Origin of the sequence: [Mycobacterium] manitobense (genome assembly GCF_025821665.1) — a bacterium.
GTDB classification, from domain to species: domain Bacteria; phylum Actinomycetota; class Actinomycetes; order Mycobacteriales; family Mycobacteriaceae; genus Mycobacterium; species Mycobacterium arseniciresistens.
Map to the genome: position 1 here is coordinate 114,515 of NZ_JACKSJ010000117.1, position 92,624 is coordinate 207,138.

At 69.0% G+C, this 92,624-nt stretch carries 81 protein-coding genes, 1 tRNA gene and 3 rRNA genes (1 of these 85 cut by a window edge); 41 read left to right on the top strand and 44 right to left on the bottom strand.

The features are described from left to right. Together H7I41_RS14870 and H7I41_RS14875 are read left to right on the top strand one after the other, a co-directional pair. Positions 1 to 256, top strand: partial view of a DNA-3-methyladenine glycosylase 2 family protein gene (locus H7I41_RS14870; protein WP_264013363.1) — the end only. The gene continues 1,235 nt to the left of window position 1, outside the view; only the last 256 of its 1,491 coding nucleotides appear in the window; the start codon falls outside the window, past its left edge; it ends in the stop codon at positions 254 to 256. Beyond that, positions 253 to 747 (top strand): methylated-DNA--[protein]-cysteine S-methyltransferase, encoded by a 495-nt coding sequence (locus tag H7I41_RS14875; protein ID WP_264013364.1) that lies wholly within the window; start codon positions 253 to 255, stop codon positions 745 to 747. Before H7I41_RS14870 ends, H7I41_RS14875 begins: the two co-directional genes overlap by 4 nt. Positions 748 to 948: 201 nt before the next feature. On the opposite strand, the gene rrf is transcribed toward H7I41_RS14875, so the two are convergent. The 5 genes from rrf to H7I41_RS14900 form a co-directional block, all read right to left on the bottom strand. Continuing rightward, a 5S ribosomal RNA gene (gene rrf, locus H7I41_RS14880) occupies positions 949 to 1,061 on the bottom strand. Between the two features lie 91 nt (positions 1,062 to 1,152). Continuing rightward, positions 1,153 to 4,278 (bottom strand): 23S ribosomal RNA (locus H7I41_RS14885). A 500-nt stretch (positions 4,279 to 4,778) separates the two neighbouring features. Beyond that, positions 4,779 to 6,298 (bottom strand): 16S ribosomal RNA (locus H7I41_RS14890). Together the 16S, 23S and 5S rRNA genes form the textbook arrangement of a ribosomal RNA operon. Positions 6,299 to 6,814: 516 nt before the next feature. Continuing rightward, positions 6,815 to 8,092, bottom strand: a complete 1,278-nt coding sequence (tyrS, locus tag H7I41_RS14895) for a tyrosine--tRNA ligase (RefSeq protein WP_264013365.1) — start codon at positions 8,090 to 8,092, stop codon at positions 6,815 to 6,817. 19 nt (positions 8,093 to 8,111) lie between these two features. Next, positions 8,112 to 8,738: a DNA-3-methyladenine glycosylase gene (locus H7I41_RS14900; RefSeq protein ID WP_264013366.1), complete on the bottom strand. Its 627-nt coding sequence runs from the start codon at positions 8,736 to 8,738 to the stop codon at positions 8,112 to 8,114. A 58-nt stretch (positions 8,739 to 8,796) separates the two neighbouring features. On the opposite strand from H7I41_RS14900, the gene H7I41_RS14905 reads away from it, so the two are divergent. Genes H7I41_RS14905 through H7I41_RS14915 form a run of 3 tightly spaced genes read left to right on the top strand, consistent with a single transcriptional unit; the run spans position 8,797 to position 10,945 of the window. Continuing rightward, positions 8,797 to 9,567, top strand: coding sequence for an ABC transporter ATP-binding protein (locus H7I41_RS14905; protein WP_264013367.1), 771 nt, complete (start codon positions 8,797 to 8,799; stop codon positions 9,565 to 9,567). Continuing rightward, complete coding sequence (locus H7I41_RS14910; RefSeq protein WP_264013368.1) at positions 9,495 to 10,319, top strand: ABC transporter permease; 825 nt, start codon at positions 9,495 to 9,497, stop codon at positions 10,317 to 10,319. The genes H7I41_RS14905 and H7I41_RS14910 overlap by 73 nt, the downstream gene beginning before the upstream one ends. After that, positions 10,316 to 10,945, top strand: a complete 630-nt coding sequence (locus H7I41_RS14915; protein ID WP_264013369.1) for a TetR/AcrR family transcriptional regulator — start codon at positions 10,316 to 10,318, stop codon at positions 10,943 to 10,945. Before H7I41_RS14910 ends, H7I41_RS14915 begins: the two co-directional genes overlap by 4 nt. On the opposite strand, the gene H7I41_RS14920 is transcribed toward H7I41_RS14915, so the two are convergent. From H7I41_RS14920 to H7I41_RS14930, 3 genes are all read right to left on the bottom strand, one after another. Next, complete coding sequence (locus tag H7I41_RS14920) at positions 10,936 to 11,142, bottom strand: Trm112 family protein (RefSeq protein WP_264013443.1); 207 nt, start codon at positions 11,140 to 11,142, stop codon at positions 10,936 to 10,938. The two genes, H7I41_RS14915 and H7I41_RS14920, sit on opposite strands and share 10 nt — an antisense overlap. Positions 11,143 to 11,150: 8 nt before the next feature. Next, positions 11,151 to 11,702: a hypothetical protein gene (locus H7I41_RS14925; protein ID WP_264013370.1), complete on the bottom strand. Its 552-nt coding sequence runs from the start codon at positions 11,700 to 11,702 to the stop codon at positions 11,151 to 11,153. A 91-nt stretch (positions 11,703 to 11,793) separates the two neighbouring features. Then, positions 11,794 to 14,814 (bottom strand): acyl-CoA synthetase, encoded by a 3,021-nt coding sequence (locus tag H7I41_RS14930; RefSeq protein WP_264013371.1) that lies wholly within the window; start codon positions 14,812 to 14,814, stop codon positions 11,794 to 11,796. Positions 14,815 to 14,915: 101 nt separating this feature from the next. On the opposite strand from H7I41_RS14930, the gene H7I41_RS14935 reads away from it, so the two are divergent. Then, the gene (locus tag H7I41_RS14935) at positions 14,916 to 16,664 is read left to right on the top strand and encodes an ABC-F family ATP-binding cassette domain-containing protein (RefSeq protein WP_264013372.1); all 1,749 of its coding nucleotides are present in this window, start codon (positions 14,916 to 14,918) and stop codon (positions 16,662 to 16,664) included. Positions 16,665 to 16,690: 26 nt separating this feature from the next. Continuing rightward, positions 16,691 to 17,140 carry a TIGR03618 family F420-dependent PPOX class oxidoreductase gene (locus tag H7I41_RS14940; RefSeq protein ID WP_264013373.1) on the top strand — a complete coding sequence of 150 codons (450 nt, stop codon included), beginning with the start codon at positions 16,691 to 16,693 and terminating at the stop codon, positions 17,138 to 17,140. A 3-nt stretch (positions 17,141 to 17,143) separates the two neighbouring features. Here H7I41_RS14940 and argH read toward each other — a convergent pair whose 3' ends face one another. The 10 genes from argH to H7I41_RS14990 all read right to left on the bottom strand — a co-directional run bounded on the left by argH (position 17,144) and on the right by H7I41_RS14990 (position 28,042). Beyond that, complete coding sequence (gene argH / locus H7I41_RS14945; RefSeq protein WP_264013374.1) at positions 17,144 to 18,574, bottom strand: argininosuccinate lyase; 1,431 nt, start codon at positions 18,572 to 18,574, stop codon at positions 17,144 to 17,146. After that, on the bottom strand, positions 18,571 to 19,773 hold the full coding sequence (locus tag H7I41_RS14950; RefSeq protein WP_264013375.1) for an argininosuccinate synthase: 1,203 nt from the start codon (positions 19,771 to 19,773) through the stop codon (positions 18,571 to 18,573). The genes argH and H7I41_RS14950 overlap by 4 nt, the downstream gene beginning before the upstream one ends. A gap of 15 nt (positions 19,774 to 19,788) precedes the next feature. Beyond that, positions 19,789 to 20,268: an arginine repressor gene (locus H7I41_RS14955; RefSeq protein ID WP_264013376.1), complete on the bottom strand. Its 480-nt coding sequence runs from the start codon at positions 20,266 to 20,268 to the stop codon at positions 19,789 to 19,791. 7 nt (positions 20,269 to 20,275) lie between these two features. Then, complete coding sequence (gene argF / locus H7I41_RS14960) at positions 20,276 to 21,202, bottom strand: ornithine carbamoyltransferase (protein ID WP_264013377.1); 927 nt, start codon at positions 21,200 to 21,202, stop codon at positions 20,276 to 20,278. Continuing rightward, positions 21,199 to 22,422 (bottom strand): acetylornithine transaminase, encoded by a 1,224-nt coding sequence (locus H7I41_RS14965; protein ID WP_264013378.1) that lies wholly within the window; start codon positions 22,420 to 22,422, stop codon positions 21,199 to 21,201. The genes argF and H7I41_RS14965 overlap by 4 nt, the downstream gene beginning before the upstream one ends. Next, positions 22,419 to 23,321 carry an acetylglutamate kinase gene (gene argB / locus H7I41_RS14970; protein ID WP_264013379.1) on the bottom strand — a complete coding sequence of 301 codons (903 nt, stop codon included), beginning with the start codon at positions 23,319 to 23,321 and terminating at the stop codon, positions 22,419 to 22,421. The genes H7I41_RS14965 and argB overlap by 4 nt, the downstream gene beginning before the upstream one ends. Beyond that, a complete protein-coding gene (gene argJ, locus H7I41_RS14975; protein ID WP_264013380.1) occupies positions 23,318 to 24,550 on the bottom strand; it encodes a bifunctional glutamate N-acetyltransferase/amino-acid acetyltransferase ArgJ in 1,233 nt (410 codons plus the stop codon). Before argJ ends, argB begins: the two co-directional genes overlap by 4 nt. Continuing rightward, a complete protein-coding gene (gene argC, locus H7I41_RS14980) occupies positions 24,547 to 25,581 on the bottom strand; it encodes an N-acetyl-gamma-glutamyl-phosphate reductase (protein WP_264013381.1) in 1,035 nt (344 codons plus the stop codon). The genes argJ and argC overlap by 4 nt, the downstream gene beginning before the upstream one ends. Before the next feature lie 51 nt (positions 25,582 to 25,632). Continuing rightward, entirely contained in the window at positions 25,633 to 27,021 is a 1,389-nt protein-coding gene (locus tag H7I41_RS14985) for a flavin monoamine oxidase family protein (RefSeq protein ID WP_264013382.1), read from the bottom strand. Between the two features lie 187 nt (positions 27,022 to 27,208). Then, positions 27,209 to 28,042: an IclR family transcriptional regulator gene (locus tag H7I41_RS14990; protein WP_264013383.1), complete on the bottom strand. Its 834-nt coding sequence runs from the start codon at positions 28,040 to 28,042 to the stop codon at positions 27,209 to 27,211. Between the two features lie 154 nt (positions 28,043 to 28,196). On the opposite strand from H7I41_RS14990, the gene H7I41_RS14995 reads away from it, so the two are divergent. The 12 genes from H7I41_RS14995 to H7I41_RS15050 are packed head-to-tail and all read left to right on the top strand — an operon-like array spanning position 28,197 to position 39,306. Beyond that, entirely contained in the window at positions 28,197 to 29,420 is a 1,224-nt protein-coding gene (locus tag H7I41_RS14995; protein WP_264013384.1) for a CaiB/BaiF CoA transferase family protein, read from the top strand. Beyond that, positions 29,417 to 30,211, top strand: a complete 795-nt coding sequence (locus H7I41_RS15000; protein WP_264013385.1) for an enoyl-CoA hydratase-related protein — start codon at positions 29,417 to 29,419, stop codon at positions 30,209 to 30,211. Before H7I41_RS14995 ends, H7I41_RS15000 begins: the two co-directional genes overlap by 4 nt. Continuing rightward, positions 30,208 to 30,660 carry a PaaI family thioesterase gene (locus H7I41_RS15005; RefSeq protein ID WP_264013386.1) on the top strand — a complete coding sequence of 151 codons (453 nt, stop codon included), beginning with the start codon at positions 30,208 to 30,210 and terminating at the stop codon, positions 30,658 to 30,660. Before H7I41_RS15000 ends, H7I41_RS15005 begins: the two co-directional genes overlap by 4 nt. Before the next feature lie 40 nt (positions 30,661 to 30,700). After that, positions 30,701 to 31,681 (top strand): Bug family tripartite tricarboxylate transporter substrate binding protein, encoded by a 981-nt coding sequence (locus H7I41_RS15010; protein WP_264013387.1) that lies wholly within the window; start codon positions 30,701 to 30,703, stop codon positions 31,679 to 31,681. Then, entirely contained in the window at positions 31,678 to 32,238 is a 561-nt protein-coding gene (locus H7I41_RS15015; protein WP_264013388.1) for a tripartite tricarboxylate transporter TctB family protein, read from the top strand. Before H7I41_RS15010 ends, H7I41_RS15015 begins: the two co-directional genes overlap by 4 nt. A gap of 13 nt (positions 32,239 to 32,251) precedes the next feature. Then, the gene (locus H7I41_RS15020) at positions 32,252 to 33,850 is read left to right on the top strand and encodes a tripartite tricarboxylate transporter permease (protein ID WP_264013390.1); all 1,599 of its coding nucleotides are present in this window, start codon (positions 32,252 to 32,254) and stop codon (positions 33,848 to 33,850) included. Continuing rightward, on the top strand, positions 33,850 to 34,350 hold the full coding sequence (locus tag H7I41_RS15025) for an AbrB family transcriptional regulator (RefSeq protein WP_264013391.1): 501 nt from the start codon (positions 33,850 to 33,852) through the stop codon (positions 34,348 to 34,350). Before H7I41_RS15020 ends, H7I41_RS15025 begins: the two co-directional genes overlap by 1 nt. Next, positions 34,347 to 35,525, top strand: a complete 1,179-nt coding sequence (locus H7I41_RS15030) for a CaiB/BaiF CoA transferase family protein (protein WP_264013392.1) — start codon at positions 34,347 to 34,349, stop codon at positions 35,523 to 35,525. Before H7I41_RS15025 ends, H7I41_RS15030 begins: the two co-directional genes overlap by 4 nt. After that, a complete protein-coding gene (gene lhgD, locus H7I41_RS15035; protein ID WP_264013444.1) occupies positions 35,522 to 36,730 on the top strand; it encodes an L-2-hydroxyglutarate dehydrogenase in 1,209 nt (402 codons plus the stop codon). The genes H7I41_RS15030 and lhgD overlap by 4 nt, the downstream gene beginning before the upstream one ends. Beyond that, on the top strand, positions 36,727 to 37,626 hold the full coding sequence (locus H7I41_RS15040) for a dihydrodipicolinate synthase family protein (protein WP_264013393.1): 900 nt from the start codon (positions 36,727 to 36,729) through the stop codon (positions 37,624 to 37,626). The genes lhgD and H7I41_RS15040 overlap by 4 nt, the downstream gene beginning before the upstream one ends. A gap of 11 nt (positions 37,627 to 37,637) precedes the next feature. Further along, positions 37,638 to 38,426, top strand: coding sequence for an SDR family oxidoreductase (locus H7I41_RS15045; protein ID WP_264013394.1), 789 nt, complete (start codon positions 37,638 to 37,640; stop codon positions 38,424 to 38,426). 34 nt (positions 38,427 to 38,460) lie between these two features. Then, the gene (locus H7I41_RS15050) at positions 38,461 to 39,306 is read left to right on the top strand and encodes a fumarylacetoacetate hydrolase family protein (RefSeq protein ID WP_264013395.1); all 846 of its coding nucleotides are present in this window, start codon (positions 38,461 to 38,463) and stop codon (positions 39,304 to 39,306) included. Positions 39,307 to 39,386: 80 nt separating this feature from the next. Here H7I41_RS15050 and pheT read toward each other — a convergent pair whose 3' ends face one another. The 3 genes from pheT to H7I41_RS15065 all read right to left on the bottom strand — a co-directional run bounded on the left by pheT (position 39,387) and on the right by H7I41_RS15065 (position 43,907). After that, positions 39,387 to 41,885 carry a phenylalanine--tRNA ligase subunit beta gene (gene pheT, locus H7I41_RS15055; RefSeq protein ID WP_264013396.1) on the bottom strand — a complete coding sequence of 833 codons (2,499 nt, stop codon included), beginning with the start codon at positions 41,883 to 41,885 and terminating at the stop codon, positions 39,387 to 39,389. Next, entirely contained in the window at positions 41,885 to 42,919 is a 1,035-nt protein-coding gene (pheS, locus tag H7I41_RS15060; RefSeq protein WP_264013445.1) for a phenylalanine--tRNA ligase subunit alpha, read from the bottom strand. Before pheS ends, pheT begins: the two co-directional genes overlap by 1 nt. A gap of 91 nt (positions 42,920 to 43,010) precedes the next feature. Next, positions 43,011 to 43,907, bottom strand: coding sequence for an adenylate/guanylate cyclase domain-containing protein (locus H7I41_RS15065; RefSeq protein WP_372503745.1), 897 nt, complete (start codon positions 43,905 to 43,907; stop codon positions 43,011 to 43,013). A gap of 268 nt (positions 43,908 to 44,175) precedes the next feature. Here H7I41_RS15065 and H7I41_RS15070 point away from each other — a divergent pair, with 268 nt between their 5' ends. The 3 genes from H7I41_RS15070 to H7I41_RS15080 all read left to right on the top strand — a co-directional run bounded on the left by H7I41_RS15070 (position 44,176) and on the right by H7I41_RS15080 (position 47,364). Further along, the gene (locus tag H7I41_RS15070; protein ID WP_264013397.1) at positions 44,176 to 45,240 is read left to right on the top strand and encodes an oxygenase MpaB family protein; all 1,065 of its coding nucleotides are present in this window, start codon (positions 44,176 to 44,178) and stop codon (positions 45,238 to 45,240) included. Positions 45,241 to 45,263: 23 nt separating this feature from the next. Continuing rightward, positions 45,264 to 46,514, top strand: coding sequence for an acyl-CoA dehydrogenase family protein (locus H7I41_RS15075; protein ID WP_264013398.1), 1,251 nt, complete (start codon positions 45,264 to 45,266; stop codon positions 46,512 to 46,514). 70 nt (positions 46,515 to 46,584) lie between these two features. Further along, complete coding sequence (locus H7I41_RS15080; RefSeq protein ID WP_264013399.1) at positions 46,585 to 47,364, top strand: SDR family NAD(P)-dependent oxidoreductase; 780 nt, start codon at positions 46,585 to 46,587, stop codon at positions 47,362 to 47,364. Here H7I41_RS15080 and H7I41_RS15085 read toward each other — a convergent pair. The 4 genes from H7I41_RS15085 to infC all read right to left on the bottom strand — a co-directional run bounded on the left by H7I41_RS15085 (position 47,361) and on the right by infC (position 49,473). Next, positions 47,361 to 48,122 (bottom strand): TrmH family RNA methyltransferase, encoded by a 762-nt coding sequence (locus H7I41_RS15085; protein ID WP_264013447.1) that lies wholly within the window; start codon positions 48,120 to 48,122, stop codon positions 47,361 to 47,363. The two genes, H7I41_RS15080 and H7I41_RS15085, sit on opposite strands and share 4 nt — an antisense overlap. Before the next feature lie 60 nt (positions 48,123 to 48,182). Next, positions 48,183 to 48,575, bottom strand: coding sequence for a 50S ribosomal protein L20 (gene rplT / locus H7I41_RS15090; RefSeq protein WP_264013400.1), 393 nt, complete (start codon positions 48,573 to 48,575; stop codon positions 48,183 to 48,185). A gap of 63 nt (positions 48,576 to 48,638) precedes the next feature. Beyond that, the gene (gene rpmI / locus H7I41_RS15095) at positions 48,639 to 48,833 is read right to left on the bottom strand and encodes a 50S ribosomal protein L35 (protein ID WP_264013401.1); all 195 of its coding nucleotides are present in this window, start codon (positions 48,831 to 48,833) and stop codon (positions 48,639 to 48,641) included. A 25-nt stretch (positions 48,834 to 48,858) separates the two neighbouring features. Further along, on the bottom strand, positions 48,859 to 49,473 hold the full coding sequence (gene infC / locus H7I41_RS15100; RefSeq protein ID WP_302915447.1) for a translation initiation factor IF-3: 615 nt from the start codon (positions 49,471 to 49,473) through the stop codon (positions 48,859 to 48,861). A 220-nt stretch (positions 49,474 to 49,693) separates the two neighbouring features. Between infC and H7I41_RS15105 the strand changes: the two genes are divergently transcribed. The 4 genes from H7I41_RS15105 (at position 49,694) to H7I41_RS15120 (ending at position 56,335) form a co-directional block, all read left to right on the top strand. After that, positions 49,694 to 50,056, top strand: coding sequence for a DUF1844 domain-containing protein (locus tag H7I41_RS15105; protein ID WP_264013402.1), 363 nt, complete (start codon positions 49,694 to 49,696; stop codon positions 50,054 to 50,056). Positions 50,057 to 50,101: 45 nt separating this feature from the next. Then, positions 50,102 to 53,413: a bifunctional lysylphosphatidylglycerol synthetase/lysine--tRNA ligase LysX gene (gene lysX, locus H7I41_RS15110; RefSeq protein WP_264013403.1), complete on the top strand. Its 3,312-nt coding sequence runs from the start codon at positions 50,102 to 50,104 to the stop codon at positions 53,411 to 53,413. An 81-nt stretch (positions 53,414 to 53,494) separates the two neighbouring features. Then, positions 53,495 to 54,931, top strand: coding sequence for an FAD/NAD(P)-binding protein (locus tag H7I41_RS15115; RefSeq protein WP_264013404.1), 1,437 nt, complete (start codon positions 53,495 to 53,497; stop codon positions 54,929 to 54,931). Between the two features lie 48 nt (positions 54,932 to 54,979). After that, entirely contained in the window at positions 54,980 to 56,335 is a 1,356-nt protein-coding gene (locus H7I41_RS15120; RefSeq protein ID WP_264013405.1) for an alpha/beta hydrolase, read from the top strand. A gap of 1 nt (position 56,336) precedes the next feature. Here H7I41_RS15120 and H7I41_RS15125 read toward each other — a convergent pair whose 3' ends face one another. Together H7I41_RS15125 and H7I41_RS15130 are read right to left on the bottom strand one after the other, a co-directional pair. Further along, positions 56,337 to 57,470 (bottom strand): hypothetical protein, encoded by a 1,134-nt coding sequence (locus H7I41_RS15125; RefSeq protein WP_264013406.1) that lies wholly within the window; start codon positions 57,468 to 57,470, stop codon positions 56,337 to 56,339. After that, the gene (locus H7I41_RS15130) at positions 57,467 to 58,786 is read right to left on the bottom strand and encodes a hypothetical protein (RefSeq protein ID WP_264013407.1); all 1,320 of its coding nucleotides are present in this window, start codon (positions 58,784 to 58,786) and stop codon (positions 57,467 to 57,469) included. Before H7I41_RS15130 ends, H7I41_RS15125 begins: the two co-directional genes overlap by 4 nt. Before the next feature lie 84 nt (positions 58,787 to 58,870). Between H7I41_RS15130 and H7I41_RS15135 the strand changes: the two genes are divergently transcribed. Continuing rightward, positions 58,871 to 59,338, top strand: coding sequence for a hypothetical protein (locus H7I41_RS15135; protein WP_264013408.1), 468 nt, complete (start codon positions 58,871 to 58,873; stop codon positions 59,336 to 59,338). A gap of 3 nt (positions 59,339 to 59,341) precedes the next feature. Here H7I41_RS15135 and H7I41_RS15140 read toward each other — a convergent pair whose 3' ends face one another. The 3 genes from H7I41_RS15140 to H7I41_RS15150 all read right to left on the bottom strand — a co-directional run bounded on the left by H7I41_RS15140 (position 59,342) and on the right by H7I41_RS15150 (position 62,939). After that, positions 59,342 to 60,667: a CHAT domain-containing protein gene (locus H7I41_RS15140; protein WP_264013409.1), complete on the bottom strand. Its 1,326-nt coding sequence runs from the start codon at positions 60,665 to 60,667 to the stop codon at positions 59,342 to 59,344. Then, the gene (locus H7I41_RS15145; protein WP_264013410.1) at positions 60,658 to 62,397 is read right to left on the bottom strand and encodes a hypothetical protein; all 1,740 of its coding nucleotides are present in this window, start codon (positions 62,395 to 62,397) and stop codon (positions 60,658 to 60,660) included. The genes H7I41_RS15140 and H7I41_RS15145 overlap by 10 nt, the downstream gene beginning before the upstream one ends. Positions 62,398 to 62,471: 74 nt before the next feature. After that, positions 62,472 to 62,939, bottom strand: coding sequence for a lipoprotein LpqH (locus H7I41_RS15150; protein ID WP_264013411.1), 468 nt, complete (start codon positions 62,937 to 62,939; stop codon positions 62,472 to 62,474). Between the two features lie 122 nt (positions 62,940 to 63,061). On the opposite strand from H7I41_RS15150, the gene H7I41_RS15155 reads away from it, so the two are divergent. From H7I41_RS15155 to H7I41_RS15165, 3 genes are read left to right on the top strand one after another with little or no spacing between them, the layout of a single operon-like run. Beyond that, positions 63,062 to 63,343, top strand: coding sequence for a hypothetical protein (locus H7I41_RS15155; protein WP_264013412.1), 282 nt, complete (start codon positions 63,062 to 63,064; stop codon positions 63,341 to 63,343). A gap of 3 nt (positions 63,344 to 63,346) precedes the next feature. Beyond that, positions 63,347 to 64,567 carry a winged helix DNA-binding domain-containing protein gene (locus tag H7I41_RS15160; protein ID WP_264013413.1) on the top strand — a complete coding sequence of 407 codons (1,221 nt, stop codon included), beginning with the start codon at positions 63,347 to 63,349 and terminating at the stop codon, positions 64,565 to 64,567. A 40-nt stretch (positions 64,568 to 64,607) separates the two neighbouring features. Beyond that, positions 64,608 to 66,068: a flavin-containing monooxygenase gene (locus H7I41_RS15165; RefSeq protein ID WP_264013449.1), complete on the top strand. Its 1,461-nt coding sequence runs from the start codon at positions 64,608 to 64,610 to the stop codon at positions 66,066 to 66,068. 6 nt (positions 66,069 to 66,074) lie between these two features. Here H7I41_RS15165 and uvrA read toward each other — a convergent pair whose 3' ends face one another. Continuing rightward, positions 66,075 to 68,969, bottom strand: coding sequence for an excinuclease ABC subunit UvrA (gene uvrA, locus H7I41_RS15170; RefSeq protein ID WP_264013414.1), 2,895 nt, complete (start codon positions 68,967 to 68,969; stop codon positions 66,075 to 66,077). Positions 68,970 to 69,089: 120 nt separating this feature from the next. On the opposite strand from uvrA, the gene H7I41_RS15175 reads away from it, so the two are divergent. Next, positions 69,090 to 69,767: an MBL fold metallo-hydrolase gene (locus tag H7I41_RS15175; RefSeq protein ID WP_264013415.1), complete on the top strand. Its 678-nt coding sequence runs from the start codon at positions 69,090 to 69,092 to the stop codon at positions 69,765 to 69,767. Further along, positions 69,757 to 70,257 (top strand): DUF427 domain-containing protein, encoded by a 501-nt coding sequence (locus tag H7I41_RS15180; protein ID WP_264013416.1) that lies wholly within the window; start codon positions 69,757 to 69,759, stop codon positions 70,255 to 70,257. Before H7I41_RS15175 ends, H7I41_RS15180 begins: the two co-directional genes overlap by 11 nt. 5 nt (positions 70,258 to 70,262) lie before the next feature. On the opposite strand, the gene H7I41_RS15185 is transcribed toward H7I41_RS15180, so the two are convergent. The 5 genes from H7I41_RS15185 to H7I41_RS15205 form a co-directional block, all read right to left on the bottom strand. Then, complete coding sequence (locus H7I41_RS15185; protein WP_264013417.1) at positions 70,263 to 71,570, bottom strand: cytochrome P450; 1,308 nt, start codon at positions 71,568 to 71,570, stop codon at positions 70,263 to 70,265. A 45-nt stretch (positions 71,571 to 71,615) separates the two neighbouring features. Beyond that, complete coding sequence (locus H7I41_RS15190) at positions 71,616 to 72,062, bottom strand: universal stress protein (protein ID WP_264013418.1); 447 nt, start codon at positions 72,060 to 72,062, stop codon at positions 71,616 to 71,618. A 248-nt stretch (positions 72,063 to 72,310) separates the two neighbouring features. Beyond that, positions 72,311 to 73,945: a UbiD family decarboxylase gene (locus H7I41_RS15195; protein ID WP_264013419.1), complete on the bottom strand. Its 1,635-nt coding sequence runs from the start codon at positions 73,943 to 73,945 to the stop codon at positions 72,311 to 72,313. 10 nt (positions 73,946 to 73,955) lie between these two features. Continuing rightward, positions 73,956 to 74,378, bottom strand: a complete 423-nt coding sequence (locus H7I41_RS15200; RefSeq protein WP_264013420.1) for an SRPBCC family protein — start codon at positions 74,376 to 74,378, stop codon at positions 73,956 to 73,958. A gap of 28 nt (positions 74,379 to 74,406) precedes the next feature. Further along, positions 74,407 to 75,843 (bottom strand): UbiD family decarboxylase, encoded by a 1,437-nt coding sequence (locus H7I41_RS15205; RefSeq protein WP_264013421.1) that lies wholly within the window; start codon positions 75,841 to 75,843, stop codon positions 74,407 to 74,409. A 204-nt stretch (positions 75,844 to 76,047) separates the two neighbouring features. Between H7I41_RS15205 and H7I41_RS15210 the strand changes: the two genes are divergently transcribed. Both H7I41_RS15210 and H7I41_RS15215 read left to right on the top strand, forming a co-directional pair. Then, positions 76,048 to 77,586: a glycosyltransferase family 39 protein gene (locus H7I41_RS15210; RefSeq protein ID WP_264013422.1), complete on the top strand. Its 1,539-nt coding sequence runs from the start codon at positions 76,048 to 76,050 to the stop codon at positions 77,584 to 77,586. A 38-nt stretch (positions 77,587 to 77,624) separates the two neighbouring features. After that, positions 77,625 to 78,293 (top strand): UdgX family uracil-DNA binding protein, encoded by a 669-nt coding sequence (locus tag H7I41_RS15215; protein ID WP_264013423.1) that lies wholly within the window; start codon positions 77,625 to 77,627, stop codon positions 78,291 to 78,293. Here H7I41_RS15215 and H7I41_RS15220 read toward each other — a convergent pair. After that, the gene (locus H7I41_RS15220; protein ID WP_264013424.1) at positions 78,275 to 79,117 is read right to left on the bottom strand and encodes an acyl-CoA thioesterase; all 843 of its coding nucleotides are present in this window, start codon (positions 79,115 to 79,117) and stop codon (positions 78,275 to 78,277) included. The two genes, H7I41_RS15215 and H7I41_RS15220, sit on opposite strands and share 19 nt — an antisense overlap. 101 nt (positions 79,118 to 79,218) lie before the next feature. Between H7I41_RS15220 and H7I41_RS15225 the strand changes: the two genes are divergently transcribed. The 3 genes from H7I41_RS15225 to H7I41_RS15235 all read left to right on the top strand — a co-directional run bounded on the left by H7I41_RS15225 (position 79,219) and on the right by H7I41_RS15235 (position 82,282). Then, a complete protein-coding gene (locus tag H7I41_RS15225; RefSeq protein ID WP_264013425.1) occupies positions 79,219 to 80,574 on the top strand; it encodes a sensor histidine kinase in 1,356 nt (451 codons plus the stop codon). 86 nt (positions 80,575 to 80,660) lie between these two features. Next, positions 80,661 to 81,875, top strand: a complete 1,215-nt coding sequence (locus H7I41_RS15230; RefSeq protein ID WP_264013426.1) for a cytochrome P450 — start codon at positions 80,661 to 80,663, stop codon at positions 81,873 to 81,875. Next, on the top strand, positions 81,872 to 82,282 hold the full coding sequence (locus H7I41_RS15235; protein WP_264013427.1) for a hypothetical protein: 411 nt from the start codon (positions 81,872 to 81,874) through the stop codon (positions 82,280 to 82,282). The genes H7I41_RS15230 and H7I41_RS15235 overlap by 4 nt, the downstream gene beginning before the upstream one ends. A gap of 22 nt (positions 82,283 to 82,304) precedes the next feature. Here H7I41_RS15235 and H7I41_RS15240 read toward each other — a convergent pair. After that, positions 82,305 to 82,375 (bottom strand) — tRNA-Cys (locus H7I41_RS15240). A 113-nt stretch (positions 82,376 to 82,488) separates the two neighbouring features. Here H7I41_RS15240 and H7I41_RS15245 point away from each other — a divergent pair. Continuing rightward, positions 82,489 to 83,226: an MgtC/SapB family protein gene (locus tag H7I41_RS15245; protein ID WP_264013428.1), complete on the top strand. Its 738-nt coding sequence runs from the start codon at positions 82,489 to 82,491 to the stop codon at positions 83,224 to 83,226. Here the strand turns inward: H7I41_RS15245 and H7I41_RS15250 are convergent. Beyond that, the gene (locus tag H7I41_RS15250) at positions 83,223 to 84,611 is read right to left on the bottom strand and encodes an MFS transporter (RefSeq protein ID WP_372503746.1); all 1,389 of its coding nucleotides are present in this window, start codon (positions 84,609 to 84,611) and stop codon (positions 83,223 to 83,225) included. The genes H7I41_RS15245 and H7I41_RS15250 overlap by 4 nt on opposite strands. A 51-nt stretch (positions 84,612 to 84,662) precedes the next feature. Next, positions 84,663 to 86,822 (bottom strand): excinuclease ABC subunit UvrB, encoded by a 2,160-nt coding sequence (gene uvrB / locus H7I41_RS15255; protein ID WP_264013429.1) that lies wholly within the window; start codon positions 86,820 to 86,822, stop codon positions 84,663 to 84,665. Between the two features lie 71 nt (positions 86,823 to 86,893). On the opposite strand from uvrB, the gene H7I41_RS15260 reads away from it, so the two are divergent. The 3 genes from H7I41_RS15260 (at position 86,894) to H7I41_RS15270 (ending at position 89,288) form a co-directional block, all read left to right on the top strand. Beyond that, positions 86,894 to 87,397: a ribonuclease FAU-1 family protein gene (locus H7I41_RS15260; RefSeq protein WP_264013451.1), complete on the top strand. Its 504-nt coding sequence runs from the start codon at positions 86,894 to 86,896 to the stop codon at positions 87,395 to 87,397. Positions 87,398 to 87,409: 12 nt separating this feature from the next. Beyond that, positions 87,410 to 87,946, top strand: coding sequence for a hypothetical protein (locus H7I41_RS15265; RefSeq protein ID WP_264013430.1), 537 nt, complete (start codon positions 87,410 to 87,412; stop codon positions 87,944 to 87,946). A 67-nt stretch (positions 87,947 to 88,013) separates the two neighbouring features. Next, positions 88,014 to 89,288, top strand: coding sequence for a DUF222 domain-containing protein (locus tag H7I41_RS15270; protein WP_264013431.1), 1,275 nt, complete (start codon positions 88,014 to 88,016; stop codon positions 89,286 to 89,288). Between the two features lie 12 nt (positions 89,289 to 89,300). On the opposite strand, the gene H7I41_RS15275 is transcribed toward H7I41_RS15270, so the two are convergent. The 4 genes from H7I41_RS15275 to H7I41_RS15290 form a co-directional block, all read right to left on the bottom strand. Beyond that, positions 89,301 to 90,065, bottom strand: coding sequence for an ABC transporter permease (locus H7I41_RS15275; protein ID WP_264013432.1), 765 nt, complete (start codon positions 90,063 to 90,065; stop codon positions 89,301 to 89,303). Beyond that, complete coding sequence (locus tag H7I41_RS15280; RefSeq protein WP_264013433.1) at positions 90,062 to 90,856, bottom strand: ABC transporter permease; 795 nt, start codon at positions 90,854 to 90,856, stop codon at positions 90,062 to 90,064. Before H7I41_RS15280 ends, H7I41_RS15275 begins: the two co-directional genes overlap by 4 nt. Positions 90,857 to 90,864: 8 nt before the next feature. Further along, the gene (locus H7I41_RS15285; RefSeq protein ID WP_372503748.1) at positions 90,865 to 91,785 is read right to left on the bottom strand and encodes an efflux ABC transporter ATPase subunit, DrrA-related; all 921 of its coding nucleotides are present in this window, start codon (positions 91,783 to 91,785) and stop codon (positions 90,865 to 90,867) included. A gap of 71 nt (positions 91,786 to 91,856) precedes the next feature. Then, a partial coding sequence (locus H7I41_RS15290; protein ID WP_264013435.1) for a WS/DGAT domain-containing protein occupies positions 91,857 to 92,624 on the bottom strand: 768 nt, incomplete at its 5' end.

Consider the following 92,624-nt stretch of genomic DNA (forward strand, 5'->3'; position numbering starts at 1 on the left):
GCTCGCCCTCCCGGGGATCGGGCCGTGGACCGCCGAGGTGATCGCGATGCGCGGCCTCGGCGATCCCGACGCCTTCCCCGCCAGCGACCTCGGCGTCCGTCTGGCGGCCGAGAAGCTGGGTCTGCCCGGCGATCCGAAGCCCCTGATTGAATACAGCAGCCGCTGGCGGCCGTGGCGGGCATACGCCACCCAGCACCTGTGGACGTCACTAGACCACGCCGTGAACCAGTGGCCCCCGAAGGAGAAGGCATCATGACCGTGCGGTTCCGCACCGTGGACAGCCCCGTCGGCCTGCTGACCCTGGCCGGCGTCGACGGACGACTCCGGCATCTGCGGATGGTCGACCAGACCTATGAACCCGACAGAAACGGCTGGGAACCCGACGACGAAGCCTTTCCCGATGCGGTCGGCCAGCTCGAGGCGTACTTCGCCGGGGATCGCATCGACTTCGACCTCGATCTCGATCTAGTCGGGACCGCGTTTCAGCGGCGTGTGTGGGAGTCGCTGTTGACCATTCCGTACGGGGAAACCAGGACGTACGGCGAGATCGCGCGAGAGATCGGTTCTCCGGGCGCATTCCGGGCGGTCGGCCTGGCCAATGGACACAATCCGGTCGGCATCGTCGTGCCCTGTCACCGTGTGATCGGCTCGAATGGCAGCCTCACCGGATACGGCGGCGGACTCGCCAAGAAAAGGGCATTGCTCGACTTGGAAAAGCGTCGCGCCGTGCCGGCATTGTTCGAATAACTCGGCCATAACTGCGCAACTGCAGAACAGCTGATTCGGTATCCAGAAATACAAATGCCCCGGCCCTCCGATCGAAATCGGAGGGCCGGGGACTTAATGTGTGTTCGGCGGTGTCCTACTTTTCCACCCGGAGGGGTAGTATCATCGGCGCTGGTAGGCTTAGCTTCCGGGTTCGGGATGGGTCCGGGCGACTTAATGTGTGTTCGGCGGTGTCCTACTTTTCCACCCGGAGGGGTAGTATCATCGGCGCTGGTAGGCTTAGCTTCCGGGTTCGGGATGGGTCCGGGCGTTTCCCTACCGCTATTACCGCCGTAACTTTATTCACTTTATGGTGAAGTGTGTTTTGGTGGTGGGGTGCAGTCTTTGTTGTTTGACTGTGNNTTTGTGGTTGCGAGGTTTTGTTGTTGTTGTAAGTTTTCGGCCGGTTAGTGCCAGTTCCCTACGCGCATTGCTGCGTTTCCAGGTCTGGCCTATCGATCCCGTGGTCTGCGGGGGGCCTTATCCCACTTAAATGGGTGAGAAGCCTGGTCTTGGAGGGGGTTTCCCGCTTAGATGCTTTCAGCGGTTATCCTGTCCGAACGTGGCTATCCAGCGGTGCCCCTGGTGGGACAACTGGTATACCAGAGGTTCGTCCGTCCCGGTCCTCTCGTACTAGGGACAGGTTTCCTCAAGCTTCTGACGCGCGCGGCGGATAGAGACCGAACTGTCTCACGACGTTCTAAACCCAGCTCGCGTGCCGCTTTAATGGGCGAACAGCCCAACCCTTGGGACCTGCTCCAGCCCCAGGATGCGACGAGCCGACATCGAGGTGCCAAACCATCCCGTCGATATGGACTCTTGGGGAAGATCAGCCTGTTATCCCCGGGGTACCTTTTATCCGTTGAGCGACACCCCTTCCACTCGGGGGTGCCGGATCACTAGTCCCGACTTTCGTCCCTGCTCGACATGTACGTCTCGCAGTCAAGCTCCCTTGTGCACTTACACTCAACACCTGATTGCCGTCCAGGTTGAGGGAACCTTTGGGCGCCTCCGTTACATTTTAGGAGGCAACCGCCCCAGTTAAACTACCCACCAGGCACTGTCCCTGAACCGGATATACGGTCCGAGGTTAGAAGCCCAATACGATCAGAGTGGTATTTCAACAACGACTCCACAACCACTGGCGTGGCCGCTTCACAGTCTCCCACCTATCCTACACAAACCGTATCGAACTCCAATACCAAGTTGTAGTGAAGGTCCCGGGGTCTTTTCGTCCTGCCGCGCGTAACGAGCATCTTTACTCGTAATGCAATTTCGCCGAGTCTATGGTTGAGACAGTTGAGAAGTCGTTACGCCATTCGTGCAGGTCGGAACTTACCCGACAAGGAATTTCGCTACCTTAGGATGGTTATAGTTACCACCGCCGTTTACTGGGGCTTAAATTCTCAGCTTCACCCCGAAGGGTTAACCGGTCCTCTTAACCTTCCAGCACCGGGCAGGCGTCAGTCCGTATACATCGTCTTGCGACTTCGCACGGACCTGTGTTTTTAGTAAACAGTCGCTTCTCACTGGTTTGTGCCACCCCCTCCCGCTGCCGGCCGCAAAGGGCCATGACGATGTGGGGGTCCCCCTTCTCCCGAAGTTACGGGGGCATTTTGCCGAGTTCCTTAACCATAGTTCACTCGTACGCCTTGGTATTCTCTACCTGACCACCTGTGTCGGTTTGGGGTACGGGCCGTGTGTGCGCTCGCTAGAGGCTTTTCTTGGCAGCATAGGATCACCGAATTCACCTCATCCGGCTATGCATCACCTCTCGGACTCATGACACCCGGATTTGCCTAGATGTCGTCCTACCGGTTTGCCCCAGTATTACCACTGACTGGTACGGCTACCTTCCTGCGTCACCCCATCGCTTGACTACTACCAACGAAGGTCCCGCGCAGCGCATGCAATCCTCACACCCGAAGGTGATCGGTAACGCATGGTTTGGGCGGTTAGTACCGCTGATTCATCAGGGACGCTCACACACGGGTACGGGAATATCAACCCGTTGTCCATCGACTACGCCTGTCGGCCTCGCCTTAGGTCCCGACTCACCCTGGGCGGACTGGCCTGGCCCAGGAACCCTTGGTCTTTCGGCGGGCAAGGTTCTCACTTGCCTTATCGCTACTCATGCCTGCATTCTCACTCCCACACCCTCCACAGCTGGATCACTCCGCTGCTTCACCGGATGCAGGACGCTCCCCTACCCAACCAACTAATGTTGATTGCCGCGGCTTCGGCGGTGTGCTTGAGCCCCGCTACATTATCGGCGCACAATCACTTGACCAGTGAGCTATTACGCACTCTTTCAAGGGTGGCTGCTTCTAAGCCAACCTCCTGGTTGTCTTCGCGACTGCACATCCTTTTCCACTTAGCACACGCTTAGGGGCCTTAGCCGGCGATCTGGGCTGTTTCCCTCTCGACGCACGGAGCTTATCCCCCGCCGTCTCACTGCCACACTTTCACTTGTCGGCATTCGGAGTTTGGCTGACGTCAGTAACCTAGTAGGGCCCATCGGCCATCCAGTAGCTCTACCTCCAACAAGAAACATGTGACGCTGCACCTAAATGCATTTCGGGGAGAACCAGCTATCACGGAGTTTGATTGGCCTTTCACCCCTACCCACAGCTCATCCCCTCAGTCTTCAACCTAAGTGGGTTCGGGCCTCCACGCGGTCTTACCCGCGCTTCACCCTGGCCATGGGTAGATCACTCCGCTTCGGGTCCAGAACACACCACTACACCACACACTCTTGTGTGGATACGCCCTATTCAGACTCGCTTTCGCTGCGGCTACCCCACCCGGGTTAACCTCGCGACATGTCCCTGACTCGCAGGCTCATTCTTCAAAAGGCACGCCATCACCCCACGACAAGTCGAGGGCTCTGACGGATTGTAAGCGCACGGTTTCAGGTACTCTTTCACTCCCCTCCCGGGGTACTTTTCACCATTCCCTCACGGTACTAATCCGCTATCGGTCACTGAGAAGTATTCAGGCTTACCGGGTGGTCCCGGCAGATTCACAGCAGATTCCACGGGCCCGCTGCTACTCGGGGACAGCTCCACAACAGAGTTCGCGTTTTCGCCTACGGGGCTCTCACCCTCTACGACAGGTCATCCCAAAACCACTTCGACTAACACGAACCTTTATCACTGTTGCCCCTCTCGGCGGAAAGGAGAAGAAACGCCCCACAACCCCGCACACACAACCCCCGCCGGGTATCACATGCATACGGTTTAGCCATCCTCCGCTTTCGCTCGCCACTACTCACGGAATCACAATTGTTTTCTCTTCCTACGGGTACTGAGATGTTTCACTTCCCCGCGTTCCCCCCCGACACCTATGTATTCAGTGCCGGGTGACACGACATCACTCGTGCCGGGTTTCCCCATTCGGACATCCTCGGATCAACGCTCGGTTGACAGCTCCCCGAGGCATATCGCAGCCTCCCACGTCCTTCATCGGCTCCCAGTGCCAAGGCATCCACCATGCGCTCTTAAACACTTACAACACAAAACCAAAAAAATGAGTCATCACCCACACACACCCCCACCCCCAAAAGAGCAGACATGCATGCGAGTATCAGAAAAATTTGCATTACATAAAGACACACCACAACCCCAAAAGGGATCATCATGCGTCTTTGATGCTCGCAACCACTATCCACAAATCAAACACCACACCCCACCACCAAAGCAGGGCAACAACAGAAACCCCTCAACCCCTCGGCCCCCACCAACCCACCCCACAATCAGGATGAACCAGGAGAAACCTCGAGATCTCAGAGCCGGCACCCACCCCCAACGAGGTGAGCCCGCAGGCCTGTTGTCTCAAAGCCCAATAGTGTGTCTGATGATTTCCTCGCCGTCCGGCATTCACTCGGACGAACATGTTCGTTGATATGCACCAGAACTTGCGCCCACTACAGGGCAAGCCCATCCAACGAATCGCCCAGGTCACCGAACCCCCACACGATGTGGGCGGGCCATAGGTCTCGTGGTGCTCCTTAGAAAGGAGGTGATCCAGCCGCACCTTCCGGTACGGCTACCTTGTTACGACTTCGTCCCAATCGCCGATCCCACCTTCGACGGCTCCCTCCCACAAGGGGTTAGGCCACCGGCTTCGGGTGTTACCGACTTTCATGACGTGACGGGCGGTGTGTACAAGGCCCGGGAACGTATTCACCGCAGCGTTGCTGATCTGCGATTACTAGCGACTCCGACTTCACGGGGTCGAGTTGCAGACCCCGATCCGAACTGAGACCGGCTTTAAAGGATTCGCTAAGCCTCACGGCATCGCAGCCCTTTGTACCGGCCATTGTAGCATGTGTGAAGCCCTGGACATAAGGGGCATGATGACTTGACGTCATCCCCACCTTCCTCCGAGTTGACCCCGGCAGTCTCTCACGAGTCCCCACCATTACGTGCTGGCAACATGAGACAAGGGTTGCGCTCGTTGCGGGACTTAACCCAACATCTCACGACACGAGCTGACGACAGCCATGCACCACCTGCACACAGGCCACAAGGGAACCGACATCTCTGCCGACGTCCTGTGCATGTCAAACCCAGGTAAGGTTCTTCGCGTTGCATCGAATTAATCCACATGCTCCGCCGCTTGTGCGGGCCCCCGTCAATTCCTTTGAGTTTTAGCCTTGCGGCCGTACTCCCCAGGCGGGGTACTTAATGCGTTAGCTACGGCACGGATCCCAAGGAAGGAAACCCACACCTAGTACCCACCGTTTACGGCGTGGACTACCAGGGTATCTAATCCTGTTCGCTCCCCACGCTTTCGCTCCTCAGCGTCAGTTACTGCCCAGAGACCCGCCTTCGCCACCGGTGTTCCTCCTGATATCTGCGCATTCCACCGCTACACCAGGAATTCCAGTCTCCCCTGCAGTACTCCAGTCTGCCCGTATCGCCCGCACGCCGAGGGTTAAGCCCCCGGTTTTCACGAACAACGCGACAAACCACCTACGAGCTCTTTACGCCCAGTAATTCCGGACAACGCTCGCACCCTACGTATTACCGCGGCTGCTGGCACGTAGTTGGCCGGTGCTTCTTCTGCACATACCGTCACTTGCGCTTCGTCTGTGCTGAAAGAGGTTTACAACCCGAAGGCCGTCATCCCCCACGCGGCGTCGCTGCATCAGGCTTGCGCCCATTGTGCAATATTCCCCACTGCTGCCTCCCGTAGGAGTCTGGGCCGTATCTCAGTCCCAGTGTGGCCGGACACCCTCTCAGGCCGGCTACCCGTCGTCGCCTTGGTAGGCCATCACCCCACCAACAAGCTGATAGGCCGCGGGCCCATCCCACACCGCAAAAGCTTTCCCCCAAGAGTCATGCAACCCAAGAGGTGTATTCGGTATTAGACCCAGTTTCCCAGGCTTATCCCAAAGTGCAGGGCAGATCACCCACGTGTTACTCACCCGTTCGCCACTCGAGTACCCCGAAGGGCCTTTCCGTTCGACTTGCATGTGTTAAGCACGCCGCCAGCGTTCGTCCTGAGCCAGGATCAAACTCTCCAAACAAAAACAACCCAACCCCAAGGCCAGGTGAATNCGAATCAGAAAAATCCGATCACAAAAACAAGACACCAAAAACTGGCATCCAAAAACAGGGCTGCACCCCCAAACGGGAAAATGCGGACACAACCCCAAAAAACAACAAACAAAAACCACCAAACACACTATTGAGTTCTCAAACAACACACCCGCCAGGGCTGCACCCCCAAACGGGAAAATGCGGACACAACCCCAAAAAACAACAAACAAAAACCACCAAACACACTATTGAGTTCTCAAACAACACACCCGCCCGAGCCGCGCAGCGAACCCGCGGCGAAAAGCCGCGTACTCGTAGTGCGGACGGTCAGGAACCCACCGAAATGGGTTTCCCTCTGGGAGTCTGCCGCGCTCCCCGGTCCGGAGACCGTGTCGCGGCGACCTGAGATAAGTTACGTGAGTGGAAACACGGAGTCAAATCCCCAGGTAGCGGCCGGTTTCGAGGTGCGCCGGCTCGCGGCACAGTCGTACGACCGTGCCAGTTCATCCAACGCGCTGCACCCCGGCAATATTCCGCTTACCTCGCCGCAGTACCAACCAACGGCCGTGCAGGTAATCGGTGGGGGAAGGCGCCCACTCGTCACTGTCGATCCGCACGTTGTTGACGTAGACGCCGCCCTCACCCACGGTGCGGCGCGCCGCTCCCTTGCTCGGCGACAGGCCGGCGGCCACCAGGAGGTCGGTGATCGTGTCCGGGCCGCCCGGGGCGAGTTCGGCCACCGAGGCCTCCCGGAGGGCGGCCCCCAGCGTCGGCTCGTCGAGGTCGCCGAGTTCGGCGCGGCCGAACAGCGCGCGGCTGGCCAGTTCGACCGCTTCGGTGGCCGCCCGGCCATGGACCAGTGTCGTCAACTCGCTGGCCAGCTGTTTCTGCGCGCTGCGTTCGTGCGGACGTTCCTCGGTCGCGGCGGCCAATTCGGCGATCTCCTCGGGCGACAGGAACGTGAACCACCGCAGGTAGCGCACCACATCTGCATCGGTGGTGTTGACGAAGTACTGGTACCACGCATACGGCGAGGTCAGCTCGGGGTCCAGCCAAAGGTTGCCGCCGCCGGTCGACTTCCCGAACTTCTTGCCCTCGGAGTCCGTCACCAGCGGGGTGGTCAGCGCATGCACCGTCGCATTCAGCTTCTGCCGGACCAGCCGCACGCCGGCCACGATGTTGCCCCACTGGTCGGAGCCGCCGATCTGCAGCGAGCAGCCGTGCCGTTGGTGCAGCTCCACGTAGTCGTTGGCCTGCAGCAGCATGTAGCTGAACTCGGTGTAGGAGATGCCCTCACCTTCCAGCCTGCGCCGCACCGTGTCGCGGTCGAGCATCACGTTGACCGAGAAGTACTTGCCCACGTCACGCAGGAACTCGATGGCGGACAGTGGCCCCGTCCAGTCCAGGTTGTTCTCGACGATCGCGCCGCTGGCCGAGTCGCCGAACTCGACGAACCGCTCGAGCTGACCACGGATGCGCACCGACCACTCGGCGACGGTGTCGGCGGTGTTCATGATGCGCTCACCCGTGTCGCGCGGATCACCGATCATCCCGGTGGCCCCGCCGGCCAGCACGATGGGCCGATGCCCGGCCTGCTGGAACCGGCGCAGCGTCAGCAGCGGGATCAGGTGCCCGGCGTGCAGGCTCGGCGCGGTCGGGTCGAAGCCGGAATACACGGTCACCGGCCCGGCCGCCAGCTCGGCGGCCAATGCGTCGATGTCGGTGGACTGCGCGACCAGACCGCGCGATGCGAGCTCGTCGAGGATGCCGTTGGTGGTCACGGTGTCGATTCTTCCCGTACTAGTCGCTGCCTCCCGGCGCGGGTGCACGCGGACTTCGCCGGTAGGCCGACACCTCGGGCCTGCCCGCCAGCCAGAACCGCCAGGGCCGGTCGGCCGCCTTGCTGACGCCGACCCGCGGCCCCGCAATGCCGGCACACTCGTCGCCGAGGATCAGCCGGATCGGACCGGACGGGTCGAACAGGTCGATCCCGTTGTCCGACATCGTGATTCCCAAGGCAGAGCACAGATTTCCTGGGCCACGCGCCAACGCTGCCGGCTTCACCGCGGGCCCCCGCCGGAGAGCGGCGACCTCGACGCCCGATTCGATGGCCGCCGCCCGCAGCAGCACCGCGGCGGCCACCTCGTCCTCGGCGCAGACCACGTTGGCGCACACGTGGATGCCGTGGCTGCGATAGGCGTAGAGCCGGCCGGGTGGCCCGAACATGACCGCGTTACGGAGGCCGGGACCGCGGTAGGAATGCGCCGACGCATCCGGCCACGGCCCACCGTCAGGCCCGCCGTACGCCTCCACCTCGACGATCAGCGCGGTGACGTCACGCCCGATCAGCGTTGCGCCGAGCAGGCGCCGCGCCGCGGTGACCGGGTCGACCGCGAGCACGTGGGCGGTGGGCGAATCTCGGACCATCGCCTGCATCCTACGAAGTTCTTGACACGGCACCGCGCCGCGGCGCACTATTCACCACATGATGAGTTCATCGCATGATGAATTTTCCGCGACAGGCTCCGGCGCCGCGGTGGTGATCGAAGGCCTCCGGGTGATCCGCGGCGACCGTCCGGCGGTCGACGAACTCAGCGTCTCCATCGCCGGCGGCACGATCACCGGCCTCCTCGGCCCGTCGGGGTGCGGGAAGACGACGCTGATGCGCAGCATCGTCGGAACGCAGATCAATGCGGGCGGCACGGTGACCGTGCTGGGCCACCCCGCAGGTTCGGCGCCCCTGCGCCGCCGGGTCGGATACGTCACCCAGTCCGCGACCATCTACGACGACCTGCGGGTGCTCGACAACGTCCGCTACTTCGGTGCGCTGTACGGCGCCGACGCCGACGACGCCGACAGTGCGATCGCCGCCGTCGGACTGGAGGAGCACCGATTGGCGCTGTGCGGCAACCTGTCCGGCGGTCAGCGCACCCGGGTGTCGCTCGCGGCGGCACTGGTGTGTCACCCGGATCTGCTGGTTCTCGACGAACCGACGGTGGGCCTGGACCCCCTGCTTCGCGTCGAACTGTGGCAGCAGTTCCACGCGCTGGCGGAGGCAGGCACCACCCTGTTGGTGTCCAGCCACGTCATGGACGAGGCCGACCACTGTGACGACCTGTTGCTCATGCGCGACGGCCGCCTGCTCGCCCACACCACTCCGGCACGACTACGGGAGGACACCGGATGCACGTCACTGGAGGAAGCGTTCCTGTCCGTCATCCGGCGCAGCACCGAACGAAGGGCCGAAGCCGGATAGGCGGTCAGGCGTACCTCGCCACCACCACCCGAATCCTGCGGCAACTGGCCGCCGACCATCGCAGCGTGGCGATGATCCTCGTGGTTCCGAGCCTGGTCATCACGCTGATGTACTTCATGTTCCAGAACGCGCCGCACCCGCCGGGAAGCCCGTCGCCGTTCAACAACGCCTGCCTGATCATGCTCGGCGTCTTCCCCCTGGTGCTGATGTTCCTGATCACCTCCATCACGATGCAGCGCGAGCGGGTGTCGGGGACGCTCGAGCGCATCCTCACCACTCCCCTGCGCCGACTCGATCTGCTCGCCGCCTACGGCACCGCCTTCTCGGTCGCCGCTGCGGCCCAGGCGGTGCTCGCCTGCATGGTGTCGTTCTGGTTGCTCGGCTTCGACACCGCGGGCAGCCCGCTGCTGGTGTTCGCGATCGCGATCGTCAACGCGGTGCTCGGTGTCGGGCTCGGCCTGCTGTGCAGCGCGTTCGCGCGCACCGAGTTCCAGGCCGTCCAGTTCATGCCCGTGGTGATCGTGCCTCAACTGCTGCTGTGCGGGATCATCGTGCCCCGCGCCCTGCTGCCGGAATGGCTGCAGTGGGTCAGCAACGTGCTGCCGGCCAGCTACGCCCTCGAAGCGCTCCGCGAGGTAGGGGCCCACCCCGACCTCACGGCCACCGCCGCGCGCGACATCGCCGTGGTGATCGGCTTCGCCGTCGTCGCGATGTGCCTCGCAGCGGCGACCCTGCGGCGAAAGACACCGTGACGGCTGCCGACCGCGGGCCCGACCGCAAACGGCCCGGCCGGCCGGCCGGGCCGTCGGACACCCGCGACCGGATCCTGATCAGCGCGCGGGAACTGTTCGCCCGCAACGGCATCAACAACACCTCCATCCGCTCGATCGCGGCAGGAGCCGGTGTCGACCCGGCACTGGTGCACCACTACTTCGGCAACAAGAAGCAGTTGTTCGCGGCCGCCATCCGGGCGCCGATCGACCCGATGGACATCATCACCCCGCTGCGTGAGGTCCCGGTCGACCAGATCGGCCATCTGCTGCCCAGACTCCTGTTGCCGCTGTGGGATTCAGAAGCCGGAAAGGGGTTCATCGCGACGCTGCGGTCGCTGCTCGCCGGTTCCGAGGTGACTCTGTTGCGCTCGTTCCTTCAGGAGGTGATCGCCGTCGAGATCGGCCCCCGGGTCGACGACCCGCCGGGCAGCGGGCGCATCCGCATCCAGTTCGTGGCGTCGCAGTTGGTCGGGGTGATGATGGCCCGCTACATCCTCGAGCTCGAACCGTTCAGCTCATTGCCCGTCGAACAGATCGCCGAGACCATCGGCCCGAACCTGCAGCGGTATCTGACCGGCGACCTGCCCGGACTGGGTCAGGCCTGAGCCCGGTCGAGCAGACGCTGGTGTTCTGCGTCGTCGGTGATGTCGGCCGCCTCGTCCACCAGCAACACCGGGATGCCGTCTTCGATACGGTAGGCGCGCCTCAACCGCGGGTTGTAGAGAAGCTCCTGATCAATCAGCAGCAGCGGTCCGCGATCCTGCGGACACACCAGGATGCCGAGCAACTTTTCGTCGACCATGCCGTCCATCAGTTGTAGGGGTTGATGTCCCACCCGTCGGTGAACTGGTTTCGGTCGTCATCGCCTCTCGGCGGTTGCCACGTCGGCGCCTTGTTCGTGGGCCCGGACCCGGGCTGGGTCGCAGCCGAATTCTGCGCCGCCAGTTTGCGCTGGTAGGACACCGTCTGCTTCAACGCCGTCACCAATGGACCCTGATTCGGTCGTTGACCCAACGCCTGCTCGAGCGCCAACGTGTTGGCTCTGGAGGGCATGAAGCCGCGACTCCGGAGTGACATCGCGTCGTCGACCAGCTTGGACACCTGGCCTCCCCCGTCGCCTTGGGCGTACTCGCTGTGGATGGTCGCCAGCGCCTGGTCCGCGGACATCGTCGGCGCTGGGTCCGCCTTGTTGCAGTCCTCGCCGGTGCACTTCTTCGGGCCCTCTGCCGCGACCGTCGGGTCGGCGGGCTGCGCCGACGCAGTCTGCGCCGCGACGCCGGTGAGCAGGCCGGCGGCCAGGGCGCCACTGGCGATCCCGCCGATCACGACGCGCCTGACAGCGCTGCTGGTCAGCGAATTCATCGATCCTCCAGTACGCCTGCCGTGACGACGATCTGCCGCCTCGGGGAGCCTAACAGTGTGGTGGGCGTGGGGCACGGTGCGATACGTGAGGTCATTGCTGCGCCCGGGGTTCGTCCTGCGGAGCACTCACCTCGCCTGGCGCCTCCTGCCCTCCGGTCAACTCGGCACGCACGGCCACTGTCAGCCGCTTGTAACTGTTGGTGTCGGGATCGAGGTACCAGGCGTTACGGCGCGACGGTTTCGGGACGCCTGCGGAGCGCAACTTGCTGACCATTGGCCGGTACGTCGCACTCAGCGTCACGTCTGCGACGACGTGGACGACGTCGGGCGGATTGCCGACCGGCAGGTTCAGCAGCGCGTCGGACAGGTCGGCCGTCGGGACGCTGCCCCCCGGCTGCAGCGCCAGGGCAGTGACCGCCAGCAGCTGGCCGCCGGCCTCGACACCGTAGGTCACCGCCAGATCCACCGCGCCGAGCCGGGCGGCCGCCTGATTGGTGGTCGCGGCGAACACCGGCCCGCGGGCGGTGTGGATGATCGCGCTGCGGTTGTCGACGAGCCAGAAGTCGCCGTCGTCGTCGCGGCGGAACAGGTACTCGGTGGACACCCAGGTGTCGGCCGGTGCGAACACGCCGCGCTTGACCGACGCGGTCGGATCAACCGGGCCGCGCGGGTGTGCCAACAGCACCCCCACCTCGTTGGGCCGGGCCCGTCGCACGAAGCCACGCTCGTCCTCGAGGATGAGGTCGTCCTCGGGGTCGTAGGCGGCGAGTTCGACCTGGCCGCCGCCGGGCAGCGGCCGTCCGCTGCTGCCCAGCTTGGCGCCCGAGACGTTGGCCAGCACGGCCTGTCCGTCGGTGGTGGCGAAGAACTCGACGACACGGGCAGGGTCGAACACCTCCACCACCCGCCGCCACACGCCCGCAGGCATGCCGGAGCCGATGAACAGCCGCACCGGGTGGCTGCCGTGCAGGGAGAACGACGGATCGTCGATGACCTCGCGGAGCATCGCCCAGGTGTAGGACACCACCGTCACGCCGTACTGGCGGATCTCCTGGACGAACCGGTCGGGCCGCAGGCCGCGCGACAGCGCGATCCGCGAACCGCCGACCACGGCGCCGCCGAGGCTGACCAGCAGGCCCGACTGGTGGTGCAGCGGCGTCAGGCAGTACACGGTGTCGCCGCGTCCCAGGTTCGCCGCCGACGCCGTGCCGAACGCCGACAGCGCCCAGCGGTAGTTGGTGATCTGCCGGGCGATGAGCGCTCCGCCGACGGTGCTGAAACCGACGAACGCGAGGTCGCGAGCCAACGCGGGGTTCGGCCGGTACCACCCGGGCAGCTCGACCACATCCGGGTCGATCTGCTCCATGTCGACGACGTCGACCTCGTCGGCCAGTTCCAGGTCGCGGGACTCGCCGCCGCCCAGCACGAGCACACGTAGCGAGAGCCGGCGCGCAGCGTCGAGATGGGTGGGATCGGTGATCACGTCGGAGACGGCCCCGAGCCGGGCAGCCATCCCGAGGTCGACGTCGGGCGGCATCAGCACCGCGACCGCGCCCAGCCGCGACAGGGCGGCGATGGCCACCAGCGCGCTCGGCCGGGTCTCCATCAGCACGCCGACGTGCGTGCCCTGGCGGACACCCACCGCGATCAGGCCCCGCACGACGTTGTCGACGCGACGGTCGACCGCCTCGTAGGTGTGCACGCGACCGTCGAAGAGCAGGAACTCACCGTTGGGCGCACCGCGCGCCTGCTCGGACATGATGCGGCCGAGCGAGATCCGGGTGTGATCGTTGATCTGGCCGAGCCGGGCCAGCCTCGGCAGCGTGCGGACGGTCTCGACCGCCAGCGTCCGCGCCGACTTGTTCGCGGTGACCACGGCGCCGGCGGCCGAACGAGCCAGGTCGAACGCCATCTCGGTGGCCGCCGTCGCGGTGTGCGTCACCCGCGAGGTCAGCGAGACACCGCTCTCGGCGTGTTCGGCGGGTTGCAGCGCCATCGGCGCGACCAGGTCGGGCATCTCGCCGTCACCGTCGAGCCACTTCACCCAGGCCGCGACGGTCGGCCACGTCTGCGTCGCCGCCTTCGAGCCCACGACGAGACCGAAATGACCTGTCCTGATGTCGTATTCGTATACATCGGCCTGTGGGGCGGCTCGCTTGATGCCCCGCACCGACGCCGGTTGGCCGATGTCGTCGACCTCCCCGACCACGGCGAGCACGGGGCAGTCGATGTCCGACAGCGTCACCAGGTCGCCGCGGATGGAGAAGCCGCCGCTCATCATCCGGTTGTGCGCGATGAACTGCTTGAGCAGTTCGGCGATCGCCGGGCCGGACCAGGCGATCCAGCCCTCGGATGCCAGGAACCGACGCTGCTGTTCGCGCGAGAGCAGCGCCTCGCGGTCGTGGAGCTGGCGCAGGAAATCCAGCCTCGACTGCGCCGTCTTGACCGGGTCGAGCATCTGGAAACCGGTGCGCGCCAACCATCCCGGGATGTCGATGCGGCTGAACACGTGGTCGGCCATGAAGTCGGCCGCCGCGGGCGCGAGGCTGGCGGGCAGGTTCATGGGTAACGCGGCCAGCGTGTCGACGGGTGCGCCGAACGCCACGATGCTGGCCAGGTCTTTGGACCGGCGGTACGCCGCGGTCTGATAGGCGAACATCCCGCCCTGCGAGTAGCCGGCGAGGTGGACGTCGCGCCCGCTGATCTCCTTGACGACGTCGATGGCCTCCGACAGTGCGACGACGTGATCGGCGAGGTTGCGCTGCATGCCGCCCTCGACCTTGTCCGGCGAGCCGAAGTCGATGACCCACGGATCGATGCCGGCCTTGTGCAGGATGCCGACTGCGCCCTCGTCGCGCGTGACGTCCCACATGTCGGCCGACATCATCATCGGGTGCACCATCAGCACCGGCGCTCCTGGCGGTGTGGCGCCGGGCCGGACATCGGGCGGGAAGTAGCGCCGCAGCCGGTACATCGGCACGCTCTGCACGATCTGGAACGGCGATGGGACGGCCCCGGTCTCGAGGCCGCCGTAACGAAGGACCTCGAGGCCGTTCTGTGCGGTGGCCACCAGACGCCCAATCGGTCTGGTGAACGCCGAGAGGTCAACCACCGCACACTCCCCTTTTTCGCTGCCGATACGCGGCCCGCCCCCGAGTCGCCGACCGCAGTGCCCGTCATCATGGCACAGCGCACCCCTATCATCGGCGGCTGATGGCAAACCTGATCAACGTCGAACGAGCGACCGTCGCCCACGGCACGCGCACCCTGCTGGACGCCGTGAGCCTGGGCGTCGACGAGGGCGACGCGATCGGTGTCGTGGGACGCAATGGCGACGGCAAGACGACCCTGCTGGGCATCCTGACCGGCGTTTCCGGGCCCGACTCCGGCCGCGTCACCCACACGTCGGGGCTGTCCGTCGGGTATCTGCGCCAGGGCGACGACTTCGCCGCAGGCGCGACCATCCGCGAGGTGATCGTCGACGGCAGGCCGGATCACATCTGGGCGGCCGAACCGGACACCCGCGCGGTGGTCGAACACCTCCTCGCCGACGTCGACCTCGACGCCCCGGTGGGCCGGCTGTCGGGCGGCGAGCGCCGGCGGGTGGCGCTGGCGGCGGTGCTGATCGCCGGGCACGACGTGCTCGTGCTCGACGAGCCCACCAACCACCTCGACGTCGAGGTGATCGGCTGGCTCGCCGGTCACCTCACCTCCCGGAACGCGAAGGCGCTGGTGGTGGTCAGCCACGACCGCTGGTTCCTCGACGCCGTCTGCACCAGGACCTGGGAGGTGCACGACGGAGCCGTCGACGCCTACGAAGGCGGATACGCCGCGTATGTGCTCGCCCGGGCCGAGCGCATGCGGATCGCGGCGGGCACGGAGTCGCGCAGGCGCAACCTGATGCGCAAGGAACTGGCGTGGCTGCGGCGCGGACCGCCCGCCAGGACCTCGAAGCCGAAATTCCGCATCCAGGCCGCCAACGACCTGATCGCCAACGAGCCCGAACCGCGGGATTCGCTGTCGCTGCAGCGCTTCGCCATCGCACGACTGGGCAAGGACGTGTTCGATCTGCACCGCGTCGACCTCGTGCTCGGCGAGCGGGAAATCCTCAGCAAGCTCGACTGGTCCATCGGCCCCGGCGCCCGCATCGGCCTGGTCGGCGTCAACGGCACCGGAAAGTCCTCGGTGCTCAAGCTGCTGGTCGGCGAGCTGGACCCGACGGCGGGCACCGTCAAGCGCGGGAAGACACTGAAGATCGGCTACCTCAGTCAGGCGCTGGTCGAACTCGACGGCACCCAGCGCGTCCTCGACGCAGTGGAGAAGGCCCGTCGCATCACCGAACTGGCCGGTGGACGCGAGGTGAGTACGTCGACGCTTCTGGAGGACTTCGGTTTCACCGGCGACAAGCTGACCACTCGACTGGCCGATCTGTCCGGCGGGGAGCGGCGGCGCTTCCAGTTCCTGCGCCTGCTGCTCGACGAACCCAACGTGCTGCTCCTCGACGAGCCCACGAACGACCTCGACATCGACACGCTGACGGTGATCGAGGACTACCTCGACGGTTGGCCCGGCACCCTGATCGTCGTCACCCACGACCGCTACTTCCTCGAGCGGGTGGCTGACGTGACCTACGCGTTGCCCGGTGGCGGCCGGTGCGTGATGCTCCCCGGCGGCATCGAGCAGTACCTTGCCGAACGCGCCTCGGCGCCCGCGACCGTGACCCGTGCCGAGCCGGCCAAGGGCGAGACGGCCGCGGCCCGGGAACGCCGCACTGGAAAAGAGTTGGCACGCATCGAGAATCAGCTCGGCAAGCTCGACGAACGGATCGCCGCGCTGCACGAGAAGATGGCCGACGCGGCCGCCGACCACGTGCGGGTCGGGGAACTCAACGGAGAATTGAACGACCTGCAGACGCGCAAGGACGAGCTCGAAGAGGCGTGGCTGGCGGCGGCAGAGGACTAGTCGCCGACGTCGGTAGAGTCGTCGCCATGGCCGAACTGCCCGACTTCACCGGACTGATCTCGCGGGAACAGGGCCTGTGCGTGTTCAGCACGCTGCGGCGGGACGGCAGCATCCAGTCCTCGGTCGTGAACGCCGGAGTGCTGGCCCACCCCGTCACCGGTACGCAGGTCGTCGGGCTCGTCGCCGTCGGCGGCTCGCTCAAGCTCCGCAATCTGCGCGCCGACCCGAGGGCCACCGTCGTCGCCCGCGCCGGGTGGCAGTGGGCGAGCGTCGAGGGGCGTGCCGAGCTCATCGGACCCGACGATCCGCACGCGGACATCGACGGCCAGGGGCTCACGACGCTCTTGCGCGAGGTGTTCACCGCCGCGGGCGGGACCCACGACGACTGGGACACCTACGACCGCGTGATGGCCGAGGAACGACGGACCGCGGTGCTCATCGCCCCACAGCGCGTTTACACCAATCCCGGCGCGTGACGGCTACCGCCGCATGGCGATCCGCAGCCGGTCGGCGGTGTCGCGCACGACGTTGAGCTGCTTGGCGACCTGGACGGGCGCCGTCCCGCCGCGCGAGTCCCTGGAGTTCACCGAACCCTCGATCGTCAGCACGTCGCGGACGTCCGCGGTGAGTTCGGGGTGGATGCCGTTCAACTCGGCGTCCTCGAGTTCCTCGAGACCGACACCGCGAGCCTCGGCGGCCCGCACGGCGGCACCGGCAGCCTCGTGCGCCACCCTGAACGGCACGCCGCGCCGGACCAGCCACTCGGCGACGTCGGTGGCCAGCGTGTACCCCAGCGGCGCCAGCTCGGCCATCCGGTCGACGTCGAAGCGCAGCGTCGAGACCAGCCCGGCCATCGCAGGCAGCAACAGTTCGAGCTGGGCCACCGAGTCGATGACCGGCTCCTTGTCCTCCTGCAGGTCGCGGTTGTAGGCCAGCGGCTGCGCCTTCAGAGTCGCCAGCAGACCGGTCAGGTTGCCGATCAGCCGCCCGGACTTGCCGCGGGCCAGCTCGGCGATGTCCGGGTTCTTCTTCTGCGGCATGATCGAGCTGCCCGTCGACCAGGCGTCGTGCAGCGTGGCGTAGCCGAATTCGGTGGTGCTCCAGAGGATCAGGTCCTCGGCGAGCCGGGACAGGTCGACCCCGATCATCGCGAGCACGAAGGCCGCCTCGGCGGCGAAGTCGCGGGCGGCGGTGGCGTCCACGGAGTTGTCCGCCGCGGCGGCGAAGCCCAGTTCCGCGGCGATGGCGTCGGGGTCGAGGCCGAGCGACGAGCCGGCCAGCGCGCCGGACCCGTACGGCGACACCGCGGCTCGCCGGTCGGCGTCGATCAGCCGATCCACGTCGCGCAGCAGCGGGTGGGCATGAGCGAGCAGGTGGTGGGCCAGCAGGATCGGCTGCGCCGACTGCAGATGGGTCTTGCCGGGCAGGATGGCGGTCGGATGGGCGGCGGCCTGCGTGGCCAGCGCGCCGACCACCTCGAGTGCGCCTTCGGCGACGCGGCGGATCGCGTCGCGCAGCCACATCCGGAACAGGGTGGCCACCTGGTCGTTGCGTGACCGGCCGGCGCGCAGCCGCCCGCCCAGGTCGGCGCCGACCCGGTCGATCAGTCCGCGCTCCAGTGCGCCGTGCACGTCCTCGTCGCTGACCATCGGGCCGAAGCTGCCGTCGGCCACGTCGTCGGCCAGGCTGTCGAGCCCCACGAGCAGCCCGTCGCGCTGCTCCTGGGTCAGCAGACCCGCCGAGAAAAGCACCCGCACATGGGCTTTGGATGCGGTGACGTCATAAGGCGCCAGCACCCAGTCGAAATGCGTCGACTTGCTCAGCGCGGCCAGCGCATCGGCGGGCCCGTCGGCGAACCGGCCGCCCCACAGTGATCCCTCGTTGGTGGCGCCCCGGTCTTCGGGCGTCATTTGATGCCCAGGTCCCGGCGGGCGGAGATGCTCGACGACAGTCCGTGCACGTGCACGAAGCCCTTGGCCGACGACTGGTCGAATGTGTCGCCCTCGTCGTAGGTGGCGAGGTTGAAGTCGTACAGCGACTCGGCACTGCGGCGGCCGTTGACGGCGATGTGCCCGCCGTGCAGCACCATCCGGATCTCGCCGGTGACGTGCTGCTGGGTATGGCCGACGAAAGACTCGAGCGCGATCTTCAGCGGCGAGAACCACAGCCCGTCGTACACCAGCTCACTCCACTTGCGGTCGGTGGTGCGCTTGAACCGGCCGAGTTCGCGCTCCAGCGTGACGTGTTCGAGTTCGGTGTGCGCGGTGATCAGGACCATCGCGCCGGGCGCCTCGTAGATCTCGCGGCTCTTGATGCCGACCAGCCGGTCCTCCACGACGTCGAGACGTCCGACGCCCTGCGCGCCGGCCCGCCGGTTGAGCTCCTCGATCGCCTGCAGCACCGACACCGGCCGACCGTCGATGGAGACCGGCACCCCCTTTTCGAACCCGACGATGACCTCGTCGGGGCTGCTCCAGTTGATCGTCGGGTCCTCGGTGTAGTCGTAGACGTCCTTGGTCGGGGCGTTCCACAGGTGCTCGAGGAAGCCGGTCTCCACCGCGCGACCCCACACGTTCTGGTCGATCGAGAACGGCGACCGCTTGCTCACGTTGATCGGGATCGCGTTCTCCTCTGCGAAGGCGATGGCCTTCTCCCGCGTCCACGCGTAGTCGCGGACCGGCGCGAGCACCTCGAGATCCGGTGCCAGCGAGGCGAATCCGACCTCGAAGCGGACCTGGTCATTGCCCTTTCCGGTGCAGCCGTGGGCGACGATGCCGCCGCCGTGTTCCCGCGCCGCCTCGACGAGGTGTTTGACGATCAGCGGCCGGCTGAGCGCCGACACCAGCGGGTAGCGGTCCATGTAGAGGGCGTTGGACTGGATCGCCGGCAGGCAGTACTGCTCGGCGAACTCGTCGCGGGCGTCGACGACGACGGCCTCGACGGCGCCGCAGTCCAGTGCCCGCTGGCGCACCACGGACATGTCCTCACCGCCCTGACCGAGGTCGATGGCGACCGCCACCACCTCGCGGCCGGTCTCCTTGCCGATCCAGCTGATCGCCACGGACGTGTCAAGACCGCCGGAGTACGCCAGGATGACGCGTTCGGACATGGGTGTGTGCTCCTCTTATCGCAGGTTCTCGATGGTGGTGGCCAGCTCGGCGCCCGTCATGGGTTCGCGGGCCACCAACAGGATGGTGTCGTCGCCGGCGACGGTGCCGACGACGTAGGGCAGTGCCGCACGGTCCAGCGCGGCTGCGAGGTAGTGCGCCGCGCCAGGCGGCGTGCGCAGCACCGCCAGGTTGCCGCTGGCGTCGGTCGACACCAGCAGGTCGCCGAGCAGGCGGGTGACCCGTTCGGTGCCGCCGGATACGCCGCGCACCGGGCTGCCGTCCTCGGGCACGACATAGACGCCGACGCCGCCGTCGGCGCCGCGCAGCTTGACCGCGCCGAGCTCCTCCAGGTCCCGCGACAGCGTGGCCTGGGTGACGTCGATGCCCTCGTCGGCCAGCATCGCCGCCAGCTCACCCTGGCTGCGCACCGAATTCGACGACAGGATCGTCACGATCCGGGCCTGACGGCCTGCCCTGGTCGCGGCCGAGGTCATGGCACCCTCATCGCGACTTCTCCAGCAGCCACACCAGCAGCGCCTTCTGGGCGTGCAACCGGTTCTCGGCCTCGTCCCACACCGCGCTGTGCGACCCGTCGATCACCTCGTCGGTGATCTCGTGTCCACGGTGGGCGGGCAGGCAGTGCAGCACCACGGCGTCGGCGTCCGCACGGTCGACCAGCGCCTCGTTGATCTGGAACGGCCGGAACGGCCGCACCCGGTCGAGGCCGTCGTTCTCCTGACCCATCGACGTCCACGTGTCGGTGACCAGCACGTCGGCGCCGTCGGCGGCCGCGTGTGGGTCGGCCGTGACGGTGACCGTCGCACCGGTCTGCTCGGCCCGCTCCCTGGCGGCCGCGGTGAACATCGGGTGCGGCTCGAATCCCACGGGCGCGGCGATGGTGACGTGCATGCCCGCTGTCACGCCGCCAAGCATCAACGAGTGGGCCATGTTGTTGGCGCCGTCACCGAAGTAGGACATCCGCAGCCCCGGAAGGGATCCGCGGCGCTCGGCGAGGGTCTGCAGGTCGGCGAGCACCTGGCACGGATGGAACTCGTCGGACAGCGCATTGACCACCGGCACGTCGGCGCCCGCGGCCATCGCGGTCAGCCGCTCCTGGGCGAAGGTGCGCCAGACGATGGCATCGACGTAGCGCGACAACACCTTTCCGGTGTCTTCGAGGGTCTCCTCACGGCCCAGCTGGGTGCTGCGCCCGTCGACGACCACGGCGTGACCGCCGAGCTGGGCGACGCCGACCTCGAACGAGAACCGGGTCCTGGTCGAGTTCTTGTCGAAGATCACCGCCACGCCGCGCGGACCCTCGAGCGGGCGCCGCGACATCGGGTCCTTCTTGAGCTCGGCGGCCAGGGTCAGCACCTCGGCCTGCTCCTCGGGGGTCAGGTCGTCGTCGCGCAGGAAGTGCCGGGTCATCTCGTCGCCTCCGCACCCGTGTCGAGGACCGCCGGAAGTGCGGTCAGGAACTGGTCGATCTGCGCGTCGGTGACGACCAGCGGCGGCGCGAGCCGGATCACGTCGGGCGCGGCGGCGTTGACCAGGAAACCGGCGTCGCGGGCGGCGGATTCGACCGCCTTGCCCGCGGGCGCGGTGAGCGCGATTCCGCAAAGCAGTCCGCGGCCGCGGACGTGGTCGACGAGCGGGTGATTCAGCGACCCGATGCCGTCGTGCAGTGTCTTGCCGAGCTGGCCGGCACGTTCGACGAGGTGTTCGTCGGCGAGAGCCTTCAGCACGGCCAGCGCCGCGGCGGTGCACACCGGGTTGCCGCCGAAGGTGCTGCCGTGCAGGCCGGGGGTGAGCAGGTCGCCGGCCGCCCCGACCGCCAGGCAGGCGCCGATGGGCAGCCCGCCGCCCAGTCCCTTTGCCAGGGTGACGATGTCGGGGGTGACACCGTCGCGCTGGTGGGCGAAGAACGTCCCGGTGCGGCCCATCCCGGTCTGCACCTCGTCGAGCACCAGCAGGGCGCCGTGCCGATGGGTGAGATCGCGCGCCTCGCTCAGGTACTGCGGGCCCGGGTCGACGACGCCGCCCTCCCCCATGATCGGTTCGAGGAACACCGCTGCTGTGTCGTCGTCGATCGCCGCGGCGAGCTCGTCGGTGTCGCCGTAGCGGACATGGGTCACGTCGCCCGGCAGCGGCGCGAACGGCGCCTGCTTGCTCGGCTGACCGGTCAGTGCCAGCGAGCCCATCGTCCGGCCGTGGAAGGCGCCTTGCGCAGCAACGATTTTGGTGCGTCCGGTGAGCCGCGTCATCTTGAACGCGACCTCGTTGGCCTCGGTGCCGGAGTTGCAGAAGAACACCCGCGCCGGCGCGCCGAGCAGCCGGACCAATTCCTCGGCCAAGGCGATGCCGGGTTCGGTGGCGTACAGGTTCGACGTGTGTCCGAGCGTGTCGAGCTGGCGGGTGACGGCCTCGATGACCGCGGGATGGCGGTGCCCGAGCACGTTGACCGCGATACCACCGAGCAGATCGATGTAGGTCTTGCCGTCGGCGTCGGTGACCACCGCGCCGTCACCGCTGACGAGGGCCAGCGGCGGGGTGCCGTAGTTGTCCATCATGACCGCGGACCACCGCTCCTGCAGACTCTGACCGCCATTCAATCCCCGGTCGCTTCGCTCCTGCCCGCCGGAACTCATGCCGGTACCACCTTCGTGCCCGTCCCCTCGTCGGTGAACAACTCGCCCAGCACGCAGTGCTCCACGCGGCCGTCGATGACGTGCGCGCTGGGAACGCCGCCGGCGACGGCGCGCAGGCAGGCCTCGATCTTGGGCACCATCCCGGCCTCCAGCCTCGGCAGCAGTTGGGTGAGTGACGCGGCGTCGATCTCGGAGACCAGCGACTCGCGGTTCGGCCAGTCGGTGTAGAGGCCCTCGACATCGGTGAGCATCAGCAGTTTCTCGGCGTGCAGCGCCTCGGCCAGAGCCGCGGCCGCGGTGTCGGCGTTGATGTTGTGCACCACGCCGTCGACGTCGGGGGCGATGGTCGACACCACGGGGATGCGTCCGGCGCCGATCAGGTCGAGCACCGCGTCGGTGCTGACCTTGTCGACGTCGCCCACCAGGCCGATGTCGGTGTCGACACCGTCGACGAGCACGCTGCGCCGCACCGCGGTGAACAGGTGGGCGTCCTCACCGGTGATGCCGACCGCGTAGGGACCGTGCGCGTTGATGAGCCCGACGAGTTCGCGACCCACCTGGCCGAACAGCACCATCCGCGCGATGTCGAGCACCTCGGGGGTGGTGACCCGGAAGCCGCCTTTGAAATCGCCCGGCACGCCGAGCCTCTTCAGCATGGCGCTGATCTGCGGGCCCCCGCCGTGCACCACCACCGGGTGGATGCCGCAGTTGCGCAGGAACACCATGTCCGCCGCGAACGCCGCCTTGAGCAGGTCGTCGGTCATGGCGTTGCCGCCGTACTTGACCACGACGATCTTCCCGTGCAGTTGTGTGAGCCACGGCAGCGCCTCGGCCAGCACCTTAGCCTTGACCGGGGTGCCGAGCGGGGCCCGCCGGCCGGCGATATCAGGGGACGTCATGAGCTGTAGGCCGAGTTCTCTTCGACGTAGCCGTGCGACAGGTCGGTGGTGCGCACGGCGGCCGCGCCCCCGCCGAGAGCGAGGTCGATGACCACGTCGATCTCCTCGCCGGACAGGTCGACGTCGCGGGCGCCGGGCGCCCCCGCACCGTTCACGCACGTTGGAAAGCCGTTGAACGACACGGTGATCCGATCGGGGTCGATGGTGAACGGCACCATGCCCACCGCTGCCAGCACCCGGCCCCAGTTCGGGTCCGACCCGAACAGCGCGGTCTTGACCAGGCTGTCGCGGGCGACCAGCCGCGCCGCGGTCAGCGCGTCGGCCTCGGTGGGTGCGCCTGTGACGGTGACCGACACCCGCTTGGTCACCCCCTCGGCGTCGGCCTGCAGCTGGGCGCACAGGTCGTCGCACACCCGCAGCACGGCGTCGTCGAGTTCGTCCTGGCTGGGCGCGATCTCGCTGGCTCCCGACGCGAGCAGCAGGACAGTGTCGTTGGTGGAACAGCTGCCGTCGACGTCGAGCCGGTCGAAGGTCAGGGCGGCGGCGCGGTGCAGTGCATCGCGCAGGGCGTCCGAACCCGCCACCGCATCGGTGGTCAGCACGCACAACATGGTGGCCAGCGACGGCGCCAGCATGCCCGCGCCCTTGGCCATCCCGCCGATGGTCCACATGTCGGGGTGGTGCAGCGCCACCTGCTTGGGCACCGTGTCGGTGGTCATGATGGCGCGCGCCGCATCTTCGCCGCCGGCCAGTCCGCCCGCGAGTTCGTGCACCGCCTCGGTGACGCCGCCGAGTACCCGGTCCATCGGCAGGCGGTCACCGATCAGGCCGGTGGAGCAGACGGCGACCTCGATCGCTCCGGTCTCGGTGCCCCAGTCCGAGAGCGCCGCGGCGACGGCTTCGGCGGTGGCGTGGCTGTCCTGGAATCCCAGCGGGCCGGTGCACGCATTGGCGCCGCCGGAATTGAGCACCACCGCCCGCAACCGGCCGGTGGTGAGCACCTGGCGGGTCCACAGCACCGGCGCGGCCTTGACCTGGTTGCGGGTGAACACTCCCGCCGCCGCGTGGTCGGGGCCTTCGTTGAACACCAGCGCCAGATCCCGTGCGCCGGAGGCCTTGATGCCAGCGGCGACGCCGGTGGCGCGGAAACCGGCGGGCGCGGTGACGCCCTGGGTGCGCAGCAGCCGGGTGGTCGTGTCGTTCGTGGTTGTGGTGTCGTTCGTGGTCACGGCGCCACCCCCACGATCGACAGGCCCTCGGTCTCGGGCCAGCCGAGCGCGAGGTTCATCGACTGCACCGCCGCGCCTGCGGTGCCCTTGACCAGGTTGTCGATGGCGGCGATGGCGATGAAGGTGTGCGCGTCCTCGTCGACCGCGACGGCCAGTTGCGCGGCGTTGCTGCCGATCACCGACCCGGTGGTGGGCAGCCGCCCCTCGGGCAGCAGGTGCACGAACGGCTCACCGTCGTAGGCCTTCTCGTACGCCGCGCGCAGCTCGGACAGCGGCGCGTCGGTGCGCGCGGTGCACGTGGCCAGGATCCCGCGCGAGGTGGGGATCAGGACCGGGGTGAACGACACCGTGACGTCCCGCTCGGTGACCGCCCGCAGGCCCTGGGCGATCTCCGGGGTGTGCCGGTGCCTGCCGCCGACGTTGTAGGCGCGCGCAGAGCCGATCACCTCGGCGCCGAGCAGGTCGGTCTTGGCCGCCCGGCCCGCGCCCGAGGTGCCGCTGACGGCGACGACGGTGACGGCGGGCTCGACCAGATCGGCGGCGACGGCGGGCAGCAGCGCCAGCAGCGCCGCTGTCGGATAGCAGCCGGGGACGGCGATGCGCCTGGCGTCGCGCAACCGGTCACGCCCGCCGGGCAGTTCGGGCAGCCCGTAGGGCCAGCTGCCCGCATGGGCGGATCCGTAGAACCGGACCCAGTCGTCGGCGTCGGTGAGCCGGAAGTCGGCGCCGCAGTCGACGATCAGCGTGTCTTCGCCGAGTTCCTCGGCCAGGGCGGCGGAGTGACCGTGCGGGAGGCCGAGGAAGACCACGTCGTGGCCGGCGAGCACCTCGGCCGACGTCGCCTCGAGCACCCGGCCGGCGAGCGGCAGCAGATGCGGGTGGTGTTCGGCCAGGCTGGTGCCGGCGCTGGCCGCCGCGGTCAGCGCACCGATGGTGAGCCGGCCGTCGGCATAGGCCGGGTGCCCGAGGAGCAGGCGCAGGATCTCTCCGCCGGCGTACCCGCTGGCCCCGGCGACCGCCACAGAAGTCATGCACGAAGCATGCATGGTTATGCAGTTGAATGCAAACCAATTCTGGCGGGGCTAGGCCATCGCCAGGGGCGGCGCAGCGGGCAGCGTACCGCTCAGACCCGCGATGGCCTCGTGGGCCGCCCGCTCACCGGAACGGACGGCGCCGTCGACGAATCCCATCATCACATCGGCCGACTCGGTGCCCGCCCAGTGGATCCGGCCGCAGGGTTCGCGCAGCGCGTGGCCGAACTCGGTCAGCACCCCGGGTGGCGCGTGACTGATCATGCCGCCGCCGGAGTAGCGCTCCACCGTCCAGTTCTGTTCGGTGTAGTCGACGGGCGCACCCGCTTTGCGCCCGAATCTCGCGGTCAGGGCCTCCAGCACCGCCGACCGCCGGTCCGCTCCGGACATCCGCGACAGCTGCCTGGCGTGCGGACCCTCGGCGACCACGCACAGCACACCGGGCCGGCCCTCGTGCGTGCACGCGTCCAGGGTCACAGAGGCGGCGGTGCCGGGCGCAGCGGACTGACCGGTGAGACCGTCGTCGCGCCAGAAGGGCTCGTCATAGATGACGTGGGTCTTCAGTACAGCGCCCGTCGGCATCCGCTGGTGCAGGAAAGACCGATCGGTGGGCAGCATCGGCTCGTAGTCGATGTGGCTGGCGATTGCCAGCGGCACCGCGACTATCACCCGCTTCGTCCGCACCGACGACCCATCGGAACGGACCGTCACACCGTCGGTGTCCTGACGGATCGAGCGGACCGGCTGCTCGAGGTGGATGTCACCGGCGACTTCGGCGGCCACGGCGCGGTAGACGGCGCCCATTCCGCCGACCGGGCGGGCGTCCTCGGCCCCGTTCTGGACACCGAGCACGAAGTCGGGACCGCCCGCGGAGGCCAACTGTGCGACGACGAACAGCATCGAGATCTCCGACGGCGCCGAGGTGTAGGTGCCGGCCAGCGCCATCCCCAGCAGTTGCCGGGCCTGGCGCATCGGCACCGTGCGCTCGAGCCACTGCGCCAATGTCGTGCGATCCCATCTGTCGGCCTTCGGCGCGGCCCACGGTGCGTGCACCGGGACGGCTCGGCACATGCGCCTCAACTCGAGGAAAGCCGCACCGAGATTGACAGACACCAACGGGTTCATGCTCCACGGAATGGTTCCGCGGTAGCGGTACTGCCTGCCGTCGACGACCATCATCGCCTCGCCGTCGACGAACTGCTTGAAGGCCGGGACGCCGAACTCGTTCATCAGTGCGTACACCCCGTCCTGGCCGGGACCGACCCAGGTGCCGCCGTGGTCGAGGTAACTACCGTCGTCGCGTTGCTCGGTGAAGGTGCGTCCACCGATCCGGTCGCGTGCCTCGAGCACCGCCACCGAGTGACCCGCCTGCGTGAGGCGAAGTGCCGCCGTCAGGCCGGCGAACCCGGCACCCACCACACAGACGTCGACATCCGGCATGGCCCGCTCCTCACCCAGATTGACGGGACGCTACGCCTGAATTGCCGCAAACGTCAATAGTCCTTGACTGGGCTCTCGCGGAGCACGAATACCAATCCACCACAGCATGTTTCGACCGGTGCAGCGATGCGGCACACCGGCGATAGTTCGCTCGGCAAGCATCGCCTGCGGTCGCCGAACCCCACCTTCACCCCAGCCGGAGGCCGGGCACCGCGGCGCGGACGCCGTCGACGGAAGCCCCCAGCGCCGTCGAGAGGTCCCAGGCCACCTCACGCACGCGGGTGCCGATGTGGTCGGCACGTTCGGCGCTCATCCGCACCTCGGGCACCGATGCGCCCAGCGCACCGATCACCCGCTGGGTGTGGTCGAACACCGGCGAGGCCACCGCGCAGATCCCGACCGTGCGCTGGCCCCGCGACTCGGCATAGCCCCGCGCGCGGGCCAGCTCCAGTTCACGGCGAAGCAGTTCGGGGTCGACGGTGGTGGTGGCAGTCATCGCGTCGATCCGCTCGCTGAGGTGGCGCTCGCGCTCCTCGGCCGGCATCGCACACAGGATGGCCTTGCCGGGGCCGCCGTAGACCAGCCGGATCGGTACGCCGATGTCGGTGTAGGTCCGGCGCAGCTCCTGGTGGCTCTCCACCTGGGCGGCGACGATGCGGTGGCCGGTCCGCAGCAACTCGTGCAGGCCGATCGTCTCGTCGAGTTCGTCGCGCAGATCGGTCATGAACGGCAGCGCCGCCTCGCGCAGCGTTCGCGGCATCGCGCCCGAGTTGGCCAGCTGCAGCAGGAAGGGGCCGAGGCCGTACCGCTTGGCGCCGGTCTGACGCACGAGGTGGTTCTCCTGCATCGCCGCCAGCAGCCGGTGCACCGTGCTGGTCGACAGGCCGGTCGATCGGGCGAGTTCGCTGATTCCCAGCTCGGGCGTGCGCCCGCTGAAGCACCGCAGGATCGCCACCGCTCGATCTATCGACTGAACCCCGTTGCGCCGCTGCACATCTGCGCCGCCCTCAGTACTTTCCATCGCCCCGGTCACCCCTCCGTGTCGTCCCACTCTGACAGTCCGTCCGGCCGTTTGCACAGTGATCCACGTCTCTCGAACCACTTGACGTGATCGCGCTCACCGTCCTAGCCTTTCTGCAATGCGCAAAACATATCCCACAATGCGGGAAGGATCAATGCGACCACTCAGCGGATTCCGAGTCCTCGACCTGACGAGATTCCTGTCGGGTCCCTACTGCACGATGGTGTTGGCCGAACTCGGCGCCGACGTCATCAAGATCGAACAGCCGGGCACGGGCGACGACTCGCGCCGGATGGCGCCGAAGGTCAACGGTGAGAGCTACCCGTTCGCGATGCCCAACCGCAGCAAGCGGTCGGTCGCGCTGGACCTCAAGTCCGACCGCGGCCGTGAGCTGTTCCACGAGCTGGCGGCGGGCGCCGACCTGGTGATCGAGAACTTCCGGCCCGGCGTGACCGGGCGCCTCGGCATCGACTACGACGCCATCCGCGCCGTCCGCGAGGACATCCTGTACTGCTCGATCAGCGGATTCGGCCAGACCGGCCCGTACCGCGACCGGCCGGGATTCGACATCATGGCCCAGGGCATCGGCGGGTTCCTGCGGATGACCGGTCAGCCCGACGGCAAGCCCACCAAGGTCGGCATCGCGATCAACGACATCGCCGCAGGCGCCACCGCGATCTACTCGATCCTCGCGGCCGAGCTCAACCGGCGGCAGACCGGCGAGGGCCAGTACATCGACATCTCGCTCGTCGACGCCGGCCTGGCCTGGACGGTCTGGGAGTCCGGCGCCTACTTCGGCAACGGCGAGACCCCGGCGCAGACGGGCACCAGGCACCGGCGATCCGCTCCCTACCAGGCCTACCGCACCGCCGACGGCTACGTGACGATCGGCGCCAACACCGACCGGCTGTGGCAGCGGCTGATCAACGACGTGCTCAAGCGTCCGGACTGGGCCGATGATCCGCGCTTCATCGACCTGCCCGCCCGGATGAACCACCTCGACGAACTCGAAGAGGAGATCGAGGCGATCACCACCACGCTGCCCACCAGCGCGTGGGTCGACCGGATGGACACCGCCGGTGTCCCCGGCGGACCGGTGCTCACCTACGACGAGACGCTCGACGACCCGCACGTGCAGGCGCGCGGAATGATCGTCGACATCGAGCACCCGATCATCGGGCCGATGAAGACCATCGCCCCGCCGACCCGGTTCTCCGACCTCGAATTCAGCGTGCGCGCACCCGCTCCATGGCTGGGCCAGCACACCGCCTCGGTGCTGTCCGAACTGGGCATCGGCGGCGACGAGATCGACCGCCTCTTCACCGACGGCACCCTCTACGACGCCCACCCGGACCTGCAGAAGGGACGCACCGCATGAGTGACAAGACGATCCGTGTCGAACGCGACGGCGAGACCCCGGCCATCGCCACCGTCGTGCTCGACAACATCGACAGCCACAACGCGATCGCGCTGACCATGTACCGACGCATCCCCGAGGTGTTCGCCGAACTGGATGCCGACCCGGCGGTCAAGGTCGTGGTGTTACGCGGGGCAGGCACCCGCAGTTTCGCCTCCGGCGCCGACATCAGCGAGTTCGAGGAGGTCCGTGGCAACAGTGACTCCGCCAAGGCCTACAACGAGCACGTCGCGGCGGCCGAACACGCCGTCGAGGGCTGCACCAAGCCGACCATCGCGATGGTGCACGGCTACGCCATCGGCGGTGGCTGCGGCCTCGCGCTGGCGTGCGACATCCGGTTTGCCGACGAACGGTCCCGGTTCGGCATCACCCCGGCGAAGCTCGGCCTGGTCTACAGCCTGGAATCGACCAAACGACTCGTCGACGTCGTCGGGCCGTCCCGGGCGAAGTGGATCCTGTTCTCCGGGCAGCACGTCCACGCCGAGGAGGCGCTGCGCCTCGGCCTGATCGACGAGCTCGTGCCCGCCGACGACCTGGAGAAGCACACCTACGAATTCGCCCGCCTCGTCACCACCCGCGCGCAGTACAGCGTCCGGTCGTCGAAGCGGATCGTCGACCTCGTGCTCGGCGGGCAGACCTCCGATGACGAGGTGACCACCGGCATCCGCAACTCGTCGTTCGACACCGACGACTACGCCGAGGGCGTCCGGTCGTTCCTGGAGAAGCGTCCCCCGAGGTTCACCTGGTCATGACCGCCACCGATCCCGCTGTCCGGCCCACCGATCCGGTGGGTGCCGCCCAGTACGCCGCCGGCGCAGCCGAGCCGGAATTCGGCCGGTACTTCCTCATCCACTTCCTCGGCCTGTCGATCGACTACGTCGACGACGACAAGGCCTGCGTGGTGCGCCTGCCGTTCGCCCGCCACCTGTGCAATGCCGGGGGCGCTGTGCACGGCGGTGTGCTGTCCACCGCGCTGGACATCTCGATGGGCCACGCCTGCCAGCGCTACCTGTCGGCCGGTTCGACCATCGAGATGCAGGTGCGATTCCTGCGGGCTGTGCGCACCGACGTGACGTGCACGGGCCGCGTCGTCCACGGCGGCCGGCGGATCGTGCAGCTGGAGTCCCACATGCACGACACCGCGGGCCGCCTCGTCGCCACCGCCAGCGGCTCGTGGTTCCGCCACGACGCCACCACCTGAGAACCCAGCCTCCCGCCCACCACTCAACGAGGAGAACACCATGCGACTCAAAGCGATCATCACCGCGCTGTTAGCCGTCGCCGCCCTGGTGCTGTCGGCCTGCAACGCCGGCAGCGGCAACTCCGGATCCGCCGAGGACTACCCGTCCCAGGAACTGGACTGGACCATCGCCTTCGGCCCCGGCGGCGGCAACGACATGATGGCCCGCAAGCTCGTGCAGATCATCCAGGAGAAGAACCTCTACCCCAACGACATCGCCGTGGAGAACCGCGAAGGCGGCAGCGGCGCCACCGGATGGGGCTACCTGCTGAGCAAGCGGGGCAGCGGATACGACGTGTCGACCACATCGGGGTCCTTCCTCACCACCCCGCTGCAGGCCGACCCGGGCTGGACCTACAAGGACTTCACCCACGTCGGCCTGATGGCCACCGACGACGCTCTGCTGCTCGTCGACGGCAAGAAGGGCATCCGCACCTTCGAGGACTGGGTCGCCTACGCCAAGAACAAGGGCAAGGTCGTCGTCGGCGGCATCGGCACGGTGAACGTCGACTTCATCCTGCAGTCGCTGATCGCCGAGCACGCCGGCTACGAGATCGAGTACGTGCCCTACAACGAAGAGGGCCAGGTGCAGACCTCGCTGCTCAGCGGCGCGCTCGACTCGATGATCTCCAACCCCGGGTCGATCCTGGGCCAGGTGGAGTCCGGTGACATGACGCCCGTGCTGTTCACCGGCAAGGAGCGCCTGCAGAAGCTGCCCGACGTCCCGACCGGCGCGGAGAAGGGGATGGCCGACCTGCCGTCCATGCCGCGCGGCTTCATCCTTCCGCCCGACGCCCCGGACTACGCCCGCGACTGGTGGATCAAGACGATGAAGGACGTCGTCAAGACCGAGGAGTGGCAGGCCTATCTCGCCGAGAACTACCTCACCAAGAACGAACTGTGGGGCGACGACTTCACCGCCTACCTCGAGACCACCACCGCGGAGTTCGAGAAGACGCTCAAGGAACAGGGCGCGCTGTGACCGCGACGACCCCGTTCAACATGGCGACCGCAGCCGTGTCCGACTCCACCGAGCCCAAGCGGGTGGTGAATTGGCCGAAACTCACCTTCCTCGGTGTGCTGCTCATCGCGTTCGCCTTCTACACCGAGATCGCGATGGGCATGGAGTGGCGCACCCAGGCCGGTCGCATCGGCCCCGGCGTGTTCCCCCGCATCCTGGGCTTCACCGCGATCGCCGTCATCGTCATCGCCGCTGCGCGCGAGGTGCTTTCGCGGCCCTCGGCCAAGCCCGTCAGCCAGGCCGAGGCCGCCGACGAGGCCGCCGAACCGGACCTCGGACGGCATCCGGTCGCGCTGGTCGCGTTCACCATCGCGGCCGCGGTATTCGTCGCGCTGCTCGGCGTCCTCGGCGCCGCGCTGGCCGGGGTGCTGTTCCTGGCCGTCACCCTGTGGTTCCTGGATCCGAAGCACCACGTTCGGTCGCTGATCATCGCGGTGACCGTGCCCGTCCTCCTGTACCTGGCGTTCCAGACCGGCCTCAACGTCGGTCTGCCGCAGGGAATTCTGCCGATCGGCTGAGGAGCGTCCCACCATGTTCGACCTGATGACCGGCATCACCGCCCTGTTGACGGTGCAGAACCTGCTGTTGCTCTTCGGCGGTGTGATGATCGGCATGATCGTCGGTGTCATACCCGGAGTCGGCCCGTCCGCCGGGCTGGCGATCCTGCTTCCGGTGACGTTCGGGCTCGACCCGACGGGCGCCATCGTGATGCTGGCCGCCGTTTACTACGGCGCCATGTACGGCGGAACGATCACCTCGGTGCTGATCAACACACCGGGCGAATCTGCCACCGTGGCAAGCACGTTCGACGGCTATCCACTCGCCAAACAGGGGCGGGCCGGGCCCGCGCTGGTGATGGCGGCGGTCGGCTCGTTCGTGGCGGGCACCATCGGGGCGGTCCTGCTCAGCGTGGCCGCGCCGGTGACCGCCGAGTTCGCGAAGACCTTCGGTCCCCCTGAGTACTTCCTCGTCGTGATGGCCGGCCTGCTGACCGTCATCGTGATCCTGCGCGGCAACAAGATGCTCGGCGCGTTGTCGGCGCTCATCGGATTCGCCATCGGCACCGTCGGCATCGACATCGGCGGTGGCGGCCAGCGGTACACCTTCGGCTCGGTGGACCTGATCAACGGCATCGACTTCATCCCGGTTGCGATCGGACTGTTCGCCGTCGGTGAGGTGCTACACACGCTGTGGCGGGGCGGCCACCTCGAAGAGCTCAAGTTCTTCGGGGTGTCGGCACGCAGCCGCGGATTCTGGCCCACCCGCACGGATATCCGTGAGTCCGTCGGGCCCACGCTGCGCGGATCGTTCCTCGGCTTCGGTGTCGGGTTGACCCCGGGCGCCGGCGCCACCGTCGCCTCGCTGATGTCCTACAACGTCGAGAAGTCGGTATCGCGGACGCCGGAGAAGTTCGGCAAGGGCGCGATGGCCGGGCTGGTCGGCCCGGAGTCGGCGAACAACGCGGCATCCTCGGGCGCCATGGTGCCCCTGCTGACGCTCGGTATCCCCGGCGGCGGCGCGACCGCCGTACTGCTCGGCGGCTTCCTGATGTGGGGCCTGCAACCGGGCCCGCTGCTGATGCAGCAGAACCCGGAGTTCGCCTGGGGTCTCATCGCGAGCATGTTCCTCGGCAACGTGATGCTGTTGGGTGTCAACGTGTTCTGCATCCCGGCGTTCGCCAGCATCGCGCGCGTGCCGTTCCGGGTCCTGGGCCCGATCATCATCCTGCTGTGCGCACTGGGCACCTTCGCGGTGAACAAGAGCCTGCTCGACGTGCAGATCATGCTGGCCTGCGGCGTGCTCGGATTCTTCATGCGCCAGTACGGCCTGTCCCCGGCTGCGCTGATCATCGCCCTGGTGCTGGGTCCGCTGGCCGAGGAGTCGCTGCGGCAGACGATGGTGATCTCCGGCGGCAGCCTGGGCGTCTTCGTCGAACGGGGCACCTCGCTGGGGATCCTGGCGTTCATCGTGCTGCTGTTCGCGATCCCGTTCATCAAGAATCCGATGCGCCGCGCGACCCAGTCCGCGCTGCAACTCGTCTCAGTGCGCCGCCGCGGACAGACCGCCGAGGACAAGGCTGCCGGTCGCGACGGCAACGCACTCAACGACGACGACCGGGAACACGTCTGATGAACCTCGGCTCACTGCTGCTGACAGCGACGGCAGCGGTGATCGGCGCAGGCATCGCCACCCTGCTCCACCTGCCTGCCGCGCCTCTGCTCGGGGCCATGGTGGGTGTCGCACTGGTGAACATCTTCAGCTCGGCGGCGTTCGAGATCCCCTCCGTCGGGAAGTGGATCGTCTACGCCGTGCTCGGCTGGCTGCTCGGCACCGGGGTGAACCAGGAGACGCTGACCCAGCTGCGGTCGGCGGTGGTGCCGATCGTCGTGACCGTCGTGGCCTTCCTGGTGTTCGGGCTGCTCGCGGCGCTGCTGCTGTGGAAGTTCACCCCGTTCGATTCGATGACCGCACTGCTGGCCACCGCACCGGGCGGCATCGCCCAGATGGGCGCGCTGTCCGCCGGCGCCGGTGCCAACGTTCCGATCGTGCTGACCGTGCACGTACTGCGCATCACCTCGGTGATCGTGCTCATGTCGGTCGGCCTGAAACTGATGGGAGGACGCGGATGACAGAGTCACCCGGGCCCGCACCCCGACCGCTCGCCGACATCCGGGTGGTCGACCTCAGCCGCGCACTGGCCGGTCCGTACGCGACGATGATGATGGCCGATGCCGGCGCCGACGTGGTGAAGGTGGAACCGCCGGGCGGCGACGACAGCCGGGGTTGGCTGCCCTACGTCGACCGCAACGGCCACCGGGAGTCGGCGTACTACATGAGCGCCAACCGCAACAAGCGCTCGGTGGTGCTCGACCTCAAATCGTCCGAGGGCGCCGACCGGCTGCGCTGGCTCGTCGCGCAGGCCGACGTGCTCGTCGAGAACTACCGGCCCGGCGTGCTCGACCGGCTCGGACTCGGCCTCGACCGGCTGCGCGAGCTCAACCCCCGGCTGGTGACGCTGTCCATCACCGGATTCGGCAAGGGCGGACCGGACGGCGCGCGACCCGGTTTCGACCAGATCGTCCAGGCCGAGGCCGGTTTGATGGCGCTGACCGGACAACCCGGCGGCACCCCGCAACGCGTCGGGCTGCCCATGTGCGACATCCTTGCCGGACTCTTCGGGGCATTCGGGGTGATGACCGCGCTGCGGGCGCGGGAGCACACCGGCCGCGGGCAGCACGTCGAGACCTCGCTGCTGGCGGCCGTGGTCGGGGTGCACGTGTTCCACGGCGTCGGCTGGCTGGCCGCCGGGGTGGAGCCGGTGCTCACCGGCAACCGCCATCCGTCCATCGCGCCGTACGGGGTGTTCGGGTGCGCGGACGCCGATATCGTGATCGCCGTCGGGTCGGAGTCGCTGTGGCGCAGGTTCGCGCCGATCGTGGGCCTCGACGCCGACCGCCCCGACATCGCCACCAACATCGACCGGGTCGGCCGGGCCGACGCGCTACAGAAGGAGATCGACGCCCTGCTCGCCGACCGGACCGCTGAAGAGGTGCTCGCCGCGCTCGACGCGGCGGGTGTGCCCGCGGGCCGCATCCGCACCGTGCCGGAGGTCTACGACTGGGCGCAGGTCCGCGAGTCGATGGTGCTGACACTGCCGCACCCGACGCTGGGTGACCTCGAGATGCCCGCGTCGCCGCTGCAGCTGTCCGAACACGGCGATCCGCGCCGCGAGGCGCCACCCTCACTCGGCGGTGACCAGGACGCGGTCTTCGCCGGCTACGCACCCTCGGGAGGATGCCGATGACCCAGCGGATGGCCGTGATCGGCGGCGGCATCGTCGGTGCCGCCGTCGCCCGCGAGATCCTGGCCCGCAGGCCCGACGCCGAGGTGACGGTGTTCGACAAGGAGGACCGCCTCGCGTCGCACCAGACCGGACGCAACAGCGGCGTCGTGCACGCCGGGCTCTACTACCAGCCGGGCTCACAGAAGGCGCTGCTCTGCCGGCGCGGGGTGCGCCTGCTCGAGGACTACTGCGCCGAACGCGGGATCCGCCGGATCGCCTGCGGCAAGGTGCTGGTCGCGCTCGACGAGGTGGAACGGGCCCGGCTGTCCGACATCGAGGACCGCGCCCGCGCCAACGGCGTGCCCGGGATCCGGATCATCGGCCCCGGCGAGCTGCGCGAACTCGAACCGCACGTCCGCGGCGTCGCCGCACTGCACTCGCCGTCGACGTCGATCGTCGACTTCGCCGAGGTGACCCAGGCGCTCGCCGCCGACGCCGTGGCCGCCGGCGCGAAGATCCTGCTCGGCCACGAGGTGACCGGGATGCAGGTCAGAGGATCCGAGGTGGTGCTGACCACGCGAGCCGCAGGCGGGACGGATGAGAGTGCCTTCGACCAGGTGGTCGCCTGCGGCGGCCTGCAGAGCGACCGGTTGGCCGAGATGGCCGGCGACGGACCCGATCCGGTGATCATGCCGTTCCGCGGCGAGTACTACGCACTCAAGCCGGAGCGCCGCGGGCTGGTCAACGGCCTGGTGTATCCGGTGCCCGACCCGCGCTACCCGTTCCTCGGCGTCCACGTCACGCCGCGGGTCGACGGTGAGGTGCTGATCGGCCCGAACGCGGTGCTCGCGCTGGCCCGCGAAGGCTACACGTGGCGCAACGTGTCCCCCGCCGATCTCGCCGGCGTCGCCCGGACCCCGGCGTTCTGGCGGTTCGCCCGGCAGCACTGGCGCACCGGTATCCGGGAGATGTACGGCTCGCTGAGCAAGCGGCGGTTCGTCGCAGCCGCCCGGGCCTACGTCCCCGAACTCGGCGACGACGACGTCGTGCCGGGCCGGGCGGGGATTCGCGCGCAGGCACTCGACGCCGACGGCGGACTCGTCGACGACTTCCGGATCAGCATCCGCGACCGGATCGTGGTGCTGCGCAACGCGCCGTCGCCGGCGGCCACCTCCGCGCTCGCCATCGCCGAGCACGTCGTCTCCACCCTCGAGGGCCGCCCGTGACCGACGTCATCGCCGGCGGCCTCTGGGGAGTGCTGGCCACCCCGTTCGACGACCACCTCGACATCGACCTCGAATCACTGCGCAACGAGGTCGCGTCGTTCGCCGAGGACGGCTGCGGCGGCCTGGTCGCGCTCGGCGTGTTCGGCGAGGCGGCCTCCCTGCGACCCGACGAGGCCGACGCCGTCGCGCAGACTGTCGCGGCGGCCACCGACCTGCCCTACGTGCTCGGGCTCTCCGAGCGGGACCCCGACGCCGTGGTGGCACAGGCGCAGCGACTGCTCGGGGCGGTGTCCAGGCCGCCGGTGGCGCTGATGGCTCAGATCGGTGACGCCGACCCCGCGGTGTCCGCGCAGGCCTTGCGCCGGTTGTACGACGGCACCGGAATCGGTGTGCTGGTGCAGGACTATCCAGTGGTGTCGGGGATCCGGGTGACCGACGAGCAGGTGGTGGAGCTGGTGCGGGCGTGCCCGTTCGCGGTCGGCGTGAAGTCCGAGACGCCACCCACGTCCGTCGCGATCGCCCACCTGGCACCCCGGCTCGACGTGCCGGTGTTCGGCGGGCTCGGCGGTGTGGGACTGCTCGACGAACTGGCCGCCGGATCGGCGGGTGCGATGACGGGCTTCAGCCATCCGGCCGCGCTGGCGGCGGTGTTGCGCGCCCACCGCGACGGCGGATTCCGCGCCGCCCGGGAGGCATGGGCGCCGTGGTTGCCGCTGGCGAACTTCGAAGGGCAGCTGCGCGTCGGCCTGGCGATCCGCAAGGAGCTGCTGCGCAGGCGCGGGGTGATCGCCTGCGCACGCGTCCGGTCACCCGCCACATCGCTGCCCGCATCACTGGTGCCGCTGCTCGAACAGCATCTGAGCAGCGTGCCCGCAATCCAATCCGCGCCTCGCTGAAGGGAATCGACATGGATCTCGGCATCACCGGACGCACCGCCCTGGTGCTCGGCGGCAGCGGCGGCCTTGGCGGCGCCATTGCGGTGCGCCTCGCGCAGGAGGGCGCCGCCGTCGCGGTCACCGGCCGGTCGCAGGACGCCCTGGCCGCCACCGCCGCGAAGGTCGAGGAGGCCGGCGGCAAGGCGCTGCCCCTGGTGTGGGACCTCGGCGACGCCGACCGTCGGGAGCCCACGGTGGCCGAGGTGGAACGCACCCTCGGGCCGATCGACATCCTGGTCAACAACACCGGCGGTCCGCCACCCACCCCGGTGGCCGGCCAGGACGACGCCACCTGGCGGGACAGCTTCGAGAAGATGGTGCTGTCGGTCATCGCGCTGACCGACCGGGTGGTGCCGGGCATGCGGGAACGCGGCTGGGGCCGCATCGTGACCTCGACGTCGTCGGGCGCGCTCAGCCCGATCCCGAACCTGGGGCTGTCCAACACCTTGCGGGCGAGCCTGCACGCGTGGTCGAAGACCCTCGCCGACGAGGTCGGGCGGGACGGCATCACGTCGAATGTGATCGTGCCGGGCCGCATCGCCACCGACCGCACGCAGTTCCTCGACGAACGCCGGGCGGCCCGCGAGGACCGCAGCGTCGAGGACGTCGCACGCGACAGTGCCGCCACCATGGCGCTGGGCCGGTACGGCAGGCCCGACGAGTACGCCGACGTGGCGGCCTTTCTGTGCAGCGACCGCGCGTCCTACATCACCGGCGCGGTGATCCGCGTCGACGGCGGTCTGATCCGCAGCGTCGTCTGAATCAACCTCAACACTTCGTTCAAGGGAAGTTCCGTTGCGCCTTCGTACCGTTCGACTGGATGACCGACCCACCGCCTGCGTCGCACTGGCCGACGGCCGCCTGGCCCGGGTGGACCGCGTGCTGCCCGGCGCGCCCGGCGACCTGGTGGCGCTGCTCGAGGCCGGCGCGCTGGACGCACTCGCCGCCACCGTGGCCGCCGGCGTCTCCGACGACGCGTGTGCCGACCCCGCCGCGCCGGTGCTCGCGCCGTGGACACGCCCCCGCAAGATCCTCGGCATCGGGCTGAACTACGGCGCACACGCAGGCGATCTCGGCGAACAGGCCCCGCGCACGTCGCCGGCGTCGTTCATCAAGGGCGATCACACGATCGTCGGCCCGGGAGAGCCCATCGTGGTGCCGCCCGGGATCGGCAAGGTGACCTCGGAGGCGGAACTCGGACTGGTGATCGGCCGGACGTGCTACCAGGTGGGTGTCGAGGAGGCGCTGTCGTACGTGGCGGGCGTGGTGCCGGTGCTCGACCAGACCGCCGAGGCGGTGCTGCTGGAGAATCCGCGCTACCTCACCCGGGTGAAGAACTACCCGAGCTTCTTCTCGTTCGGCCCCGACCTCATCACCATGGACGAGGTGCTCGCCCACGGGCCGCTGGCGGACCTGCGCGTTGCGACCATCCACAACGGCGCGGTGCACCGCAAGGACACCGTGTCGGGGATGACGTTCTCCCCCGCCGAGCTGCTCAGCTTCCACAGCCAGGTGATGCCGTTCTACCCGGGCGACATCCTGTCGACCGGTACTCCCGGTGCGGTCGGCATCGAGGCGGGCGACGTGGTGCGGTGCGAACTCGGCGACGGCCTCGCCGACCTGACCAACCCGGTGCACTAACGCGTTCCGGTCGCGGCCCGAGTGTGAACGTCACGACGCTTTCGGGCTGAAATCGTCGTGACGTTCACACTCGCGACAGCTCAGCGGCGTTGCACCGCGCCGACCCGCTCGGCAGCCACCGCGACGGCGGCGTCACGGGCCGCGCTGGCCTCGTCCTCGGTGAGCGTGCGGTCGGTGGCCCGGAACCGTAGAGCCAACGCCAGCGACTTGCGCCCCTCGCCGACCTGCGGGCCGGTGTAGACGTCGAACAGCCGGACGTCCTCCAGCAGCGGGCCGCCGCCGGCACGCACCGCAGCGATCACGCTCTGCGCCGCGACGTCCTCTCCGACGATCAGGCTGACGTCCTGGAACACCGCCGGGAACGGCGACACCGACGGGGCGGGCAGCGATTCCACGATCGGCACCGCGTCGAGGTCGAGTTCGACCGCGCACGCCCCCCTGGGCAGGCCGGCCCGCTCGATCACCGCGGGATGCAGCTGTCCGGCGTGGCCGACGACCACGCCGTCACTGATATTGCCGACCAGGATCTCGGCACACCGGCCCGGATGCCAGGGCAGCCGCTCACCGGACCGCAGCGCGAACTCCACACCGGCGGCCCGCCCGATGGCGCGCACCGCCTCGAAGGCGTCGGCCGCCTCGACCGCCCGGCCGGGACCCCAGGGGCCTGCCGGTTCGCGCAGACCGGCCAGCACGACGGCGACATGCTCGGGCTGACGGGGCAGCGACGCGTCGAGAACCGCGATCTCCTCGGCGGTGGGTCGCCGGTCGGTGGGGATGCGGTCGACCGCACGGGTGTTCTCCGTCGGCTCCACCACCTGGGCGACGGCGAACAGCCCGACGTCGACCGCACCGCGGGACACGTTGCGGCTCAACGTCTCCAGCAAGGCGGGAAGCAGGGTGGTGGCCAGGTGCGGCCGGTCGGTCTCCAGGGGGTTGAGCACCTCGGTAGTGCGCCGTCGCGGGTCGTCGGCGGCCAGCCCCCACTGATCGAACACCCCGGCGGGCAGGAACGGCGACGGCAGGATCTCGACGAAACCGGCGAGCGCGAGCGACGTGCCGACAGCCCGGCGCCGCTTCTGGATCGGCGTCAGGCCACGGCCGGGTGGCGCGGCGGGCAGCACCGAGGGGATCACCTCCAGACCCTCCAGCCGCAGCACCTCCTCGACGAGGTCGGCCGGTTCCCGCAGGTCGGGCCGCCAGCTCGGCGGGATCGCGATGAGCCGACCGCCGTCGACGGTCACGTCGGCGCCCACCTGGGTGAGCCGGCGCGGCGTGGTGCCCTCGGCGTAGTCGACGCCGGCGATGCGATCGGGCAGGTCGACCGCCATGCTCACCGCGGGTTGGGCCCAGTCCTCGCGCGGCGGATCGCCTCGCCAGTCGGTCAACGTGGGTTCGACTGTGCCGTGCGCGATCTCGGCCAGCAGTGCCGCGCAGCGATCGAGCGCGGCGACGGAGATCGCCGGATCGACCGAGCGTTCGTAGCGCCGGCCGGCCTCGCTGGCCAGCCGCAGCCGGCGCTGGGTCCGCGACACCGCGGCCGGGTCCCACACCGCGGCCTCGAGCAGCACGTCGGTGGTGGTCTCGCGGACCTCGGTGGTGCCCGCACCCATCACGCCGCCGATCGCGGCGGTCGCCGCGTCGTCGACGATCAGCACGTCGCCGGCAGCGAGTGTGCGTTTCACATCGTCGAGGGTGACCACCGTCTCCCCCGCACGGGCCGCCCGGACCTCGAGGCCGCCGTTGATCAGGCTGCGGTCATGAGCGTGCATGGGGTGGCCGAGTTCGAGCATCACGTAGTTCGTGACGTCGACCGCGGGTGAGATGGCCCTGATCCCGCAGAGGATCAGCCGGCGCTGCAGCCACCACGGCGACACCGCCGCCGGGTCGATGCCGGTGACCGGACGCAGACCGAAGCGCACCACGCCGGTGTCGGGCTGGACGGTCAGCGGCCACGCCTCACCCTCGACGGGCAGCGCAGGCACGTCGGCGGGATCGGCGTAGGGCAGGTCATGGGCACAGGCGATCTCGCGGGCCATCCCCCGAATCGACAGGCAGTAGCCGCGATCGGGTGTGATCGCCAGGTCGAACACCACGTCGTCGAGGCCGAGCAGCTCGATGGCATCGGCTCCGGGCGCCGCCGTACCCGGCGGCAGCACCAGGATCCCGGCCTGGTCGGCGCCCAGCCGCAGTTCGGACGTCGAACAGATCATGCCGTCCGATGTCCGGCCGTAGGTCTTGCGGGTGGCGATGCTGAAGTCGCCGGGCAGCACCGTGCCCGGCAGCGCCACCACGACGAGGTCGCCGACAGCGAAATTGGTTGCACCGCAGACGATGTCGCGCAGCTCCGGCTCACCGACGTCGACCTTCACAGCCCGGATCGGCTTCTTGAACTCGGTCAGCTCCTCGATCTCGGCGACACGGCCGACGGTGAGCGGACCCGTCACCGGACCGACCGGGATGATCCCCTCGACCTCGTGACCGATCCGGATGAACGTCTGCTCGAGTTCGTCGGGCGTGGCGTCCCAGTCCGGTGCACCGGCGCGCACGACCTCACGCAGCCAGCTATAGGGAATACGCATCAGACGCCGACCCCGAACGGCAGCGAGAACCGGACGTCACCCTCGACCATGTCGCGCATGTCGGGGATGCCGTTGCGGAACTGCAGGGTTCGCTCAAGCCCCATGCCGAAGGCGAACCCGGAGTAGACGTCGGGGTCGATCCCGCAGGCGCGCAGCACGTTCGGGTTCATCATGCCGCAGCCGCCCCACTCCACCCAGCCGGCGCCGCCCTTCTTGCCCTCGAACCACACGTCCACCTCACCGGAGGGTTCGGTGAACGGGAAGAAGTGCGGCCGGAACCGGGTGCGGCCCTGCGGCCCGAACAGCGCCCTGGCGAACGCGTCGAGGCTGCCGCGCAGGTGCGCCATCGTCAGCCCCTTGTCCACCGCCATTCCCTCGACCTGATGGAACACCGGGGTATGGGTGGCGTCCAGCTCGTCGGTGCGGAACGTACGGCCGATCGAGATGATGTACACCGGGAGCTCGCGTTCCAGCAGCGCCCGGACCTGGACCGGCGAGGTGTGCGTGCGCAGCACCTGACGGGAACCGTCCGGCGCGATGTGGAAGGTGTCCTGCTCGCTGCGCGCTGGATGGTCGGGCGGGAAGTTCAGCGCGTCGAAGTTGAACTGCTCGGTCTCGACCTCGGGGCCCTCGGCCAGTTCCCAGCCCATCGCGACGAAGATGTCGGCGATGTGGTCGCCGAGGATGGTGATCGGGTGCCGCGCGCCGACGGGCTGCCGCGTCGAGGGCAGCGTCACATCGATGCGCTCGGCCACCAGCACCGCGGAGTCCCGTTCGGCGCGCAGCACGGCGAGACGGTCGTCGTAGCTGCGCTGCGCCTCGGTCCGCGCGACGTTGACCCGCTTGCCCGCGTCGGCGCGCTCGGCCTTGGGCAGCCCGCCGAGCGCCTGGCGGGCCAGGGCGATCGGTGCGCGGTCGCCCAGGTGTTCGGTCTTGGCCCTGGCCAGCGCATCGAGGTCGGCGGCCAGTTCGAAGGCGCGCCGGGCAGCGCTGACCGCCTCGGTCAGCGCTTCTTCGGACAGGGTTTCGGCCACGTGATCGGGCTGCTCGGCCACCCGGCGATCATAGGGGATCACCGGATCGGCCCCCGCGCCCGTCAGGTGCGCCCGCCCAGCCGCAGTCCGGTCAGTCGTCGGCCGGCTCGTCGGCGGGTTCGTGACCCCTGCGGCTGCGCAGCCGGTACATGGACAGATCGGACGGAACGCCGTCCGGCTTGGTGGTGAAAATCGGCCTGCGCTGCCGCTTCACCGTGACACCGAGCGCGTCGAACTCGTCGTCGGGAATCCGCTCCAGCGTGGTCTGCGAGACGACCAGCCCGCCTCGGGTCGCCCGGTCCATCGCCCTCGCGGCGATGTTGACGTCCACGCCCAGCCAGTCCGAGCCGATGCGCTGGGGCCGGCCGGTGTGTACGCCCGCACGCATCCGCGGGGTGTAGCCGTCCACCTCGACGGCCCTGGCCGCCTCCATCGCCGTGATCGTCGCGCGCACCGCCACGACGGGGTCGGTGAACACGGCCATCATGCCGTCGCCCATCCGCTTGACGATGTGTCCGCCCGCCTCGAGCAGCGGCGGCTCGGCGACCTGCGCGACACGCCTCAGCAGGCGCAGCGTGGCGTCATCGCCGGCGCGCAGCGACCACGGCGAGAACCCCACGAGGTCGGTGAACACCAGCGTCACCTCGCGGTTCGCCGGCTTGCCCGACACCCGTTCGGTCAGCGCCTGCCACACCTGCAGTGCGCCGAGGCTGACCTCGCGTGTCGCGGCGTCGCGGTCGAGCAACCGGTCTGCGACGCGCGCGGCGGCGCGGGGGCCGCCCACCCCGGCGGCCGACAGCGGATCACCGAACTCCGGATCGCCGGGCAGCGCGCGCCGGGCGCGCTTCACGACGTTGATGAGGCCTGGGCTGTGGTTGGTCCTGCGCAGCCATCCGCGCGGTCCCGAACTGCCGTCCGATGAGGGATCGGGCACCTGTTCGATCTCACCGTTTCGGCCGGATCGTTCCTCGAACGATTCGACATTCACGGCGCCAGCCTAGGTGCCGGTTTCGGAGCCCGGCAATCGACCGAAGGCGAAACGCCGGGCCACTGTGCGCACGATCGTTGCGGGGGCGCCGCGGCCGGCGAGCCCCACCGCACGCCGGTCACCTGGGCGAAGCGGCTGGTCACGGCCGTGCGCCGAGTCGATAGCGGCTGTGTCACAGGGTTCTTCGACGCCTGCGTCAATCATCGACAACGGACGTTGTCAGCACTATCGTGTGGACATACCGTGGGTTTGGAGTCAGCGAGGACAGATGGCCACGACACCGGACGATCTCGGCGGCAGCTCCGGCACCGCCCGCCTGCACCGTCGCGCCACGGCACCCGAACCCCTGGGTCCCGAGTCGCTGACCTGGAAGTACTTCGGCGACCTGCGCACCGGAATGCTCGGCGTGTGGATCGGCGCCATCCAGAACATGTATCCCGAGCTCGGCGCCGGCGTGGAGGACCACTCCGTGCTGCTGCGCGAGCCGCTGCAGCGCGTGGCGCGTTCGGTCTACCCGATCATGGGCGTCGTCTACGACGGCCCGCGCGCCACCCAGACCGGTGAGCAGATCAAGGGGTACCACACCACCATCAAGGGCATCGACGGCGACGGCCGCCGCTACCACGCCCTCAATCCCGAGACGTTCTACTGGGCGCACGCCACCTTCTTCATGCTGATCATCAAGACCGCCGAGTACTTCTGCGGCGGGCTCACCGAGGCCGAGAAACGCCAGCTCTTCGCCGAGCACGTGCAGTGGTACTCGATGTACGGCATGAGCATGCGACCGGTCCCGGAGACCTGGGAAGACTTCTGCGAGTACTGGGACCGCAAGTGCCGCGAGGAGCTCGAGATCAACAAGGCCACCCTGGACATCTTCGACATCCGGATCCCCAAGCCGCGGTTCGTGCTGATGCCGACGCCGCTGTGGGACCAGCTGTTCAGGCCGATGGTGGCGGGGCAGCGCTGGATCGCCGCGGGACTGTTCGACCCCGCGGTCCGGGAGAAGGCAGGCATGCGGTGGACGCCCGGCGACGAGGTGGTGCTGCGGTTGTTCGGAAAGCTGGTCGAGCTGGCGTTCGTCGCGGTGCCCGACGAGATCCGGCTGCATCCGCGCGCGCTGGCCGCCTACCGGCGGGCCCAGGGCCGGCTGCCCGACGACGCGCCACTGGTCGAGGCCCCGGCTTTCATGGGACCGCCGCGTGACCGCCGCGGGCTGCCGATGCACTACGTGCCGCGCGGCAAGACGATCCTGGACCGGGCCGGCTCGCTGGTGCACACCACGTTCTCACTCGCCGGCCTCCGCCCGGCCCGCGCCCGCCGCACGGCGGCCTGAGCAACCTCTGGGAGACTGACGCCATGCTGGATTGGTCAGACGTGGACATCGCCGTGCGCGACGCGGTTCGGGAGTTCGTCGACAAGGAGATCCGTCCGCACGTCGACGCGCTGGAGAGCGGCGAGATGGAGCCGTATCCGATCATCCGGAAGTTGTTCGCGGCGTTCGGGATCGACGCGATGGCGCGTGAATCGCTGGACGAGCGGCTGGCGCGGCTGCGCGACGGCGGCGGTGACGGTGGCGGCGGAGGCGCCTCGGGCGGGATGTTCGGCGGCGGCCCCGACCAGGCGGGTATGGGCTTCGTCCTGGTCAGCGAACTGTGCCGGGTCTGCATGGGCATCGTCGCGGGAATGGGCGTGAGCCTTGGCCTGACGGTGCCGACCATCATGAGCCGGGGCACGCCCGCGCAGCAGGAGCGGTGGCTGCCTGGCCTGGTCACCTACGAGAAGGTCGGCGCGTGGGCGATCACCGAACCCGATTCGGGTTCGGATGCGTTCGGCGGCATGAAGTCCTATGTGGTGCGCGATGGCGACGACTACATCCTCAACGGGCAGAAGACCTTCATCACCAACGGCCCAGACGCCGACGTTGTGGTCGTCTACGCCAAGCTCGACGAGGGCGACCCGAGCGTGAGCAAGCGCGACCGCAAGGTGCTGACGTTCGTGCTCGACCGCGGCATGGAGGGCTTCGTCCAGTCGAAACCGTTCCGCAAGATGGGCATTCACAGCTCGCGCACCGGTGAGCTGTTCTTCAACAACGTCCGCCTCGGCCGCGACCGGCTGCTCGGCGAGAGCGACGGCACCGGAGGCGACGTCTCCGATTCCAGAGCCAGCGCCCGGTCGAACTTCTCCGCCGAACGCATCGGTGTGGCCGCGATGGCGCTCGGCGTCATCGAGGAGTGCCTGCGGCTGTGCGTGGACTACGCCAAGACCCGCACCCTGTGGGGTCAGGAGATCGGGCAGTTCCAGCTCATCCAGCTGAAACTGGCGAGCATGGAGGTCGCCCGGATCAACGTGCGCAACATGCTGTTCCGCGTCATCGAAGCCGCGCAGACCGGCACGTCGATCTCGTTGGCGGAGGCCTCGGCCATCAAGTGGTACTGCTCGCAGGCCGCCACCGACGTCGCGATGGAGGCCGTTCAGGTGTTCGGCGGCAACGGCTACATGACCGAGTACCGGGTGGAGCAGCTGGCGCGTGACGCGAAGTCGCTGATGATCTACGCGGGAAGCAACGAGGTGCAGATCACCCACGTGGCGCGCGGGCTGCTGGCGTAGTCCTGCCGCCGTACCCCCGCGGACGCGCGAAGGGCTAGCCTGGTCCCACCGACGACCGCAGGAGCGCCAGGTGGACCTCAGCAACGACACCGCACTGATCACCGGCGCGAGCGGAGGCATCGGCGAGGAGTTCGCCGTCCAGCTCGCACGCCGCGGCACCGACCTCGTGCTCGTCGCGCGGCGGGCGGACAAACTCGCCGCGCTGCGCGACACGCTGCTGGCGGCCCATCCGGACCTGACGGTCGACGTGGTCGCGGTCGACCTGTCCGAGCCGGGCTCGGGCGCCGAACTCGAGGCGAAGGTCCGCGAACTCGGCCGGACGGTCGACGTGCTGATCAACAACGCGGGCGTCGGCCTGCACGGGGCGTTCGCCGGCCAGCCGCCCGAGCCGAACGCCGCCCAGATCCAGTTGAACTGCGGCACGTTGGTCGATCTCACCGCGCGCTTCCTGCCCGCGATGACCCAGCGCGGCCACGGCGTGGTGGTCAACGTGGCGTCCACCGCGGCGTTCCAGCCGACGCCCGGGATGGCCGTCTACGGCGCGACGAAGGCCTTCGTGCTGTCCTACACCGAGGCGCTGTGGCAGGAGTGCAAGGGCACCGGTGTCCGGGTGCTGGCGCTGTGTCCCGGCGCGACGGAGACCGAGTTCTTCGCCCGCACCGGCGAGGAGTTCCTCACCAGCGGCAGGCAGACCTCCAAGCAGGTGGTGGACACCGCGATGTCCGCGCTGGACAAGTCCACTCCAACCGTGGTGTCCGGTTGGAAGAACTCACTTCTCGCAACCGGGTACCGGTTCACGCCCCGGACGCTGATGCTGCAGGTTTCCGAGCGGCTGCTGAAGTCGAACTAGCGGTTCCGGGCGAGCGCCCGCGCGCTCTGGTACAGGCAGATCGACGCCGCCGACGCCACGTTGAGGCTCTCGGCATTGCCCGGCATCGGGATGTGCACCCGGTGGTCGGCCAGCGCGGCCAGTTCGGCGGGCAGCCCGTGCGCTTCGGGGCCGAACAGCCACGCGGTCGGCGCGGTCAGGGCGGCGTCGAGTTCGGGCGCGTCGAGGCCGAGCTCGCCGTCGACGGTGGTGGCCAGCACCTGAAGCCCGGCGGTGGTCAACTCCCCCACCACGGCAACGGCGTCGGGATCGGAGATCACCGGGATGGTGAAGATGCTGCCTGCCGAGGCGCGCAGGCACTTACCGTTGTACGGATCGACGCTGTGCCCGGCGAGCACCACCGCGTCGGCGCCCATCGCGTCGGCGAGGCGGATCAGCGTGCCCGCGTTGCCCGGCTCGGAGATCTCGACCGGAACCGCCACCAGCCGCGGCCCGTCGGCCAGCACGTCGGCGAGGGTCACGGTGGGCAGCTCGCACACCGCGACCAGTCCCACCGGGGTGACGGTGTCGGACAACGCCTTCGCCGCACGATCGGTGACCAGGTGCACTGGCGCGCCATTCAGCAGGTCGCCGAAGCGCTCCGCCGCGGACTCCGTGGCGAACACCTCGGAAACCACTCCGCGCCGCAACGCTGACTCGACCAGGTTGGGTCCCTCGGCGAGAAAACGTGCGGCGCGGCGGCGTCCGACGTGTCGGTGCAGTTTGATCGCTGCCGCCACCCGGGCGGAGCGTTCGGTCAGACCCGACATCTTCCCGGGTCGCTTCGCTCCTGCCCTCCGCTAAGCGGCCTCTCCGGCCGACGGCGCGTTGACGTCCTCCGGCAACGCGGCCCTGGCCACCTCGACCAGCGCGGTGAACGCGGCCGGATCGCTGATGGCGATCTCGGAGAGGTTCTTGCGGTCCACCTCGACGCCGGCGGCCTTGAGGCCCTGGATCAACCGGTTGTAGGTGATGTCGTTGGCGCGTGCGGCGGCGTTGATGCGCGAGATCCACAGCTTGCGGAACTCGCCCTTGCGGGCGCGGCGGTCGCGGTAGGCGTAGTTCAGCGAATGCAGTTGCTGTTCCTTGGCCTTCCGGTACAGGCGTGACCGCTGTCCGCGGTAGCCCTTGGATGCTGCCAGGATTGTGCGCCGCTTCTTCTGGGCGTTGACTGCGCGCTTAACGCGTGCCATGGGTGATTCCTATTCTCGTACGGGCTGGGAAGTGTCGGGACGACCTGGAGTGCGTTGGCGCACTCAGCCGTTCAGCATCTTGTTGATGCGCTTGGTGTCGTTCGCGGCCACGGTGGTGCGGCCCTCCAGCCGGCGGGTGCGCTTGCTCGACTTGTGCTCGAGAAGGTGCCTGCGGTTGGCCTTCTCACGCATGATCTTGCCGGTCCCGGTGCGGCGGAATCGCTTTGATGCACCGCTGTGGGTCTTGGCCTTGGGCATGTCGTCCTCGGTTTCTCGTGTCGGATCAGGTGGGGTTGGGCGGCTCGGCCGGCTCGGCGCTCGCGCGCTGCGCGGCAGGCGCATCGGCGTCGTGCGCCGCCTTGGCGCGGGTCTTCGCGCCGCGGTGCGGTGCCAGCACCATCGTCATGTTGCGGCCGTCCTGCTTGGCCGACGTCTCGACGAAGCCGTAGTCGGCGACGTCGGCGCCGAGGCGCTGCAACAGTCGGTAGCCCAGTTCGGGCCGGGACTGCTCACGTCCGCGGAACATGATGGTCACCTTGACCTTGGACCCCGCCTCGAGGAAGCGGACGACGTGACCCTTCTTGGTCTCGTAGTCGTGCGGGTCGATCTTGGGACGCAGCTTCTGTTCCTTGACGACGGTCTGCTGCTGGTTCTTGCGAGACTCGCGCGCCTTCTGAGCCGTCTCGTACTTGAACTTGCCGTAGTCCATGATCTTGCACACCGGCGGTTTGGCGTCCGGGGCAACTTCGACAAGGTCGAGATCGGCGTCCGCGGCGACGCGGAGGGCGTCTTCGATGCGCACGATGCCCACCTGCTCACCGCCCGGTCCGATCAGGCGGACCTCAGGTACGCGGATGCGCTCGTTGACGCGGGTCTCAGTGCTGATGGGGCCTCCTATAGTTGTCTACCTATGAGGAGCCCACGCCATCAGCGCCTCTGCCCGTGAGACAGAGAAAGCCCTGCTGGTAGCAGGGCCCATGCCGACCAGAACAGACATCTACCGATGTCCGACCGGACCGCTGAGCCTTCGGATACTTCCGTGGCCAACGGTGGGAGTGGGACTCCACTTGCTGTCCCTGGCCTGAGCCGGGACGGTCGCGCATGCGAGTCTAGCAGGCATGACCGAGTTTCCTGCATTCGACGACGGGGCGGCCACACCGCCGGTCCGCGAGCTCGCCGAGATCCCCGCCGTCGAGGTGATCACGAGGTCGGCCGTGATGCTGATGAGTGCGGCAGCCGAGAAGCTCGGGCTGTCCGCCGAGGACCCCGACGACAGCCCGCACCGCGACCTCGACGAGGCGCGCCGGCTGATCACCGCGCTCGCCGGGCTGGTGACGGCGTCGGCCGAATACCTCGGTCCGCACGCCGGACCGGTCCGCGACGGGCTGAAGTCCCTCCAGTTGGCGTTTCGCGAAGCCAGTGCGGCGCCCGAGGAACCGGGCCACGGTCCGGGCGAGAAATACACCGGCCCCGTCTGGTAGTTTCTGCCACCCATTTGCCGGGGTGAGCGCATATCCTCGCGGCCTATGACCCTCACCAATCCGCCGAGGGCGCGGTCGACCACCCGATATCCCTGGGTTCCCGCCGCCGCCGGCTGGACCGTCGGAATCATTGCCACACTGTCGCTGTTGGCCAGCGTCTCCCCCCTGGTGCGGTGGATCATCAGGGTCCCGCGCGAGTTCGTCAACGACTACATCTTCAACTTCCCGGACACCAGCTTCGCGTGGGCGTTCGTGCTGGCGTTGCTGGCCGCCGCGCTCGCCGCCCGCAAACGCATCGCGTGGTGGGTGCTGCTGCTCTACATGGTCGCCGCGGTCGGCTGGAACGTCGTGGACCTGCTGACCGGCGACGAGTCGGTCATCGAGGAGATCGGCGAGGTGATCGGCCTGGCCTTCCACGTCGCCGCGATCGCCTTCCTGCTGCTGGCCCGACCCGAATTCTGGGCCCGGGTCCGGCGGGCGGCCCTGGTCAAGGCCGTCGGAACGCTGGTCGCCGGCATGGCGCTGGGCATCCTGGTGGGCTGGGCGCTGGTGGAACTGTTCCCCGGCACCCTCGAACGGGACTACCGGCTGGCCTACGCCGCCAACCGGGTGGTGGCCTTCGCCGGCGTCGACTCCGCGGCGTTCGAGGGCCAGCACCCCCACGTCCTCGTCAACGCGGTGCTCGGCCTGTTCGGTGCGCTGGCGCTGATGGCCGCCGCGGTGGTGCTGTTCCAGTCGCAACGTGCGGACAACGCGCTTACCGGCGAGGACGAGTCGGCGATCCGGGGGCTGCTCGAGCTGTACGGGAAGAACGACTCGCTGGGGTACTTCGCCACCCGCCGCGACAAGTCGGTGGTGTTCGCGCCCAACGGCCGCGCCGCGATCACTTACCGCGTCGAGGTCGGGGTGTGCCTGGCCAGTGGCGATCCCGTCGGCGATCCCAAGGCATGGCCGCAGGCCATCGCCGCCTGGCTGCAGCTGTGCCAGACCTACGGCTGGGCGCCGGGCGTGATGGGTGCCAGCTTCACCGGTGCCGCGGCCTACCGCGAGGCGGGCCTCAACGCGTTGCAGCTCGGCGACGAGGCGATCTTGCACCCGGACCGTTTCCGGCTGTCCGGACCGGACATGCGCGCGGTGCGGCAGGCCGTCACCCGGGCCCGCCGTGCCGGCGCGTCGGTGCGCATCCGCCGCCACCGCGACCTCAGCGCCGAGGAGATGGCCGAGGTGATCACCCGCGCGGACGCGTGGCGCGACACCGAGAGCGAACGCGGATTCTCGATGGCGCTCGGCCGGCTCGGCGACCCCGCGGACCGTGACTGCCTGCTGGTCGAGACGGTGCAGGGTCCCGAGGAACAGGTGGTGGCGATGCTCTCACTGGTGCCGTGGGGCACCACCGGGGTGTCGCTGGACCTGATGCGCCGCTCCCCGACGTCGCCCAACGGCACCATCGAGCTGATGGTCAGCGAGCTGTGCATGCAGGCCGAGGGCATCGGTGTCACCCGGATCTCGCTGAACTTCGCGATGTTCCGGTCGGCCTTCGAGCAGGGCGCACAGCTGGGCGCCGGACCGGTGGCCCGCTTGTGGCGCTGGCTGCTGGTGTTCTTCTCCCGGTGGTGGCAGCTCGAGACGCTGTACCGCTCCAACATGAAGTACCAACCCGAGTGGGTGCCGCGCTTCGCCTGCTACGAGGACGCCCGGCTCGTCCCACGGGTGGGCGTCGCGTCGGTGATCGCCGAGGGCTTCCTGGTGCTGCCGTTTTCCCGGCGGAACAAGCAGCACACCGGCCACCACGTGTCGGCGCCCGACGCCCTGATGGCCAGCGGACTGCTGCACCACGACGGAAGCGCCCCCGACGTCTCCGGACTGCAGGCCGACATGGCCGACGAGGCCGCGGGCCCCCGGCTGCCGGAGCAGGTCCGGGTGCGGACGGCGAAGCTGAAGGCGCTGCAGGACAGCGGTGTCGACGCCTACCCGGTGGGCCAGGCGCCGAGCCACACGGTGGCCCAGGCGAACGACGCCGCCGACGACACCGCCGTGTCGGTGGCGGGCCGGGTGCTCCGCATGCGCGACTACGGCGGCGTGCTGTTCGCCGAGTTGCGCGACTGGTCCGGCGAAGTGCAACTGCTGCTCGACAATTCGGAGCTGGAGCAGGGGACGTCGGCCGACTTCACCGCCGCCCTCGATCTGGGCGACCTCATCGAGGTGTCCGGCGTGATCGGCTACAGCCGCAAAGGCGTGCGGTCACTGCTGGTGCACCGGTGGCGGCTGATCGGCAAATGCCTTCGCCCGCTGCCGGACAAGTGGAAGGGCCTGACCGACCAGGAGGCCCGCGTCCGCGCCCGCTACGTCGACCTGGCCGTCAACACCGAGGCGCGCGACCTGATCAAGGCGCGCAGCGGTGTACTGCACGCCATCCGGGACACGCTGTACCACAAGGGTTTCCTCGAGGTCGAGACGCCGATCCTGCAGCAGATCCACGGCGGCGCCAACGCGCGGCCCTTCATGACCCACATCAACGCCTACGACCTCGATCTGTATCTGCGCATCGCCCCGGAGCTGTACCTCAAACGACTGTGCGTCGGCGGCGTCGAGCGGGTCTTCGAACTCGGCCGGGCGTTCCGCAACGAGGGCGTCGACTTCAGCCACAACCCCGAGTTCACGCTGCTCGAGGCGTACCAGGCGCACGCGGACTACAACGTGTGGATCGACGGCTGCCGCGAGCTCATCCAGAACGCCGCCCTGGCCGCCAACGGCGAGCAGGTGTTCCTGCGGCCCCGTGACGACGGCACGCTCGCCCCGGTCGACATCTCCGGTGAGTGGGCGGTCAAGACGGTGCACGGCGCGGTGTCGGAGGCACTGGGCGAACACGTCGACATCGACACCGACCTGCCGACCCTGCGCCGGTTGTGCGACGCGGCGCGCATCCCCTACCTGACGCACTGGGACGCCGGCGCCGTGGTGCTCGAGATGTACGAGCACCTGGTCGAGGACCGCACCGAGCAGCCGACGTTCTACAAGGACTTCCCGACGTCGGTGTCGCCGCTGACCCGCCCGCACCGCAGCCTCCCCGGCGTGGCGGAGCGATGGGACCTCGTCGCGTGGGGTGTCGAGCTGGGCACCGCGTACAGCGAACTGACCGATCCGGTGGAACAGCGCAGGCGGCTGCAGGAGCAGTCGCTGCTCGCCTCGGGCGGCGACCCGGAGGCCATGGAACTCGACGAGGACTTCCTGCAGGCGATGGAGTACGCGATGCCGCCGACCGGCGGCCTCGGCATGGGCGTCGACCGGGTGGTGATGCTGATCACCGGGCGCAGCATCCGCGAGACGTTGCCCTTCCCGCTGGCCAAACCCCGGTAGGGCGGCCGCGCCATCGCTGCACTTCCGATCACGGGCACCCAAACCCGTGACAACACGGAGGCGAGGCCGTCAGCTACCTGCATGCGCACCGACGCCGCCGCACGGCAGCAGCCCGCCCGCGTCGTGGTCGTCGGCGGAGGATTCAGCGGGACGATGACCGCGGTGAACCTGGCGCGGCTCGGCGACGTCCCGCTGGACCTGACGGTGGTCAACGAGCGCGAACCCGTCGGACGCGGCATCGCCTACCGGCGGCGCCGCCCCGAGTACCTGCTCAACGTCGCGGCGCGCAACATGTCGGCGTTCCCCGACGAACCCGACCACTTCCTGCGCTGGGTCAGCGCGCAACCGCAGTTCGAAGCGGTGCCGCAGATCGACCTGCGGGAGCGGTTCATCCCCCGGCAGACCTACGGTGACTATCTGCGCGCCCTGACCCAGCGCCACCTGAGCACCGGCCCGGCGCCGGCGAGACTGGTCGTCGGGACCGTGGTCGACGTCGAACCCGGCGACCTGGGCTGCCTCGTCCGCCTCGCCGACGGATCCGCGATAGAGGCCGACCGCGTCGTGCTGGCCACCGGCAACGAGACACCGGCCGCCCTGCCCGGCGCAGAGGGCCTCACCGGCCATCCCGCCTGGGTCGGTGACCCGTGGCAGGCATGGGAGGAGCGGCTGCCCGAGCGGAACTCGGCCGTCGTGGTGCTCGGGACCGGCCTGACCGCCGTCGACGCGATCATCACCCTGCGGACCATCGGCTGGCGCGGCGACATCCACGCCGTGTCGAGGCACGGCTGGCTGCCGCACGGCCACTTCCGCGGCATCGAGTACCCCGAGTTCCCGCCACCGGACGTCGACCTGACCACGCTGGGCCTCGACCGGCTGGTCGCCCTCGTCCGCGCGCACTGTGCGGAACTGCACGAGCGCAACGCCCACCCGGCGATCATCGTCGACAAGCTGCGCGCACAGACCCAGCGCATCTGGAGCAACTTCAGCACGGCGGAGCGCCTTGAGTTCGCGCAGCACCACGCAGCGCGGTGGAATGTGTTCCGCCACCGCATCTCCCCCGACATCCACGCTCAACTGACGCATCTGCAGCTGACCGGGCAGCTGCGGGTGCGTGCCGCCGGTATCGAGAAGCTCGAGGATGACGGCGCGCAAATCCGCGTGCATCTGGCAGACGGCGAGACGCTCACCGGGGACGTCGTCATCAACGCCACCGGACCGTCGACCAAGCTGACGGGCACCAGTTCGGTGCTGCTGCAGAACCTTCTGCGCCGCGGCCTGATCGCGCCGGATGCGACGAACATGGGAGTGGCCGTGGACCACGACCACACCGCGTTGACCGCCGACGGCGACCGGTCGGCATGGCTGCTGGCGCTCGGCCCGCTGCTGCGTGGCACCTACTGGGAGACGATCGCGGTGCCCGAGTTGCGCGGCCAGGCACGACGGGTCGCGGAAACCATCCTCGACCGTCCGCGGGCCGACGAAGTGGAGGGGCCGGCGCAGCTGGAGTACATGGTCTGAACCGTCTGACAGCGGACCCACAGCGGCCCATAAGGATGGTCGGCCACGATGGCAGCCGTGACCCTGGCCGAATCCCTGCGCCACAACCTGTCGTTGATGCACGGGTGGATCCCGGTGACGGTGCAGATCCTCGCGGGCCTGGCGTTGCTCGCGGCGGTCATCCGGCGCTCGCGGCGGTGGCAGCTGACCTGGCTGCCCTGGGCGGCGTTCGTCGGGGCCGCCGTCGCGGTGTGCGCGTACTGGTACGTGGCGGCCGAGGGACTGGCCGGGGAACCCGCGCCGCAGACACTGTGGCTGTGGACCGGCCTGTCGGGCGTGGCGGTCGCGGTGCTCGTCACCGGCTGGCGCGCCACCCGGTTCTGGCAGCGCGGAGTGGCGGTGCTCGCGGTGCCGCTGTGCGCCCTCTCCGCGGCCCTCGCCCTCAACCTGTGGGTGGGGTACTTCCCGACCGTCGGGGTGGCGTGGAACCAGTTGACCGCGGGCCCGCTGCCCGACCAGACCGATCAGGTGACCGTCGCGGCGATGCAGCGGCAGGGCAGGATCCCGGCCACGGGCACCGTCGTACCCGTCGACATCGCCGACACCGCCTCGGGTTTCCGGCACCGCGGCGAACTGGTCTACCTGCCGCCGGCCTGGTACGCCAGCAATCCCCCGCCACCGCTGCCGACGGTGATGATGATCGGCGGCGAGTTCAACACGCCTGCCGACTGGCTGCGCGCGGGCGACGCGGTGAAGACCGTGGACGACTACGCCGCGGCGCACCGGGGTTTCGCGCCGGTGCTCGTGTTCGTCGATTCCGGAGGCACATTCAACAACGACACCGAATGCGTGAACGGCAGCCGTGGCAACGCCGCCGACCACCTGACCAAGGACGTCGTGCCCTACATGGAGCGCACTTTCGGGGTGAGCGCCGACCGCACCCGGTGGGGCATCGTTGGCTGGTCGATGGGCGGCACGTGCGCCGTCGACCTCAGCGTCATGCATCCAGAGATGTTCAGCGCGTTCGAGGACATCGCGGGCGACCTCGGGCCGAATGCGGGAGACCGGCAGCAGACCATCGCGCGGCTGTTCGGCGGCAACGCGGCGGCGTGGGCCGACTGGGATCCCACCACGGTGATCACCCGGCACGGCGGCTACACCGACGTGGCGGGCTGGTTCGACATCAATGCCGCGGCCAATGATCAACTGGCGGCGGCGAATTCGTTGTGCGGGCTGGGCACGGCGCACGGCATCGCGTGTACGGTACACGTCCAGCCCGGCAAGCACGACTGGCCGTTCGCCGCACAGGCCTTCTCGATCGCCCTGCCGTGGCTGGCCGGTCAGCTCGAGACACCTGCGTCGGCGCCGTCGCCCCTGCCCGCGGTGGCGACCGGCGTGCCGCACGTGCAGCCCGTCGCCCGCTGACCTAGTAGTCTGCCTCGGCAGTGAGGATCTCGGCGAGGAAGGCGTCATCGCCGGGCTGCGCCAGCCGTCGCCGGGCCACCGCCCTGGCGCGGTCCCGGGTCTCCCGCGACTCGTTCGCCGCGACGGTCGGGCCACCTGCCCCCACCGACACCACCGTCGGCTGCCAGTCGTGGTCCCATGCCGCACCGGCGGACAATCCGATGCCGGTGCCGTCGTACAGCGGCACCGTCGCGTGGCCGTCCGCGTCGAGCGCACCCGTGCCCGACACGGGCCCCGACGACACGCGCACCGGCAGGCCCGCCGGAGAGGCCGCTCCCAGCAGCGCGGTCTGCACCTCGGCACGAACCTGCTCGGCGGGTGGTCCGTCGCTGCTCACACTCCAATACACCGCGTCCTCGGCCGCGTCGAAGACACCGGGCGGCACCGCACTCCAGACGATCGGGCCGACACCACGGGCGATCACACCGGCGCCCGCACCACGGGTGTCGGCGCCGGCCACCAGCGCGTAATCGTCGCGGCCGCCCGCGGGCACCGCGATGTCCGCGGCGGGCAACGGCCATTCGAGTCCCGCCACCCCGAGGTCCTCGGCGAGTTCGGCGCAGCGGGCCACGACGTCGAGCACCCGCGGGTCGCCCTGGCGCGCCAGCGTGGCGAGCTCGCCGACATGGGGCGCCAGCAGTTCGGCGGCGTCGGAGTCGACGGTGTCATCGGTGAAATAGTCCTCGGTCGCCGCGGTGAGCAGGGCGATCTCGGCGTCGAGCAGCGCACGGTCGAGGCCGGCGATCCCGTCGAGCCTGCTGGCCGGCCACCACCGGCGCAGCCAGTGCCCCACCGCCAACCGCCGCAACGGCGCCACCGCCGCCGCGGGCATGTCGGCCTCGGCCACCTCGAGCAGTGCGCCGTCGTCGGCACGGCTGGCCGCGGCCGCCAGCAGCGCCGCATGCCCGCTGTCGCCGACCACCCGCCACAGCCAGTCGGCGCGCGTCACGTCGGTGAACGCGACGTGCGCCGCTGCGCCCGGCTCGTCGACCGGCCAGGACAACACCGCACCGCTCACCTCGAGCACCGCGGTCAGCGGCGTGGCGACCGCTGGCGATCCGGTGCTCCAGAGCCCCTCTCCGGCAATGAGTCTCATGCGGCTGCCTGCACTTCCAGCATGGCCTTGATGCGCTGCCGGTGGTCGAGGCTGACCGACCTGGCCACGCCTTCGAGCAGGGCTCGCACGTCGTCGACGTCGTCGCACGGTTCCTGCCAGACGTCGCGCCCGTGCAGCCGTGCCCACAACCGGCTGAGATAGGGCCGTGCGAACGCGGCGAGGTCGTCGACCACCTGCTGCTGCCGGGGGTGCAGCGGCGCGGTGTCCAGCAGGCAGCGCCGGGCGTGCAGCACGTAGGCCTCCCTGCGCAGCCGGGCCTGGATCTGCGCGGCCAGGTCGTATCGCGTGGCAGCGGTGTCGTGCAGAGGCGACAGTTGCATCGCGATCTCGATCCCGGCCACCAGCGCGGCCTGTTTGTCCTCGGCCATCAGACCCCATGGCGCGCAGGCGCGGTCGACCTCCTCGGCGCACAGCAGCGGGATGTCGGGCAGCTCGTCGCGGTCCAGCGCCCGCCGGAGCGTGGCGCGCACGCGGTCGAGCACCGTGCGGTCCAGCGGCCGGTCGCTGCCGGGGTCCCCGCCGACCTGGGGTGGACGTTGCGGAGCCGACGACGACAGCCCGGCGTCGACGATCGACCAGGGCAGGCTCGCCCCGCCGCCACGGGCCAGCGCGCCGAGGTTGTGCGGTGTCGCGTCGGCGATCAGCGCGGTCCAGACCCGCTGCCGCGCGGCCGCGGCGCGGTGCCCGTCGGCCGGCCCGAGCACGGTGGTCAACCCGCTGAGGAAGGGCCCGGTGATCGCGCCGTCGGCCCGGACGTCGGCCCAGCTGCGCTCGAGTTGCTGTGTCAGCCGGGCCACCACCCGCGGATCGGCGGCGAAGCGGTTGAGCACCTCGATGCCGGTCCGGTCGCGCTCGCCGTGCAGATCTGCCAGCACCGCGCTCGCGGCCTGCGCGTCGTCGGCCTGCGGTGCGCCCCGCGTGACGGCCAGCTCGAAGCAGACGGGGAAGTAGAGCTCCTGGGCGTTGCCCGCGGTGATGCGCAGCCGCCGCCGCTCGGCCTTGAGCAGTGCGAACCATGCGGCGGCCCCCCGCAGCCGGTCGGCGTGCCCGACGATCGCGTCGTGCATCGCGGCCGCGACGTCGTCGCTCACCACCGGGGCGGAGTATTCGGGATTGGCCCGCAGCCGCAGCACCAGCGGGTCGAGGATGCGTTTCACGGTGCGCCGCAACGGCCCGCCGTCGTCGCCGCTGAGCACCTCGACGCCGGGGCCGATCGCGCGCCATGCGCGGTCGACGACGGAGCGGCGCGGGTGCATCAGCGCCACCTGCGGCGCGGTCTCCGGGCTCGTGGTCATTGGCACAGGATAGGAGTTGTCGGCGGTGAGGGACAGCGCAGAAGTTGGGTTCGGTAGCGCGTGCGATGGCCCAACCTTCCAGGCATGTCCACGACGTTGTTGATTCCGAGCGTCGGCGCCGTCTGTGTCGCCATCGCTGCCATGTTGCTGCCATCCGGATCGCGCCGCCCCGCCGGATGCCGTTGCACCGAGCCACTCTCGGAGTCCGAGGAGCGCCTCGTCACCGTCGACGAGATCGACACGGTCTGTGCGGCGTTCGACCAGATGCTGATCGACAAGGGGCTGCTGACCACCGACCAGTTCGACACCATCCGGCGTGGCATCAGGTCCCGCGGCGTGGTGACGGCCATGCGCGCCACCGGGGCGGCCCGCGAGGACTTCCGCGAGGTGGAGCTCGATCTGATGGTCAGAAGGCGCGACGGCGGGCAGTTCCCGGTGCAGGAGACGACGTTGGTGCCCGCCAGCTCGCTGGACCGGGTCAGCCCGGGCAGTGTCATCGTCACCTACTACCGCGACGAGTCGTCGGTGGCGGTGTGCGTGCCACCGGCCTGACCGTCAACGGGTTCCGTCGACCGCGAAGGTGACCAGTGCGGCCCAGTACAGCGGGTGTGCGCCGGCGTCGCCGTCCCGCCAGCGCCGCATCTGTTCGCGCTGCCAGCGGTTCACCGCGCATCCGGCCGCGTCCTCCTGATGCGCACGGTCCACCGCGATGATCACCTCGGACATCGGATCCGTTGCGGCAGTGGTCTGGTCGGCCGCGAACTGGCGGTAGCCGCGCGTGGTCGGCAGCGACCACAGCGTCGCCGTCACGGTCTGCGCGCCGCCGAGAACCATCGCGGCCACCAGTCCGGTCGCCTCGTCGAACCGGTAGTCGGCACCAGATGCGCACGCCAGCAACGCCACTCGCGGCGGCAGCGGCAGTGCCGAGGCGATCATGTCGGCAGCGGTGAGCGGATGGGTCTCGGCCAGGTGCAGGGCAGCTCGGTCGGCGCGGCCGCTGTCGTCGTCGGCGGCGGTCGCGTGGCCGACGAATACCAGCCGCCCGGGTTCGCGCCGCAGTTGTTCGGCCAGCCAACGCCGGTCGGCGTCGGTCCGGCGGAACAACTCCACGGCGCCTGCCACCTCGGGCAGCACCGGGCGCCGCCTCATCACATCGGCGAAGTGGGCGACGACGGGCATCTCGCCGGACGGCCGGCCCAGCACCGATCCCAGCGCGGAGTCCGGGCGCTGGCCGGGCACCCGCGGATCGAGGACCAGCAGCGCCGGGCCGTCGCGGCGGTCCTCCCAGCGAGCCGGGAACCGGGGCGCCGCCACGATGTTGGGTGGCACCGTCATCAGCACGTCGACGAGCTCCATCAGCCGGTGGCCCTCGGTGTGTTCGGCGATGTCGGTGAGCTGCCAGGGGATGCGCGCGGCCGTCGGTCCGGTGCGCGTCATCGCCTCCGACCGTGCGTGCACCAGCTCGCGCGCGGTCGGGCCCGTCGTCGGCATCGCCAGCAGACCCCACGGCACCCGCGCGAGCCGTGCGCTCGGCGACACGAACAGCGTTGCCCGCGGGTCCGATACGCACTCCCTTAGCAGCTGCCAGGCCGGCGCGGCGATCAGCAGCACACCCAGGATGTAGGCGAGGGTCAGCTCGCCGTGCGGCGACGCGAACGGGCTCCGCCGCACCGCGCGTTCGAGGGCGTCACCTGCCGTCTCGCCGGGCCGGGCGTCCGGCAGCGCGTCCGCCAGCTCCTGCAGGGCCGCGAGCAGGATGGGCACCTCGACGACCCAGGTGACCGTCCTCTCGGGTTGCCCGACGATGCGCAGGCTGGCATATGTCGCGATGCCGAGGTCGGCGTACCTCAGTACCAGCCGGGGTGGCCCGGTCACGGCCATGTGCGCCAGACCGGCTCGTCGGCGGTGACCGCGCGGCCGTACCGCTGCTGGGCGAGCGCGCGGTAGTGTTCGAGCACCGGTGCCGCGCCCGGCTCCATGACGAGCGGCGGCAGCGGACCGAGGCGTAGCAGGGGGTCGTTCCGGGCCGGCGCGGGGCCACCGGCGGCCACCAGCGCGAAATCATCGGCGTCCTCCAGCGGCACCGCCACGGTCGCCGCGTCGGGCATCCCGGATCCACCGGCCGGATCGGTGACGACGGTGAACGCGCCTCGCGCGCTGTGGTATTCGATCAGCTCACTGAGCAGGGCGGTGTTCTCCCACTCCCAGACCACGGCGAAGGCGCCTGCCAGCATCGGCGCCGACACCGTGGTGGCCCACCTGGTCCTGGCATCGGGGTCCGCCAGCACATAGCGCACGGAGTCGACGGCGAGCGCAGCGGGCAGCTTGAGTTCGGCGGCCCGCTCGAGCTTGGCCATCGCGCTGCGCTCCCGTTCCTCGGGCACCTCGCGCTGTGCCACGCCGAGTGAGGCGACGTGGCGCTTCTCGACCTCCTCCAAAGTCTCGTCCGGGTCGCCCGCGGCGTCGAAGCCGAGGTCGGCGAGCGCGTCGGCCCGCCAGACCGTGCCCAGGTGGTCGTCCAGGCGGGCGTACTGCAGCCAGCTGCTCCGGTTCGACGCGTCGAGCCACTCGCGGGCCTGCGCCACCAGCTCAACGGCCTCGGCGTAGCGGCCCCAGAAGATCGGTATCCAGCTGCGCTGCAGGATGATCCGATGGATGCGCAGCGGCCTGCCCGCTTCCCGCCAGTGCTGCTCTGCCCGCGTCCAGCAGTCGTCGGCGACCGCCAGCTCCCCGAGGGCCATGCGGGCGAATCCGTAGTACAGCAGGCACCGCGCGACATCATCGGCATGGGCGTGCTCGGCGAGCACCGGCTGGGCCTCGCTGATCAGTTGTTCGGTGGCTTCGTGGTCACCGGCCGCCCATGCGGCGGCGGCACGCTCGAGAACCGTTCTCGCCGAGGCCAACCGCCACCCCCGGGACTGCGCTCTGGCTCCGGCCCGCTGCAGCCACGGCTCGGCCTCCGGCAGCCGCCCGGTCTCGACACAGAACCGTCCGTAGCCGGTGCCACCGGTGACCAGCAGGTGATCGGCCGCCTCGTCGTCACCGGGCCGCGCGATGGCCTCGAGGACCCGTTCCCACAGCGGGATGGACCGCGCGTGCAGGTCGTCGTCGCACAGCGCCGCGGCGCACAGCATCAGTGCGCGGACCCGGAAGTATGCGAACTCGCCGGCGAGCTCCGGATCGCCGGCCGCGGAGCTCTCCTCGCCGGATCCGGCGACGAACTCCTCGAGCTGCGCCGCGGCGCCCTCGTGGTCGCCTGCCGCCGCCGCCAATCCGATGTCGAGGTACCGGGCGCGCCGGGTGTAGCGCAGCGTCATCCGGCGGATGTCGGCGTCGGCCAGCGCCACCGGGACGTCCGGCCCGGTGCCGGCGAGGATCGCCGAATAGACGGCCAGACAGTCCCGGATCCGGCGCACGCATTCGGTCACGCCGTCGTCGGCGCCGCGGACCAGGTAGATCTCCCCCAGCTGGGCGAACACCTCGAGCATCAGGTCGTCGCGGTCGGCGCGCTCGATGTCGGGCATCAACGACAGCAACAGATCGCGGGCCGCCGCCTCGTCTCCCGCGAAGGTGAGCGAGCGGGCCCGCGCCAAACCGGCGCCGATGGTCACGGTCGAATCATAGGGAAGCGGCGGGCGCGCCAGGCCGAATGGCCCAGCACGCCCGCCGCCGCGGTGCGGACCGATCAGCTGCACGTCACCGTGACGGTGAACGGCTTCGAGATCATTCCGGCCATCGGGTTCTTCATGTCGGCGCCGCTGGCCTCGCCACTGACGGTGTAGGTGTCGCCGTCGACCTTCACCTCCGCCGAGCCGACCTTGGCGCCCATCATGTTGTTGACGGCCAGCGCGTTCCCGTCGACCACCAGGCCGAGGGTCTCGACCTTCGGGGTGGCCTCGTCGGTCATCACGATGCCCAGGCCCTGCTGGCCGCCTACGGCGCCGCTGCCCACGGTGATCTTGCCGCCCTGCTTGACGCAGGTGACCGAGTTGGTGTCCAGACCGGCAAGGTCATTGCCGTCGACCTTCACCTCCGTGCTGCCACCATTGCTCACCTGCGTGCCCGGCGCGGCGGCCGGCTTGTCGTCCGAGCAGCCCACCAGGACGGCGGTGGCTGCGGCCAGACCGATCACACCAGCGACAACTCGCTTCATCGTTTTCTCCCTCATTCGCGCGCCGCCCCGATGGCGTCGTCGTGGCACAAGTGAAATCCGGCCGGACGGCTACCGATCCCAACTACCGCGGGCCGTCGGCGTCGCCGAGTACGGTGACCACCATGTCCGACGAATCCACCCCCGAGCCGGAAACCGCTGCCCCGCCGCCGCCTCCGCCGCCGGCAGAGGCCCTCGACGCCGGCTACACGCCGGGCGGTGTGCCGACATTCGACTCGGTACGCGAGAAGATCGAGAACCGCTTCGGCACATCGGTCGGCGCCTCCGAGTTGGCAGCCGAGACCCCCGAGGGCCGCGCGGCCGACGAACTCTACGAGGAGCGTCAGCGGGCCGCCGCCGAGCGACTGGCTCAGATCCGGGAGTCGATGCGCTCCGAAACCGACTGACCGTTGCGCTCGTTCACCCTCGCCGAGCGGCGGGCCAGATTGGCGCGGCGACACTTCCTCTGTCCCGGCGCCGCTGCGGCATCCGGCGCCGACGTCGCTGCCCGGTTGGTCGGACTGCACGGCACCGACCCGGCCACCCCGTACCTCTCCCTGTGGACCCGGGTTCCCGGATTCGCCGTCACCGATCTGCAGCGCGACCTCTACGACGAGCGGACGCTGGTCAAGCACCTCGCGATGCGCAGGACGCTGTGGGTGATCCGCGCGACCGACCTGCCCGCGGTGCAGTCCGCGGCCAGCGAACGGGTGGCCGCCACGGAACGCAGGCGGTTGATCGCCGACGCCGACAAGGCGGGGCTGGCACCCGACGGCGAAACCTGGCTCGACACCGCCTGCCCGGCGGTGCTGGCTCACCTCGCCGAACACGGCGCCACCAGTGCGCGCGACCTGCGAATCGCGCTGCCCGAGCTGGCGGGCAGGTACGAGTACGCGCCTGACCGACCGTGGGGCGGTGAGAGCCCGCTGGCGCCAAGGGTTCTCACGGTGCTCGGCGTCCGTGGCGACATCGTCCGCGGACCCAACGACGGCGGGTGGACGGTCAGCAGGCCGCGGTGGGTACCGACAGCGGACTGGCTGGGCACCGTCGGCGACCCCGTCGCGGCCGGCCCGGCGGCCGCGCAGCTGGTTCGGCGCTGGCTCTACGCATTCGGGCCCGCGACGCTGACCGACGTCAAATGGTGGTTCGGCAACACCCTGACGTGGGCACGCGCCGCGTTGCGCGACATCGGCGCGGTAGAAGTGCGGCTAGGAGACGGCGGCGACGACGACGACACCGGCTGGGCGCTGCCCGACGACCTCGAACCCGAACCCGCGTCGCAGCCCTGGGCCGCGCTGCTGCCCAGCCTCGACGTCACCCCGATGGGGTGGTTCGACCGGACCTGGTACCTCGGCGAACACCGGCCACACGTGTTCGACAGCAACGGCAACGCCGGTCCCACCGCGTGGTGGAACGGCCGCATCGTCGGCGGATGGGGCCAGGACTCCGGGGGCAGGGTGGTGTTGCATCTCCTCGACGACCTCGGCCGTGACGGCCGCCGTGCCCTCGACCGCCGGGCGGCCGAACTGACCGAGTGGCTGGACGGCGTCCGGGTCAGCCCGCGGTTCCCGTCGCCACTCGGCAGAGCCAGTCGCAGCGAAGCCGGGTTCAGTCCCACTACCAGCCGGTAACCTACGGTCTCGTAGACGAGGAGGTCTCGACGTGACCCATGTGTCGATCGCCATCATCGGCAGCGGCTTCTCCGGACTCGGCGCGGCGATCCGGCTCGACGAGGCCGGACATCGCGACTTCCTGGTCTTCGAACGCGGCAACGACGTCGGCGGGACCTGGCGGGACAACACGTATCCCGGCGCGGCATGCGACGTGCCGTCGCACCTGTACTCGTACTCGTTCGCGCTCAACCCGGACTGGACCCGGTCGTTCTCCGCCCAGCCCGAGATCGAGGACGACCTGCGCGGCGTCGCGCAGCGCGCGAACGTGCTAGACCGGCACGTCTTCGGCTGCGAGGTGCGCCGGACTGCGTGGAATTCCGAGAAATCGCACTGGGAACTGGCGACCGCCAAGGGCGGATACACCGCCGACATCCTGATCGCCGGATTCGGCTCACTCGCCGAGCCGTCGCTGCCCGCGATCCCCGGCATCGAGTCCTTCGCGGCTGCCGGAGGCGACCTGTTCCACTCCGCCCAGTGGAACCACGACACCGATCTCGCCGGCAAACGCGTCGCGGTTATCGGCACCGGCGCGTCGGCCATCCAGATCGTGCCCGCGATCGTCGACCGGGTCACCCACCTCGACGTCTACCAGCGCACGGCGCCGTGGCTGTTGCCACGCTTCGACCGGGCCTTCACCGCGCCCGAACGGTGGGCGTTCCGCAACGTGCCCGGCTATCTGCGGCTGGCCCGGGCAGGCATCTACGCCGGCCGCGAGACGCAGGTGGTCGGCCTGGCCAAGAACCCGAACCTGATGAAGGGTTTCGAGCTGCTCTCGCGGGCGAAGATCCGCCGCGAGATCAAGGATCCGGAGCTGCGCCGCAGGGTCACACCGAACTTCCGGATCGGCTGCAAGCGGATGCTGATCTCCAACGACTGGTACCCCGCACTCGACCGCGACCACGTCGACCTGCTCACCGACGGGATCCAGGAGATCGACGGCCGCCGGATCGTCACCGCCGACGGCACCGTGCGGGAGGTCGACGCACTGGTGGTGGCCACCGGCTTCCACGTCACCGACTCACCGATGTTCGACACCGTCTGCGGCGCCGACGGTGCGAGCCTGACCCAGAAGTTCGCCGACAAGGGGATGCGCGCCTACAAGGGCACCACCATCGCCGGATACCCGAACATGTTCGTGCTCGTCGGTCCGAACACGGGCCTCGGCCACAGCTCGATGGTCTACATGATCGAGTCGCAGATCAATTACGTCGTCGACGCCGTCACCACCATGCGCCGACGCGGACTTCGGACCGTCGAGGTCAAACAGCATGCGCTGGACAGCTACAACGACCGGCTACAGAAGGCGCTGGACGGTTCGGTGTGGATGAACGGCAAGTGCGCGAGCTGGTACCTCGACGCGCACGGCAACAACACCACGCTGTGGCCGGACTTCACCTTCCGGTTCCGGCGCCAGACCCGGCGCTTCGACATCGACGCCTACGAGACCGCGCCCGCCTGAGGGCGGTCAGGCACTCACCTTGCGCCGCTTGCGGGTCGGCGCAGGCAGGTCGAGCATCTCGGCGAGGAAGTGGCCGGTGTAGCTGTCGCGGTTCACCGCGACGTCCTCGGGCGTCCCCTGCGCCACGACGGTCCCGCCGCCGGCACCGCCTTCGGGGCCCATGTCGATGATCCAGTCCGAGGTCTTGATGACGTCGAGATTGTGCTCGATGACGATCACCGAATTGCCTTTGTCCACAAGCCCGTTGATGACCTTCAGCAGCTTTCGGATGTCCTCGAAGTGCAGCCCCGTGGTCGGCTCGTCGAGGATGTACACGGTGCGACCGGTGGACCGCTTCTGCAGTTCGGCGGCCAGCTTGACGCGCTGCGCCTCACCACCGGAGAGGGTCGGCGCGGGCTGCCCGAGACGCACGTAGCCCAGGCCCACGTCGACCAGCGTCTTGAGGTACCGGTGGATCGAGCTGATCGGTTCGAAGAACTCCGACGCGTCCTCGATGGACATGTCGAGCACCTCGGAGACGGTCTTGCCCTTGTAGTGCACCTCGAGTGTCTCGCGGTTGTACCGGGCGCCGTGGCACACCTCGCACGGCACGTAGACGTCGGGCAGGAAGTTCATCTCGATCTTGATCGTGCCGTCGCCCGAGCACGCCTCGCAGCGGCCGCCCTTGACGTTGAACGAGAACCGGCCCGGCTGGTAGCCGCGGACCTTGGCCTCGGTGGTGGCCGCGAACAGGGTGCGGATCTTGTCGAACACGCCGGTGTAGGTGGCCGGGTTGGACCGCGGAGTCCGTCCGATCGGCGACTGGTCGACCCGCACCAGCTTGTCGAGCTGGTCGACACCGTTGATCCGGGTGTGGCGGCCCGGCACCTGCCGGGCCCCGTTGAGCTTGTTGGCCAGCACCGAGGCCAGGATGTCGTTGACGAGCGTGGACTTCCCTGACCCCGAGACACCGGTGACCGAGGTGAGCACGCCGAGTGGGAACGACACGTCGATGTCGTGCAGGTTGTGCTCGCGAGCGCCGACGACGGTGAGCTGCCGCTTCCGGTCGATGGGCCGCCGCAGCGCCGGCACCTCGATGCTCTCCTTACCCGACAGGTAGGCGCCGGTGAGCGATTCGGGGTTGTTGAGCAACTCCTCGTAGGACCCGCTGTGCACGATCCGGCCGCCGTGCTCCCCCGCGGCCGGGCCGATGTCCACCACCCAGTCGGCATGCGCGATGGTGTCGAGGTCGTGCTCGACGACGATGAGGGTGTTGCCGAGACTCTTGAGCCGCAGCAGCGTGTCGATCAGCCGGCGGTTGTCCCGCTGGTGCAGTCCGATGGACGGCTCGTCCAGCACGTAGAGCACGCCGACGAGGCCGGACCCGATCTGGGTGGCCAGCCGTATCCGCTGCGCCTCACCGCCGGACAGGGTGGCCGCCGCCCTCGACAGCGACAGGTAGTCCAGCCCCACGTCGAGCAGGAAGCCCAGCCGGGACTGGATCTCTTTGAGGACCTGCCCCGCGATGGCCTGCTCGCGGTGGCCGAGGGTGAGCGCGTTGAGGAAGTCGGCGCAGTCCCCGATCGACAGTTCCGCCACCTCGGCGATGGACTTCGCGCCGTGGTCGCCGGCGGCCATGGTGACGGCCAGGATCTCCGGCTTGAGCCGGGTGCCCTCGCAGACCGGACACGGCACGTCACGCATGAAGCCCTCGTAGCGCTCCTTCATCTGCTCCGAGTCGGTCTGCTCCATCCGGCGCTGCAGGAACGCCATCACGCCCTCGAAGTCGGCGTAGTAGGACCGGGTGCGGCCGTACCGGTTGCGGTACCGGACGTGCACCTGCTCGTCGCAGCCCTCGAGGATCGCCCGGCGCGCCTTGGCGGGCAGCTTCTTCCACGGGGTGTCGACGTCGAATCCCATCGACTCGCCGAGACCGGCCAGCATCCGGGTGAAGTACTCGGCCGTCTGCCCCATCGACCACGGCGCGATCGCGCCCTCGGCGAGGGTCATGTCCGGGTCGGGGATGACCAGGTCGGGGTCGACCTCCTTGCGGATGCCGAGGCCGGTGCACTCCGGGCAGGCGCCGTAGGGCGAGTTGAACGAGAACGATCGCGGCTCGAGGTCGTCGACGGCGAGCGGGTGCCCGTTCGGGCAGGCCAGCTTCTCCGAGAAGCGCTGCTCGCGGTGCGGGTGGTCGTCGTCGCGGTCGACGAACTCCAGCACCAGGATGCCGTCGGCGAGGCCGAGCGCCGTCTCCACCGAATCGGTGAGCCGCTGCTTGGCGGTGGCCTTGACGGTGAGCCGGTCGACCACCACCTCGATGTCGTGCTTCTCCTGCTTCTTCAGCTTCGGCGGGTCGGTCAGCGGATACACCACGCCGTCGACCCGCACCCTGCTGTAGCCCTGCGTGTTCAGCTTGTCGAACAGGTCGACGAACTCGCCCTTGCGGGTGCGCACCACCGGGGCCAGCACCTGGAATCGCAGCCCCTCGTCCATCGCGAGCACCTGGTCGACGATCTGCTGAGGCGTCTGGCGGGCGATGCGCTCGCCGCACACCGGGCAGTGCGGGGTGCCGGCGCGCGCGTAGAGCAGGCGCAGGTAGTCGTACACCTCGGTGATGGTGCCCACGGTCGAGCGCGGGTTGCGGTTGGTGGACTTCTGGTCGATCGACACCGCAGGCGACAGACCCTCGATGAAGTCGACGTCCGGCTTGTCCATCTGGCCGAGGAACTGGCGTGCGTAGGCCGACAGCGACTCGACGTAGCGGCGCTGCCCCTCGGCGAAGATGGTGTCGAACGCCAGCGACGACTTGCCCGAGCCGGACAGCCCGGTGAAGACGATGAGGGCGTCGCGCGGCAGGTCAAGGTCGACACTTCGCAGGTTGTGCTCGCGAGCACCCTTGACGATCAGGCGGTCAGCCAACTGATTTCTCTCCCGTTCCGTCTGTGTCGCGGACCCACATGACACAGCTCGTGTCCATGCTATGTGCCCGGTCCGACAACCCGCCGGGACGGCGGCCGGCGGTCGGATACCGTGGCGGACATGACTGCCATCGACGACAACTACACCGGTCACGTGGAACCACAGACCGCCGCCAAGCGCACGCTGCCCGGCGCCACGATCATCAAGATGTCGGTGGGCCCGATGGACAACAACTGCTACCTCATCACGTGTTCCCAGACCGGCGAGTCGCTACTCATCGACGCCGCCAACGACGCCGATCTGCTGACCGAACTCGTGGAGATGCAGGCACCCAACCTGTCGCTGATCGTCACCAGTCACCAGCACTTCGACCACTGGCAGGCGCTGTCCGACCTGGTCGACATCACCGGCGCGCCCACCGCGGCGCACCGGCTGGACGCCGAACCGCTGCCGGTCCGGCCGGACCGCTTGATCGACGGCGGCGACACCATCGAGATCGGTGAGCTCACCTTCGACGTGATCCACCTGCGGGGCCACACGCCGGGTTCGGTGGCGCTGGCGCTGAGCGGGCCCGCGGCGGGTGACAGCGTGCAACTGTTCACCGGTGACTGCCTGTTCCCCGGCGGGGTGGGCAAGACGTGGCAGCCCGGCGACTTCGAGCAGCTCCTCGGCGACGTCACCAGCCGGGTGTTCGACGTCTACCCCGACACCACCACCGTGTACCCCGGCCACGGCGACGACACCGTGCTCGGCACCGAGCGGCCGCACCTCGGCGAATGGCGCGAACGTGGCTGGTAGGCCGGTCCCGGACCGGCCGCTCGCCGGTCAGGAATCGGTCTGGGACTACCCGCGCCCGCCGCGGCTCGAGCAGTTCCCCGGCCGGATCACCGTAGAGCTTGGCGGCGAGACCGTCGCGTCCACCAACCGCGGCTGGCGGGTGCTCGAGACCAGCCATCCGCCGACGTACTACCTGCCCGCCGATGACTTCCGGCCCGGGGCGCTGCGGGACGCCGACGGCGCCTCGTGGTGCGAGTGGAAGGGCCGCGCCCGGTACTACGACGTGATCGGGGGCGACCGGGTGGCGCCGCGTGCGGCGTGGACCTACCCCGAGCCGACCGCGGGGTTTCGGGCGCTCGCAGGCGCGGTCGCGGTGATGGCGGCGCAGATGGACCGCTGCACCGTCGACGGCGAGGAGGTGCTGCCGCAGCCCGGCGGCTTCTATGGCGGCTGGATCACCAGCCGGGTGGCCGGCCCGTTCAAGGGTGTGCCCGGGTCGATGGGCTGGTAGGCGCGTCAGGCAGGCGGGGTCCAGGCGACCGGCAGGCGCTTGATGCCGTGCACGAACGCCGACCTCAGGATCGCCGGCTCCTCGGTGGCGACGATGTCGGGCACCTGGCGGTGCAGTTCACCGAACAGCATCCGGACTTCGCGGCGCGCCAGGTTCGCGCCGAGGCAGAAGTGGGCGCCGCCCGCGCCGTAGCCGATGTGATGGTTCGGCGAACGGGTGACGTCGAAGTACCACGGGTTGTCGAAGACCCGTTCGTCGCGGTTGGCCGAGCAGTACCACATGGACACCTTGTCGCCGGCCCTCATCTGCACGCCGCTCATCTCGACGTCGCGGGTCAGATTGCGCCGCATGTACATGATCGGCGAGCCCCAGCGCACGATCTCCTCGACCGCGGTCGGCGCGACGGCGTCGAAATCCGACCACCACGTGCGGCGCTGGTCCGGATAGCGCGTGAGCGCCACCATGCCGTGGCTGATCGCGTTGCGCGTGGTCTCGTTCCCCGCCGCGCACAGCAGGATGAAGAACGAGGCGATCTCCGTCGACGACAACCGCTCGCCGTTGACCTCCGCCAGCACGAGATTGGTGGTCAGGTCGTCGGCGGGCCGCGCTCTCCGGTCCTCGGCGAGCGCCATCCCGTAGCCGGCCAGTTCGGTGGCCACCGCCACGATCTCGTCGAAGTCCCCGGACGCCTCGTCGTCGCCGATCCCCATGATCACCGACGTCCAGTGGAAGACCTTCTCCTCGTCCTCGTCCGGGATCCCCATCATGTCGCAGATGATCTGCAGCGGCAGTGGTGCGGCCACCTCGGCGACGAAGTCGGCGCTGCCGTCGGGGTGCGCGGCGATCATGTCGTCGATCAGGCGGCGGGCCCGCTCCGCCACGCTGGCCTCGATCCTCGCCAGCATCTTCGGTGTGAAGGCCCGGTTGACGATCGCCCGCAGGCGCTGATGACGCGGGTCGTCCAGGGTGATCATCGAGCCGAAGAACTCCGAGACCTCCGGCGCCTGGTCGCCCAGTGATGTGCTCGTCGGACTGGAGCTGAACAGGTCGGGGTGGCGGCTGGCGTGGTGCACGTCGGCGTGCGACGTCAGCGCCCAGTGCCCGGCGCCGGTGGGGAACCCCGGGAACTGCGGAGCCTCGAAGAACGTGATCGGCGACTCGCGACGCAGGGTGGCGAAGGCGCCGTCGCGGCGGTCGTCGTCCCACGCCCAGAAATCGAGCGATCCGAGGTCGATGTCGCGCAACGGCACGTCGGGTGGCGGAGCACCGTTCTCACGCGGAGAAAGGCCGATCGGGCGGACCGTAGACGTCATACTTGACCTCCTCGACAGCCCGATTGTCACACGGGGAGGCGGCCCCTAGGGGGTGGTGTGCACAATCAGCACATCGGTCTTCGACCGGCGTGCGACGTTGGCGGGAACCGATCCGAGGAGCCGGCCGGCGATGGTGCTCAGGCCGACGTTGCCGACGACGAGCAGATCGGCGTTGACCTCTTCGGCGAGTTCGACCAGGGCGTCGACGGGGGCGCCGACGATGGCCTTCTCCTCGATGTTCTCCGCGCCCGCGGCCTTCGCACGGTCGCGCGCCTCACGCAGGATGGCGTAGATGGGGGCGTTGCCCGACATCTTGTAGCCCTCGTCTTTGAGTACGTCCGCGGCACGCTGGTCTTCGCTCTGGGGGAAGTACGCCGTCGACACGATCAGCTTCGCACCCGACCCGGCGGCGATCTGGCCGGCGCGGTCCACCGCGCGCAACGAGGAATCCGAACCGTCGGTGCCGACCACCACGGTCTGATAGGCGCTCATCCATGTCCTCCAAGTGTCAGTTGCATCGCCGCCACCCGAGACAGTAACCCGCGCCGCCGTGGAATCGGTGCGATTCACGACACCCGGCAATGGCGTCCGGTCCCGGCAACAGCCGTTCTACCGGCACTGATGTTAGTCACCCCACGCCACGCGCCGCTTCGTACGGTGACCAACGAGACCCATGCCACTGCCGCTCCCGCGAACTCGCACCAGCGGCCCGGACGTGATCCAGGTCATCACAACGGGTTTCACGTCTCCCGATGGCGCGGATCGAAATTCGACGACGGCGCCTCCCCGACGTGGACGGCAAAGTCGGTGTCGGAGAACGTGTAGCGGTACCACGGTTCGTCATCGCAGCGTCCCAGTTGGGGCCGCAGATTGCTGAACGCTCCGTAGACAACCTTGTAGGGCTGGCCGTTGTACTGCTGGAGGATCTCCTTCCAGGTCCGCGGCGCCGCGCGGATGAAGTCCGCCATGTCCGCGGTCAGGTCCTGCTCCGACATCACCACGACCCCGGGTGGCGGATCGCCGAGTTCGAACACGGTGCTCCGGTCGAAATGCGAACGCACGAACTTGGGACTGATCGGGATGGTGCAGTCCAGCCCGATCTTCGACGCGGTGCCCGGAGCCGCGTCCTCGGCGATCATCGGGTCGACTGTCATCGTGTTGCCGTTCGGGATGGTCACCGTGTCGAGGTGCGGCATGTACCGGAAGGCCATCGCGAACTGCACCGCGTTGTCGTCCCAGATGTCGACGTCTTCGTCGAAGACCATCGCGATCTTCGGCAGCCCCTGCTTCGAGCAGGTCAGCATCACCCCGAGGGCCTGCTTCGAGTCGCCGGCGCCGCGCGGCCTGATCTTCGCGTACACGATGTTCGACAGGCCGCCCAGCGGCGCGCGGACCTCCTTGACGTCGATTCCCGCCATCGCCAGGCCGCCGTAGAGATCGGACTCGATCATCGGCAGCTGCAACATGTTGTCGGTGTGCCAGGGGTGTCTCCCGCCGATCGTCGCGTGCTGGAAGATGCCGCCCCTGCGGAAGGTCATCGCCTTCACCACCGCACGGTAGTTCGCCTTGATCCCGCCGCCGTACATGCCGGTGAACTCGCCGTACGGTCCCTCGTCGTGAGTCAGCCCCTCCGTCGCCATCAGTTCGCACTCGATGACGATCTCCGCATTGGCCGGCACCAGGAGGTCGATGGTCTCGCACTTCACCAGCTTCGCGGGATGCCCGTAGAAACTGCCGAGGACCTCGAAGTCGTCGGTTCCGGGCGGCACCCCCGTCAGTGCGGCCACCTTGTCCACCAGAGGGCCGCCCAGGACGATCGCCAGTTCGAGATTGTGCCCCTTGGCCTGTGCCGCTTGCGCATTCAGGCGGGCCCGGTGCGACGTGCACGTCATGTCGAACATCTTCTCGGTCCTGGTCCGGAACATGCTGCGGTAGATGCCCCAGTCGTAGACACCGGTGTCCGGGTGCTTGGTCACCACCAGGTTGTCGTTCGTGTAGGCGTGACCGTCACGATCGTGGTGCAGGAACAGCGGTAGCCGGGTCAGGTCGACGTCGTCACCGGTGAGGATGACCTCCTTGCACGGCGCGGTGTCGACGACCTCGGGCTTGATCCGGCCCTTGCCGAGCTCCACCATCCGCCGCCCGGTCTCACTCTTCTCACAACCCAGCGCCCACGCCGTCTGGTCCTGATTCGAATATGCGTTGGCCAGGAACTGGAATTCGCAGTCGGTGACATGCTCGACCAGCACCGCGGTCAGCGGATTGGCCTCCATCACTGCGGGCAGTTCGTCCACCCGCTTCTCGTCGGTGATGCGGACCAGCATCCCGGCCTTTTCCATCTCGTCGACGAATTCGCTCAGGCTCTGCTGGGGCATGGCCCGTTCCTCACTCGAATGCCGGTGCGGCGTCGCCGGTCTCGACGTAGTCCCGCAGATGGTGGAGCAGCACGCCCCATGTCGTGTTGCACTTGCGGAAGTTCCCGTGGGTGCCCGGCCAGCCGGCGTGAACGTGCTCGACGAGCGTGCGGCCGTCGTCGCTCGCGGTCAGCGTGAAGGTGGCCGTCGTACCCACCGAGTCGCCGGGGCCGCGGGTGCACCGCCACCCGACCAGGCGTGGCGATTCGGAAGTCGTCACCTCCCATCCGAATTCGGGGTGATCGGCGAAACGGAACACCCATTCGCCGCCCACCTCACCGGTGCCCTCCGCCGACGGGGTGTGCCACCCGGCCACGCCGTCGCGGGTGGTCAACGCCTCGAACACGCGCTCGGGCGCCGCGGCGATCTTGATCTCGTGATGGATCTCGGGCATCGAGAGGCCTTTCGTCTCTACGGGGTGTTCAGGGCGCCAGTTCCGGGAAGTCGTAGTCGCGCCACCCCGGGACGTCGGCGACTTCTGTGAAGTGGCCGACGAACTCGGCGCCGTGCTCGGCGAGCGAGGGGCCGCAGGCATCGCCGGCGATTTTCACCACCGTGCCGTAGGGGTAGGTGGCGTCGATGCCGAGTGCGGATCCGGTGCGGCGGTCCGGCTCGAGGGATTCGTCGAGGGTCGGATCCAGCGGCCCGCCGGGCAGGCCGTCGACGATGATCACGTCGCGGGCCGGCTGTGAGCGGAACGCGATGGCCCACTCGACCTCTCCCGGATCCTGGACGTCGATGTCGGGGTCGACGACGATCACCGTCTTGGGTCGGACGTTGGAGCCCATCGCGGTCAGGATGGCGTTGCGGGCCTCGCCGGTGAACCGCGGGCGCATCGCCATCACCACGCGAAAGTTCACTCCTCCCGACGGCGGGATCGCCACCCGTTCGATCGTCGGGAACGTCGTCCGCATCGACTTGAGGAACGACGCCTCGAACGCCAACTGCTTGAGCACGTGGTTCTCGGTGGTCGGCTTGCCGGTGAGCAGCGCCTGGAAGTAGGGGTCGTTCCGGTGGGTCAGGGCCAGCGGCCGCGCGATCGGCTTCATCGAACCCGGCGTGTAGTACCCGGTGTACTCCCCCAGCGGACCCTCGAACACGGTCTGGGTGAAGTCGACCTCGAACTCGATGACGAACTCGGCGCGTGCAGGCACCTCCAGATCGATGGTGCGGCAGCGCACCAGTTCGACGGCGGCGCCGCGCAGGCCGCCGGCCACCTCGAAGTCGTTCGTGTCGTCGGGCACCTGGATCGGACCGGTGTAGGCGAGCATCGGATCGACGCCGATGACCAGCGCCGCGCGAAACGTCTTGTCGCCGCGGGCGACCGCCTTGGCGATGTGCTTGCCGAAGCGGTGGTTGGGCATCGCCAGGAACGACAGCGTGCGGGAATCGATGACCTCGAACCGGTAGTGCCCGATGTCCGGGACGCCGGTGTCGGGGTCGCGGCTCACCACGATGCCCGGCGTGATGTAGGGCCCGCCGTCGTCGGGGCTGTACCGGGGCACCGGCAACGTCGTCAGGTCGATGTCGTCGCCCAGGATCACGTTCTCGTGCACCGGGGCGTCCTCGACGAACACCGGCGGGATCCGTCGGCCCAATCCCTCGGTGATGTGCGCCATCACCGCGTCCTCGTCGCAGCCGTACGCGATCAGCGCCTTGGCCCGCGAGTTGTACACCCCGCCGACGAGTGGGAACCGGGTTCCGTTGTCCCGGAACACCACGGCGGGGCCGTTGACCGAAGCGCTCTTGCGCATCGCCTTGGCCACCTCGAGTTCGAGTGCGACGGGCCGGGTGACGTCGATCAACTCGCCTCGGGACCTCAGTGCATCGAGGAACTCCCGGAAATCCTGGAACGGCATCGCGCGGTGCCCCACTCCTGTCGCCCCGAATCCCCAGCAAAGACAATCAGGACCTTACTGGGAGGCCGCGGCGGGTGGGCTCTTTCGGTGTGTATGCGCAGTCGCCGCCGTGCCGGGCGACGCACCGGAACGGGACGGACGGGCGAACGGGAATCCGCCGGGTTACGGTTTTGCCGGTTGTCGAGAGGGTAGCGAGTCGAGCGCGTGGATCTTTCACTGAAACCGGAGCGTCGTGAGGACGCCCGTCGAGCACTGCGGGCCGGTCGGTTCGACCCCCTGGTGGTGGCGCTGTTCACCGCCGCGGTGAGCGCTGCCGGCGCCGCCCGGCCGTCGCTGTGGTTCGACGAGGCGGCGACGATCTCTGCCGCGACGCGACCGGTGACGGATCTGTGGCGACTGCTGCACAACATCGATGCGGTGCACGGCCTCTACTACCTGATCATGCACGGGTGGTTCGCCGTGTTCCCGGTGACCGAGTTCTGGATCCGGTTCTCCAGCTGCCTGGCCGTGGCGGGCGCTTCGGCCGGCGTCGTGGTGCTCGGCAGGCAGTTCTCCGGCCGGACGACGGCGGTATGCGCGGGAATCTGCTTCGCGATCCTGCCGCGCATCACGTGGGCGGGCATCGAGGGCCGGTCGTACGCGCTGTCCGCACTCGCCGCGGTCTGGGTGAGCGTGCTGCTCGTCGCCGCCGTCCGTCGCAGGCGCCGCTCGTGGTGGGCGTTCTACACCGGCGCGCTGATCGTGTGCACCGTGCTCAACGTGTTCATGGTGTTGCTCGCGCTGGTGCACGCGGTGCTGCTGGCCGTGCTCGCACCCCGGCGTGCCGCGGTCCTCGGCTGGCTGGCCGCGACTGTGGTGTCGCTGATCGCGGTGACACCGTTCCTGCTGTACTGCCGGACGCAGATCATCCAGGTGCGGTGGATCGCCCCGTTGAGCCTCGACACCGTGGTCGAGATCGCCGAGGAACAGTACTTCGACCACAGCGTGGCGTTCGCGGTGCTCGCCGGCGTCACCATCGCGGCTGCGGTGGTGCTACGGCGGACCCGGGCGATGACCGGCGGCGACCGGCGGCTGGCCGTCCTCACCGCCGCGTGGATCGCGCTGCCGACCGCGGTGCTGGTGGCCTATTCGGCGCTGGCCGGACCGATCTACTACCCGCGCTACCTGACCTTCACCGCGCCCGCGATGGCGCTGCTGCTCGGTGTGTGTGTCACCACCGTCGCCCGCAGCCGCGAGCGGATCACCGCCTGGCTCGCGGTGTTCGCGCTGGCCGCCACACCGAACTACCTGTTCGTCCAACGTGGGCCGTACGCCAAGGAGGGCATGGACTTCAGCCATGTCGCCGACGTCATCTCCGCGCACGCACAGCCGGGCGACTGCCTGGTGCTGGACAACACCACCGACTGGAAGCCGGGCCCGATCCGGCCGCTGACCGCGGCGCGTCCGGCGGCCTACGCGGAGCTGGTAGACCCCGGCCGCGGCCGGCGCGCGGCCGAGCGGGGTTGGCTGTGGGACTCCCATCTCGGTATCCGCGGCGTAGCCGACCGCATCCAGGAGTGCACCGTGCTGTGGACGGTGTCCGAGCGCGACGAGACGGTGCCCGACCGCGAATCCGGGACGACGCTGGACCCCGGGCCGCGGCTCGGCGGTGCACCGGCCTACCGGGTGCCCGAACGGATGGGCTTCCACCTCGTGGAACGGTGGCAGTTCAGCTTCGCCCAGGTGGCCAAGTCGACCAGGTAGCCCGATAGAACTCCGTGCAGGCGGGTAGTCCTGCCGACATGGCCGCTCGTCCGCCCGGCGCTCAGGAGTTCGTCCCCGCCACCGCCGATCTCGCGGTACTGGCCGATGCGGCCCAGGGCTGCAAGGGCTGCGATCTGTACCTCGACGCCACCCAGACCGTCTTCGGGGCGGGCAGCGCAGCGGCGACGATGATGCTGGTCGGCGAACAACCCGGCGACCAGGAGGACCGGGCGGGTGCGCCGTTCGTCGGCCCGGCGGGCAAGCTGCTCGACCGCGCGCTCGTCGCCGCCGGAATCGACCGCGACGCCGTCTATGTGACCAACGCCGTCAAGCACTTCAAGTTCACGCTGCCCGAGCGGGGCACGCGCCGGATCCACAAGACGCCGAGCCGCACCGAGGTGGTGGCCTGCCGCCCGTGGCTGATCACCGAGCTGGACGCCATCGAGCCCGACGTGGTGGTGCTACTCGGCGCGACGGCCGCGAAAGCATTGCTGGGCAACGACTTCCGTGTCACCGCCCACCGCGGCGAGGTGCTGCGCCTGCCGCCGTCGACCACCGGCCTGGACTTCGACCCGCAGGTCGTGGCCACCGTGCACCCGTCATCGGTGCTGCGGGGCCCGCCGGAGGACCGGGAGAAGGCGTTCGACGACCTGACCGCCGACCTGCGGGTGGCCGCCGGCCTGCTCGGTCAGCCGCGGCCGAAGTAGACCTCCTGCGTCACCGTGCAGAGCAGTTCGCCGCCACGATTGAACATCGTCGCCGTGGCCAGGCCGCGGCCGTCGATGCCGCTGGGCGACACCTGGTCGGACAGAATCCAGTCGGACAGCCGCGGCGGCCGGTGGAACCACATCGCGTGGTCGATCAACGCATTGAACACGCTGGTCTGCGTGGTGCGCCGCATCGTCATCGTGGTCTCCAGCACGGTGGTGCCTGAGACGTAGACGAGCAGTGCGGTGTGGATCAGCGGGTCTGCGCCTGCCAGCACGGCTGCATCGCCGGCGGGGCGCCACCACATCCGGATCCGCGGCGACGGCTCGGGGAGGTCGAGCGCGAGTCGAGGCGGGGGGTCGGCGTAGCGCAACTCGAACGGCTGCGGCCGCACCCAGTACCCGCCCACCTCCTCGGCGTAGGGCCGCAGCTGCTCCTGGATCGGCGTCAGGTCGTCGGGCGCGGGAACCTCGGGCAGCGGCTGGTGGTACTCCAGGCCGTCCACCGGTGTGGTGAAGGAGGCGAGCGCCTCGAGCAGCACCTGGCCGTCCTGGCGGCCCGTCAGCCGACGGGTGGCAAGCGTGCCGCCGTCGCGCAACCGGCTCACCTCGAACTCGACCGGATAGCGGGCGTCCCCCGCACGCAGCAGAAAGACGTGGAAGCTGTGCGGCAACCGGCCAGGAGCCGTCCGTCCGGCAGCGACCAGCGCCTGCCCCGCGATGTGGCCACCCACGATGTGGTGGTGGGCGTTGTCGAGCTGCGTGGCGAGGAACGCGTCCTCACCCACCTGCGCGACGTCAAGGGTGTCGACGATGTCGGCCATTGCGGGGACTGCACCGGGGCATCATGCCCGACGCCGCGCGGCGTGGCTCACCGCCGCCTCCCGGTCAGGCAAGATGACCACGTGGACGGACAGGGTCGCTGATGCGTGTCGATGAGCGCATCTACCGGCTGCTGCAGTCGCCGATGCCGGTGTTGTCGCTGCGCACGATCGTGATCGTCGCCGCGGTGTCGGTGGCCGCGCTGGTGATCACGCTCGGGGTGTGGGTGTGGGTCGGCGTTACGAACGACCAGTACAGCCAACTGGACCGGCAGCTCGACTCCGTGAGCAGCCTGGGCGACATCAGCACGCTGCTCAACCCGCAGCCGCTGCCCACCGGGGGAACGATCCCGAACGGCACCCTGATCCGGACCGCCCGCATCAGCGGCGTCACGCTGTCGGTGCCCCGCGACACCGTGCTGCCCCAGCTGCCGGACGGCTACGCCGACACCACGATCGACGGCGTCGAGTACCGGGTGCGCACCTTCACCGCGGGGCCGGCGTCGATCGCCCTCGGCGCGCCGCTGGCCGAGACGCAGAAGCGGATCGATCAGCTGCACCTTCGGGTACTGCTCATCTGCGGCGGCGTCCTTACCGCCACCGTGGTCGTCGTCTGGGTGATGTGGCTGATCATGATCAACCCGTTCCGGCTGCTCGCCGAGCAGGCTCGGGCCATCAATGCGCAGTCGAATCCCGACGAGGTGCAGGTGCGCGGCGTGTGGGAGGCCGTCGAGATCGCCGAGGCGGTCGAGGGCATGCTGGCGCGCATCGGCGACGAGCAGGCGCGCACCAAGGCGGCGCTGGAGTCGGCGCGCGACTTCGCCGCGGTCGCCTCACACGAACTGCGGACACCGCTGACCGCGATGCGCACCAACCTCGAAGTGCTCGCGACGCTGAACATGACCGACGATCAGCGGGCGGAGGTGATCGGCGACGTCATCCGGACCCAGAGCCGCATCGAGTCCACGCTGACCGCCTTGGAGCGGCTGGCACAGGGTCAGTTGATGACCGCTGCGGACCATGTGCCCGTCGACCTCACCGAACTCCTCGACCGGGCCGCCCACGACGCGGTGCGCAGCTACCCCGGCCTCGACGTGTCGCTGGTGCCGTCGGCGCCCGTGCACATCCTCGGGCTGCCCGCCGGACTGCGCCTGGTGGTCGACAACGCCATCGCCAATGCCGTCAAACACGGCAAGGCGACCGAGATCCGGTTGAGCGCACTACATTCCGGCGACAACGTGGAGGTCGCCATCGACGACAACGGCGCCGGCGTGCCCGAGCAGGAACGCACGCTGGTGTTCGAGCGGTTCTCCCGCGGGTCGACCGCCTCGCGCTCGGGCTCCGGGCTCGGTCTCGCACTCGTCGCGCAGCAGGCCGAACTGCACGGCGGCACAGCCTCGTTGGAGACCAGCCCGATGGGTGGCGCCCGGCTGCTGCTCAAGCTGCCCGCGGTGCGCTGAAGCGAATCCGCGGAATCGGCCACGGGGCCACCGGACGGCGCTAACGTTCGCCGTGGCGTGGCCGTCCCACGCCGGGGAGGTTCCGCATGCCCGAGGACGCCATCACCATCGGCGGTGTCGATCTCACCGATCCGGAGACCTACACACACGGAATGCCCCACGAGGCGTTCGCCGCGCTTCGCCGACGCGCCCCGGTGGCCTGGCACCCGCACGGCGACAGCGGCTTCTGGGCGCTGACCGGCTACGACGAGGTGCGCGCGGTGTCGCGGGACAGCGCGACGTGGTCGTCGCAGACGGCCGGGGTGTTCTTCGACGTGCCCCCTCCCGAGAATCTCTTCCAGCTGGAACTGATGATGCTGACCATGGATCCGCCGCGGCACACGTCGCTGCGCACACTGGTCAGCAAGGGTTTCACCCCGCGCCACGTCGCCCGGCTGAGCAGCCACCTGACCGACATGGCACGGCAGATCGTCGACGACGTGGTCGAGCGTGGCGAGTGTGACTTCGTCGCCGATGTCGCCGGGGCGCTGCCTTCGTACGTCATCGCCGAGCTCCTCGGCATCCCGCTGGAGGACGGCCGCCGGTTGTATGCGCTCTCCGAGCAGATGAACACCGGGGACATGGGTCCCTCCGTCGAGCAGGCCCAGATGCAGGTCTTCGAGTACGCCAACGACCTCGCCGCCCGCAAGCGCGCCGAACCCGCCGACGACATCGCGACCGCACTGTTGCGAGCCGAGGTGGACGGTGAGCGCCTGACCGACTTCGAGTTCAACATGTTCTTCCTGCTGCTGCTGAACGCGGGCGGCGACACCACCCGGAACCTGATCGCCGCAGGAACTGTCGCGCTGATGGAGCACCCGGACCAGCGGGCCCGGCTGAAGGACGACCCGTCGCTGCTGCCGACGGCCATCGAGGAGATGCTGCGCTACACCAGTCCCGTCCTGGCGTTCACCCGGACCGCCACCTGTGACACCGATTTGGGTGGCATCGCGATGCCCGCCGGCGGGCGGGTCGCGATGTTCTACCCGTCGGCCAACCGCGACGAGGCCCACTTCGACGATCCGGACCGCTTCGACGTCGGCCGCACGCCGAATACGCACCTGGCCTTCGGCGGTGGCGGCACGCACTTCTGCCTTGGCGCCAACCTCGCCCGCGTGGAGGCCGCCGCGATCTTCCCCGAGGTGCTCAGCCGGATGGCCGACCTCGAGCTGGCCGGACCGGTCGAGCGGGTGCGATCGGTGCTGATGAACGGGATCAAGTCGATGCCCGTCCGCTTCACCCCCGCCGCGGTCGCGGTGTGAAGAAGCTGCTCGAGATCTTCCTGCGGCATTTCGAATTCCTCTACGCGGATCCGCGGTACCGGTTCACCGACTCGCGGACGCATGCGCCGAACGCCTCGCTGACCGTTTCGGGACCCGACGTGACGTGGTGGATCACCCTCGACCGGGGACAACTGGAGCTGTCCGTGGCACCGACCCGCCTTCCCGGCGACAGCTACTGGATCTCGTTGATCAGGCAGTACGTGCGGGGCGACGACGACATCCGCTACCTGTCCGCCGCAGACGAAATCGATTGGGCGCGAGAGAACGTCGAACAGATCGAACGGCTGTTCTCGGAGGCCTCCGACGTCGAGGCCGTCACGCACACGCTCGCGGGCCTGCGCCGGGAGAACGGGGAGAAACGCTGGGGGCCCGCAGCGTCGACGTAGCGACGACCTGCGCTTTACTCGGAGCGGATGACGGGATTCGAACCCGTGTAAACGGCTTTGCAGGCCGGTGCCTAGCCACTCAGCCACACCCGCGATGGTCTCCACCATGTCAGCCGGCGCACCGCTGCGCCAGGGTTTCGATCACCGTGATCGGCGGTCGGCGCGGCGCACCCGGCCCGACAGCGGGTGCAGCTAATTTGGTCGGCATGGAGGCGTGGCTGGCGGCCGGTGACCCGTTCTTCGGCGGTCCCGGTCAGGGCCCCCGCCAAATCGTGGAACTGTTCGTCGCGTTCGGCCTGACCGCGCTCATCGGCGTGGAACGCGAGATCCAGGGCAAGAGCGCGGGGTTGCGCACCCAGACCATCGTCGGGACCGCCGCGGCGCTGATCTTGCTGGTGAGCAAGTACGGGTTCCTCGACGTCGTCGTGCCGGGCACCGTCGAAGTGGACCCGTCACGGGTCGCGGCCCAGATCGTCTCGGGCATCGGATTTCTCGGGGCCGGCATCATCATCTTCCGCCGCGGCTCGGTGCACGGCCTGACCACCGCGGCCGCGGTGTGGGAGTCGGCCGCGATCGGCATGGCTGCCGGCGCAGGCCTCCTGCTTCTCGCCTGCACAGTCACGGCCATGCACTTCCTGATCGTGCTCGGGTTCATGCCCCTTACGCGCCGCCTCGCGGCCCGGCTCAGCGGTTCGATACGCCTGCACCTGACGTATGCGGAGGGCCGCAGTGTCATGCGCGAGGTGCTGGCCGCCTGCGACCGGCGCGGGTGGCAGCTCTCCGAGCTCGCCTCCGACACCGGCGGTGAGCCCCTCGGAGCGCCCGCACACAATGCCGGTGTGCTGTTGACGTTGAGCGGCAACGGCATCCTCAACGCGCCGACCGTGCTCGCCTCGATCGACGGTGTCACCTCGATCCGCCAACTCGAGGACGACCCCGACTAGGAATCGCGGCTCGCGCGATAGGAGGCGAGCAGTCCGACCGCGGCAAGGGCTGCGAACACGGCGAACAGCCATCGGGCCGCGGCGACGTCGCCGCCGTCGGCCATGTTCACCACCACGCCGGCCAGCCCGGCGCCGATGGCACCCGAGACCAGCTGCACCGTGTTGATGGCCGCTGCGGCGGCACCGCTCTCGACGGGATCGTCGTCCACCCCCATGATCCAGGCGGACAGGTGCGGCCACGCCACCCCGACCCCCACACCGGCGACGAACAGACCGACCGCCCACACCGCGATGACCGGCCAGCGTGGGCCGTCGTCGACCGTGAGTGCCGTCACCGCGAGCCCGACGGTCATCAGCAACGGCGCGACCGCGACCAGCCGGGCGGCCCGCCGTCCGTCGGCCGATGCGCTCATGATCTCCGAGGTGGTCCAGCCGATCGCCAGCACCGCGCCCAGGAATCCCGCCACGACCGGCGCCATGCCGGCGAGTCGCTGACCGAACAACGGAACGTACATGTCGGCCATCGTGGCGGCCATCAGGATGCCGATCGTCAGGTACATCCATTTGAGCGGTCCGGGTCTGAACGCCGCGCGGGGCAGTACCCGGGCCTTGGCGCGGCGATCGACGAACAGGAAGCCGGCGATCAGCAGGACACCAATGGCGAGCATGCCCGCCGTCGCCGCGGGGTGGTGCTGCACGCCGGCGACGCTGATGGCCAGTGCCGACGCGCCGAGCAGCAGCAGCGACCCCAGCGGAACTCCGGTGCGTACGGACGGAGACTTCTCGCCGGTGTCGGGTAGCGCGATCGGCACGAGCACCATCATCGCCACGGCCAGGATCGCCAGTGAGCCGAAAGCCCAACGCCAGAGGCCGAATTGAGCGAACAGGCCACCCATCGACGGACCGATGATCACGCTGACACCCCACATGGCGGACACCAGCGCCGACGCCCTGGTCCACAGCCAGCTCGGCAGCGCGGCGTTGATCACCGCATAACCCAGTCCGGCCAGCACGCCGCCCGCCGCGCCCTGCAGGGTGCGGGCGACGAGCAGCAGCTCCATCGACGGGGCGACCGCGCAGCCCACAGTGCCCAGCGCGAAGAGGCTCAGGGTGACCAGGTACGACGCGCGCGGGCCGAATCTCAGCAACAGCGGGTTGACCGCCGTGGCCGCGACCACCGAGCCCACCAGATACACCGCCACCACCCAGGCGTAGAACCGCTGACCGCCGATGTCCGCGACCGTGCTGGGCAGCAGGCTGATGGTGAGGAACTCGTTCGTCGCGTACAGCCCGACGCCGCCTGCGAGAAGCGTTGCAGTGCCGATCCGTTCGCGGCCCAGAAGCGCGCGCCAAGTGCCGGCCGGGGCGGTGGTCACGTCATTCACATCCGCCACGCTAGGAGCTCAACCGCCGTTGAGGTCAAGCCCGGCGGCCGGTCACTTCAGGCCCGCGGCATCCATGCCGCGCAGTTCCTTCTTCAGGTCGTGGATCTCGTCGCGGATCCGGGCGGCCAGCTCGAACTGCAGGTCCCGTGCGGCCGTCATCATCTGCTCGGTCAGGTCCTTGATCAGGTCGGCGAGTTCGGCGCGCGGCATGTTGGAGGTGTCACGTCCCTCCACGATGCCCGCGCTGACCGCCCGGCCCGGCTCGCCCTGTGCGCGGCGGCCCCTCGACGCGTTGCGGCCGGACCCGCCGACTTCGACGGTCTCGCTGTCGTCGGCCTCGCGGTACACCTGGTCGAGGATGTCGGCGATCTTCTTGCGCAGCGGCTGCGGATCGATGCCGTGCTCGGTGTTGTAGGCGATCTGCTTGGCCCGGCGCCGTTCGGTCTCGTCGATGGCCTGCTTCATCGAGTCGGTCATGGTGTCGGCGTACATGTGCACCTCGCCGGACACGTTGCGCGCCGCGCGGCCGATCGTCTGGATCAGGCTGCGGGGTGAACGCAGGAAGCCTTCCTTGTCGGCGTCGAGGATCGCGACGAGCGACACCTCGGGCAGGTCAAGGCCCTCGCGCAGCAGGTTGATGCCCACCAGCACGTCGTACTCGCCGAGCCGCAACTGCCGCAGCAGCTCGACCCGCCGCAGCGTGTCGACCTCGGAGTGCAGGTAGCGGACACGGATGCCCAGTTCGAGGAGGTAGTCGGTGAGGTCCTCGGACATCTTCTTGGTCAGCGTGGTGACCAGCACGCGTTCGTCACGCTCAGTGCGCTTGCGGATCTCACCGATGAGGTCGTCGATCTGGCCCTTCGTCGGTTTGACGATCACCTGTGGGTCGACCAGCCCGGTCGGCCGGATGACCTGCTCGACGAACTCACCGCCGGCCTGGCTGAGCTCGTACGGACCCGGTGTGGCCGACAGATACACCGTCTGGCCGATGCGGTCGGCGAACTCCTCCCACGTCAGGGGGCGGTTGTCGACGGCCGACGGCAGGCGGAAGCCGAAGTCGACGAGATTGCGCTTGCGGGACATGTCGCCCTCGTACATGCCGCCGATCTGCGGCACCGTCACGTGGGACTCGTCGATGACGAGCAGGAAGTCCTCGGGGAAGTAGTCGATCAGCGTGGCGGGTGCGGTGCCCGGCCCACGACCGTCGATGTGCCGCGAGTAGTTCTCGATGCCCGAGCAGAACCCGACCTGCTTCATCATCTCGAGGTCGTAATTCGTGCGCATCCGCAGCCGCTGCGCCTCGAGCAGCTTGCCCTGCCCCTCCAGTTCGGCGAGCCGTTCCTCGAGCTCCTTCTCGATGCTGGAGATGGCCTGCGCCATCCGCTCGGGCCCCGCCACGTAGTGGGTGGCGGGGAAGATGCGCAGCGAGTCGACCTTGCGGACCACGTCGCCGGTCAGCGGATGCAGGTAGTACAGCGCCTCGATCTCGTCGCCGAAGAACTCGATGCGGACCGCCAGCTCCTCATAGGAGGGGATGATCTCGACGGTGTCGCCGCGCACCCGGAACGAGCCGCGGGTGAAGGACATGTCGTTGCGGGTGTACTGCACGTCGACGAGCAGGCGCAGCAGCGCGTCGCGCTGCACCTCGTGGCCGACCTGCAACTCCACCGACCGGTCCATGTAGGACTGCGGGGTGCCCAGGCCGTAGATGCAGGACACCGACGCGACCACGACGACGTCCCGCCGGGACAGCAGGCTCGACGTGGCCGAGTGCCGCAGCCGCTCGACGTCGTCGTTGATCGAGCTGTCCTTCTCGATGTAGGTGTCGGTCTGCGCGATGTACGCCTCGGGCTGGTAGTAGTCGTAGTACGACACGAAGTACTCGACCGAGTTGTGCGGCAACATCTCCCGCAACTCGTTGGCCAGCTGCGCGGCCAGTGTCTTGTTCGGCGCCATCACCAGCGTGGGACGTTGGAGCCGCTCGATGAGCCAGGCGGTGGTGGCCGACTTGCCGGTGCCGGTGGCGCCCAGCAGGACGATGTCGCGCTCCCCCGCCCTGACCCGGCGCTCGAGTTCCTCGATCGCCGCCGGCTGATCGCCCGCGGGGTCGTAGGGGCTGACCACCTCGAACCGGTCACCGGTGCGCACCATCGCCTCGACAGGGCGGTACTCGGAGTGCGCGAGTACGGGGTGTTCGGTAGCGAAAGCCATGTTCACCAGGGTAAGCGCGAGGTACGACAAGTTCATTCCCCGCGGCGGTCCGAACGACTTATCCTGACGCCATCCACCCGCCGAAGACCGAGACATTCGACCTGCGCGCCCGCACGAACACCGACCCCAAGGGCATCGTGCGGGCGGTCGACGTCTACACGGTGAAGCCGTGGGGGCTGTACGTCGCGCGCCCGACGCCCGGCCGCGCGCAGTTCCACTACCTCGAGTCCTGGCTGTTGCCCGCCCTGAACCTGCGTGCCACCGTGTTCCACTTCAATCCCGGCCACGAGCGCGACCAGGATCACTATCTCGACGTCGGCCGATACACCGCCGGGCCCGACGTCTGGCGGTCCGAGGACCACTATCTGGACCTGGCGGTGCGCACCGGCCGTGGGGTCGACGTGCACGACGTCGACGAACTGCTGGCCGCGGTCTGCGACGGCCTGCTCACACCGGAAGTTGCTGAGCGCGCGGTGCGGACGATGATCGACACCGTCGAAGGGCTGACCCGGCACGGCTATGACCTGCACAGCTGGCTGGCGGACAACGGCGTGGCCGTGACGTGGCGCGGGTAGTAAGGTCGGCTCATGAGTTTCGTCAAGCGCGGATGGGTGGTGGCTGCCGCGACGGCCACGCTGTTCGCGGGCGCGCAGCTGACTCCGGCTCTCGCGCCGGCCGATCCCGAGGGACAACCGCAGGTGGAGACGCCGCCCACGGGTCCCGAGGTGCTGCACAACATCATCTACCGGGCCCGTGTCGACGGGGTGTCCCGCGGGGCGACGATCACCTACGCCGCCGAGGGTGACCAGACCCAGACGGCGAATCCGACGATGGTCCCCGGTCGGATCGTCGACATCAACACCGTGCTGCCCGCTTCCGGCGTCGCCACGATGAAGGTGCAGGTCAAGTGGCCGTACTCGGCGAACCTGCACTGCGAGATCCTGGTCGACGACCAGTTGGTGGCCCAGGCCGACGACTTCGTCGCCCCACGACTGATCCCCAACCGCGACGACCCGGACTTCGGTTCGCTGTCCTGCCAGGCCCCGGTGACCGCTGAGGCACTGCCCGCGCCGGTCGACCCGGCTGCCGCGCCGCCCGCGGACGCGCCGGCACCGCCGGCCTGACCCGCAGGATCCATTTCGCCCGGATGTCCTCCGACGCGTGTCGGTGGGTCCTCCTATACTCGAACACATGTTCGAAGCGTTGGCGATGGTGCCTCCCGGTGCCGATGAGGCGGGGTTGCGGGCCCGCCTCGAGGAGTTGGAGGCGGCGAAGTCCGCGGCCGCTGCCGGCCAAGCCCGGGTCACCGCCGAACTGGACCGGATGCGTCGCGCCGCCGAGGCCGCCGCCGGAGTGCCCGCCGCCAAGCGGGGCCGCGGGCTGGCCGCTGAGATCGCCCTGGCCCGCCGCGACTCCCCCAACCGCGGTGGCCGTCATCTCGGGTGCGCTCGGGCGCTGGTGCACGAGATGCCGCACACGTTGCGGGCGTTGGAGTGCGGTGCGCTCTCGGAGTGGCGGGCCACCCTCATCGTGCGGGAATCGGCGTGCCTGAGCATCACCGACCGCGCCACCCTCGATGCCGAACTGTGCGGCAACCTCAAGAATCTCGACGGGTTGGGCGACAAGCGGATCACCGCCGCGGCCAAGACGATCGCCTACCGCCTCGACCCGCAAGCCGTGGTCGACCGGGCCGCCAAAGCGGTCACCGAACGCACGGTGACCATCCGCCCCGCGCACGACACCATGACTTATGTGACCGCGCTGCTGCCCGTCGCCCAGGGAGTCGGTGTGTATGCGGCGTTGAAGCGCGCCGCCGACACCACCTTCGATGGCCGCTCGCGCGGACAGGTCATGGCCGACACCCTCGTCGAACGCACCACCGGCACCCCCGCTGACGTGGCGGCGCCGGTCGCGGTCAACCTGGTGATCTCCGACCAGACCCTGCTGGGCGGTGACGACACACCGGCCCACCTACAGGGTTACGGACCCATCCCGGCCGCGGTGGGTCGTGGACTGGTCCACGACGCTGTGCGCGACAAGCGGTCCAAAGCCACGCTGCGCCGGCTCTACCGGCACCCGCGGAGCAATGCGTTGATGGCGATGGAGTCCCGGTCACGCCGCTTCCCGAAAGCCCTGGCCACGTTCATCGACCTGCGCGACCAGACCTGCCGCACCCCCTACTGCGACGCCCCGATCCGCCACCACGACCACGCCCACCCCCACCACAAGGGCGGACCCACCAGCGCGGTCAACGGCCTCGGCGAATGCGCCTGTTGCAACTACACCAAAGAAGCCGACGGCTGGCAGGTCGTGACCACCGAACGCGACCGCATCCTTTCCGCGGCGTTCACCACCCCCACCGGCGCGACCTACCACTCCACCGCACCACCCCCACCGGGAACCGTCGAGATCTACGACAGCCACGTCGAACTCCACATTGCAATCGAGATCGCCAAAGCCGCCTGACAGGGCGCTATCTCATCGGGTGCTCGCGTGGCGGTAGCCGGTCAGCATCGGTGCCGCGCACAGCGCCGCCGTGCCGACCGACCACACCAGCACGCCCAACGCCGGCGCGGCGACCGGACCGCCGAGGGCGAGGCCCTTCATCGCATCGATCGCACAACTCATCGGCTGGTACTGCACCACGGGCTGCAGCCACGCCGGGTACTGCGTGAGCGGGACGAACCCGGTCGCGAAGAACACCAGCAGTGCGATGCCGAGTCCGGTCGCCTCGGCGACCACGACATTGCTCAGCCGCACGGCGACGGTGACGACCAGCACCGAGAAGCCCAGTCCGAACACCACCGGTATGCACACGTACAGCGGCAGCACCCAAACACCCTGCGTGAAGCGGAAACCCAGCGCGACCCCGGCGACGAGCACCACCGCCACGCTCAACAGGATGCGTGCGGCCTCGGCGGCGAACCGGGCCACCAGGGCCGACGACCGGCTGATCGGCAGCACCCACATCCGCGCGAGCAGACCCTCGTCGCGTTCCCGCATCAGCGCGATACCGGCGGCCGAGGATCCGAAGACCGCGCCGACGAGAGCCGTCATCGGCACGGTGCCGTAGAGCGCGTCGTGGCCGGAGACGGCGGTCACCGGCCGTCCGAACACGAGGTCGACTGCCAGCAGGAACATCACCGGCAACAGCAAGGCCTCGATGACGGTGCGCGGGTCGTGTCGCCACGCGATCAGCAGCCGGTGCCACTGCACCCATGTCTCGACGGCGATCCGCCTCATCGACGGTTCCTCGCCGTCAGCCTCCGGTGCCACACCACGGCGGCCACCGAGAGAACGACCACCCAGCCGCAGGCGGCCGCCACCGCCGTAGCCACCCCGCCCGGTGCGGTGCCGGCGTTCCCGGCCAGTGCCCGTAGCGCCTCGACGAACACGGAAACGGGCTGGTGGCGAACGAACGGCTGGATCCAGCGGGGGAACTGCTCGGCGGGCTGGATGCCCACCGACAGGTATCCGAGTATCAGCTGCGGCACCAGCAGCAGGTGCGGTGTCGCCTCCGGCCTGCGAACGGCCACGCCGATCACGTCACCGACCAGTGACACACTCAATCCGATGGCGATCACCAGCAAGCAGAACGCCGCGGTGTGGAAGCCGTTGCCGTAGAAGCGGAACCCGATGGCGTAGCCGCAGAGGACTGCCACTGCGAGGGCGACCGCGCACCGATATCCGTTCGCGGTCATGCGGGCCGCCAGTGGGACGAACGGTGACACCGGCAGGCTGCGGAAGCGTCGCTCGACGCCCTGCACGGAATCGGTGGCTGAGCGGATGGCAGCCGACATCGCCGCGAAGAACACCGCCTGCACGGCGATGAGCGGCATCAGGTACTGCGCGTAACCGCCGTTCCCCGGCACGAACCCACTCATCACCTCCCGCAGCGGGATGTAGAAGCTGACTGTGAACACGGCGGACAGTGCGACCGCGATGGCCAATTCGCCGTTGCGGAAAGTGGGGGCGACGACGCGCACAGTGAGCACCCACCACTGCTGCACCCCCGACGGATCAGTTCGCGCCACAGCCGAATTCACGACAGCGCGTCGACGACCGGAGCCACCCCATCCCCGGTGAGGGACAGGAAGACATCGTCAAGTGAGGGCCGGCGCAGGACCACGTCGGCGACCTCGACACCGTGTGCCGCCAGCTCGGTGAGCACACGCAGCAGTGTGGTCGCCCCCTCCGGCGACGGCATGATCACCCGGTCCTGCTCCGCCGCGACCACCACGTCGCCACGATGCGAAGGCAGCAGGCGTTGCATCAACGCGGCCACCGTCGCCACGTCGGCCGGATCTCTCGGCACGACCTCGCAGAAACTCGCGCCGGTGCGCTCCTTGAGCGTCTGCGGGGTGCCTTCGGCGATCACCACTCCGCGGTCGATGAGGACGATGCGATCACACAGCGCGTCGGCCTCTCCCAGGTACTGGGTGGTGAGCAACGTCGTGATGCCTTCGCTCTTGAAGCGGCGCACCATGTTCCAGACTCCCTGCCTGCTGCGTGGGTCGAGCCCGGTCGTCGGTTCGTCAAGGAACACCACGTCGGGACGGACCACCAGTCCGCACGCGATGTCGATGCGGCGCCGCATCCCACCTGAGTAGGTCGACACCCGACGGTCGGCGGCCCCGGTCAACTCGAACTCGGCGAGCAGTTCGTCGGCGCGAATCCGTGCCGCGGCCTTGCGGAGTCCCTGCAGGCGCGCGAACATCACCAGGTTCTGCCGGCCGGTGAGCATGGTGTCCACCGCCACCTGCTGGCCGGTCAGCATGATCTTCTTGCGCACCTCGGCAGGCTGGATGGCGACGTCGAATCCCGCGACGAGGGCGCGGCCGGAGTCGGGTTCGGTGAGGGTGGACAGGATGTCCACCAGGGTGGACTTGCCAGCGCCGTTCGGGCCGAGCAGGCCCACCACCTCGCCCCGGTCGATGTGAAAGGTGATGTCCCGCAGTGCCATGACGTCACCGAACGACTTGCCCACTCCCTCGACCGCGACCGGTGGTTCGCCGGTCTCGGCGGAAGCGGTGGTCACAGACCGGCCGCGCGTTCGAGATCCTTCAGAGCCGTCTCGAAGAGGTCGAGGAATCGCTCGAGACCGGGCACCGTCGCGGTGTTGCCGACCACGGAGAACGTGACGTTCGCACCGTCACTGATGAGGCCGAAGTTCAGCGCCTGGCCGCTCAGCGTCGGAGCCAGGGCGTACGTGGCGAGAAGTCGCGCTCCCCCGCGGTACAGCGCTTCCCGCGGCGCAGGCACCTGGGAGATGGACACGTTGAACACCGGCGGGATGCGGCCACTTCCGACTGGGGCGCAGATCAGGCCTGCCAAGTGGATCGCAACCTGCTGCGGCAGCGACCTGATGAACCGCTTGTTGTAGTCCATCGACCGGTTGATGACCCGCAGTCGCTGCGCGGGATCCTCGAGGTGCGTGCCGAGATTGCACACCGCGCTGCCGAAGATGTTGCGTTCGTTGGCCTCCGTCCCGGTCCGCATGCTGACGGGCAGCATGCCGAGCATCGGGGTTTCCGGCAGCGCGTCGCATTCGATGAGGTACTCGCGGAGGGCACCGGAGATCATCGCGACCGACACGTCGTTCGGGCTGACGCCCACCGCCTTCGCCACGTCGGTGATCCGGGCCATCGGCCACGACCGCACGGCCACGCTGCGGTCGCCGCCGGCGGGCGCGTTGAACATCGTCCGTGGCGCGCGGAACACCGGGAACAGTTCGCGCTCCCGCAGCGCCGCCCGGATCGCCGACGCCGACCGCCGGGCCGCCCTGGCGGTGCCGGCGGCCCT

Excerpts from the sequence above, each read along its gene's own strand:
- H7I41_RS15020 (WP_264013390.1), top strand. The coding sequence starts at position 32,252 with ATGTTCGACCTGATGACCGGCATCACCGCCCTGTTGACGGTGCAGAAC.
- H7I41_RS15225 (WP_264013425.1), top strand. The coding sequence starts at position 79,219 with ATGCGTGTCGATGAGCGCATCTACCGGCTGCTGCAGTCGCCGATGCCG.
- H7I41_RS15125 (WP_264013406.1), bottom strand. The coding sequence starts at position 57,470 with ATGAGACTCATTGCCGGAGAGGGGCTCTGGAGCACCGGATCGCCAGCG.
- H7I41_RS15075 (WP_264013398.1), top strand. The coding sequence starts at position 45,264 with ATGCTGGATTGGTCAGACGTGGACATCGCCGTGCGCGACGCGGTTCGG.
- H7I41_RS15195 (WP_264013419.1), bottom strand. The coding sequence starts at position 73,945 with ATGCCCCAGCAGAGCCTGAGCGAATTCGTCGACGAGATGGAAAAGGCC.
- H7I41_RS15155 (WP_264013412.1), top strand. The coding sequence starts at position 63,062 with ATGTCCGACGAATCCACCCCCGAGCCGGAAACCGCTGCCCCGCCGCCG.
- H7I41_RS15030 (WP_264013392.1), top strand. The coding sequence starts at position 34,347 with ATGACAGAGTCACCCGGGCCCGCACCCCGACCGCTCGCCGACATCCGG.
- H7I41_RS15140 (WP_264013409.1), bottom strand. The coding sequence starts at position 60,667 with ATGGCCGTGACCGGGCCACCCCGGCTGGTACTGAGGTACGCCGACCTC.
- H7I41_RS14910 (WP_264013368.1), top strand. The coding sequence starts at position 9,495 with ATGCACGTCACTGGAGGAAGCGTTCCTGTCCGTCATCCGGCGCAGCAC.
- H7I41_RS14950 (WP_264013375.1), bottom strand. The coding sequence starts at position 19,773 with ATGTCCGAACGCGTCATCCTGGCGTACTCCGGCGGTCTTGACACGTCC.
- argH (WP_264013374.1), bottom strand. The coding sequence starts at position 18,574 with ATGACGCCCGAAGACCGGGGCGCCACCAACGAGGGATCACTGTGGGGC.
- H7I41_RS15130 (WP_264013407.1), bottom strand. The coding sequence starts at position 58,786 with ATGACCACGAGCCCGGAGACCGCGCCGCAGGTGGCGCTGATGCACCCG.
- lysX (WP_264013403.1), top strand. The coding sequence starts at position 50,102 with ATGACCCTCACCAATCCGCCGAGGGCGCGGTCGACCACCCGATATCCC.
- H7I41_RS15005 (WP_264013386.1), top strand. The coding sequence starts at position 30,208 with ATGACCGCCACCGATCCCGCTGTCCGGCCCACCGATCCGGTGGGTGCC.
- argC (WP_264013381.1), bottom strand. The coding sequence starts at position 25,581 with ATGACTTCTGTGGCGGTCGCCGGGGCCAGCGGGTACGCCGGCGGAGAG.
- H7I41_RS15205 (WP_264013421.1), bottom strand. The coding sequence starts at position 75,843 with ATGCCGTTCCAGGATTTCCGGGAGTTCCTCGATGCACTGAGGTCCCGA.
- uvrB (WP_264013429.1), bottom strand. The coding sequence starts at position 86,822 with ATGGCTTTCGCTACCGAACACCCCGTACTCGCGCACTCCGAGTACCGC.
- H7I41_RS14990 (WP_264013383.1), bottom strand. The coding sequence starts at position 28,042 with ATGGAAAGTACTGAGGGCGGCGCAGATGTGCAGCGGCGCAACGGGGTT.
- H7I41_RS15115 (WP_264013404.1), top strand. The coding sequence starts at position 53,495 with ATGCGCACCGACGCCGCCGCACGGCAGCAGCCCGCCCGCGTCGTGGTC.
- rpmI (WP_264013401.1), bottom strand. The coding sequence starts at position 48,833 with ATGCCCAAGGCCAAGACCCACAGCGGTGCATCAAAGCGATTCCGCCGC.
- H7I41_RS15025 (WP_264013391.1), top strand. The coding sequence starts at position 33,850 with ATGAACCTCGGCTCACTGCTGCTGACAGCGACGGCAGCGGTGATCGGC.
- H7I41_RS14935 (WP_264013372.1), top strand. The coding sequence starts at position 14,916 with ATGGCAAACCTGATCAACGTCGAACGAGCGACCGTCGCCCACGGCACG.
- pheT (WP_264013396.1), bottom strand. The coding sequence starts at position 41,885 with ATGCGTATTCCCTATAGCTGGCTGCGTGAGGTCGTGCGCGCCGGTGCA.
- H7I41_RS15070 (WP_264013397.1), top strand. The coding sequence starts at position 44,176 with ATGGCCACGACACCGGACGATCTCGGCGGCAGCTCCGGCACCGCCCGC.
- H7I41_RS15000 (WP_264013385.1), top strand. The coding sequence starts at position 29,417 with ATGAGTGACAAGACGATCCGTGTCGAACGCGACGGCGAGACCCCGGCC.
- H7I41_RS14985 (WP_264013382.1), bottom strand. The coding sequence starts at position 27,021 with ATGCCGGATGTCGACGTCTGTGTGGTGGGTGCCGGGTTCGCCGGCCTG.
- H7I41_RS15190 (WP_264013418.1), bottom strand. The coding sequence starts at position 72,062 with ATGAGCGCCTATCAGACCGTGGTGGTCGGCACCGACGGTTCGGATTCC.
- H7I41_RS14900 (WP_264013366.1), bottom strand. The coding sequence starts at position 8,738 with ATGGTCCGAGATTCGCCCACCGCCCACGTGCTCGCGGTCGACCCGGTC.
- H7I41_RS15150 (WP_264013411.1), bottom strand. The coding sequence starts at position 62,939 with ATGAAGCGAGTTGTCGCTGGTGTGATCGGTCTGGCCGCAGCCACCGCC.
- H7I41_RS14955 (WP_264013376.1), bottom strand. The coding sequence starts at position 20,268 with ATGACCTCGGCCGCGACCAGGGCAGGCCGTCAGGCCCGGATCGTGACG.
- rplT (WP_264013400.1), bottom strand. The coding sequence starts at position 48,575 with ATGGCACGCGTTAAGCGCGCAGTCAACGCCCAGAAGAAGCGGCGCACA.
- H7I41_RS15135 (WP_264013408.1), top strand. The coding sequence starts at position 58,871 with ATGTCCACGACGTTGTTGATTCCGAGCGTCGGCGCCGTCTGTGTCGCC.
- H7I41_RS15285 (WP_372503748.1), bottom strand. The coding sequence starts at position 91,785 with ATGGCACTGCGGGACATCACCTTTCACATCGACCGGGGCGAGGTGGTG.
- argB (WP_264013379.1), bottom strand. The coding sequence starts at position 23,321 with ATGACGTCCCCTGATATCGCCGGCCGGCGGGCCCCGCTCGGCACCCCG.
- argF (WP_264013377.1), bottom strand. The coding sequence starts at position 21,202 with ATGACCCGGCACTTCCTGCGCGACGACGACCTGACCCCCGAGGAGCAG.
- H7I41_RS15175 (WP_264013415.1), top strand. The coding sequence starts at position 69,090 with ATGACTGCCATCGACGACAACTACACCGGTCACGTGGAACCACAGACC.
- lhgD (WP_264013444.1), top strand. The coding sequence starts at position 35,522 with ATGACCCAGCGGATGGCCGTGATCGGCGGCGGCATCGTCGGTGCCGCC.
- H7I41_RS14875 (WP_264013364.1), top strand. The coding sequence starts at position 253 with ATGACCGTGCGGTTCCGCACCGTGGACAGCCCCGTCGGCCTGCTGACC.
- H7I41_RS15265 (WP_264013430.1), top strand. The coding sequence starts at position 87,410 with ATGAGTTTCGTCAAGCGCGGATGGGTGGTGGCTGCCGCGACGGCCACG.
- H7I41_RS14995 (WP_264013384.1), top strand. The coding sequence starts at position 28,197 with ATGCGACCACTCAGCGGATTCCGAGTCCTCGACCTGACGAGATTCCTG.
- H7I41_RS15215 (WP_264013423.1), top strand. The coding sequence starts at position 77,625 with ATGGCCGCTCGTCCGCCCGGCGCTCAGGAGTTCGTCCCCGCCACCGCC.
- H7I41_RS15200 (WP_264013420.1), bottom strand. The coding sequence starts at position 74,378 with ATGCCCGAGATCCATCACGAGATCAAGATCGCCGCGGCGCCCGAGCGC.
- H7I41_RS14965 (WP_264013378.1), bottom strand. The coding sequence starts at position 22,422 with ATGAGTTCCGGCGGGCAGGAGCGAAGCGACCGGGGATTGAATGGCGGT.
- H7I41_RS15185 (WP_264013417.1), bottom strand. The coding sequence starts at position 71,570 with ATGACGTCTACGGTCCGCCCGATCGGCCTTTCTCCGCGTGAGAACGGT.
- H7I41_RS14925 (WP_264013370.1), bottom strand. The coding sequence starts at position 11,702 with ATGAATTCGCTGACCAGCAGCGCTGTCAGGCGCGTCGTGATCGGCGGG.
- H7I41_RS15230 (WP_264013426.1), top strand. The coding sequence starts at position 80,661 with ATGCCCGAGGACGCCATCACCATCGGCGGTGTCGATCTCACCGATCCG.
- H7I41_RS15270 (WP_264013431.1), top strand. The coding sequence starts at position 88,014 with ATGTTCGAAGCGTTGGCGATGGTGCCTCCCGGTGCCGATGAGGCGGGG.
- H7I41_RS15120 (WP_264013405.1), top strand. The coding sequence starts at position 54,980 with ATGGCAGCCGTGACCCTGGCCGAATCCCTGCGCCACAACCTGTCGTTG.
- H7I41_RS15105 (WP_264013402.1), top strand. The coding sequence starts at position 49,694 with ATGACCGAGTTTCCTGCATTCGACGACGGGGCGGCCACACCGCCGGTC.
- H7I41_RS14940 (WP_264013373.1), top strand. The coding sequence starts at position 16,691 with ATGGCCGAACTGCCCGACTTCACCGGACTGATCTCGCGGGAACAGGGC.
- H7I41_RS15275 (WP_264013432.1), bottom strand. The coding sequence starts at position 90,065 with ATGAGGCGGATCGCCGTCGAGACATGGGTGCAGTGGCACCGGCTGCTG.
- H7I41_RS14905 (WP_264013367.1), top strand. The coding sequence starts at position 8,797 with ATGATGAGTTCATCGCATGATGAATTTTCCGCGACAGGCTCCGGCGCC.
- H7I41_RS15010 (WP_264013387.1), top strand. The coding sequence starts at position 30,701 with ATGCGACTCAAAGCGATCATCACCGCGCTGTTAGCCGTCGCCGCCCTG.
- H7I41_RS15245 (WP_264013428.1), top strand. The coding sequence starts at position 82,489 with ATGGAGGCGTGGCTGGCGGCCGGTGACCCGTTCTTCGGCGGTCCCGGT.
- H7I41_RS15045 (WP_264013394.1), top strand. The coding sequence starts at position 37,638 with ATGGATCTCGGCATCACCGGACGCACCGCCCTGGTGCTCGGCGGCAGC.
- H7I41_RS15220 (WP_264013424.1), bottom strand. The coding sequence starts at position 79,117 with ATGGCCGACATCGTCGACACCCTTGACGTCGCGCAGGTGGGTGAGGAC.
- H7I41_RS14920 (WP_264013443.1), bottom strand. The coding sequence starts at position 11,142 with ATGGTCGACGAAAAGTTGCTCGGCATCCTGGTGTGTCCGCAGGATCGC.